Annotated in this window: 110 protein-coding genes, 3 tRNA genes and 3 pseudogenes (1 of these 116 cut by a window edge); 74 read left to right on the forward strand and 42 right to left on the reverse strand. The window is 58.5% G+C overall.

Annotated elements, in window-relative coordinates:
• The 4 genes and pseudogenes from ACR0K4_RS00005 to pedF all read right to left on the reverse strand — a co-directional run.
• Nucleotides 1-103 (reverse strand): annotated as a pseudogene (locus ACR0K4_RS00005) ((2Fe-2S)-binding protein); the annotation flags it as partial.
• Nucleotides 104-127: 24 nt separating this feature from the next.
• On the reverse strand, nt 128-667 hold the full coding sequence (locus tag ACR0K4_RS00010) for an SRPBCC family protein (protein ID WP_480515880.1): 540 nt from the start codon (nt 665-667) through the stop codon (nt 128-130).
• Nucleotides 668-738: 71 nt separating this feature from the next.
• The gene (locus ACR0K4_RS00015; protein ID WP_480852354.1) at nt 739-1,635 is read right to left on the reverse strand and encodes a substrate-binding periplasmic protein; all 897 of its coding nucleotides are present in this window, start codon (nt 1,633-1,635) and stop codon (nt 739-741) included.
• A gap of 18 nt (nt 1,636-1,653) precedes the next feature.
• Nucleotides 1,654-2,334, reverse strand: a complete 681-nt coding sequence (gene pedF, locus ACR0K4_RS00020; RefSeq protein ID WP_480515878.1) for a cytochrome c-550 PedF — start codon at nt 2,332-2,334, stop codon at nt 1,654-1,656.
• A gap of 158 nt (nt 2,335-2,492) precedes the next feature.
• Between pedF and ACR0K4_RS00025 the strand changes: the two genes are divergently transcribed.
• The 9 genes from ACR0K4_RS00025 (at nt 2,493) to ACR0K4_RS00065 (ending at nt 12,858) form a co-directional block, all read left to right on the forward strand.
• A complete protein-coding gene (locus ACR0K4_RS00025) occupies nt 2,493-3,668 on the forward strand; it encodes an ABC transporter substrate-binding protein (RefSeq protein ID WP_480852355.1) in 1,176 nt (391 codons plus the stop codon).
• Complete coding sequence (locus tag ACR0K4_RS00030; RefSeq protein WP_480515877.1) at nt 3,665-4,627, forward strand: YVTN family beta-propeller repeat protein; 963 nt, start codon at nt 3,665-3,667, stop codon at nt 4,625-4,627. Before ACR0K4_RS00025 ends, ACR0K4_RS00030 begins: the two co-directional genes overlap by 4 nt.
• A 16-nt stretch (nt 4,628-4,643) precedes the next feature.
• Nucleotides 4,644-5,087 (forward strand): cupredoxin domain-containing protein, encoded by a 444-nt coding sequence (locus tag ACR0K4_RS00035; protein ID WP_480852356.1) that lies wholly within the window; start codon nt 4,644-4,646, stop codon nt 5,085-5,087.
• Nucleotides 5,088-5,566: 479 nt separating this feature from the next.
• Nucleotides 5,567-6,106 carry an SEL1-like repeat protein gene (locus tag ACR0K4_RS00040; protein WP_480852357.1) on the forward strand — a complete coding sequence of 180 codons (540 nt, stop codon included), beginning with the start codon at nt 5,567-5,569 and terminating at the stop codon, nt 6,104-6,106.
• A gap of 123 nt (nt 6,107-6,229) precedes the next feature.
• Nucleotides 6,230-6,628 carry a c-type cytochrome gene (locus ACR0K4_RS00045; RefSeq protein ID WP_480515874.1) on the forward strand — a complete coding sequence of 133 codons (399 nt, stop codon included), beginning with the start codon at nt 6,230-6,232 and terminating at the stop codon, nt 6,626-6,628.
• Nucleotides 6,629-6,834: 206 nt separating this feature from the next.
• Nucleotides 6,835-8,601: a PQQ-dependent methanol/ethanol family dehydrogenase gene (locus tag ACR0K4_RS00050; RefSeq protein ID WP_480852358.1), complete on the forward strand. Its 1,767-nt coding sequence runs from the start codon at nt 6,835-6,837 to the stop codon at nt 8,599-8,601.
• A gap of 137 nt (nt 8,602-8,738) precedes the next feature.
• A complete protein-coding gene (locus ACR0K4_RS00055) occupies nt 8,739-9,422 on the forward strand; it encodes a response regulator (protein ID WP_480515872.1) in 684 nt (227 codons plus the stop codon).
• A 45-nt stretch (nt 9,423-9,467) separates the two neighbouring features.
• Entirely contained in the window at nt 9,468-10,646 is a 1,179-nt protein-coding gene (locus ACR0K4_RS00060; protein WP_480852359.1) for an FIST N-terminal domain-containing protein, read from the forward strand.
• On the forward strand, nt 10,639-12,858 hold the full coding sequence (locus ACR0K4_RS00065) for a PAS-domain containing protein (RefSeq protein WP_480852360.1): 2,220 nt from the start codon (nt 10,639-10,641) through the stop codon (nt 12,856-12,858). Before ACR0K4_RS00060 ends, ACR0K4_RS00065 begins: the two co-directional genes overlap by 8 nt.
• Before the next feature lie 48 nt (nt 12,859-12,906).
• On the opposite strand, the gene ACR0K4_RS00070 is transcribed toward ACR0K4_RS00065, so the two are convergent.
• On the reverse strand, nt 12,907-13,650 hold the full coding sequence (locus ACR0K4_RS00070; protein WP_480852362.1) for an FHA domain-containing protein: 744 nt from the start codon (nt 13,648-13,650) through the stop codon (nt 12,907-12,909).
• Nucleotides 13,647-14,198, reverse strand: coding sequence for a hypothetical protein (locus ACR0K4_RS00075; protein WP_480852363.1), 552 nt, complete (start codon nt 14,196-14,198; stop codon nt 13,647-13,649). The genes ACR0K4_RS00070 and ACR0K4_RS00075 overlap by 4 nt, the downstream gene beginning before the upstream one ends.
• Nucleotides 14,199-14,283: 85 nt before the next feature.
• Between ACR0K4_RS00075 and ACR0K4_RS00080 the strand changes: the two genes are divergently transcribed.
• The 13 genes from ACR0K4_RS00080 (at nt 14,284) to ACR0K4_RS00140 (ending at nt 28,460) form a co-directional block, all read left to right on the forward strand.
• Nucleotides 14,284-15,057, forward strand: a complete 774-nt coding sequence (locus ACR0K4_RS00080; RefSeq protein ID WP_480852365.1) for a hypothetical protein — start codon at nt 14,284-14,286, stop codon at nt 15,055-15,057.
• A 67-nt stretch (nt 15,058-15,124) separates the two neighbouring features.
• On the forward strand, nt 15,125-15,586 hold the full coding sequence (locus ACR0K4_RS00085) for a hypothetical protein (RefSeq protein ID WP_480852366.1): 462 nt from the start codon (nt 15,125-15,127) through the stop codon (nt 15,584-15,586).
• A 107-nt stretch (nt 15,587-15,693) separates the two neighbouring features.
• Entirely contained in the window at nt 15,694-17,166 is a 1,473-nt protein-coding gene (locus ACR0K4_RS00090; protein WP_480852367.1) for an FHA domain-containing protein, read from the forward strand.
• 33 nt (nt 17,167-17,199) lie between these two features.
• Nucleotides 17,200-17,817 carry an FHA domain-containing protein gene (locus ACR0K4_RS00095; protein ID WP_480852368.1) on the forward strand — a complete coding sequence of 206 codons (618 nt, stop codon included), beginning with the start codon at nt 17,200-17,202 and terminating at the stop codon, nt 17,815-17,817.
• A 5-nt stretch (nt 17,818-17,822) separates the two neighbouring features.
• Nucleotides 17,823-19,022, forward strand: a complete 1,200-nt coding sequence (locus ACR0K4_RS00100) for a PP2C family protein-serine/threonine phosphatase (protein ID WP_480852369.1) — start codon at nt 17,823-17,825, stop codon at nt 19,020-19,022.
• An 8-nt stretch (nt 19,023-19,030) separates the two neighbouring features.
• Nucleotides 19,031-20,125: a serine/threonine protein kinase gene (locus tag ACR0K4_RS00105; RefSeq protein WP_480852370.1), complete on the forward strand. Its 1,095-nt coding sequence runs from the start codon at nt 19,031-19,033 to the stop codon at nt 20,123-20,125.
• Between the two features lie 65 nt (nt 20,126-20,190).
• A complete protein-coding gene (locus ACR0K4_RS00110) occupies nt 20,191-21,354 on the forward strand; it encodes a trypsin-like peptidase domain-containing protein (protein ID WP_480852371.1) in 1,164 nt (387 codons plus the stop codon).
• Complete coding sequence (locus ACR0K4_RS00115; protein WP_480852372.1) at nt 21,335-22,075, forward strand: ATP-binding cassette domain-containing protein; 741 nt, start codon at nt 21,335-21,337, stop codon at nt 22,073-22,075. Before ACR0K4_RS00110 ends, ACR0K4_RS00115 begins: the two co-directional genes overlap by 20 nt.
• Complete coding sequence (locus ACR0K4_RS00120; protein WP_480515859.1) at nt 22,075-23,262, forward strand: ABC transporter permease family protein; 1,188 nt, start codon at nt 22,075-22,077, stop codon at nt 23,260-23,262. The genes ACR0K4_RS00115 and ACR0K4_RS00120 overlap by 1 nt, the downstream gene beginning before the upstream one ends.
• Complete coding sequence (locus ACR0K4_RS00125) at nt 23,255-24,883, forward strand: formylglycine-generating enzyme family protein (protein ID WP_480852373.1); 1,629 nt, start codon at nt 23,255-23,257, stop codon at nt 24,881-24,883. The genes ACR0K4_RS00120 and ACR0K4_RS00125 overlap by 8 nt, the downstream gene beginning before the upstream one ends.
• Before the next feature lie 18 nt (nt 24,884-24,901).
• On the forward strand, nt 24,902-25,162 hold the full coding sequence (locus ACR0K4_RS00130; RefSeq protein ID WP_480515857.1) for a hypothetical protein: 261 nt from the start codon (nt 24,902-24,904) through the stop codon (nt 25,160-25,162).
• 6 nt (nt 25,163-25,168) lie between these two features.
• On the forward strand, nt 25,169-26,506 hold the full coding sequence (locus ACR0K4_RS00135; protein WP_480515856.1) for a serine/threonine-protein kinase: 1,338 nt from the start codon (nt 25,169-25,171) through the stop codon (nt 26,504-26,506).
• A 13-nt stretch (nt 26,507-26,519) separates the two neighbouring features.
• Nucleotides 26,520-28,460 carry a vWA domain-containing protein gene (locus ACR0K4_RS00140; RefSeq protein ID WP_480852374.1) on the forward strand — a complete coding sequence of 647 codons (1,941 nt, stop codon included), beginning with the start codon at nt 26,520-26,522 and terminating at the stop codon, nt 28,458-28,460.
• Nucleotides 28,461-28,542: 82 nt separating this feature from the next.
• Here the strand turns inward: ACR0K4_RS00140 and ACR0K4_RS00145 are convergent, their stop codons facing one another.
• The 5 genes from ACR0K4_RS00145 to ACR0K4_RS00165 all read right to left on the reverse strand — a co-directional run bounded on the left by ACR0K4_RS00145 (nt 28,543) and on the right by ACR0K4_RS00165 (nt 33,954).
• The gene (locus ACR0K4_RS00145) at nt 28,543-29,283 is read right to left on the reverse strand and encodes an SDR family NAD(P)-dependent oxidoreductase (protein ID WP_480852375.1); all 741 of its coding nucleotides are present in this window, start codon (nt 29,281-29,283) and stop codon (nt 28,543-28,545) included.
• A gap of 66 nt (nt 29,284-29,349) precedes the next feature.
• Nucleotides 29,350-30,144 carry an SDR family NAD(P)-dependent oxidoreductase gene (locus ACR0K4_RS00150; RefSeq protein WP_480852376.1) on the reverse strand — a complete coding sequence of 265 codons (795 nt, stop codon included), beginning with the start codon at nt 30,142-30,144 and terminating at the stop codon, nt 29,350-29,352.
• Entirely contained in the window at nt 30,141-31,676 is a 1,536-nt protein-coding gene (gene betC / locus ACR0K4_RS00155) for a choline-sulfatase (RefSeq protein ID WP_480852377.1), read from the reverse strand. Before betC ends, ACR0K4_RS00150 begins: the two co-directional genes overlap by 4 nt.
• Complete coding sequence (locus tag ACR0K4_RS00160; RefSeq protein WP_480852378.1) at nt 31,673-32,812, reverse strand: aromatic ring-hydroxylating oxygenase subunit alpha; 1,140 nt, start codon at nt 32,810-32,812, stop codon at nt 31,673-31,675. Before ACR0K4_RS00160 ends, betC begins: the two co-directional genes overlap by 4 nt.
• A gap of 122 nt (nt 32,813-32,934) precedes the next feature.
• On the reverse strand, nt 32,935-33,954 hold the full coding sequence (locus ACR0K4_RS00165; protein ID WP_480852379.1) for a GlxA family transcriptional regulator: 1,020 nt from the start codon (nt 33,952-33,954) through the stop codon (nt 32,935-32,937).
• Between the two features lie 201 nt (nt 33,955-34,155).
• Here ACR0K4_RS00165 and ACR0K4_RS00170 point away from each other — a divergent pair, with 201 nt between their 5' ends.
• The 13 genes from ACR0K4_RS00170 (at nt 34,156) to ACR0K4_RS00230 (ending at nt 46,591) form a co-directional block, all read left to right on the forward strand.
• On the forward strand, nt 34,156-36,450 hold the full coding sequence (locus ACR0K4_RS00170; protein WP_480852702.1) for a bifunctional salicylyl-CoA 5-hydroxylase/oxidoreductase: 2,295 nt from the start codon (nt 34,156-34,158) through the stop codon (nt 36,448-36,450).
• Nucleotides 36,447-37,178: an SDR family NAD(P)-dependent oxidoreductase gene (locus ACR0K4_RS00175; RefSeq protein WP_480852380.1), complete on the forward strand. Its 732-nt coding sequence runs from the start codon at nt 36,447-36,449 to the stop codon at nt 37,176-37,178. The genes ACR0K4_RS00170 and ACR0K4_RS00175 overlap by 4 nt, the downstream gene beginning before the upstream one ends.
• On the forward strand, nt 37,175-37,642 hold the full coding sequence (locus tag ACR0K4_RS00180) for a MarR family winged helix-turn-helix transcriptional regulator (RefSeq protein WP_480515847.1): 468 nt from the start codon (nt 37,175-37,177) through the stop codon (nt 37,640-37,642). The genes ACR0K4_RS00175 and ACR0K4_RS00180 overlap by 4 nt, the downstream gene beginning before the upstream one ends.
• Entirely contained in the window at nt 37,632-38,432 is an 801-nt protein-coding gene (locus ACR0K4_RS00185; RefSeq protein WP_480852381.1) for an enoyl-CoA hydratase family protein, read from the forward strand. Before ACR0K4_RS00180 ends, ACR0K4_RS00185 begins: the two co-directional genes overlap by 11 nt.
• Entirely contained in the window at nt 38,432-39,583 is a 1,152-nt protein-coding gene (locus ACR0K4_RS00190; protein WP_480852382.1) for an acyl-CoA dehydrogenase family protein, read from the forward strand. Before ACR0K4_RS00185 ends, ACR0K4_RS00190 begins: the two co-directional genes overlap by 1 nt.
• On the forward strand, nt 39,583-41,202 hold the full coding sequence (locus ACR0K4_RS00195) for an AMP-binding protein (RefSeq protein WP_480852383.1): 1,620 nt from the start codon (nt 39,583-39,585) through the stop codon (nt 41,200-41,202). Before ACR0K4_RS00190 ends, ACR0K4_RS00195 begins: the two co-directional genes overlap by 1 nt.
• A 79-nt stretch (nt 41,203-41,281) precedes the next feature.
• Nucleotides 41,282-42,412: an ABC transporter substrate-binding protein gene (locus ACR0K4_RS00200; protein WP_480852384.1), complete on the forward strand. Its 1,131-nt coding sequence runs from the start codon at nt 41,282-41,284 to the stop codon at nt 42,410-42,412.
• Nucleotides 42,413-42,463: 51 nt separating this feature from the next.
• On the forward strand, nt 42,464-43,384 hold the full coding sequence (locus ACR0K4_RS00205) for a branched-chain amino acid ABC transporter permease (RefSeq protein WP_480852385.1): 921 nt from the start codon (nt 42,464-42,466) through the stop codon (nt 43,382-43,384).
• Nucleotides 43,381-44,367, forward strand: a complete 987-nt coding sequence (locus tag ACR0K4_RS00210) for a branched-chain amino acid ABC transporter permease (protein ID WP_480852386.1) — start codon at nt 43,381-43,383, stop codon at nt 44,365-44,367. Before ACR0K4_RS00205 ends, ACR0K4_RS00210 begins: the two co-directional genes overlap by 4 nt.
• Nucleotides 44,360-45,109, forward strand: coding sequence for an ABC transporter ATP-binding protein (locus tag ACR0K4_RS00215; RefSeq protein ID WP_480852387.1), 750 nt, complete (start codon nt 44,360-44,362; stop codon nt 45,107-45,109). The genes ACR0K4_RS00210 and ACR0K4_RS00215 overlap by 8 nt, the downstream gene beginning before the upstream one ends.
• Nucleotides 45,106-45,792 (forward strand): ABC transporter ATP-binding protein, encoded by a 687-nt coding sequence (locus ACR0K4_RS00220; RefSeq protein ID WP_480852388.1) that lies wholly within the window; start codon nt 45,106-45,108, stop codon nt 45,790-45,792. The genes ACR0K4_RS00215 and ACR0K4_RS00220 overlap by 4 nt, the downstream gene beginning before the upstream one ends.
• Nucleotides 45,792-46,199: an acyl-CoA thioesterase gene (locus ACR0K4_RS00225; RefSeq protein WP_480852389.1), complete on the forward strand. Its 408-nt coding sequence runs from the start codon at nt 45,792-45,794 to the stop codon at nt 46,197-46,199. Before ACR0K4_RS00220 ends, ACR0K4_RS00225 begins: the two co-directional genes overlap by 1 nt.
• A complete protein-coding gene (locus ACR0K4_RS00230) occupies nt 46,196-46,591 on the forward strand; it encodes a RidA family protein (RefSeq protein ID WP_480852390.1) in 396 nt (131 codons plus the stop codon). The genes ACR0K4_RS00225 and ACR0K4_RS00230 overlap by 4 nt, the downstream gene beginning before the upstream one ends.
• 157 nt (nt 46,592-46,748) lie before the next feature.
• Here the strand turns inward: ACR0K4_RS00230 and ACR0K4_RS00235 are convergent.
• The 6 genes from ACR0K4_RS00235 to ACR0K4_RS00260 all read right to left on the reverse strand — a co-directional run bounded on the left by ACR0K4_RS00235 (nt 46,749) and on the right by ACR0K4_RS00260 (nt 51,594).
• A tRNA-Glu gene (locus ACR0K4_RS00235) sits at nt 46,749-46,823 on the reverse strand.
• A 22-nt stretch (nt 46,824-46,845) separates the two neighbouring features.
• Nucleotides 46,846-46,920 (reverse strand) — tRNA-Glu (locus ACR0K4_RS00240).
• 109 nt (nt 46,921-47,029) lie between these two features.
• A complete protein-coding gene (gene recJ / locus ACR0K4_RS00245) occupies nt 47,030-48,772 on the reverse strand; it encodes a single-stranded-DNA-specific exonuclease RecJ (protein ID WP_480852391.1) in 1,743 nt (580 codons plus the stop codon).
• Nucleotides 48,773-48,863: 91 nt separating this feature from the next.
• Nucleotides 48,864-49,847, reverse strand: coding sequence for a class II fructose-bisphosphatase (glpX, locus tag ACR0K4_RS00250; RefSeq protein ID WP_480852392.1), 984 nt, complete (start codon nt 49,845-49,847; stop codon nt 48,864-48,866).
• Between the two features lie 71 nt (nt 49,848-49,918).
• Nucleotides 49,919-51,205: a homoserine dehydrogenase gene (locus ACR0K4_RS00255; protein ID WP_480852393.1), complete on the reverse strand. Its 1,287-nt coding sequence runs from the start codon at nt 51,203-51,205 to the stop codon at nt 49,919-49,921.
• A gap of 140 nt (nt 51,206-51,345) precedes the next feature.
• On the reverse strand, nt 51,346-51,594 hold the full coding sequence (locus tag ACR0K4_RS00260) for a hypothetical protein (protein WP_480515833.1): 249 nt from the start codon (nt 51,592-51,594) through the stop codon (nt 51,346-51,348).
• A gap of 101 nt (nt 51,595-51,695) precedes the next feature.
• Between ACR0K4_RS00260 and ACR0K4_RS00265 the strand changes: the two genes are divergently transcribed.
• A complete protein-coding gene (locus ACR0K4_RS00265; protein WP_480515832.1) occupies nt 51,696-52,283 on the forward strand; it encodes a TetR/AcrR family transcriptional regulator in 588 nt (195 codons plus the stop codon).
• A 15-nt stretch (nt 52,284-52,298) separates the two neighbouring features.
• Here ACR0K4_RS00265 and ACR0K4_RS00270 read toward each other — a convergent pair whose 3' ends face one another.
• On the reverse strand, nt 52,299-53,210 hold the full coding sequence (locus ACR0K4_RS00270) for a pirin family protein (RefSeq protein WP_480852394.1): 912 nt from the start codon (nt 53,208-53,210) through the stop codon (nt 52,299-52,301).
• A gap of 150 nt (nt 53,211-53,360) precedes the next feature.
• Between ACR0K4_RS00270 and ACR0K4_RS00275 the strand changes: the two genes are divergently transcribed.
• Nucleotides 53,361-53,831 (forward strand): hypothetical protein, encoded by a 471-nt coding sequence (locus ACR0K4_RS00275; RefSeq protein ID WP_480852395.1) that lies wholly within the window; start codon nt 53,361-53,363, stop codon nt 53,829-53,831.
• A gap of 2 nt (nt 53,832-53,833) precedes the next feature.
• Here the strand turns inward: ACR0K4_RS00275 and ACR0K4_RS00280 are convergent, their stop codons facing one another.
• The 3 genes from ACR0K4_RS00280 to ACR0K4_RS00290 are packed head-to-tail and all read right to left on the reverse strand — an operon-like array spanning nt 53,834 to nt 56,635.
• A complete protein-coding gene (locus tag ACR0K4_RS00280; RefSeq protein WP_480852396.1) occupies nt 53,834-54,391 on the reverse strand; it encodes a TadE/TadG family type IV pilus assembly protein in 558 nt (185 codons plus the stop codon).
• A 4-nt stretch (nt 54,392-54,395) separates the two neighbouring features.
• A complete protein-coding gene (locus ACR0K4_RS00285) occupies nt 54,396-54,929 on the reverse strand; it encodes a TadE/TadG family type IV pilus assembly protein (RefSeq protein ID WP_480515828.1) in 534 nt (177 codons plus the stop codon).
• Entirely contained in the window at nt 54,926-56,635 is a 1,710-nt protein-coding gene (locus ACR0K4_RS00290) for a TadE/TadG family type IV pilus assembly protein (RefSeq protein WP_480852397.1), read from the reverse strand. Before ACR0K4_RS00290 ends, ACR0K4_RS00285 begins: the two co-directional genes overlap by 4 nt.
• A gap of 331 nt (nt 56,636-56,966) precedes the next feature.
• On the opposite strand from ACR0K4_RS00290, the gene ACR0K4_RS00295 reads away from it, so the two are divergent.
• From ACR0K4_RS00295 to rpoD, 8 genes are all read left to right on the forward strand, one after another.
• Entirely contained in the window at nt 56,967-58,397 is a 1,431-nt protein-coding gene (locus tag ACR0K4_RS00295) for a Glu/Leu/Phe/Val family dehydrogenase (protein ID WP_480515826.1), read from the forward strand.
• A gap of 173 nt (nt 58,398-58,570) precedes the next feature.
• Complete coding sequence (locus ACR0K4_RS00300; protein WP_480852398.1) at nt 58,571-59,824, forward strand: sarcosine oxidase subunit beta family protein; 1,254 nt, start codon at nt 58,571-58,573, stop codon at nt 59,822-59,824.
• 55 nt (nt 59,825-59,879) lie between these two features.
• On the forward strand, nt 59,880-60,143 hold the full coding sequence (locus tag ACR0K4_RS00305; protein WP_480852399.1) for a sarcosine oxidase subunit delta: 264 nt from the start codon (nt 59,880-59,882) through the stop codon (nt 60,141-60,143).
• Complete coding sequence (locus ACR0K4_RS00310) at nt 60,140-63,073, forward strand: sarcosine oxidase subunit alpha family protein (protein WP_480852400.1); 2,934 nt, start codon at nt 60,140-60,142, stop codon at nt 63,071-63,073. Before ACR0K4_RS00305 ends, ACR0K4_RS00310 begins: the two co-directional genes overlap by 4 nt.
• A complete protein-coding gene (locus tag ACR0K4_RS00315; protein WP_480852401.1) occupies nt 63,066-63,611 on the forward strand; it encodes a sarcosine oxidase subunit gamma in 546 nt (181 codons plus the stop codon). The genes ACR0K4_RS00310 and ACR0K4_RS00315 overlap by 8 nt, the downstream gene beginning before the upstream one ends.
• A gap of 35 nt (nt 63,612-63,646) precedes the next feature.
• A complete protein-coding gene (locus tag ACR0K4_RS00320; RefSeq protein ID WP_480515821.1) occupies nt 63,647-63,982 on the forward strand; it encodes a hypothetical protein in 336 nt (111 codons plus the stop codon).
• A gap of 1 nt (nt 63,983) precedes the next feature.
• A complete protein-coding gene (gene dnaG, locus ACR0K4_RS00325; protein WP_480852402.1) occupies nt 63,984-65,933 on the forward strand; it encodes a DNA primase in 1,950 nt (649 codons plus the stop codon).
• Nucleotides 65,934-66,047: 114 nt separating this feature from the next.
• Nucleotides 66,048-68,036 carry an RNA polymerase sigma factor RpoD gene (gene rpoD / locus ACR0K4_RS00330; protein WP_480515819.1) on the forward strand — a complete coding sequence of 663 codons (1,989 nt, stop codon included), beginning with the start codon at nt 66,048-66,050 and terminating at the stop codon, nt 68,034-68,036.
• A gap of 207 nt (nt 68,037-68,243) precedes the next feature.
• Here the strand turns inward: rpoD and ACR0K4_RS00335 are convergent, their stop codons facing one another.
• Complete coding sequence (locus tag ACR0K4_RS00335) at nt 68,244-69,266, reverse strand: AraC family transcriptional regulator (RefSeq protein WP_480852403.1); 1,023 nt, start codon at nt 69,264-69,266, stop codon at nt 68,244-68,246.
• A gap of 482 nt (nt 69,267-69,748) precedes the next feature.
• Here ACR0K4_RS00335 and ACR0K4_RS00340 point away from each other — a divergent pair, with 482 nt between their 5' ends.
• The 4 genes from ACR0K4_RS00340 (at nt 69,749) to ribD (ending at nt 72,265) form a co-directional block, all read left to right on the forward strand.
• A complete protein-coding gene (locus ACR0K4_RS00340; RefSeq protein WP_480515817.1) occupies nt 69,749-70,150 on the forward strand; it encodes a hypothetical protein in 402 nt (133 codons plus the stop codon).
• Nucleotides 70,151-70,164: 14 nt separating this feature from the next.
• Complete coding sequence (locus ACR0K4_RS00345) at nt 70,165-70,578, forward strand: secondary thiamine-phosphate synthase enzyme YjbQ (protein WP_480852404.1); 414 nt, start codon at nt 70,165-70,167, stop codon at nt 70,576-70,578.
• Between the two features lie 119 nt (nt 70,579-70,697).
• Nucleotides 70,698-71,168: a transcriptional regulator NrdR gene (gene nrdR / locus ACR0K4_RS00350; protein WP_170792101.1), complete on the forward strand. Its 471-nt coding sequence runs from the start codon at nt 70,698-70,700 to the stop codon at nt 71,166-71,168.
• Nucleotides 71,165-72,265: a bifunctional diaminohydroxyphosphoribosylaminopyrimidine deaminase/5-amino-6-(5-phosphoribosylamino)uracil reductase RibD gene (gene ribD, locus ACR0K4_RS00355; RefSeq protein WP_480515815.1), complete on the forward strand. Its 1,101-nt coding sequence runs from the start codon at nt 71,165-71,167 to the stop codon at nt 72,263-72,265. Before nrdR ends, ribD begins: the two co-directional genes overlap by 4 nt.
• 2 nt (nt 72,266-72,267) lie before the next feature.
• On the opposite strand, the gene ACR0K4_RS00360 is transcribed toward ribD, so the two are convergent.
• From ACR0K4_RS00360 to ACR0K4_RS00370, 3 genes are all read right to left on the reverse strand, one after another.
• Nucleotides 72,268-74,271, reverse strand: a complete 2,004-nt coding sequence (locus ACR0K4_RS00360) for a capsular polysaccharide biosynthesis protein (protein WP_480852405.1) — start codon at nt 74,269-74,271, stop codon at nt 72,268-72,270.
• The gene (locus tag ACR0K4_RS00365) at nt 74,271-75,404 is read right to left on the reverse strand and encodes a polysaccharide biosynthesis/export family protein (RefSeq protein WP_480515813.1); all 1,134 of its coding nucleotides are present in this window, start codon (nt 75,402-75,404) and stop codon (nt 74,271-74,273) included. The genes ACR0K4_RS00360 and ACR0K4_RS00365 overlap by 1 nt, the downstream gene beginning before the upstream one ends.
• Before the next feature lie 80 nt (nt 75,405-75,484).
• On the reverse strand, nt 75,485-76,783 hold the full coding sequence (locus tag ACR0K4_RS00370) for a capsule biosynthesis protein (RefSeq protein WP_480852407.1): 1,299 nt from the start codon (nt 76,781-76,783) through the stop codon (nt 75,485-75,487).
• Nucleotides 76,784-76,922: 139 nt separating this feature from the next.
• Here ACR0K4_RS00370 and ACR0K4_RS00375 point away from each other — a divergent pair, with 139 nt between their 5' ends.
• A complete protein-coding gene (locus tag ACR0K4_RS00375; RefSeq protein ID WP_480852408.1) occupies nt 76,923-77,510 on the forward strand; it encodes a riboflavin synthase in 588 nt (195 codons plus the stop codon).
• Between the two features lie 3 nt (nt 77,511-77,513).
• Here the strand turns inward: ACR0K4_RS00375 and ACR0K4_RS00380 are convergent, their stop codons facing one another.
• A complete protein-coding gene (locus tag ACR0K4_RS00380; RefSeq protein WP_480852409.1) occupies nt 77,514-78,302 on the reverse strand; it encodes a phosphatase PAP2 family protein in 789 nt (262 codons plus the stop codon).
• A 580-nt stretch (nt 78,303-78,882) separates the two neighbouring features.
• Between ACR0K4_RS00380 and ribB the strand changes: the two genes are divergently transcribed.
• The 4 genes from ribB to ACR0K4_RS00400 are packed head-to-tail and all read left to right on the forward strand — an operon-like array spanning nt 78,883 to nt 81,402.
• A complete protein-coding gene (gene ribB / locus ACR0K4_RS00385) occupies nt 78,883-80,004 on the forward strand; it encodes a 3,4-dihydroxy-2-butanone-4-phosphate synthase (protein WP_480852410.1) in 1,122 nt (373 codons plus the stop codon).
• 2 nt (nt 80,005-80,006) lie between these two features.
• Nucleotides 80,007-80,558: a 6,7-dimethyl-8-ribityllumazine synthase gene (locus ACR0K4_RS00390; RefSeq protein ID WP_480852411.1), complete on the forward strand. Its 552-nt coding sequence runs from the start codon at nt 80,007-80,009 to the stop codon at nt 80,556-80,558.
• Nucleotides 80,555-81,037, forward strand: coding sequence for a transcription antitermination factor NusB (gene nusB / locus ACR0K4_RS00395; protein ID WP_480515807.1), 483 nt, complete (start codon nt 80,555-80,557; stop codon nt 81,035-81,037). The genes ACR0K4_RS00390 and nusB overlap by 4 nt, the downstream gene beginning before the upstream one ends.
• 59 nt (nt 81,038-81,096) lie before the next feature.
• Nucleotides 81,097-81,402 carry a hypothetical protein gene (locus ACR0K4_RS00400; RefSeq protein WP_480852412.1) on the forward strand — a complete coding sequence of 102 codons (306 nt, stop codon included), beginning with the start codon at nt 81,097-81,099 and terminating at the stop codon, nt 81,400-81,402.
• A 226-nt stretch (nt 81,403-81,628) separates the two neighbouring features.
• Here ACR0K4_RS00400 and ACR0K4_RS00405 read toward each other — a convergent pair whose 3' ends face one another.
• A complete protein-coding gene (locus ACR0K4_RS00405; protein WP_480515805.1) occupies nt 81,629-82,054 on the reverse strand; it encodes an SRPBCC family protein in 426 nt (141 codons plus the stop codon).
• Nucleotides 82,051-82,371: an ArsR/SmtB family transcription factor gene (locus tag ACR0K4_RS00410; protein WP_480852413.1), complete on the reverse strand. Its 321-nt coding sequence runs from the start codon at nt 82,369-82,371 to the stop codon at nt 82,051-82,053. Before ACR0K4_RS00410 ends, ACR0K4_RS00405 begins: the two co-directional genes overlap by 4 nt.
• Nucleotides 82,372-82,483: 112 nt before the next feature.
• On the opposite strand from ACR0K4_RS00410, the gene ACR0K4_RS00415 reads away from it, so the two are divergent.
• On the forward strand, nt 82,484-82,915 hold the full coding sequence (locus ACR0K4_RS00415) for an MmcB family DNA repair protein (RefSeq protein WP_480515803.1): 432 nt from the start codon (nt 82,484-82,486) through the stop codon (nt 82,913-82,915).
• On the opposite strand, the gene ACR0K4_RS00420 is transcribed toward ACR0K4_RS00415, so the two are convergent.
• Nucleotides 82,912-83,100, reverse strand: a complete 189-nt coding sequence (locus ACR0K4_RS00420; protein WP_480515802.1) for a DUF6324 family protein — start codon at nt 83,098-83,100, stop codon at nt 82,912-82,914. The two genes, ACR0K4_RS00415 and ACR0K4_RS00420, sit on opposite strands and share 4 nt — an antisense overlap.
• Nucleotides 83,101-83,178: 78 nt before the next feature.
• Here ACR0K4_RS00420 and ACR0K4_RS00425 point away from each other — a divergent pair, with 78 nt between their 5' ends.
• From ACR0K4_RS00425 to ACR0K4_RS00455, 7 genes are all read left to right on the forward strand, one after another.
• Complete coding sequence (locus ACR0K4_RS00425) at nt 83,179-83,661, forward strand: N-acetyltransferase family protein (protein WP_480515801.1); 483 nt, start codon at nt 83,179-83,181, stop codon at nt 83,659-83,661.
• A 47-nt stretch (nt 83,662-83,708) separates the two neighbouring features.
• Nucleotides 83,709-83,785: transfer RNA gene (locus ACR0K4_RS00430), tRNA-His, on the forward strand.
• Nucleotides 83,786-83,874: 89 nt separating this feature from the next.
• Nucleotides 83,875-84,894 (forward strand): tRNA dihydrouridine(20/20a) synthase DusA, encoded by a 1,020-nt coding sequence (dusA, locus tag ACR0K4_RS00435; protein ID WP_480852414.1) that lies wholly within the window; start codon nt 83,875-83,877, stop codon nt 84,892-84,894.
• A 28-nt stretch (nt 84,895-84,922) separates the two neighbouring features.
• Nucleotides 84,923-85,747, forward strand: a complete 825-nt coding sequence (locus ACR0K4_RS00440) for a sulfite exporter TauE/SafE family protein (RefSeq protein ID WP_480852416.1) — start codon at nt 84,923-84,925, stop codon at nt 85,745-85,747.
• The gene (locus ACR0K4_RS00445) at nt 85,741-86,526 is read left to right on the forward strand and encodes a hypothetical protein (protein WP_480852417.1); all 786 of its coding nucleotides are present in this window, start codon (nt 85,741-85,743) and stop codon (nt 86,524-86,526) included. Before ACR0K4_RS00440 ends, ACR0K4_RS00445 begins: the two co-directional genes overlap by 7 nt.
• Before the next feature lie 36 nt (nt 86,527-86,562).
• Nucleotides 86,563-87,291 (forward strand): SpoIIAA family protein, encoded by a 729-nt coding sequence (locus tag ACR0K4_RS00450; protein WP_480852418.1) that lies wholly within the window; start codon nt 86,563-86,565, stop codon nt 87,289-87,291.
• Between the two features lie 295 nt (nt 87,292-87,586).
• A complete protein-coding gene (locus tag ACR0K4_RS00455) occupies nt 87,587-87,799 on the forward strand; it encodes a hypothetical protein (RefSeq protein WP_480852419.1) in 213 nt (70 codons plus the stop codon).
• On the opposite strand, the gene ACR0K4_RS00460 is transcribed toward ACR0K4_RS00455, so the two are convergent.
• From ACR0K4_RS00460 to ccmI, 3 genes are read right to left on the reverse strand one after another with little or no spacing between them, the layout of a single operon-like run.
• Nucleotides 87,800-88,033 (reverse strand): DUF1289 domain-containing protein, encoded by a 234-nt coding sequence (locus ACR0K4_RS00460; protein ID WP_480515795.1) that lies wholly within the window; start codon nt 88,031-88,033, stop codon nt 87,800-87,802. It lies immediately after the preceding gene.
• 17 nt (nt 88,034-88,050) lie between these two features.
• A complete protein-coding gene (gene ruvX, locus ACR0K4_RS00465) occupies nt 88,051-88,515 on the reverse strand; it encodes a Holliday junction resolvase RuvX (protein ID WP_480515794.1) in 465 nt (154 codons plus the stop codon).
• Nucleotides 88,512-89,735, reverse strand: coding sequence for a c-type cytochrome biogenesis protein CcmI (gene ccmI / locus ACR0K4_RS00470; protein WP_480852420.1), 1,224 nt, complete (start codon nt 89,733-89,735; stop codon nt 88,512-88,514). Before ccmI ends, ruvX begins: the two co-directional genes overlap by 4 nt.
• 178 nt (nt 89,736-89,913) lie before the next feature.
• Here ccmI and ACR0K4_RS00475 point away from each other — a divergent pair, with 178 nt between their 5' ends.
• The 4 genes from ACR0K4_RS00475 to ACR0K4_RS00490 all read left to right on the forward strand — a co-directional run bounded on the left by ACR0K4_RS00475 (nt 89,914) and on the right by ACR0K4_RS00490 (nt 95,231).
• Nucleotides 89,914-91,158, forward strand: coding sequence for a sarcosine oxidase subunit beta family protein (locus tag ACR0K4_RS00475; RefSeq protein WP_480852421.1), 1,245 nt, complete (start codon nt 89,914-89,916; stop codon nt 91,156-91,158).
• Between the two features lie 87 nt (nt 91,159-91,245).
• Nucleotides 91,246-91,575: a sarcosine oxidase subunit delta gene (locus tag ACR0K4_RS00480; RefSeq protein ID WP_480852422.1), complete on the forward strand. Its 330-nt coding sequence runs from the start codon at nt 91,246-91,248 to the stop codon at nt 91,573-91,575.
• Between the two features lie 67 nt (nt 91,576-91,642).
• Nucleotides 91,643-94,672 (forward strand): sarcosine oxidase subunit alpha family protein, encoded by a 3,030-nt coding sequence (locus ACR0K4_RS00485; protein ID WP_480852423.1) that lies wholly within the window; start codon nt 91,643-91,645, stop codon nt 94,670-94,672.
• The gene (locus ACR0K4_RS00490) at nt 94,665-95,231 is read left to right on the forward strand and encodes a sarcosine oxidase subunit gamma (RefSeq protein ID WP_480852424.1); all 567 of its coding nucleotides are present in this window, start codon (nt 94,665-94,667) and stop codon (nt 95,229-95,231) included. The genes ACR0K4_RS00485 and ACR0K4_RS00490 overlap by 8 nt, the downstream gene beginning before the upstream one ends.
• A gap of 107 nt (nt 95,232-95,338) precedes the next feature.
• On the opposite strand, the gene ACR0K4_RS00495 is transcribed toward ACR0K4_RS00490, so the two are convergent.
• Entirely contained in the window at nt 95,339-96,106 is a 768-nt protein-coding gene (locus tag ACR0K4_RS00495) for an FkbM family methyltransferase (RefSeq protein ID WP_480515788.1), read from the reverse strand.
• 101 nt (nt 96,107-96,207) lie between these two features.
• Between ACR0K4_RS00495 and ACR0K4_RS00500 the strand changes: the two genes are divergently transcribed.
• Nucleotides 96,208-96,807, forward strand: coding sequence for a superoxide dismutase (locus ACR0K4_RS00500; RefSeq protein ID WP_480515787.1), 600 nt, complete (start codon nt 96,208-96,210; stop codon nt 96,805-96,807).
• 345 nt (nt 96,808-97,152) lie between these two features.
• On the opposite strand, the gene ACR0K4_RS00505 is transcribed toward ACR0K4_RS00500, so the two are convergent.
• The 3 genes from ACR0K4_RS00505 to ACR0K4_RS00515 form a co-directional block, all read right to left on the reverse strand.
• A complete protein-coding gene (locus tag ACR0K4_RS00505; protein ID WP_480516837.1) occupies nt 97,153-97,968 on the reverse strand; it encodes an outer membrane protein in 816 nt (271 codons plus the stop codon).
• Nucleotides 97,969-97,993: 25 nt separating this feature from the next.
• On the reverse strand, nt 97,994-98,740 hold the full coding sequence (locus tag ACR0K4_RS00510) for a hypothetical protein (protein ID WP_480852425.1): 747 nt from the start codon (nt 98,738-98,740) through the stop codon (nt 97,994-97,996).
• Between the two features lie 66 nt (nt 98,741-98,806).
• Entirely contained in the window at nt 98,807-100,447 is a 1,641-nt protein-coding gene (locus ACR0K4_RS00515; RefSeq protein ID WP_480516833.1) for a sulfatase-like hydrolase/transferase, read from the reverse strand.
• Nucleotides 100,448-100,831: 384 nt separating this feature from the next.
• Between ACR0K4_RS00515 and ACR0K4_RS00520 the strand changes: the two genes are divergently transcribed.
• Nucleotides 100,832-102,175, forward strand: a complete 1,344-nt coding sequence (locus ACR0K4_RS00520; protein ID WP_480852426.1) for a tetratricopeptide repeat protein — start codon at nt 100,832-100,834, stop codon at nt 102,173-102,175.
• Here ACR0K4_RS00520 and ACR0K4_RS00525 read toward each other — a convergent pair.
• The 5 genes and pseudogenes from ACR0K4_RS00525 to ACR0K4_RS00545 all read right to left on the reverse strand — a co-directional run.
• Nucleotides 102,172-102,441 (reverse strand): annotated as a pseudogene (locus ACR0K4_RS00525) (integrase core domain-containing protein); the annotation flags it as partial. The gene ACR0K4_RS00520 and the pseudogene ACR0K4_RS00525 overlap by 4 nt on opposite strands.
• Before the next feature lie 152 nt (nt 102,442-102,593).
• Nucleotides 102,594-102,761: a hypothetical protein gene (locus ACR0K4_RS00530; RefSeq protein WP_480852427.1), complete on the reverse strand. Its 168-nt coding sequence runs from the start codon at nt 102,759-102,761 to the stop codon at nt 102,594-102,596.
• Between the two features lie 24 nt (nt 102,762-102,785).
• Nucleotides 102,786-102,908, reverse strand: a pseudogene (locus tag ACR0K4_RS00535) (hypothetical protein); the annotation flags it as partial.
• Between the two features lie 12 nt (nt 102,909-102,920).
• Nucleotides 102,921-103,547: a sulfatase-like hydrolase/transferase gene (locus tag ACR0K4_RS00540; RefSeq protein ID WP_480516825.1), complete on the reverse strand. Its 627-nt coding sequence runs from the start codon at nt 103,545-103,547 to the stop codon at nt 102,921-102,923.
• A gap of 79 nt (nt 103,548-103,626) precedes the next feature.
• Nucleotides 103,627-103,917: a hypothetical protein gene (locus tag ACR0K4_RS00545; protein WP_480852428.1), complete on the reverse strand. Its 291-nt coding sequence runs from the start codon at nt 103,915-103,917 to the stop codon at nt 103,627-103,629.
• Between the two features lie 325 nt (nt 103,918-104,242).
• Between ACR0K4_RS00545 and ACR0K4_RS00550 the strand changes: the two genes are divergently transcribed.
• From ACR0K4_RS00550 to ACR0K4_RS00565, 4 genes are all read left to right on the forward strand, one after another.
• Nucleotides 104,243-105,226 carry a C4-dicarboxylate TRAP transporter substrate-binding protein gene (locus ACR0K4_RS00550; RefSeq protein WP_480852429.1) on the forward strand — a complete coding sequence of 328 codons (984 nt, stop codon included), beginning with the start codon at nt 104,243-104,245 and terminating at the stop codon, nt 105,224-105,226.
• A 71-nt stretch (nt 105,227-105,297) separates the two neighbouring features.
• Complete coding sequence (locus ACR0K4_RS00555; RefSeq protein WP_480852430.1) at nt 105,298-105,762, forward strand: TRAP transporter small permease; 465 nt, start codon at nt 105,298-105,300, stop codon at nt 105,760-105,762.
• Between the two features lie 15 nt (nt 105,763-105,777).
• Nucleotides 105,778-107,061 carry a TRAP transporter large permease gene (locus tag ACR0K4_RS00560; protein ID WP_480852431.1) on the forward strand — a complete coding sequence of 428 codons (1,284 nt, stop codon included), beginning with the start codon at nt 105,778-105,780 and terminating at the stop codon, nt 107,059-107,061.
• 395 nt (nt 107,062-107,456) lie between these two features.
• Nucleotides 107,457-107,906: a baeRF12 domain-containing protein gene (locus ACR0K4_RS00565; RefSeq protein WP_480515783.1), complete on the forward strand. Its 450-nt coding sequence runs from the start codon at nt 107,457-107,459 to the stop codon at nt 107,904-107,906.
• A gap of 31 nt (nt 107,907-107,937) precedes the next feature.
• Here the strand turns inward: ACR0K4_RS00565 and ACR0K4_RS00570 are convergent, their stop codons facing one another.
• Nucleotides 107,938-108,489 (reverse strand): LOG family protein, encoded by a 552-nt coding sequence (locus tag ACR0K4_RS00570; RefSeq protein WP_480852432.1) that lies wholly within the window; start codon nt 108,487-108,489, stop codon nt 107,938-107,940.
• A 126-nt stretch (nt 108,490-108,615) separates the two neighbouring features.
• Here ACR0K4_RS00570 and ACR0K4_RS00575 point away from each other — a divergent pair, with 126 nt between their 5' ends.
• Both ACR0K4_RS00575 and ACR0K4_RS00580 read left to right on the forward strand, forming a co-directional pair.
• Nucleotides 108,616-110,124 (forward strand): LysM peptidoglycan-binding domain-containing protein, encoded by a 1,509-nt coding sequence (locus ACR0K4_RS00575; protein WP_480852433.1) that lies wholly within the window; start codon nt 108,616-108,618, stop codon nt 110,122-110,124.
• Between the two features lie 60 nt (nt 110,125-110,184).
• Nucleotides 110,185-111,808, forward strand: the 5' portion of a protein-coding gene (locus ACR0K4_RS00580) for an ABCB family ABC transporter ATP-binding protein/permease (protein WP_480852434.1). Its footprint extends 188 nt past the window's final position; 1,624 of the gene's 1,812 nt are visible here — the first part of the coding sequence; its start codon is at nt 110,185-110,187; its stop codon lies beyond the right edge, outside the window.

Genomic DNA, 111,808 nt, shown 5'->3' on the forward strand with positions numbered 1-111,808 from the left:
CCGTCAAACCCAATTGATCACGCAAAAATCCAGACAATAACGTCCGACCCTCAACATCACCGCTCACAGATAATCCGTTCACAGTCATAGAAATCTTCATCAGATTTTCCTCCCTGAAATCTATGGCTCAACCGCCAAACACGCGCTTGAGCCATCCCTTTTTCTCGTCTGTTTCTTCAGCTTGTCCTGCCGGTTCGTCCGCAGGTGCGGCAGGGGCTGATTGTGGCGCGACCTCGACCGCACTTTGGAAGTTCTCAAAGAACTGATCCGCCATTTTCTTGGCCACGCCGTCGATGACACGACCACCAAGCTGCGCCAACTTTCCCCCGACGCGTGCGTCGACATTGTAAGCCAGCAGCGTGCCTTCGGGGACATCCGACAGGGTGACGTCCGCCGCGCCTTTGGCGAAACCGGCGGCTCCGCCCTTGCCTTCGCCCGAGAGCTTTACACTTTCCTGATCAACCATATCAGATAGGGTAACGGCACCTTTGAAGGTGGCTTTCACCGGGCCAACTTTCTGAACCACCGTGGCCGCAAAGCCGTCTTCGGCGGTTCCGGTCATCTCCTGACATCCGGGCACGCAGTCTTTCAGAACCTCTGCAGATAACAATGAGTCCCAGACCTTGGAACGTGGGGCCGCGATGACGCGGCTGTCATGTAGTTCCATGTCACTCCCTCCAGTATTTTTTGGTAAGCTACGCGGTGATCTGCCCGATGCCTATAAGACCTTGGGCGTAGTCACCGCAGTTTCGGTGGCGCATGGGTCAGCCCGTGCGCCGAGAATATCTGTTCGATGCGCCCGTCCTGCAAAGCAGCATAAATGGCGTCATCTACAGCATAACTGAGGCCGCGATAGGCGAAATGAACGGCCACGCCGCTGGTCCATGTGCTTACGGCAAATCCGGGCAGGGGTGGGGTGTGAATACCCAGATCGGGTGTCAGCCCGGCCTCTAACTGAGCGCGCGGGCCCATTGCCGCCATTGTCTCGCCTGCGGCGAGTGCCTCCATCGCCTGGACCGCCGAAGGGTAACGCCGCACGTTGCGCGACAGTTGCCCGCCGGGAAAAGCCGACAGGTAAAAATCGGCTATCGAGTCATTTTCCACGGCAACCGTATCAAAGCGGAAATAGGCGGGGACGGGCGGGTCTTCGGGGTATTCGTCCTTGCGATAAGCAATGGCGATTTCCTCATCATGGTATTGGCCGGTGAACACGACCTGTTCGACCCGGCAGGCAAATTCACTGTCATAGGGGATGTGCAGCATGACATTGGCCACGCGCCCGTTGATCAGCGGGCCCTTCCAGATCCAGTTGCGCAGATCGGCCTCAAGATTTTCCCCAGCGGTGACCAAATTGAACCGCGCCTCGACGCCCAGGTCTTCCGCGATCAGTTTGCCGATCTCGATATCGACGCCTTGAATCCTGCCATCTTTCTCAAACGACCAGGGTGCAAAATCTTCATAGGCTGCGAATTCGATATACCCGCGCTCGATGATGGTATCGAGGTCCGCCCCCACGATATCGCGGCTTGCATTCTGGGGTTTGGGTTGGGGCACATGATCTTCGCATCTGGCCAGCGCCGAGCCCGCGGTGAGGGTGGCGGCCAACAGGGAGAGAATAAGGTAACGTCCGATCATATGCCCCACTCTGCCGTTCTATTGCGCGGCAGACAATCCGATGGTCAGCTGTTCGGCTGCCTCGGCGAAATTCGGGCTGTCCCCCGAAATCAGAACCGCCGCCCGCAGCGCCACGCTGTCCGCAACCGGTGCGCCCGAAGCGGTTTCGATTGTGGTTGCGATTTCACTCAGCTCTGACTGCAAGGCACCGGCGTCGCCTTCTGCGCCATCGGCCATCGCGGACAACAGGTCGCGGATTTCTTTCAGGCGATCGGAATGATCATCCAACGCGCCATCGTCGGGCCGCGTCTCGATATAAGTCCGTATCGCCCAGGCTGCTTTCTGGCCCAGAAGCTCTCCGAAGGCGGGCATCTTGGTGATGCCGTTCTGGGTGTAACCTTCGCGGAACCGCTCGATATACCACTCATCGCCATACTCTTCCGCTTCCAGATACCGCAGATCGGGGGCAAGACCGCCCGAAACCACACCCAGCCCGTGGCACCGCGCGCAGTTCTGGTTATAGCCGGAATCGCCGATTTCGATTGCGGTCTGCCAGACCTCTTCGCCCTGATCGCGATAGGGGTTTTCGATCAGCCAATCCTCGCTTACGTCAGGCAGGGCGTCGGTGTCCACAGGTTGCGGCGCCACGTCGCCATGAGCCAGCGCCATGCTTGCCGTCATCGAAGCAACCAGCGCTGCACTATAAAAACCGAGACGCATCTTCTCCTCCTTCTGATGCTTTCCCCGGTCATAGCGCAGGCAGAATCGCCGCGAAATTCGACCTTGGTTGCAGATGCGACGTTGGCTGCGACTAAGGTCGAATGGTCGGGTCGGCAAAGTCGGGCTTTTACTTTGAAAGCCGGGGAGGAGGCGCAGAGATGATCAGAATGTCAGGCATTGTCGCGGCCCTGCTGCTGTTGCCGGGTCTTGCATGGGCCGAGGTCTCGATTTCAGTGACGTATCTGCAGCAGCAGATCGACCGCCCACCGGTCCTGTCCAATCTTGATCCCGTGCCCGAGACTCTGGGCATCGCTGGCGCGGAACTGGGTCTGGCCGATAACCTGACCACGGCCAAGTTTCTGGGTCACAGCTATGAACTGACGGTTACAACGGTTCCTGAAGGAGGGGAATGGCTGGCTGCCGCGCAGGCGGCTTTGGCTACATCCCCGTTTGTGATTCTCGATGCTCCAATGCAGGCGCAGCTGGATGTTGCTGACTTGCCCGAGGCTGCCGATGCCGTGCTGTTCAATGCGTCCGCCCCCGATCTCGCCCTGCGGGACGCGGCCTGTCGCGCAAACCTGCTGCATACTTTGCCGTCTGACGTGATGCGCACCGATGCGCTGGTGCAATTCTTTGTCAAACGCCGTTGGGACGAACTGGTTCTGATTTCCGGCGACCATCCCGGCGATCACGCTTTTGCAGACGCGTTGAAACGATCATTGCAGAAATTCGGCTTGGACCTGAAAGCGGAAAAGACATGGGTGTTCGATGCCGATCTGCGGCGCAATGCAGCGCAGGAAGTGCCTCTGTTCACACAGGAATTTGGTGACTATGACATCCTGCTTGTGGCGGATGAGCTGGACGATTTCGGCCGCTATATTCCCTTCAACACATGGGAAGCCCGCCCGGTTGCGGGCTCGGAAGGTCTGCAGCCCGTCACATGGTCGCGCGTGGTCGAACAATGGGGGGCGGTTCAGATGCAGAACCGGTTTTTCGATCAGACGGGGCGATCCATGCGTCCTCGCGATTATGCTGCATGGGCGGCGTACCGGACGTTGGGTGAGGCGGTCACGCGCACGCAATCCGGTGATGCGTCGGTTTTGCGGGACTACATTCTGTCGGATGATTTCGAATTGGCAGGTTTCAAAGGTCGGGCGATGAATTTCCGGTCGTGGAACGGCCAGCTGCGTCAGCCGATCCCTCTGGTCACCGACCGCGCGGTTGTCGCGATGGCGCCGCTAGAGGGGTTCCTGCATCAGCGCAGCGAATTGGACACGTTGGGCATCGATGAAGCTGAAAGCCAGTGTCAGGCGTTCAAGGAGGATCAGGGATGAGAATACCCGCAATTCTGGCAGCCACGGCGTTTTGCGTTCCGGCCACAGCCGATGAGATTTGGATCAGCAACGAAAAAGACGACACGCTCAGCGTGATCGACATCGAAACGCTGGAGGTGATCCGCACGATTGAGACCGGCGAGCGCCCCCGCGGGATCACCTTTTCCAAGGATTATTCGGTGCTGTATATCTGTGCGTCGGACAGCGACGCTGTGCAGGTCATGGATCCCGAGACGGGCGAGATTCTACATGACCTGCCCTCGGGCGAGGATCCCGAGCAATTTGTGCTGCATCCCAATGACCGGCATCTTTATATCGCCAACGAGGATGACGCGATCACCACCGTGGTCGATACCGAAAGCCGTCAGGTCATTGCCCAGATTGATGTGGGCATCGAACCCGAGGGAATGGCGGTTTCGCCTGATGGCAAGATCGCCATTACCACTTCGGAAACCACCAATATGGCCCATTGGATCGACACCGAAACGCGTGAATTATTCGCCAATACGCTGGTCGATTCGCGGCCACGCCACGCGGAATTCCTGAAAGACGGGACCGAGCTGTGGGTCAGTTCGGAAATTGGCGGCACGATCACCGTGTTTGACGTGGCAACCCAGACCGAAAAGGCCAAGATCGAGTTTGAGGTCAGCGGTGTCCATCCCGACCGGGTGCAGCCCGTGGGCTTTGAGCTGTCAACCGGGGACGAGACCGCCTTTGTCGCGCTTGGGCCGTCAAACCACATTGCCGCTGTCAATGCCGAAACCTATGAGGTCGAAGATTACATCCTTGTCGGCCGTCGTGTCTGGCATATGGATTTCAACGCGGACAAATCGCTTTTGTTCACCACAAACGGCGTGTCGGGCGATGTCACTGTAGTGGACGTGGCCAAGCGTGAACCGATCAAGACGATCAAGGTGGGCCGCTTCCCTTGGGGTGCTGCCTTCCGTCCGACGAGCTGAACAGGGAGATTTAAACATGGTTCGATTGACCGCATTTGCGACCGTTGCCCTACTGGCCTTGCCCGCTTCTGTGCTGGCCGATGTTGATGACGGATTCGGCCTGGCCGGAATCCTGTCAGCCAAGAACAAGGAAGACCTGCCGCCAATCACCCTGTCTGCGGGCGTGCCATTGGCCGAAGCGCCGTGGGAGCTGAAATCTGGCACCTACTACGAATTCGAAATTCAGGGCGATGGCAGTCAGGAACTGGCCTTGGTCGGCCCGGAGTTTTTCCGTGCGATCTGGGTGGATGAGATCGTGGTCGAAGGGTTGGAAATTCGCCCGTTGGGACTGGATTCCGTTGAATTTGACGAGGCTGGCGAAATGGAAATTGGTTTTGTTGCGATCAAGCCGGGCAGCTACTATCTGAAAGTGCCGGGCAGCACCGGTGAAACGCAGCGGCTGGAGATTACCATTAAGTGACGCGACGTTCTGTCCGGAATGTCAGCTAAACCCAAAGTGAAAAAGCGCGCCCTTGATGATGCGAGCTTTCACGTCCAGCAAGCCGCGCTTTGCACGTTACTGAGGTTCAACGGCGTTGGAACACCTCTGCATGGCCGAACGGACATGCGACCTGAATGGCGGGCACCGCAGGCGATTGGAAATCGCGCGCTGCCCGATCCGCGCTCTGTTATTTTAGCTGCTGGATGAGCGCACCGTGGGATTGGACGCTGGCGCGCGACATGCCATCACCAAACACGCGTATGATCTGTCGGCAACAGACGGGCTAACTGTCCTGTGGACACGTATCTGACCGATGATATCGCGGCCTTGCCGCGGGGTACTTGCGCATCCACCCCGTTCACTCATGCGGCCCAGAGGGTGATCCGCATCTACGACCATGGCAGAGATGAAAACCGGTCCCAATTGCGCTATGGTGCTGGCAACCGGAGGGTTCTGACATGATCCGCATCGCCACATTTTTTCTGTTTCTTACCTCGTCGGCGATGGCCCAGACGGTCGAGGACGAATACGGCACGCTCAATCCGCAGGATACCGGCTGGGGCAAGGTTCTGAGCAATATCGAGAATGGCATCACCGATATGACCACCTGCGCGTCCGGCTACTACATGACCAAATCAGGCCGCCATGATCTGGCGCGAACCTTGTTCAACACCTGTGCCGAGGCGGGATATACCGGCGCGATGACGTGGATGGGTCAGTTGGACAATAACGGGCTGGCCGGTCCCTACGACCCGGATGCAGCCGCGGCCTGGGACAAACGGGCCGCTGATCTGGGCGACCCGGTGGGCAAGTTTAACTACGGCCTGAACCTGTTGCGCGGGCATGGCGTTGCAAAGGATGAACAGCTTGGCCGCGCCTATGTGGACGAAGCCGCGCAGGACGGGTTGAAGATCGCGAAACGCCTGCAGGATTCAGGCTATGACCCGAACGAAGTGACGCCCGATGCTGACGAATGGAAATACGCGCCGCTGTTCTGAAACGGCTTGTTTCCCCGCTTTTCTACGACCAAAGGATGAGGCCGCGCGCTGTTTTGCTTGATGTGCGTCAAGCCGATGCCAGCAGTCGCAAAGGTATACTCCGGCAAACGTTCGGAGGATCAAATGAAACACATCGTTCTGTCCCTTGGCCTTGCCGCCTGCGCTGTCGCGGGCTCACCCGTTCTGGCCCAGTCCACATTCGACCGCGTTAAGGTCGAAGCAGGGGAGACCCTGTTTTTCTCGGAATGCCGCCGCTGCCATGCTCCGGATGCGACGGACCCCAGCTATGGCCCGCAACTGGACGGAATTGTCGGGCGTCAGGCCGGAACGGTTGAAGGATACGAATATTCCGAGGCGCTGGCTGGATCGGGCATCGTCTGGACCCCGGCAGCCCTGCGCGCCTGGATGGAGGACAATGACGGTTTCATGCCCGGCACCAAGATGCGCCATGTCGGGATCGAGGACCGAACAGTTCAGGATTTCATTCTGGCCTATCTGAACAGCCTTGAGGGGCAGAACTGACTGAATCAAAAAGTAAAGAACGCAAAGCTCACCGGAATGCGCTGTTTCGGTGACTTTCGCGATTCGTGTTGAAATTCGAGAATTGCACCCTACGACCATTGTGCAATTTCACCGATGGTCCTGCCTGCGAATAATACTCTCGCCAACAATCCCGACGCGTCGGAGATTCGGCGTGGAGGAAAGACACCAGTCTAGGGAGGACACAGATGAGCCGGTTTATAATGGCGGTGGTTGCAAGCGTTTTGGCAACGGGCGCAGCACACGCAGAAGTTACCGAAGACGATCTGGCCAATGACCAAACGATCACCAATCAGGTCGTGACAAACGGCATGGGTCGGCATTTACAGCGTTACAGCCCACTGGACATGCTCAACAAGGATAACGTCAGCAACCTGCTTCCCGCTTGGGCTTTCAGCCTGGGCGGTGAAAAACAGCGCGGCCAGGAAACGCAGCCGCTGATCTATGATGGCATGATGTATATCACCGGGTCCTATTCGCGCCTGTATGCGATCGACCTGAAGACCGGCAAAGAGGTCTGGCAATACGATGCGCGCCTGCCTGAAGGCATTCTGCCCTGCTGTGACGTGGTCAACCGGGGTGCAGCGATTTACGGCGACAAGATCTTTTTCGGCACGCTGGATGCGCGGATCGTGGCGCTTGATCTGAAAACCGGAGACGTCGTCTGGCGTGACAAGATCGCAGATTACAAGGCAGGCTACTCCTATACCGCCGCGCCGCTGATCGTGGATGGCCTGATCGTGACCGGCAATTCGGGCGGTGAGTTCGGGATTGTGGGTGAAGTGCAGGCTCGTGACGCCAATACCGGCGATATCGTCTGGACCCGTCCAGTGATCGAAGGCCACATGGGGACGCTGAACGGCGAAGAAAGCACCATGACCGGCGAACTGAACGCGACGTGGCCGGGCGATATGTGGAAAACCGGTGGCGGCGCGACATGGCTGGGCGGGTCATATGATGCCGATACTGACACGCTGATCTTTGGCGCAGGCAACCCGGCCCCCTGGAATTCGTGGCTGCGCGATGCGGGCACGCCGACCGAGGGCAACAAAGGTGACAATCTCTATGCCGCCAGCCGCATCGGGATCGACCCCAAAACGGGCGACATCAAGTGGCACTTCCAGACCACGCCGCGCGAAGGCTGGGACTATGACGGCGTGAACGAAGTGGTCGCCTATACCGACCGCGAGGGCAATCAGCGTTACGCAACCGCTGATCGCAACGGGTACTTCTACGTGCTGAACCGCGAAGATGGTGGGTTCGTCTCGGCCACGCCGTTCGTCAAGGATATCACATGGTCCTCCGGCGTGGATGATAACGGCCGTCCGATCTTTGTCGAAGACAACCGTCCCGGCGACCCGGCTTCGGCGGCAGATGGCAAGAAAGGCGAAGTGATCTTTGCCTCGCCCTCGTTCCTGGGCGGCAAGAACTGGATGCCGATGGCGTTTTCGCAGAAAACCGGCAACTTCTATGTGCCTTCCAACGAATGGGGCATGGATATCTGGAATGAACCGATCACCTACAAGAAAGGTGCGGCCTATCTGGGCGCGGGCTTTACCATCAAGCCGAACTACGAGGACCATATCGGCTCGCTCAAGGCCATTGACCCGGACACCGGCGAATGGAAGTGGGAATACAAGAACGATGCCCCGCTTTGGTCCGGTGTGATGACGACAGCTGGGGGATTGGTGTTCTTTGGCACCCCCGAAGGCGAATTCATCGCGTTGGATGATGAAACCGGTGAAAAGCTGTGGTCGTTCCAGACTGGCTCGGGCATCGTTGGCCAACCTGTGACCTGGGAACAGGATGGCGAGCAGTATGTCTCGGTCATCTCGGGCTGGGGCGGCGCGGTTCCGCTTTGGGGTGGTGAAGTGGCCAAGAAAGTCAACTACCTGAACCAGGGCGGCCTGTTGTGGACATTCCGCTTGCCGAAAGAGCTGGCCTCGGCCAACTGATCCGGCCTTTCCGCTGATGTAACGCGCGCCGTGACCCGGCGCGCGTTTATTATACGACTTTCCGCCAGTAGGCGTGGTTCCATTCCCTTGTTAGGCTTTGTTAGGTTGGGGCAATTCCATTGCGAAGGCTGAAAGTCATGCTTGCAAAATCCGCCAGACAAAAAGACTTTGAAAACGTGCTGATCGTGGATGATCACCCGCTGTTTTGCGATGCCCTGTCGATGACGTTGCAAAGCGTGGCGAAGATCGGGGAAATTCACACCGCGGACCGGCTTGAAGCGGCGCTGGATCGCATCGCAGGGGGATTAAAGCCCGATGCGGTCATGCTGGATTTGAACCTGCCGGATGTGGATGGGCTGGATGGTCTTGTTCGTCTCAAGGCGGCGGCAGACGCTCCGGTGATCGTGGTTTCGTCCATGACGGACAATCGGGTGGTCAGTCAGGTCATCCACGCCGGTGCCTCGGGCTATGTTCCCAAACACAGCCAACGCGACGTTTTCCGCACCGCGTTCGAGGCGGTGCTGGCAGGCGACGTGTTTCTGCCCGAGGGCTGTGTGCTGATACAGCCGGATGATGAGGACGAACAAAGCGATGCCGTTGGCCGGTTGGCGACGCTGACCAACCAGCAATCGCGGATTCTGCAACTGATCTGCGAGGGGAAACTGAACAAGCAGATCGCCTATGACCTGTCGATTGCGGAAACCACGGTCAAGGCGCATGTCACTGCGATCATGCGCAAACTGGGGGTGCAAAGCCGAACGCAAGCGGTGCTGATCGCCAACAAAGCGTCCTTTGCCAGCGTCTTGCAAGAGCAAGGCTAAGCGGCATACTCTCAGAAATCCACGCGCTTTAAGGGAGGAGGCTGGATGGACCAAGCTATCGGGTGGGCCGGTGCCCAATCCCGTTCGCCAGGTATCGTTAAAACGGCATTTGCACGATATGGCACCGAAGATGCTGTCACTGATCTGACCCATGCCTTGGGTGCGGATGATCTGGCGTTGGTTATCCTGTTTGTGACGGCCAATGCCGACGCGTCGGCAGTGATCGGTCAGGCGCGGGCGGCGTTTGCGCCGACGCCGGTGGTGGGTTGTACCACCGCTGGAGAACTGGCCGGTCAGGGCTATGCAGAAGATCAGATTGTCGCGCTGGGGTTACCCGCGGCTTATTTTGAGGTCCGGACTCTGCTGGTGCCGGACCTGGACAGTTTCTCGGCGCAGGAAATCATCGATCAGATGATCCGCAACCGCAACGAAATGATGGAGGTACAGCCCAACTGGGAGCATGAGTTCACATTTCTGATGATCGACGGCCTGTCGACGAAAGAGGATACGTTGACATCTGAACTGGCAGTGGGTCTTGGTCCGGTTCCGCTGTTCGGGGGGTCGGCCGGGGACGGAATCAGCTTTGAACACACCTATGTGCTGCATGATGGTGAGGCGCTGGAGAACGCGGCAATTCTGACGCAAGTCCGGACTCGCTGTCCGATCAAGGTATTCAAGTCGGACCATCTTGTGCCCACCGCGCACCGTATGGTGGTGACCGAAGCAGATCCCGCGAAACGGATCGTGCGCGAGATCAACGCCGAACCGGCGGCGCGTGAATATGCCCGAATTCTCGGAAAAGACCCCGAACAACTGACAACCTTCACCTTCGCCGCGCACCCGGTTGTGGTGCAGATCGGTGGCCAGCACCACGTTCGCGCGATCCAGCAGGTTGCAGGCAATGGCGATCTGGTTTTCTTTTCCGCCATTGATGAAGGGCTGGTTCTGACCCTGGCCGAGCCGATGGATATGGTAACGCATCTGGAAGGTGAGATCGCGGCACTGACTCAGCATGAACGGCCGGACACTATCCTTGGATGTGATTGCATTCTGCGCCGATTGGAAGCGCAGGAAAAGCAAATGACCGGTGCCATTTCTAACATCCTGTCGGAGAACCGGGTTGTCGGCTTTTCCACCTATGGTGAGCAATTTAACTCGATTCATGTAAACCAGACGCTGACCGGGGTTGCGATCTATCCCCCGGACAAGGTGCCGCATGATTGACTCTCTGCTGGACCCGTCCGATTCCCTGGATCGGCAGAATAAGAAACTGCTGAAAATCGCCGAAGCCCTGATGCGCCGGGTCGAGGAGTCGACCGATGCAAGCGGCGCGGCCTACGCGCAGTTTCAGCGCGCCGCGATGCTAGAGCAGGAGGTGCGCGCCCGAACCGATGACCTGGAACGTGCGCTTGAGCTGTTGAATGAATCCAACGCCCGGCTGGCTCATGCGAACCAGGAAACCGAAGCCGCGCGTGCTGATCTGGCCAATGCGATTGAGACTGTGCAGGAAGGGTTCGCCCTGTTCAATGTCAATGAAGAACTGGTCCTGTGTAACAGCCGTTTCGGTATGCACATGCCTGATATCCAAGGCCATCTGACGCCGGGGCTGCGATTCAAGCAATATGTCGAACTGGTCAGTCAGTCCAAACATCTGTCGCTGCCCGAATCCGTCTCGCCGCAGGACTGGCAGCGCCGTCGATTGACCCGTCACACCGACGATCATGTCGTCTTTAACGTGCGTTTGAACGGCAATCGCTGGACGCAGGTTTCGGAACACCGCACGCCGGACGGAGGCACCGTCATCCTGCAAACGGATGTGACCGACATTATGCGGGTTGAACGGCAGGAAAGAGACCGGATTCTGGATGACAAGGCGCGTCTGATCCGGGCGACCCTGGAACATATCGATCAGGGGGTCTGTATCTTTGACAGCAAGCTGCGCCTGATCGGTTGGAACAATCGCGCCAGCGAGTTGCTGGACATTCCAAATGCGCAATTCCAGATGGGTGCGCAGTTCAAAACTCTGTTCAACCGACTAAGCACCAACATCAGTTTCGAAGAAGGACTGTCAGAGTCAGATTTGCTGGCCTGGGTAAACAAGCTGACAGAGCGCCCGCCTCTGAGTTTTCAGATGCACAGCGGTCGGTTCAAGATCCTTTCGGTGTTTGCGCAGGAAATGCCGGATCGGGGATTCGTGATCTCATTCACCGACGTCACGGCCGAGCGTCAATCTGCGCAAGCGCTTGTCGAGGCCAAGGAACTGCTGGAACAACGGGTGGCTTCGCGCACGGTGGAACTGGCGGATGCGCTGAACGATGCGGAACGCGCCAACGCCTCGAAATCCCGGTTTGTGGCGGCAGCCAGTCATGATCTGTTGCAGCCCTTATCTGCTGCCAAGCTTTATGTTGCCACGTTGGGCAGCGGGTTGAATGCGATGGATGCGCAAAGCGTTGCGACCAAGGCCGAAAGTGCGCTGAACAGCGTCGAACACATCCTTGAGGCCCTGCTGGATATATCCAAGCTGGATTCAGGTAGCGTCTCGGTTCACATGTCGACCGTCAGCATGGGCGACTTGTTCACCCAGTTGGAAGATTCCTTCCGACCCGTTGCGCAGGCCAAAGGGTTGGATCTTCGGTTTGTCGCGACTGATGTGCTGGTCCGAAGCGATGCCAGCTATCTGCGTCGCATATTGCAAAACCTTTTGTCCAACGCGATCCGCTACACGGACTCCGGCAAAGTTCTGGTCGGCGTGCGGCGGCGTGGGAAATCCGTTCTGATCGAGGTTCTGGATACCGGAATCGGTATTGCGGATGACCAGAAACAAGTCATCTTTCAGGAGTTCAAGCGTTTGCACGCGGATGCCAGCGCCGCGGAAGGGATGGGCCTTGGTCTGGCAATCGTGGAACGGGCCTGCGAGTTGCTGGATCACAAGATTGTTCTGCGGTCCGAGTTGGAAAAGGGCACGGTGTTCTCGGTCGAGGTTCCGGTTGCCCAATCCGCTCTGCCTGAGCACGCGGTGCCCGATCTTGTGAGACCACCGGAAACAAAGGCACTGGGCAGTACAGTTGCCCTTTTGATCGAGAATGATGAGAATCTGCGTGGCGCGTTGGCAATGACGATGGAGGCTTGGGGCGTTCAGGTTCTCGAATGCGTCAGTCAGGAAGATGCCGAGAACCTTTTGAATGAGATTGGCATTTTACCGGATATCATCGTCGCTGATTATCAATTGAATGACGGCAAATTGGGGACTGATGCCGTGCGTGATTTGGCGGCCACATTCGGACCTTTGCCAGCCTGCATCATTTCAGCCAATCGTTCGACGGAACTTACAGATGCCTGCGCTTCTGCAGGACTGCCTCTTCTTCACAAGCCCATTGATGCGCAAAAACTGAAACAGGTGATCGAAACGGCTTTGTCCGATATCCCTGCGCACTGAAATGTCCATCGTGCAATGGTGGCGGATTAGATTAATATTTGCAATGTATTACCGGACGATCTTAACTATGATATTTGCAACGCGAAAGACGTCTTGAGTGCCAATGGGGTTCCACGTTTCGGCCTCAAGCCGTCGTCCATTCAGCCATGTTCCGTTCGACGATCCCAGATCGCGCAGATACAACTCACCCGACTTTTCGATCCGAATGACACAATGACGCCCCGAGGTCTTTCCGCTTCGGGGCAGTGCTAGATCGGCCCAGCTGCCGTCGCGCCCGATCTTGATCGAGTGGGAAGACTTGATCCCGGGGACCTTGCGAAACTCGACCGACTTTCCCCGATCCGGTCCACCCGCGACAACCAATTGCCAGAAACCCATCGACCTGGCGGCCATTGGGCTGTGCCAGACCACACCGGCGACCCTGTCATAGCGAGCGGACGCATTCGGGTTCACCCCCGTCAGGCCAAATGTCAGCACTTTCTTGATGGCCCGCGTCGACCTGCGTATGGACGATACAGGTTTCCCGTTTTTGTCCCGCATGGTCAGACGAAGCGCGAACCGGCCGAGCGTGTGGCCGCCAAGAAAACCTTCGCATACCAGCCAATAGATTAAGACCAGCACCACATAGAAGATCATCACATAGCCGGGGTTCGACAGCCACAATCCCATATGTTGGCGCAACACTGGTGCAATCGTGGCCAGCACGAAGCCCAGAAACATGTAATCCAGAAGGGCAGCAGCGGTCAGCAGACGGGCCGCGCTTTTTCCATCCAGTGCACCACCGACTTTCATGCCTGAGCTCCCAACAAGGTCAGCGCCAGAAACAGGGCACATCCAACCGAGAACACCATTAGCGCATCACATCTCATACGCATGGCAAACTTCGCACCTCCACCAGTGCTGCGAAAATGAAAGGTCGATACCCAGAACGCGACGCCGGTCCCGATGGTGGTAAACAACAGCGTTTCGGGCAGAACCTGTCGCACCGGATGTGTGGCCAGCCACTCTGCAGCCCCAACCAGCAACCCGCCCCACAAAAGCGCGATAACATAAATCGCAAACCCCAACACTTCGTTCAACGATTTGCTGAACCTTGCAACCAGCGCGCCTAATCCCCAGCCCAGCGCGGCTGAAATCAGAAGCAAGAGCGTCATTCGTACCGGAAGAGACAATGTAGATACATCAACATTCGGCGCTAAACTCATAGAACTGTTCGCGAAATTCGAGGTAATTCCCAGAAAGGCCAACAGGGCTCCGATGCCTGCTCCGATATTGCCGGCAAATGTGAACAGCTCATTGGTCAATGAGATTTTGTCTCTGAATCCTTTGGGGAATTTCATGTCACCTATACCTGCAAGTCATTAATCAAAACACGCGCTGCCTGATCGCGAAGAGTGAAATGGCAGCCGTAAATATGCCGAATCGTTGATCCAAAATAAAAAGTATGTGATTTTTTCGGTAATTAAGAAGAAAAAATCTTTGCGGAGAAAGTATATGCGTTCTGTAGCGATTTCGGTTTTTGCCTCCCTTTCGCTGTTTTTGTCTGCCTGTGTGGAAGAGACAATTCAAAGTGCGTCGTCTTCGACGGTCGCCGGAAAAACCCAGCAAGAAAAACAACTTGAGAAGCAGGTCAAAAGCCTGGATCAGGTATCTAAAGACATCATTGTCAACAACACGGTACAAGGCGCACTGGCTGGTGCGGTGGCCTTGTGTGGGGTTGCATTACTGTTGGGTGGTGATGGTGGTGATTGTGCGACCGCAGCCGCCGCTGGCGCGGTGGTTGGCGGTATTGGAGGCAACCAGGTTGGCCGACAAGCTGCCGCCAAGAACGTGGAAATCGTGAACAGTAAAGCCGTTTTGGCCAATTTGTCGAACGTCAGCAAACAGCTGAATTCGGTTGAGGCAAACTTGCGCTCGGTTCTGCGTGCGCAGGATGCAGAGCTAAAATCTCTGCGCCGTCAGGTGGATGGCGGTCAGCTTTCGGACACGGCTTACAACAAGCGCGTCAAAGCAATCAAATCGAACCGTCAGGTCGTCTCGAACGAATTGAAACGCAGCGAGCAGAACATGGATGGCACGATTACCGAATTGCGGGCAGCGTCCAAGCAGGGGCAGCCCGGCCTGAGCGGCGCGACAAATGCGGCGGTCAGCAACAAAAACCGTCTGGCCCGGACGCGCGCATCGATTAACCTGCTTTGATTTATTTGGTCCGCGCCTGCGTGTCAGGGGCGGACTGTCCAGTTGAAAGTTAAAAATGATGGTTTCTATGTCCAAACGTGTCTTTCTACCGGTTCTGTTTGTCGCAAGTGGTGCGCTGATGGCCTGCACGGGCTCGACCGACCCGACAACAGCAACATTGTTCGACAACATCCAAAACCTGAATTCCGGGGAATATGACCGTCAGATCGCCAGCAACCGGGCGCAGGCCGACGCGATTCTGGCGCAGAACAAGGCGGCGGAACAGCGTAACGCGCAACTGGCAGCGCAGCGCAATGCCAATCAGGCCGAGATCAACGCGCTGCGCCAGCAGATTGCCGATGTGAAGGCGCAAGGTGCCAAGGCGCGGACCGCTTCGACGTCAAGCCCAGAGCGGTTGCAGCAGGTCAATGCGCTGGACAGTCAGCTACGGGCCGTCGAGCGCGAGGTTTCAAGCGGAACGGCCAACGCCTCGGCGGCACGGTCGGAATTGAATAACATCAAAGCCGCCTACCGCGCGCTGTCGATCTAACAAAAGACGAAGAATTAGACTGGCGCTTGCTTAGGCCGGTGCCGGTCAGGACATTTTACCTGAGGGGGGGTCTTGGGATTGTGACCTACGGGATTTCAAGAATTGTGATGGCCGCCGTCGCGGCTTTGGTCGTAACGGGAACTGCACAGGCGCAAGAGGGTCGGACCCGCGCGCCAGCCACCGGGTTAGCCATTCTGGATTGCGCGCCAGCCGCGCCCGCGCCTGAAGATAGCTGTCTGCTGCGGGTTCCATCGGGCAACGAACGCGGCAGAATGAGCTTTAGCTCGCTGGGCGGAGAGGATGCCGAGTTCAAGCTGCTGAAGTCTCTGGATGAGGTGCCGGGCAATCTGACCCTGTCCGCGACCATGGTCCTGATTGATTTGTCCATTGGCAATCAGGGTGGTCGACGGGGCACCTGGAACCGCGAGCGTGACCTGATCGCTCAGGTGGTTTCCAACCTTCCGTCCGGCGAGAAAGTGGCAATCTACGGGTTTGGAAACGAGATTGTCGAACTGTCGCCTTTTTCAACCAACCGTTCCGGCGCGGAAGATGTCATCGACAGCCTGAACATCACTGAACAAAACACACGTCTTGTCGCCAACGCGACCCGCGCCATTGAACTGCTGAATGATCAGGACGATGTTCTGCTGAAGAACCTCATCCTGATCACTGATGGCGACGAAGAGGGGTTGGCCACCGTCGAAGAAATCTCGGAAGAGGCCGAAAAGGCCGGGGTGTCGCTTTCTGCTTTGGGGATGTTCTGGCGGGCGCAAGGCAATGAGCGCACAACGCGCGGTATCGACGTGCTGAAGCGCCTGACGGATCCTCAGAAAGGGCTGATGGAAGAGGTCTTCTTGCAGAACCCGGCATCAGTGAATGCGGTTGTTTCGGATTTCATCGGTTCTTACGGGAATGCGGTGCGCGGGTCGGGACTGATTGTACCGGTTGGGAACCCGGTCTCGGCGCGGATCAATATCGAGATGATCGAGCCGGTGGTTGGCCAGCCCGGGCAGACTCAGACTCAAACTTATTCGGCCGAGTTCAGGCCGCTGGCTCCTCCGCCTGTTGAACCGGCTCCTGAGCCCGAGCCTGAGACCAACAAGATTTTCGGGATCGACGCCCTCTATGTCTATATCGGGGCCGGGGTACTGGTCCTGTTGCTTCTGCTGTTGGCCGTCATGATGTTGCGTCGTGGGTCGGGCGATGATGACGACGAACTGGTGTTTGAAGATGAGCCCAGCGAACTGGATGATCCCGGCCCGGTCCGAAGCCCGGCTGCAGCACCAGTCCCGCCGATTGCATTTCTGGTGCGCGAGGACAATGGTCACCGGTTCCCGGTGGCAACCGGGCGCGCCACCTTGGGCCGCAGCGGCTCAAACGCGGTCGTGATCCCGGATGGCGGGGTCTCTCGTGTCCACGCCGAGTTGAATGGCTCGCCGGATGGCCGCTTTACGCTGAATGATCTGGGCAGTCTGAACGGCACGCTGGTCAATGATCGCAAGATCAAGGGAACGCAGCGCATTAACGTGGGTGACATTGTGGGCCTTGGGTCCGTACGCCTGAAACTGGTGCGGGCATAAGCCCGCGACCAATTGCACAGGAAAGGTATAGTCATGGGAAACGACAACAAGACAAGCTGGTTGTTTGACAAAGACGAAGAAGACGCAAGCGACGATCTGGATTTCGGCGCGGACGATGCGTTTACCGAAAGCCTTGGACCGTCGGACAACGATGCGACTCACGCCATCGGTGGCGGGTCTTTTAGCGAAGCACCGACCGAATATGTCGAGTCCGACAAAACCGAGATCTACCACGGTGGTCTGGCCAAGAATTTTGCCGGAAAGGCCGAGTTTGATCCGATGGTCGATCCCATCACCGGGTGGTTGGTCGTTGTCAAAGGGCCGGGTCTGGGCCAGTCGGTCAATCTGGGCTCGGGCATGAACACGCTGGGCAGGGATGCGGATGAACGCGTTGCGCTGAACTTTGGTGACAAGATGATTTCGGGCAAGGATCATTTGCGCATCATTTTCGATGACGCCAATCGTGTGTTCTTTGCTGCGCCCGGTACCGGGCGAAACATCAGCCGGATCAACAATCAGATCGTGGCCACAACGATGCCCTTGGAGAACTATGCCCTGATTGAACTGTCAAAGCAGACGCATGCAAGGTTTGTCGCCTTCTGCAATGAAGATTTTGACTGGTCGGAACTGGCCGAAAGCACTGACGACTGATCCAGATGTCGGTCATTAGCGGCAAACAGCTCCTGGGGCGTCGGGAAAACCAGGAAGACGCCTTCGACGTCGTTTTTCAAAACGAACGCGATCCGAAATCGGATATTCTGATGCTGGTTGCGGATGGCATGGGGGGGCACGCTGGCGGTGAAGTCGCTGCAAATCTGGCTCTTTCGGCCTTTAAGAAGCACTTCGTCGAAGGCTCGGGCGCGCCACGCCCGCGCGACAGGTTGCAAGAGTCGTTGCACGCCGCCAATGACGCCCTTCGCAAACGGATCACAAGCCAGCCCGACCTGAAGGGCATGGGATGTACGCTGATCGCGGCATTGAAACTGGGTGATCGCCTGGTTTGGGTCTCGGTCGGTGACAGCAGCTTGTTTTTGCTGCGCGATGGACGTCTGAAGAAGCTGAACGCCGATCATTCCTTGTATGGCGAATTACTTCAGATGGTGGCGACGGGCTCGATCACGCAGGAGGATGCGGACAATCACCCCAGACGGAATGCCCTGCGTTCGGCCCTGATGGGTGAGCAGATTTCGCTGATTGATGTCAACGCAATCAACCTCAAGCCCGGGGATGTGGTGCTTGCGTGTTCGGATGGGTTGGACACGCTGTCTCAACCAGAAATCACGTCGGTGTTGAAAAAGGGTGCGGGGCACGATGTCAGAGGCGTTGCGTCGGACCTGCTGAACGCGGTCGAGGCAAAGGGAAAGCCCAAACAGGACAACACGACGGTGGTTGTTTATGTGCATGTCGAAGAAGGCATGAGCAGCTTGTTGCGCGGCAGCCAATGGGCGTTTGGTGAGGGCAAGAAAGACAACAAAAAGGTGTTGAAATACGCGTCCATTGCACTGGGCGCGTTGGCCATTGGAGCCACGGTTGGGGCCTTGTCGTGGTCCGGCGGTGACGAGCCGCCAGCGACAGAAGATGCGCCGCCTTCTTCCACAGAGCCCGCGCCTGAGCGTGACATCGAAGACCCGACTGTCAACGAACAACCCGCGACACCGCTGCCCGGTGATGGCGATGCGGAAGTGACCGAGCCCGGGACAGAGGATACCGAGGCCGATACCGGAGCCGCCCCGGATGCGCCCGCCGAAGATCCGCCCGCCACGACCGAGCCCGACGACGCGGCGCCGCCAGACCCCGAAACGGTTCCCGACGCTGATCAGGAACCGCCCAGTGAATCGCTTGAAGACGAAAGGTAAGCCCGCGCGTGTCTATTCACCTGCCAAAGGGAGAAACCTTTGCCGGCTACGTTTTGGGCAGCGTGCTGGGGCAGGGTGGGTTTGGCATCACATATCAGTCTCGCAATCGCAAAACAGGCGAGAAATTTGCGATCAAAGAGTATTTTCCGGCCGATTATGCGGAACGTGGACCGGGCAACAAAGTCTCGCCGACGCGGGAAGGCGCGCAGATTTTTCACATGGGGCTGGACGCTTTCCTGCAAGAGGCCGAGCTGCTGCGTGATCTACCGTCGCAGCAGGGCCTGATGCGCGTGCGTGCGGCGTTTCAGAAGCACGACACCGCCTATTGCGTCATGGAGTATATTCAGGGCGATCCGTTGGACCGGATGATGGCGCGCATGGTCGATGCGCGGGGATATGTGCCGCAGGACCTGGTCGTCACCTTTTTGCAATCCATGTTGGGTGCGCTGGATGCCGTTCACAAGGTAGGTGTCGTCCATCGCGACATGAAACCGGCCAACGTGATGATCCGCAAAGATGGTCAACCGATCCTGATCGACTTTGGTGCGGCGCGTCAGATGGGCAAAGCGGGTGCAGCCGGTTCGATGTTCACGCGCAAATATGCAGCGATCGAACAGTTCCCACCGGACAAAACCGGGCTGGGCGGCAATGTGCAGGAGGGACCCTGGAGCGATTTGTTCGCCTTGTCGGTCATCCTGTACGAGATGGTTTCGCAGAGCCTGCCTCCGAACGCTGAAGAGCGGTGGCGCGAGGTCAGAAAATCCGGCCGTGATCCCTATGTTCCGGTGCGCAGGAATCTGGCGCGAAATCGGGTCACGGCCAAGTATGACAGCCACTTGCTGGATGTCATTGATGCAGGCTGCAGTTTGCTGCCTCGCGACCGCATCCAATCCGCCCGGGATTTCGCGCATGCGGCGGGAATTACTCTGACAGATAGAAACAACCCGTCGCAACAACCAGAGCGTCGGAAAGTCAAACCAGCCGAGGGAAAACGCAAAGTCAGCGCATCCGGATCGCGGCCCCGTCTCAGACCGTCGGTTTTGGTCTTGTTGTTTATCATAGCGCTGGCCGGCGCCGTTATTGCATATGGGATTTCAATGTGAAGTTTATGATTTCAATACGTGTTTTCTTGGTTGCCGCGTTGTTGGTCCTGCCATTTGGGCCCAAAATGGCCTTGGCACAGGTTAACAAGGAAGTTGTCGCGTTGGCAGACGCTGCGGTGGGCCGGGTTATGGTGACCCTAGACGAAGGCTGCTGCGCTTTTGGTTCCGGGTTTGTGCTGGCACCGCTGCCGAATGGGGATGGCTTTTACTTCCTTACAAATCAACACGTCATCGAAGGCGGACGAAGTGCTTATGTCGGTTTCAAACGCGGCGACACGATTTTCAAGTATGACGTCAAGGTCGCCGTCTCGTCTTTCGAAAAAGACATGGCCGTGCTGGAAATCCGGCCCCGACAGAACTTTGACCATAAACCCCGGGTGATGGCGATCCGCGAAGGAGAAATCACCAAGGGAGAACCCGTGGCCGCGGTTGGCTTTCCCGGAAATTCCGATCTGTCCAACAAGGGTCGGAATGAGCTGGCCTTGTTTGAAACAACGTTCACGCAAGGCAATGTCAGCAAGGTTTCCCAAGGTTCGACGATGCCAAAACGCGGTATTCAGGAAATCGTCCAGCACACGGCCACAATCAACAAAGGAAATTCCGGCGGCCCAATGATCGACTTTTGCGGCTCGGCGCTCGGGCTCAATACGTCGGTGGCCCAAAACACGTTCTTTGCATCGTCGGCCAATTCAATTGGCAGATATCTGCGGGATAACAGCATCCCCTTCACCACGCATTCGCAAGCCTGCGACCCGGACAATCCCAAAATTGTTCAAGCTGGTCAGTCAGATGACAACCTTTGGGTCATTCTGGCCGTGGTGTGCGGGGCAGGAGCCGCAGTTGTGGGTGGCATGTACTTTGTCGCTTCAAAGGGCAGTGCAGAACCCGTTTTGAAATCCCGAAACGCAGGTGCCGCTGCGTCCTCGGGCGGAGCTGTTCTGGCCCTGTCCATGGCGGGGACCAACTTGAACCTGACCGCGGCGCAGCTCCGCTCTGGGGTGACAATCGGGCGGGCCAGCGAGAATACGCTGACCGTCACGGATCGCAATCTCAGCCGCCGACACGCCAACCTGTCGTTGCAGGGGCGGAAAATCATGCTGACCGATCTGGGGTCCTCGAACGGCACCAAGGTTGATGGCGCGCGCCTGAAGCCCAACAAACCTGTTCAGATCAACACCAAATCGAATGTCACGCTAGGGGGGATCAGACTTGACCTCAGCCGAACCTGACACCGCACGCACGGTTCTGTCGATCCGCAACCTGGGCATCGAACGCGCCCCGGGCTTTTTCGTCGTGATCGAAGAACTGGATTTGCGCGCCGGTGAGTCCGTGGTTCTGGATGCGGTAAGCGGCGCGGGAAAAAGCACCGCTTTGGGGTTGATCGCAGGTGCTTTGCCATTGGCCGCGTTGCCGGACATTCGGCATTCTATTGACGGCGTAGATGTGAAACCGGATATGCCCCGGTCCGAATTCGCCGGGCCTGACAAACTGGGATTTGTCCTGCAAACCAACACCTTGGTTCCCTATCTTACTCTTACCGAGAATGTGGTGCTGCCGATGCAGGTCGCGGGGTGTGTCCCGGATGAGGAATGGATGGATCATCTGATCCGCGCGCTGGGCCTGCGTGATCTGACACATCGCAAACCGGGGCAATTGTCGGTCGGTCAACGCCAGCGCGTGTCGGTTGCGCGGGCCTTGCTGGGCAAACCCGCATTGCTGCTGTTGGATGAGCCTGTGTCTGCGCTGGATCCGGCCAATGTGACCGAGGTCGAAGCCCTGATCGTCCATCTTGCGGCCGAGGCCGGATCTGCGGTGGTACTGGCCAGCCATCAGGCACAGACCGGCGAATTCGCGGACACTCCGCGCGCGGATCATCGTGTCATGGATCACGAGGGACAGTCGTATTCGATCTTTTCAACCGCAGGCCGCGCGGCGGCAAAGGTGGCATGATGATGCAGATACCGGTCAAATTGGCGTTGCGGGAATTGCGGCACGACTGGCAGTCGGCGCTGTGTTTCGTCGCGGCCCTGGCCGGGGTACTTGGGCCGTTGCTGATCGTACTGGCACTGAAGAACGGCATTATCGGAACGATGGTTGGACGCCTGATCGAAGATCCTTCGAACCGCGAGATTCTGGCCATAGGTGCTGGTCAGCATGATGCGGCGTTTTTCGCAGCCCTTGGTGCCCGCGAGGATGTGGCGTTTATTGTCCCGGCAACCCGGTCGATCAACACCTCGGCCAATGCCGTTCGCCACGAGGCCGCCCGCAAATTGGAACGCGCGGTGCCTCTGATCCCCTCTGCCGAAGGCGACCCGTTGATTACCGGCGAAGCCGTGGTGCCCGGACGGGTCTGGGTCTCAGCCATTCTGGCGGAAGATTTGGCCGTTTCGCCCGGTGACACGCTGGACATGATCATCGGGCGCGAGGTTGACGGAAACCGAGAAAACGCGCGCCGCGATCTGCAGGTGATCGGTGTGTTGCCACCAGACATCTGGCCCCGCGCGGCAATTTTCCTGTCGGTTCCGGATTTGCTGGCAGTTGAGAGGTTCCGGGACGACCTGTCGCTGACACCCGAAAACTGGACAGGTCAAACCGATATGCCCGAGACCTTTGCCAGCTATCGCCTTTACGCGCGATCACTGGACGACATCGGAACCCTGTCGTCATATTTGTCTTCGCAAGGGGTGCAATCCCGCCCCCGGGCCGAGAATGCGGCGCTGTTGCTGTCGTTCCGTCGCAACCTGAATATCTTGTTTACTGCCATCGCCGCGCTGGCCGTGTTCGGTTTCTGGGCGGCAATGTCCGCCAATCTGCGTGGCATGGTCGAACGGCAGCGGGTGATTTTCAGCCTGTTTTCCATGCTGACCATGCCCGAACGTCAACGCGGCCTGATCCCCGTTATCCAAAGCCTCGCATTGGTTCTGGGAGGGGTGGTCGTGACGCTGATCGTGATCCTGCCATTTCTGCTGGCGATCAACGCGACGTTCGACACCACTGGCGAGGCCGTCGCGCGCCTCTATGGGCTGGACATTCTGGCGACGTTGGCGCTGGGCGCGATTACGGCTGTAACGGCGGCCCTTTGGGCAGTGATGGCCGTGCGAAACGTTGAACCGCAGGAGGTGTTGACCCATGCCTAGACTGACTCATTTCGCCTTTGCAATCGGCCTGTTGACACTGGCCGGGACCGTCCAGGCGCAGGACATTACCTGGCGCGAGAAATACTATAACCCGCAACCCGCTGACGGGGATCTGACCCTGCCCATGCCGTGCGGTGGGGCCATGACATTCCGCAAGGTCGCGACCCCCAATACTGATGGCGTGATCGGAGATGTATCCGTTGTTCTGGGACAAGAGGGCGGCGATCAGCCCTATCTGAACGGCCTCCGACGCGCTTTTGTGTCCGGCGCGTTCGAGGATGAGGACGGCGCGGCCAAAGGGTATTTCTATATGGCCAAATACGAGCTGGCACAGGCACAATGGGATGTTGTTATGGCTCAGACCTGCCCGGACAAAGAGCCGCGCCGCCGTGCATTTGTGCCGGTGGTCGAAAAGACCCGGTTGGATTTTCAACGTTTTGCCGAAGTTTACACGCTTTGGCTGATGCAAAACGCACCGGATGCCTTGCCACGCGTAGGCGACACACGCGGATATCTGCGACTGCCGACCGAGGAAGAATGGGAATATTCGGTGCGCGGCGGTCTGGCGGTCGATCAATCCCTGTTCCGCTCGCCCTTGCCACCTGTTCCCGAAGGCACGCCTCAGGATGAATACATCGCGCATGGCGGGACGTCCTCGGCGGGGGGTAAGGTGCAGGTCATCGGATCGCTGAAGCCCAACCCGTTGGGTCTGCACGATATGCTTGGCAATGCGGCGGAAATCGTGGGCGACCCGTTTGCACTGGTACGTCATGGTCGATTGCATGGTCAGGCAGGCGGTTTCGTCAAGCGGGGTGGCGATGCCCGTACACCGCTGGCCGATATCACCTCGGCCACCCGGTTCGAAGTGCCGCCGTTCGATATTCTGTCCAACACCGCGTCGGCAGACCGTTTCACCGGAACCCGGCTTGTGTTGCAGGGGCTGGCGATTACCTCGGCAGATCAGGATCAGGCTTTGATCGATGGTCTTGATCAACTGGCCCGCCCGGATGAAGGACTGGCCGTTGCCGCAAGCGAGCAGGAGGCGATGGACCTGCTGGATGAGATTTCGGCCGAAACCCTGTCTGACCGAACCAAAACCCAGCTTGCGGTTATCAAGGATACGCTGAACCGCGGCAGGGTCGAGCGCAATGCGCAGCGCGACCAGTCCATTCGCCTGATCCTGACCTCGGGCGTGCTGGTGTGCGGGCAGGCCATTCGTCGCTATTTGAACGCCCTGATCTCCTCGCTGACAATCCAGCCAGAGCTGGATGCATTGGAAGCCGAAGCGCGGGAAAGTGGCGATCAGGCCTTTCTGGATGAGGTGCTGGCCGCCAAAGAGGAAGCACAGGCCAAACTGGCCGAGCTGGAGGCCAAGGCCAAAGCCGATATTGTTGAATATGCCAACCTGATCGAGGGTCTGGTCGACCAGTATTCGCCGGTTCTGCTGCGTAAGCAGATTGACTTTATCTACCCCAACGAAGCCAAGCGCGGAGAAGAGCGCGCAACCTGTCTGGCCATGGTCCAGGACCATATCGGCGCGCGCAGTGTGGCGGGGTATTCGGATTTGGATGAAATAGCAGACGACTTCCAGCAGGTTGCGTTGTCGTTTGTTCAGGAGTGATTGTGAAAGGGGTTTGAGATGCGAGATGTATTAAGCAAATCGCTGGAGGTTCTGGTCTGGATTGCAGCCGGGTTCTTTATTTTGTTCTTCTGTATTGCGGCTATCGCAGTGCTGCAGCTGAACCCGTTTGGCCCCGACTTCAAGACCATTGTGGGGGCGTTTCTGACGGTTGTCTTTGGGATTACGTGGTCTTTGGTCTTCGCGGGTATCTGCTTTCAGATCATGGATATCCGCACTTTCAGCAAACACGCAGCAATCAGCCTGAAAAACCGGAGGTGATGGGGAATGGAACATTCGGTACTTGGGCTTCGGCCCGGAAGCGTTCTGCAAGACACTTATGAAATCAAGTCGCTGCTGGGCGAGGGCGGAATGGGGGCCACGTTCCGTGGGCTGAACCGGGCCAGCGGGCACGAGGTGGCGATCAAGGTGATGACGCCCGAGTTTGCCAAGAACAAAAAGGCGGTGGATCTGTTCCGACGCGAAGCCAACCTGTTGCGCACCGTCCGCAGTGAGGCCGTCGTGCGGTTCGAAACTTCGATGTTGGACAAGGATGGCCGGCTGTTTCTGGTGATGGAGTTCGTGCCCGGTCACCCTCTGTCGCATTATTTGAAGAAAGGCGCGCGTCTGTCTTCTGATGATGTCCTGAAACTTGGGCTGCGTCTGTCCGAGGGGCTGGAAGCCATTCACAAACTGGGCATCGTTCACCGGGACGTTGCACCTGATAACGTGATGATTTCGCATGAGGATATCAATCAGGCCAAGTTTATCGACTTTGGTCTGGCGTCAGACAGCGTCGGCACTGACAAGTCCATCATCGGTGACAGCTTTGCTGGCAAGTTGCGGTATTGCGCGCCGGAACAGTTGGGGCTGTTCGGGGGGGATGTCTCTACGGCGACGGATGCCTATGCGCTGGGCTTGGTCCTCATGCGCACGGCAGGTCTGACCTTGCCCGGTGATGGCAAGGGTTTTGCCGCTGTCGAGGACAGAAAATCGGACGTCATGATTGATGGGTCCAAGGTTGAACCGGGCTTGAAATGGGCACTGGAACAGTTGTTGAGGGCCAATCCCAAGGATCGCCCCGCCGACCTTCCGGCCCTGTTCCGCAAAGCGCTTGGCGGAAGCGGTGGCACATCTGCGCGTCCGAAAGAGGTGCCTGAAGTCAAGGCCCAGCCAAAAGTTGAACCAGAGTCAAAAAGCAAGACGCCAATGATCGCGGCGGCTGTGATCGCATTGGCGGCTGTTGCAGGCGGGGCCTGGTACATGCTGTCCGGGGAAGGGGGGCCATCGGCCGAGGTGACCGAATCCGTTGTTGTCGCGCGCGAAGCGGTGGCGGCGGATGATCCTCTGACGGCGGCGCGCAACCTGTTGAACGAAGGCGGATCGCAAAACCTTGAGGCCGCGCTGGGCGCGTTGATGGCGATCAGCAACGATCAGCAACTTGCCGAACAGGATCGGGCGGACGCCAATGTCATGATCGCTGAAATGTACGATCCGGAAACGCACACCACCACAACCTCGCCATTCCCGCGCCCCGATCCTGCGGCGGCGCTGCGGTATTACCGGCGCGCCGCTGATCTTGGGTCGGAACCGGCTCAGGACGCGGTTAACCGGTTGGGCGAGTAAGGAGGGTCAGACCATGTCGAAACGTATTTTCCTGCTGAGCGCATTGTTGATGGGGCTGGCCCTGCCAGTTGCCGCCCAGAACAAGTCTCCGCTGCCGATCGAGGGCAAGACCAATTTGTTCCAGCGTGTTCTTATACGCGAGCAGATCGAGGCGCGCTCTGATCCCGAAAGTGAGGAAGGCGGGCAAGCGCTTTCTCCGCTGCAGGTCTTTTTTGTATATGACCGAAATGGCGACTGGATGCAGATCGGCCCCAATGATCAGGGCGATGATTTGGTCTGGATTCCCGAGACGGCCTCGGTCGCTTGGAACCAGAATATCGTGGCGACGCTGGAAGGCAGTGACAATGTGGGTCGTGTTCTGTTCTTCAATGATATGGATCCGATATATGACATCATCGAAAGCGAAAATCCCGGCGGGATGGCGCAGGACGCGCGCGATGATGCCCTGAAGGCGGAAACGGGTGGTGCGCCGTCAGAGTCCGTCATTGCCCTTGGCCCGCGCGAGGTCATTGATCAGCGGCAGAACCTGTATGTGATGCCGATCCTTTCCGTAGAAGAGGCGGTGTTCGATATCGGCCCCTTCGTCAACCTGCTGCAGGTGGCCGTGGCCAGCGCCAATGCGCCCAAGCCTGCCAACCTGCCAGTGGCACAGGATGCGGGCGATCTGAAAACTGCCGTTGTGTTTGTCGTGGATACGACAATTTCCATGGAACCCTATATCCGCGCCACGCGCGAGGCCTTGCAGGAAGTCTATAAAGAGGCAGCAGGCTCGGATGCTGCGGACGCGGTCAGTTTCGGATTGGTCGGCTATCGGGACAATCTGTCGGCTGCCCCCGATCTGGGCTATGACGTCCGCACCTTCGTCAACCTGCAGGACGGTCTGGCGGTTCAGAACTTTCTGGATGGCATTGACCGGATGCAGGAAGCCGATACCAGCAGCAAGAATTTCCGGGAAGACAGCTATCGGGGTATCGAGCATGCTTTGGAAGACATGGACTGGAGCGAGTTCGGTGCCCGGTTCATCGTGCTGGTCACCGACGCGGGCCCGAGAGAGTTTGACGACAAATACTCGGCCACGGGTCTGAGCGCCGAAAGCCTGAACCGGATTATCCGTGAACGGATTGGTGGGGCGATGTCGGTCATGCATCTGCGCACACCGCGGGGAACCAATGATCACCCAACTGCCGAGGCCGCGTATAAACAATTGACCGCCTATCCGAATTCGGCACCGCTGTATTTTCCGATTGAGAATGGCGACCCCGGCATCTATCAGCAGACGGCGCGCAAACTGGGGCAGATCGTTGCCCAGCAAACATCATCATATCGGCGCAGCGGCGGTGATGACGTTTTGAACGAAGACGCCATCATCAACGAGGATGGCGGGCAGTTCAGCGGGTTGAACACTGCCGGGCGCACCATGCAGCTGGCCTATCTGGGAAAGACCGAAAACGCCCGCGCGCCGGACTTGTTCGAGGCGTTTGTGGCCGACCGGGATTTCGACCGAACCGGGCTGAAGCCCTTATCCATCCGGTTGCTGATTTCCAAAGCCGATCTGAGTAACCTTGAAGAAGCCTTGCGGATCATTGTGGACCAGGCCGAGCGCAACGTGGTCAATCCGGACCAGTTCTTTACACAGGTGCTGGGTGTCGCCGCTGACATGAGCCGCAGACCCGACAAGGTCTCCAGACAGTCCGATCCAAGCCTCGCCGAGGCGGTTGCGCTGGACGAATACTTGTCGGACCTGCCCTACAAGTCGCAGATCATGTCGATCACCGAGGATGACTGGGTCCGTCTTCCGATCTCGGAACAGCAGACCATCGTCAACGGGCTTTATGACAAGATAGAACGCTACCGCCGCTATAACGAGGCCACCGATCAGTGGGTTGACTATCTGGGGGCAGGGCCGTCGGCGGGCAATCTGCTATACCCGATGCTGTTGGATGATTTGCCCTAGGCGTGTCAGGCCAGAGCTTCACCAATGGTTTGGCGGGCGTGCAGAAGGCGCCCGACCATCCGAACCGTGTATTGAACTCTAGTCAGAACAGGCTCGGGTTCAGAGGTGAAGCCGCCGTCAGGCCGCCATCGATCGTAAACAGTTGACCGGTTGCAAACCCGGCTTCATCCGAGGCGAGCCAGACCGCCATGCTGGCAATATCTGCAGGCCTGCCGAACCGGCGCATCGCATGGCGCGCCAGAGCGTCGCCGCGCGCCGTCTGTGGATCGGCCGCCAGATCGAACGCCGCATCGAGCATTCCGGTCTCGATCCAGCCGGGACAGATCGCGTTGCACCGAATATGGGGGCCATGATCCACCGCGATAGAGCGCGTCAGACCATGAACAAAGGCCTTGGACGCATTGTACAATGCCATGGATGGGTCCGCGACGCTGCCGGAAATGGAGCCGATGTTGATGATCGACCCACCCTCGGACATACGCGGGATAAACGCACGGCAGAGGTTGAACACGCCCCGACAATTGGTGCCGATCACGGCTTCCCAGTCCGCATCCGAGCTATCCGGCACAGTTTTTTCGACCTGAACGCCAGCGTTGTTTACCAGAACATCCATCTCACCGATTTCATGCGCCAGTTCATTGACCGCCGCGACGTCCGTGACGTCCAGTGTATGCCATGCGATACCCTGCGCCAAAGCTTCGGGCCTGTCGCCGCGCCCGCAGGTCGCTACATCGGCCCCTTCGTCTTTGAAGGCTTCGACGATGCCGTGCCCGATGCCTTGCCGACCTCCGGTCACCAGCGCCCGCTTTCCTGCCAATCGCATCAACAACCCTCCATCAAATGATATGCGGGGAGATAAGTGCCCAACGCCAAATCCCTCATTGTCGCTTCATAGCCGCATTTGCTGCACTTGCGCAGACAGGCCCCCATCCAGAACCCAAAGCTGACCACTGGCATAGCGCGCCTCGTCCGAGGCCAGCCAGTTGACCAGATTGGCGATATCCTCGGGCGTGCCGTAGCTGCGCATCGGATGCACATCCCGCACGGCCTGCTGCAACTGATCAATGCTCTTGCCGCCCGCGCCCGAACCTTCGCCGCTGAAAAAGCTCTGCAACATCGGCGTATCTACATACCCCGGACAGATTGCGTTGACCCTGATGCCCTCGGGACCATGATCGCAGGCCATCGCCTTGGTCAGCGCATGCACCGCGCCTTTGGTGGCGCAATAGGCCGCAAGAGCGGGGTCAGCGATGAAACCGTCATAGCTGCCGAAATTGATGATCGACGCCGTGGACCCCGATGCGGTCGCCGCGCGCATCAGCGGCAAGGCATGTTTCGAGGTCAGGAACGTTCCCGTCACATTGACCGCGAATGACAGGTTCCATTCCTCAAGCGAGGTGTCCTCGATGGTCTTTTCGATCTCGATCCCTGCCGCGTTGACCAGAATGTGCAACTGACCCGCTTCGCGGTCGACCTGCGCCATCGCGGCGATGGCATCCGCTTCCTGCGTGACATCCAGCTTGATAAAATGGCTGCCATCATCGTCATGCGACGACAATGATCCCCCGGGCGTCAGGTCGGCCGCATAGACCCTGGCCCCCTCGCGCAGGAAACGCGCAACAATGGCGCGCCCGATCCCGCCGCGCCCGCCGGTGATCAGCGCGGTTTTGCCGTCCAGCATCATTCCTTAGTCTCCTTCCAGGGGGGATAACGATAGCGGGTTGCCGCAACGGTCCAATCCATGTGATTGCGCACATATTCCTGCGCGGCATCGCGCGGCGGATTGTAATCCCATGCCTCACCCGCCCCGGCCTCCATCGCCGCATGCAGCGCACGGCGGGATTTCTGAGTCGCGATTACGTCCGCACGCAGCTTCTCGCTGTTCCAACGGCGCGCGACTTCGTCAGCAAAGGCCGCTGACGCATCCGCATGGGCCGGATCACCCGCAAGGTTCACCTTCTCCAACGGGTCGTGCAACAAATCATACAACTGCGGCGGGTCCGGGTCGCAATGGATGTATTTCAGCGACCCGCGCCGGATCATGAAGACCGGATAAGGCGTCATCTCGGCACAGTATTCACCGATTGCCTCATCCACCGGATCATCCTCGCCCCGTGCCAGAGGCATCAACGAGCGACCATCGATGGGTTCACCCAGCATGTCATTCGATCCCCCGGCGATATCAACGAAAGTCGGCAGTAGATCGATCAAAGAACATGCGTTGGCGGCAAAGCCCTGCGCAACACCGGGTCCAGCCATCACAAGGGGAACGCGGGCGGAGTGCTCGAAGAAGTTCATCTTGTACCACAATCCCCGTTCACCCAGCATATCGCCATGATCGGCGGTGACGATGAGGATCGTGTTGTCCAACTCTCCGATATCCTTCAACGCCTTCGCAATTGCACCCAATTTGCTGTCGAAATAACTGACATTCGCCAGATAGGCCCGACGTGCGCGCCGCACCTCCGCCTCGCTAAGCGGCACCGTGCTGGCCTCGATCCCGTCCATGACGCGGCGGGAGAACGGGTCTTGCTGATCAGGCGTCAGCGTGACGTCCGGCATTGGAACATCGGCGTCGGAATAGAGGTTCCACCATTCCGGCTTGGCTACATAAGGGTCATGTGGGTGGATAAAACTGGCGACCAGACAAAAGGGTGCCTCGTCCCCCGCCGCCCGATCCCGCCCCCGGTCGATCAGCCAGCGGCGGGCGGCAAACTCGACCTCGTCGTCGTAATCGGTCTGGAAGGTGGCGATTGCCTCGCCGCTTTCCTTGACCGTTTGCATGTTGTGATACCACTTGTCGATGCGCTCATCCGGGGCCTCCCAATCCGGGGTCCAGGCGAAGTCGGCGGGGTAGATATCGGTGGTCACCCGGTCCTGAAACCCGTGTTTCTGATCGGGCCCCACGAAATGCATCTTGCCCGAAAGGCAGGTGCGATAGCCCAGCGCCGTCAGGTAGTGTGCGAAAGTGGGAACCGAGGCGCGGAATTCGCTGGCATTGTCATAGGCGGCGATCCGGCTGATCAACTGGCCCGACATGAAGGCAAAACGCGACGGCGCGCAGAGCGGTGAGTTGCAATAGGCCGCATCGAAGCGCATGCCCCTTGCGGCCAAAGCATCGATATGCGGTGTCTTCACAGTTGGATGCCCATAGGTGCCACAAAACTGCGGTGCCAGTTGGTCAGCCATGACCACAACGATATTGGGCCGCCTCACGGAGCCGCCTTTGCGTATGCATCCAGAACCAGCCCATGGAAGTGATGCACCGCATGTTCCGATTTGCCCGAACCACTGGGGTCGTGAACGATCCGGCCTTGGGTGAAGGCCGGCGTGCTCATCCCGCGCTGCACGCTTTCGACGATGTCGATATCTTCCTTCTGCAAGACCTCATCCAGATACCGGATCGCTTCCAGCTCTGCCGCATCCGGTTCTGGTGTTTCGAGGAAGAAATCATATGTCTCCAGCGTCCGGTCCGGGCCCATGGGGATGATGTTCAGCACGATCATCGAGGACCGCCCCGGATAGCGCATCAGGCAGGTCGTGGGCCACAACCACCAGACCGCATGGGTCCGCACCGTGGCGTTCGACACATCATAAGCGGTGTTCGCGCCCGTACCGGCCTCGGCCATATGGCTGGAATAGATGCCGTAGGTGGTCACCTTGTAGGTGTCCATATCGACCAGATCGCAGAAGTCCTTATGCGCCGTTGGACAGTGGTAACATTCAAGGAAATTATCGACGACATTCTTCCAGTTCGATTTGATGTCATAGGTCAAGCGGTGACCGAATGTGAGGCTTTCGATATCCGGGGCCCAATGGCGGATTTCGGTCTCAAGATCGCCCGAGACCGCACGCAGCGGACGCGCCTCAGGGTCAAGATTGACGTAGATGAAGCCTGCGAACTCTTCGACCTGCACCTGATCCAGACAGATATCCTGAGTACTGAAATTGCTGAGGTTCTCCGTCTCAGGTGCGCGAACCAACTGACCGTCCAGCTTGTAGACCCACGCGTGATAGGGGCACATGATCCGCGTGGTCTGACCCTCGCCCGACAACAGGTGATGAGCGCGGTGTTTGCAGACATTGTAGAAAGCGCGCAGAACACCTTCCCTGTCGCGGATCACGGCGATAGGGCGACCTGCGATCTCGACAGTCACATACGATCCGGGCGCGCGCAACTTTTCGACATGGCAAACCCATTGCCAGGTCTTGGCGAGGATTTCATTCTGATCAACCTGATGCCAGGCCGGATCGACATAGGCTTCGGCCTTCAGCGAGTGGGTGTTGAATGGGTCGGGACTGAACCCGTCGGAAATCCGCTCAAATTGCGCTTTGGTCGGCAGTTGGCTCATTTATGGCTCCGCTATGGCGGCGGGCAGGGCCCGTGCAGGTGGGACATTGCCATATGATCATAGCAATGGGCATGATCAGCTAAACAATTTTCGCCATCAGATGTACTTTTCTCGCCGCAGCTTCATTCGCAACTGGCCTTCCGGTGCATGGGCCAGGCCCGGTATTCGAATGGCACGCGCCCTTCGATCCTGTCTTTGCTAGGGGGCAGGCCGAACCTTTGTTTATAGGATCGGCTGAAATGCACCTGACTGGCAAAGCCCGAGGCAATTGCGATTTCCGCGATTGGCATCTCGGTTTGTGTAACCAGCCCTCGCGCGCGGTCCAGCCGGATATCGCGATAGTAAAGCGCTGGTGTCTTCCTGATATGGGTGGTGAACAAGCGGTCAAGCTGACGGTGGGAAACCCCGGCTTGCTTGCAGATTTCAGGGATCGGCAGAGGGTGCTCCAGATGCGCCTCCATGATGTGTATTGCAATTCTGAGTGTTGCGGGAACGACCGCCCCCAATGGCTCGGTCCCGTCCGGTTGTTGCAGGGCGGCTGGGCCCCGCAGCCGGTCGTGAAAAACATATCGCGCGGCCGCATTTGCCAGAGCGCTGCCAAGGATGCCTTGCAATATCTGTAGCGCGAAATCCACCGATGCGCCGCCGCCGCAGCACGTGACGCGGTTTCTATCCAGAACATACAGGTTTTCGACAACGTCCACGTCCGGATACAGCTCTTGAAACGCGTCGATATGTTCGTAATGGACCGTAGCCTGGTGACCCGTCAGCAAACCGGCCTGAGCCAGAATGAAAGCGCCCGTATCCAGCGCCCCCAACGTGGCCCCGCCGCGCGCCCAGCCGCGCAGCGCGTTTGAAATGCCGGGCGTCAGATGCTTTTCAGGCGCCCAACTGGCAGAGACGATGACAATATCTGCAGGCGCGCGAGAGATATCAGCAAGCGCTTTGGTTTCGATGCCCGCCCCATTGCTGGCCGGGCAATAACCGCCTGCTTCGGACGCGAATTCCCATCTGAAATACGATGTCCCATCCAGATAATTGGCGGCTCGGAAAGGATCGATAAAACCCATGGTCGCGGACAGGTTGAAACTGGGCGCGACGAGGATAAGCAGGTTCGTGCTCTTGCTTTCGCGCCTGACCATCGTCCGTCCCCGTTGTCCTGCAACTGCCTTCAGAAGACAGCCTTCGCGACTTTTGTGCAAGACCGGCCTGGTGGGAGAAAAACTTAGGATGGTTGGCCCATGCTGTGATGTGGATGTTTTAAGTTTAAAATTTTCTAACTTGAAACGTTAGTTGAACCATCCTAACCTTCTTGCATTGACGCAGACAGGAGAATGCCAGTGATGCGCATTGCATGTTTGGGTGGTGGCCCCGCTGGCCTGTATTTCGGGATATCGATGAAGCTTCGCGATCCCGGCGCCGAAGTTGTGGTGTTCGAACGCAATCGCCCGGACGACACCTTTGGCTGGGGCGTCGTGCTTTCGGATGAAACACTGGACAATCTGGCGCAGAACGATCCGGTCAGCGCGGACATTATCCGGGATCACTTCGCCTATTGGGACGACGTGGCGCTTATTCACAAGGGTCAGCGGACGGTATCGCAGGGTCATGGCTTTTGCGGCATCGGGCGCAAGCAGCTGCTTTTGATCCTACAGGACCGGGCGCGCCAGCTGGGGGTCGATCTGCGCTTTGAGACCGAGGTGGGGCAGGCGTCATCTTATATGGACGACTATGATGTGGTTGTCGGGGCTGACGGGCTGAACTCGAAAACGCGGATGGAATTTGCCGAGGTGTTCAGGCCCGACATAGACCAGCGTCTGTGCAAGTTCGTGTGGCTAGGCACCCATCAGAAATTCGATGATGCGTTTACGTTTATCTTCGAGCAAACCGACAAGGGATGGGTCTGGGCGCACGCCTATCAGTTTGACGCCGACACGGCGACGTTCATCGTCGAATGCACGCAGGACACATTTGACGCTTACGGTTTCGGAGAGATGAGTCAGCAGGACTCCATCTCGGTCTGCGAAGAGATTTTCAAAGATCATCTGGGCGGTCACAGTCTGATGACAAATGCCAATCATATCCGCGGCTCGGCCTGGCTGCGCTTTCCGCGTGTGCTGTGCGAAAAGTGGAGCTACAAAAATGTGGTTTTGCTGGGCGATGCTGCTGCGACGGCGCATTTTTCCATCGGGTCGGGCAGCAAGCTGGCAATGGAAAGCGCAATTGCGCTGGCCGATTACATTGTCGGCGAGGACAGTCTGGAAGCCGCATTTTCCCGGTACGAAGATGAGCGCCGGTTGGAAGTCCTGCGCTTGCAGTCCGCGGCCCGGAATTCTCTGGAATGGTTCGAGGATGTGGAGCGGTATCTGGACCTCGACCCGGTTCAGCTGAACTATTCGATGCTGACGCGATCCCAGCGGATCAGTCATGAAAACCTGCGTGAACGCGATGGCGTGTGGCTGGGGCAGGCCGAGGCGTGGTTCATGGAGCAGGCCGGCAACGGTGCCAACGCGCCTGCGCGGGCACCGATGTTTGCGCCGTTTCAGCTGCGCGAGATGCATCTGAAAAACCGCATCGTTGTGTCTCCGATGGCGCAATACAAGGCGGTGGATGGGTGCCCCACTGACTGGCACCTGATCCATTACGGTGAACGGGCCAAGGGGGGTGCCGGGCTGGTTTATACCGAGATGACATGTGTTTCGCCCGACGGACGGATCACTCCCGGTTGCCCGGGGCTGTACGCGCCGGAACATGAAGACGCCTGGCGGCGGTTGACGCAGTTTGTGCATGCCGAGACCGAGGCCAAGATTTGCTGCCAGATCGGCCATTCGGGCCGCAAAGGATCGACCCGAGTGGGATGGGAGGGGATGGACCAGCCGCTTGAGGTCGGAAACTGGCCGCTGCTGTCTGCTTCGGCGATTCCATGGTCAGACGGGAATGCCACCCCCAAGGCGATGGACCGCAGCGATATGGATACTGTCACGGCCAGCTTTGTGACCGCGACCGAAATGGCGGATCGGGCAGGCTTTGACATGATCGAGTTACACGCGGCACATGGCTATTTGATCTCGTCCTTTATCTCTCCGCTTTCGAACCAGCGGCAGGATGAATATGGGGGAAGTCTTGACAACCGGATGCGTTACCCGCTTGAAGTTTTTGCGGCAATGCGCGCAGCCTGGCCCGCGCACAGGCCGATGGCGGTGCGCATTTCGGCCAATGACTGGGTTGGCGACGATGGCGTTACACCTGAAGAAGCCGTCAGAATTGCCGCCATGTTCGAAGCGGCGGGCGCGGACATTATCGACGTATCGGCCGGACAAACCTCAACCCGGGCCAAGCCGGTTTATGGCCGGATGTTTCAGACCCCGTTTTCCGACCGCATTCGCAACGAAGGTGGCATCAGGACGATGGCGGTTGGGAACATTTATGAACCCGATCATGTAAACTCGATCCTCATGGCGGGGCGGGCCGATCTGGTGTGTCTGGCACGACCCCACCTGAACGATCCGTACTGGACGTTGCACGCCGCCACGGCGTTGGGGGATCGGCAGGAGGTTTGGCCAAAACCCTATGAGGCAGGCCGGGATCAGGCCTGGCGTCTGGCGGATCGCGACGCCGAGATGGTGGGCAAGGTATGAGCCATGTCGTGATCTCGGGCGGGGGAACCGGCGTCGGCGCAGAGATCGCGCAGAGCTTTGCTCGCACAGGCGCAAAGGTCACCATATTGGGCCGCAGCGAGGCGACCTTGCAGGCGCAGGATATACCGTATGAGCTGTGCGATGTGACCGATGCAGCGCAAGTGCAAAATGCCTTCACTGCAGCGCGCACGGAGCGAGGCCCGATCACCGCGGTGATCGCCAACGCGGGTGCAGCAATCTCTGTGCCGTTCGAAAAGATGGGGCCTGACGATCTGCGCGCGATGACCGAGGTCAATCTGGTTGGTGTCTTCAACCTCTGGCAGGCGGGCTTGCCGGACATGAAAGCTGCTGGGGCGGGGAGACTGATCGTCATTGCATCGACCGCGGGGCTCAAGGGCTATCCTTATGTCTCTGGCTATTGCGCGGCCAAGCACGCAGCAGTGGGCCTGACCCGGTCCTTGGCGATCGAACTGGCCAAAACGGGGGTGACGGTAAACGCCGTTTGTCCGGGGTTTGTCGAAACCCCGATGCTTGATCGGTCTATCGCAAATATTGTCAGCAAAACCGGGATGAGCGAGCAAGACGCCGCAGCATCGATGAACAAGGGAAACCCGCAACGGCGCTTCATCCAGACCGAAGAGGTTGCCAGTGCGGTGCTATGGCTCTGCTCGGACGCGGCAAAGTCGGTAAATGGACATACGTTGAGCCTGTCGGGGGGCGAGATATGAGCCAGAGCCTCGCCCAGTTGCCACTGGAAGATGCCTCGAAAGAAAGGCTGCGGCTGTGGCTGCGTCTGCTGAAAACAACGCGCGTGATCGAGGCGACATTGCGCGAGAATTTCCGCGATCAGTTCCAAACCACTTTGCCCCGGTTCGATGTCATGGCGGCCCTGTCGCGCTATGAGGACGGGTTGAAGATGAGCGAAATCTCGGGCGCGCTACGGGTGTCCAATGGCAATGTCACCGGTATCGTCGACCGCCTGGCCGAAGACGGCTTTCTTGTGCGTCAGGCCGTGCCGGGTGACAGGCGGGCCCACCGCGTTCGTATGACGCAAAAGGGTCGCGAAGAATTCGCCCGTCAGGCCGCCGCGCACGAGGTATGGATCAACGATATGCTGGGGCAGTTCTCGGCAGCAGAAGCCCGCGCGATCACCACAGAATTCAGCTTGCCGGAGGGGCCAGATGCGCAGTGATGTCACTCATTTCCAATGCGAGATCAAGGACCGGGTCGCAACAGTGCGTCTGGACCGGCCGGATCGCAAGAATCCACTGACATTCGACAGCTACGCCGAGCTGCGCGACTGGTTTCGCGATCTGGCCTATGCCGATGACGTGGATGCGGTGATCTTTGCGTCGAACGGGGGTAACTTCAGCTCGGGCGGGGATGTGCATGATATCATTGGGCCTCTGACCCGGATGAACATGAAGGAATTGCTGACTTTCACCCGGATGACTGGTGATCTGGTCAAGGCAATGGTGAATTGCGGCAAGCCGGTGATCGCTGCGGTGGACGGCATCTGCGTGGGTGCCGGGGCGATTATCGCGATGGCTTCGGATTTGCGTATCGCGACACCGCAGGCCAAATGCGCCTTTCTGTTCACGCGGGTCGGGCTGGCGGGATGCGACATGGGCGCTTGTGCCATTCTGCCCCGGATCATCGGACAGGGGCGGGCGGCTGAGTTGCTTTACACCGGTCGCAGCATGAGCGCTGATGAAGGCGCGGCATGGGGCTTTTACAACCGACTGGTTGCGGCGGATCAGTTGCAAGCCGAAGCGCAAGGGCTGGCCGCACGCATCGCGGCGGGTCCGAATTTCGCACATATGATGACCAAGACCATGCTGGCGCAGGAATGGTCGATGTCCATCGAACAGGCCATCGAAGCCGAGGCTCAGGCGCAGGCCATCTGTATGCAAACCGGAGATTTTGAGCGTGCTTACAATGCGTTCGTTGCCAAAGATAAACCAGTGTTCGAGGGCGACTGATGTCAGATCACACCTTCCTGTCCTGGCCGTTCTTCGACCCACATCACCGCGACTGGGCGGCGCGTGTCGAGGACGTGGCACAGGGGTTGGAGATCGACCACGCGGATACGGATGCGGCGTGCCGCGCCTTGGTTCGTGCGCTGGGGGATGCCGGGGTATTGCAGCCCACAGCCGATGAGACGGGCGTGTTGGATGTGAGAAAGCTATGTATCGCGCGCGAGATTCTGGCCCGCCACGACGGGTTGGCGGATTTCTCGTTTGCGATGCAGGGATTGGGCACCGGTGCGCTCTCGCTGTTCGGAACAGACGCGCAAAAGGCGGCGTGGTTGCCCCAGACCCGCAGCGGGAAGGCGATATCCGCCTTTGCCCTGACCGAGCCGCAATCGGGTTCGGATGTCGCCAGTTCCACCATGACGGCGGTGCGGGATGGCGACCACTATGTGCTGAATGGCGACAAGACCTGGATATCGAACGGGGGAATTGCCGATGTTTATACGCTGTTTGCCCGTACCGGAGAGGCCGCGGGGGCAAAGGGGCTGTCGGCTTTTGTGGTGACGCCCGATCTGCCCGGATTTCAGGTCATCGAACGGCTGGACACGATCGCGCCGCATCCGCTGGCGACACTGCGGTTTGACGATGTGCGTGTTCCGGCGTCGGCCATGATCGGCGCGCCGGGGCAGGGGTTTGGCATTGCCATGGCCGTGCTGGATGTCTTTCGGTCCACGGTCGCGGCGGCGGCGCTTGGGTTCGCGCGCCGCGCACTGGACGCGGCACTGACCCGGGTGACAAGCCGGCAGGTTCAGGGCGCGCCGCTGTTCGATCTGCAAATGGTGCAGGGACATATCGCTGACATGGCGCTGGATATCGATGCCAGCGCGCTGCTGATCTATCGCGCGGCCTGGGCCAAGGACAGCGGCGCTGCCCGCGTGACCCGCGAAGCGGCCATGGCCAAGCTGTTCTCGACCGAACAGGCGCAGCAGGTCATCGACAAGGCGGTGCAGCTGTTCGGTGGCGACGGGGTGCGGTCCGGCAGCACTGTCGAGACGCTATATCGTGAGATCCGTGCGCTGCGCATCTACGAGGGCGCGTCCGATGTGCAAAAGGTCATCATCGCGCGGCAAGCCATGATGGCGCATCAGGGAGGTTTGTGATGCTTGGCCAATCCGCTCATATCGACACATTTGCCCGGGATAACCTGCCTCCTGCCGATCAATGGCCTGATTTTCTGCTGGATGGGTTCGACTATCCGGAAGTTTTGAATGCGGCTTTCGAGCTGACCGATGCCATGGTCGAAAAGGGCTTTGGCGACAACACTGCCTTGATCGGCAACGGGCGTCAGCGCACCTACAAAGAGTTGACGGACTGGACAAACAGGCTGGCCCATGTGCTGGCCGAGGATCTGGGGGTCAAACCCGGCAATCGCGTTCTGATCCGGTCAGCCAACAACCCGGCCATGGTTGCCTGCTGGCTTGCGGCAACCAAGGTGGGTGCGGTTGTCGTGAACACCATGCCGATGCTGCGCGCCGGTGAGTTGACCAAGTACATCGACAAGGCGGAAATCCAGTTCGCGCTGTGTGATACGCGTCTGATGGAGGAAATGGAGCTGTGCGCGCAGAGCAGCAGGTTCCTGACCCGGGTGGTCGGGTTTGACGGCACGTCGAACCACGATGCCGATCTGGACCGGATGGCTTTGGAAAAGCCGGTAAAGTTTGACTGCGTACAAACCGGGCGGGACGACGTGGCGCTGTTGGGCTTTACCTCCGGTTCAACCGGAGAACCCAAGGCCACGATGCATTTTCATCGCGATCTGCTGATCATCGCCGATGGTTACGCGCGCGAGGTTCTGGGCGTGACACCGAAGGATGTGTTTGTCGGCTCGCCGCCGCTGGCATTTACCTTCGGGCTGGGCGGTCTGGCCGTGTTCCCGTTGCGGTTCGGGGCGACCGCCACGTTGCTGGAACAGGCCTCACCGCCGGGTATGATCGAAATTATCGAAAAATACCGCGCGACTGTGTGTTTTACGGCACCCACGGCCTATCGCGTGATGCTGCAGGCGATGGAGGACGGGGCGGACCTGTCCAGCTTGCGGGCTGCAGTGTCGGCGGGTGAGACCCTGCCCAAACCGATCTATGACGACTGGATGGCCCGGACCGGAAAGCCGATGTTGGACGGCATAGGCGCGACAGAATTGCTGCATATCTTCATTTCCAACCGCTTTGACGACCATCATCCGGCCTGTACCGGCAAACCTGTCAGCGGCTATGAAGCCAAAGTGCTGAAGGATGACGGCAGCGAGGCTGATATCGGCGAAATCGGGCGGCTGGTCGTGCGCGGGCCAACGGGCTGCCGGTATCTCAATGATGCGCGGCAGGCCGATTACGTGTCGGGTGGGTGGAATGTCACCGGCGACAGTTTCTTTTGCGATGCCGAAGGTCGGTTTCATTTTGCAGCGCGCAATGACGATATGATCCTGTCATCGGGCTATAACATCGCCGGTCCCGAGGTCGAGGCCGCACTGTTGTCTCATGACGCGATTGCCGAATGCGCCGTCATTGGCGCGCCGGATGCCGAGCGGGGCAATATCGTCGAAGCCCATGTGGTTCTGACCAACCCGGCGGAGGCATCAGAGGACATGGTGCTGCGGCTTCAGGAACACGTTAAGTCCGTCATCGCCCCATACAAATACCCGCGGGCCGTGCGCTTTTGTACTGAACTGCCCAAGACGCAGACGGGCAAGGTTCAGCGTTTCAGGCTTCGCGAGGGGAAATGAACGAAAAAGCCGGTCGCAAACGGGTGGTCAGGGCGGCTGATATTTGTTTGAAATAACAAGACCAACTAGGGAGAAACACATGAAAAAGCTTCTTTTGGCCGCTGCGGCCTCGGCGCTGTGCGCGTCAGGTGCGTTTGCCGAGGTGAAGGTCGGGATGATTACGACATTGTCGGGCGGCGGCGCGGGTCTGGGTATTGATGTCCGGGACGGGTTCATGCTGGCCATCGCGCAATCAGGCCGTGACGATATCGAGGTTGTCATCGAAGACGATCAGCGCAAGCCGGATATCGCGGTGCAACTGTCGGACAAGATGATCCAGTCCGAGCGGGTCGACGTGATGACCGGCATCATCTGGTCGAACCTCGCTATGGCGGTGGTGCCGGCGGCGGTGAATCAGAACGTGTTCTATCTGTCCCCCAACGCGGGGCCGTCTCCTCTGGCAGGCAAGGGGTGTCATCAGAACTACTTCAACGTGGCCTGGCAGAACGACAATCTGCACGAGGCGGCGGGCGCATATGCAAATGGCGTCGGATACGAAAAGTCGTTCATCATGGCCCCGAACTACCCGGCTGGCACGGATGCCCTGACCGGTTACAAGCGGTTCTTCGAGGGTGATCTGGCCGGTGAGGTCTATACCAAGCTGGGACAGACGGATTACGCGGCCGAGATCGCACAGATCCGGGCCAGTGACGCGGACAGCGTCTTTTTCTTCCTGCCCGGCGGGATGGGGATTTCCTTCCTCAAGCAATATGCCGACAGCGGTATCGACCTGCCGGTCGTGGGTCCCGCGTTCAGCTTCGATCAGGGTATCCTGCAGGCGGTCGGCGATGCGGCGATGGGTGTGGTGAACACTTCGCAGTGGAACAAGGATATCGACAACCCGACCAATGCGGCGTTTGTGGAGAGTTTCCAGGCGGAATATGGGCGCCTGCCGTCGCTCTATGCCAGCCAGGGGTTTGATACCGCGAACCTGTTGCTGTCCGCGTTGGACAAGGCTGATCCGGCGGATGCCAACGCGTTTCGCGAGGCGCTGCGGGCTGCGGAATTCGACAGCACACGCGGGGATTTCTCGTTCGGCCCGAACCATCACCCGGTTCAGACCATCTATGCGCGTGAGGTGATCAAGGAAGGTGACGTCTTCACCAACAAGATCATCGGCACCGCGCTGGAAGGTCACTCGGACGCGTACGCGGCTGATTGCAAGATGTAAGCGATTTCTGCCTGCCCTCATCTGCGGGGCAGGCAGATACCCGGAGTTCTCATGTCCTCGATCCTGATAATCGAGCAGATCCTGAACGGTCTGCAATTCGGCGTCATGCTCTTTTTGATGGCCGCCGGTCTGACGCTGATCTTCGGCGTAATGGGCCTGATCAATCTTGCCCATGGCTCACTGTATATGGTGGGCGCGTTTGCCGCTGCTGCTGTTGCGGGGGTGACCGGATCGTTTTTCATGGGTCTGATCGCGGCGCTGGCAGCGGCTGCGCTGGCGGGGGCCATCATCGAAATGGTGGTGATCCGGCGGCTGTATGACGCCGCGCATCTGGATCAGGTGCTGGCGACCTTTGCCCTGATCCTGATCTTCTCGGAAGGCACGCGGTGGGTCTTTGGCTCATTTCCGCTGTTTCTGAACATCCCCGAGATGCTGTCGGGGCCGGTGACACTGCCCGGAGGGATCGAATACCCCCTATACCGCCTGACTCTGATCGGGGTCGGACTGGCGGTTGCTGTCGGGTTGTGGCTGCTGATCGAACGGACACGGCTGGGCATACAAATCCGTGCGGGTGAGAATGACCGCGAGATGATTGCCGCTTTGGGCGTCGACATCTCAAAGCTCTACACACTGGTTTTTGCGCTGGGCGCAGCGCTAGCCGGTCTGGCCGGGGCACTGGTTGGCGCGATCCAGTCGGTGCAGGTGGGCATGGGAGAGCCTGTGCTGATCCTCGCTTTTGTCGTGATCGTCATCGGCGGCATCGGCTCGATCCGGGGGGCGTTCATCGGCGCGCTGTTGGTTGGCCTGACGGATACGCTGGGCGGTGTGTTCTTGCCCGAGTTGTTCAAGCTGTTCATGGACACCGGTGCGGCCCAGAAAAGCGGCTCGGCCATTGCTTCGATGGGAATTTACATTCTGATGGGGCTGGTTTTGATCTGGCGTCCCACCGGCCTGTTCGGAGCGCGGGCATGAGGATAAACGAAAGACTGATCAACGCCCTTGTCATAGGTGGTCTGCTGCTGTTGCCGCTATGGGCCATGGCGATGGACCAGCCGTTCACCATCACTTTGGTGACGCGCGCGGTCATCCTTGCATTGGCGGCTGTTGGGCTCAACCTGATCCTGGGGATCGGAGGGATGGTCAGCTTTGGCCATGCGGCCTTCTTTGGAATCGGCGGCTATTCCATGGGCATTCTGGCCTACCATGCGCAGACCTATACCGCGCTGGACCTTGGGATATTCGCGACCGATGGCACCAATTCGATGCCGATCATCTGGCTGGTGGCGATGATTGCGTCAGGAATTGTGGCCTTTTTCATCGGCCTTCTGTCGCTGCGCACCTCGGGTGTTTACTTCATCATGATCACGCTCGCCTTTGGTCAGATGTTCTTTTACTTCGCGATTTCATGGGCGCAATATGGTGGCGAGGATGGGTTGTCGATCTATGTTCGCAACGGTTTTCCGGGGCTGAATACGCTGGTTCCGATCCAGTTCTTTGGCATTTGTTTTGCTCTGTTGTGTGCCACGTTGTTCCTGTTTGCGCGCCTGCAGGCGTCGCCATTCGGGCTGGCGCTGAACGCCGCGCGCCAGACCGATGCGCGTGTCGAAACCGTGGGCCTCAACCCGATGCGCCTCAAGCTGCTGGCCTTTGTGCTTTCGGGGGCGATAACGGGGTTGGCCGGGGCACTGTTTGCGGATCTGAACCGGTTTGTATCCCCGACCATGTTCAGCTGGCAATTGTCCGGTGAATTGATCGTGCTGATCATCATCGGTGGCGTGGGACGCCTGATGGGACCGGTGATCGGAGCTTGTGTTTTTGTGGCGCTTGAACATTTCCTCGGAGAACTGACCGAGTTCTGGCACGTTTATCTTGGCATCATTCTGCTGTGTATTGTCCTGTTCGGGCGCGGCGGTCTGATCGGGCTTTTGACTGGCAGAGAGGGCGCGCATGTCTGAGCCTGTTCTTGCAACCCACGGCCTGAACAAACGGTTCGGCGCACTGATCGCGACAAACGACGTTTCGATTGACCTGAGGCCCGGCGAAATCCACGCCATCATCGGACCGAACGGCGCAGGCAAGTCCACTCTGATCAAGCAAATCTGCGGAGGGCTGAGGCCGGATGCCGGGCAGGTCATCTTGTGCGGGCAGGACGTCTCGGACCTTGGCACGCAAGCGCGCGCGCGGGCAGGGCTGGGGCGGACTTTCCAGATTTCGGACCTGTGCATGGAAGATACCGTTCTGGAAAACGCGGTACTGGGTGCCATGGGTGCCGAAGGGGCAGCCTGGCGCTTCTGGCGCAGCGCGTTAAAGACAAAGTCCCTGTGCGAGAAGGCCGAAGCAGCGCTTGCGCGTGTCGGTCTGAGCGCCGAGCGCGACATGCGGTGCGCCGACCTCAGCCACGGGCAGCGCCGCCAGTTGGAGGTCGCAGTTGCGCTGACCCTGTCACCGCGCGCGTTTATCATGGACGAACCCATGGCGGGGCTGGGGGCCGAAGGCTCGAAACGGTTGACCGGGTTTCTAGACGGATTGCGGGACGAAGCCCCGATCCTATTGGTTGAACATGACATGGATGCGGTCTTTGCGCTGGCCAACCGGATCAGCGTTCTGGTCTATGGCAAGGTGATCGCCACCGGCACCGCGGATGAGATCCGAACCAGCCGCGAGGTGCGCGAAGCCTACCTGGGGGATGAGGTATGAGCTTTCTCACGATCCGGAACCTCACCGCAAGCTACGGCGTCAGTCAGGCGCTGTTCGGCGTTGATCTGACCATGGCCGAGGGGGAGGTGACCGCGCTGATGGGGCGCAACGGGATGGGTAAGACAACGACGGTCAAGGCAATTTGTCAGATGATCCGGTCCGAGGGCACTCTGACGCTGGACGGCCAGAACCTGCAGGCGCTGCCCAGCCACAAAGTGGCCCGGAGAGGCGTCGGGCTGGTGCCGGAGGGGCGGCGATGCTTTGCCGACCTGACGGTGCGCGAGAATCTGGTCGCCGCAGCGCGTACGGGGCCATGGACCCTGAAAACCGTATCTGATCTGTTTCCACGATTGTTTGAAAGGCAGGACCAGCGTGCGGTGTCTCTGTCTGGTGGTGAGCAGCAAATGTTGGCTATCGGGCGTGCATTGATGACCAATCCGCGCCTGTTGATCCTGGACGAAGCTACCGAAGGTCTGGCCCCGATCATCCGGCAGGAAATCTGGGCGGCGCTGCGCCGGTTGAAACAGGATACCAAAGTTTCGATCCTGCTGATCGACAAGTCGCTGAAAGAACTGGCGGCAGTCTCGGACAGGGCTGTGATCCTGGAACGGGGCAAGACCGTCTGGTCTGGCGCCATGACCGACCTGACCCGGGACATTTCAGAAAGATATGTGGGGGTCTGATGGCGTTCGAGTTTCATCAGAAAGTGCTGTTCAAACACTGCGACCCTGCAGGGATCGTGTTCTACCCCCGATATTTCGAAATGATGAACGATTGTGTCGAGGCATTCTTTGATCAGGCCCTGAAAACGCCACTTGAGGAATTGCACAAAACTGCTGCAATCCCGACGGCCCAGATCGAAACCCAGTTTTCAGCGCCCAGCCGACATGGGGATGATCTGTCATTTGCCCTCGTGATCAGAAAAGTCGGCCGCAGCTCGGCCGCGTATGTCATGACGGCCCATTGCCAGAAGACGCTTCGGTTCACCACAACGGCCACGCTTGTCTACGTCAACGGACAAGGCCGCCCAACCCCATGGCCGGACGCGCTTCGCGAAAACCTCACTGTATTCAAGGACCCTCAGACATGAGCCATCGCACTATCCACCCGACCGGCTGGTTGCCCGCCAAAGGATACGCTAACGGGATGCTGACCAAAGACGGCACGTTGCATATCGGCGGTCAAATCGGTTGGGATGCCAACAAGAAATTTGTCGAAGGCGGCTTCATCAGCCAGATGAAACAGGCTCTGCGCAACATCGCGGCGATTGTAGAAGAGGCGGGCGGGCAGGTCAGTGATGTGACCCGCCTGACATGGTTTGTAACCGACAAAAGCGAGTATCTGGCCCGGCAGGCCGAGGTCGGCGCCGCATATCGCGAGGTGTTCGGCAAGCACTTTCCGGCCATGTCTATGATCATTGTGGCCGGACTGGTCGAAGATGAAGCCCTTGTCGAAATCGAGGCAACTGCGCATCTGAGCTGATTGCCGAACACCCGAAACCGCCGTCGCATTTCCCGAACGCGCCATGCCGCGGTAGCGGCCCGTGCAATCCTCTGCCTTACGGATCGCGCACTGCTGTCGCACAAGCTGTACGAGCGGTGACAACTGCGCCGTGGATTGCGAGGTTTTTCGAGAAAAATGGTAGCCCGTAGGGGAATCGAACCCCTCTTTCCAGGTTGAAAACCTGGCGTCCTAACCGATAGACGAACGGGCCATCTTGACCTTGCAAGCGTAAATGGTAGCCCGTAGGGGAATCGAACCCCTCTTTCCAGGTTGAAAACCTGGCGTCCTAACCGATAGACGAACGGGCCACGCTGGCTTGTGGAGGGCCTTTTACGGCCTACCTTCCCCCCCCGCAAGCCGAAAAACGTAACGCAGGGCAACTTTTTTGAAACCCTTCCGGCCCGTTGGAAAACCGGGTCAATTCGCCTCGGCAGCGTCTTCCAGACGCAGTTGAACGCTCTGACGCCCACCCCAGGAATTCACCTCAAGCCGTCCGGCAAAATGAAAGCGCGCACCACCATGATTGGACAGCCGCTCGCCCAGAGGTCCCTCGAAAGCGCCAAAGGCGATTGCATCCAATCCGCCGGATATGCCGTCAGACAAGGACAGTTTCAGATGTGTTTCGCCCACCCGTTTGGCAAAGCGAACCTGAAGATCGGGAAGGGCATAACGTGGCGCGGGCGCACCGGCCCCAAAAGGTCCGGCCTTTTCTATCTGCTCGATCAGGTCTACCGACGTCGCAGAGGGCATCAATGCGCCATCCAGCTTCAGGTCAGCCGGGCCAACCTGTCCTGCGCCCTGCTTGGCCAAAAGCTCGGACAGGCGCGCCATCGCAGGTTCCAGTTGATCGCGCATAACAGTCAGGCCGGCCGCCATCTTATGCCCGCCGCCCTTGACCAACAGCCCCTCTGAGGCCAGGCGATGAATCGACGCGCCAAGATCAACACCCGACACCGACCGGCCAGACCCCTTGCCCTCGTTACCATCAAACCCGATCACAATGGCGGGCCGGTTCGCCGCTTCCTTGAGGCGCGACGCAACGATCCCGACGACACCGGGATGCCAGCCCTCGTCGGCTGCCCAGACCAAAGGCGCATCGAGCCCCCGTTCTTCTGCCTGCGCCATGGCTGAGGCGCGCACGGCATTCTCGATCTCGCGCCGTTCCGTGTTCAACGCGTCCAATCGCTCAGAAAGCGCTTCAGCCTCGCTGACCGATCCCGTGCTCAACAGTCGCGCGCCCAGATCGGCCTGACCAATCCGCCCGCCTGCATTGACACGTGGACCCAGTAAAAACCCCAGATGATAACTGTTCGGTGCCGTATCCATGCGGGCCACATCTGACAGCGCGACAAGACCGGGTCGTTGTCTCTGCGCCATCACCTTCAGACCCTGCCGGACAAGCGCGCGATTGGCCTCGATCAATGGGGCCACATCCGCAACCGTGGCCAAAGCCACCAGATCCAGCAGAGGGATCAGGTCCGGCCCCTTGGCCCCGGCCTCGCGCAGTTGCCGCCCGGCCTCGACCAGCATCAGAAACACCACCGCAGCGGCACAGAGATAGCCCAGATCGCCGCTTTCATCCTGCCGGTTCGGGTTCACCACGGCCACGCAATCCGGCAGGGTTTCCCCGCCCAGATGGTGATCCAGCACGATCACATCCGAACCCTTGGCCGCAGCAATGGGTTTGTGACTCAGCGTTCCGCAATCCACGCAGATGATCAGATCATGGCTTTCCGCCAGTTCCTGCATGGCGGGCACATTGGGCCCATAGCCCTCATCTATCCGATCGGGCACGTAGAGCGTTGCGGGCGATCCCATCTGGCGCAGCCACACCAACAACAGCGCCGCCGAAGATCCGCCATCCACGTCATAATCCGCAAACACCGCGATTTTCTGCCGTTTGCGCACAGCTTCCAGAAACCGGGCCGCAGCAACTTCCATATCCCGCAATGCGCGCGGGTCAGGCAGCAGTTCTTTCAGCTTGGGCTCCAGAAACCCCGCGGCCTCCATCGCCGGGACACCGCGCCGCGCAAGAACCTGACAGACCGCACGGGGTAAATCGGTCTGCTGCGCCATCATCTCCGTTGCCCGCTCGACCTCGACCCCCGGTCCAACCCAGCGCCGCCCGCTCAACGATTGCTCAATACCCAGAAACGCCACATCTCACCTCATGCATCAAGGCCGGACCCATCCGGACCCGGCCTCTTCATCTTTTTACAAATACTCTCGCCGAAGGCAGCGGCGCAAGCCGCTATGCGTCGGTATGCGACCACATCGGCGTGCGGTAGGACATGCGCCGGACCGAGCCTGTCTTGGACCGCATCAACAACGTCGTCGTCTCGACCCAGCCCGGTTCCCGCTTGATGCGCGGCAGCAGCGAGCCTCCGGTCACGCCAGTGGCGGCAAAGATCACATCGGCTGTCACCATCTCGTCGCGCGCGTAAACGCGGTCCAGATCGGTGATGCCTGCCTTGGTGGCGCGGCCGCGCTCGTCATCATTGCGGAACAACAGCCGGCCAAAGATCTGGCCACCCATGCATTTCAGAGCCGCAGCCGCCAGCACGCCCTCAGGTGCACCGCCCTGACCCATATACATGTCGATGCCGGTCACTTCGCTTTCGGCACAGTGCATGACACCGGCCACGTCGCCATCGGTGATCAGACGGATCGAGGCACCGGTCTCGCGCACCTCGGCGATCATCGCCTCGTGGCGCGGACGTTCCAGAATGCAGACGGTGATATCGGCAGGATCGCAGCCTTTGGCCTTGGCCAGCGCCTCGACGCGTTCGCGCGGGGTCATGTCCAGATTGACGACGTTTTCCGGGTAACCCGGCCCAACGGCCAGCTTGTCCATATATACGTCCGGCGCATGCAGCATGGATCCTCGCGGGCCCATGGCGATCACGGTCAGCGCGTTGGGCATATCCTTGGCGGTCAGCGTGGTGCCTTCCAGCGGGTCCAACGCGATATCCACGCCGGGGCCCTCACCGGTGCCGACCTCTTCGCCGATGAACAACATCGGGGCTTCGTCGCGCTCACCTTCCCCGATGACGACCACGCCTGCGATATCCAGCAGGTTCAGTTGTTCGCGCATCGCGTTGACTGCGGCCTGATCTGCGGCTTTCTCGTCTCCGCGCCCCACCAGCGAGGCCGAGGCCAGTGCAGCCTGTTCAGCCACCCGGGCCAGGCCCAAAGACAGCAGGCGGTCGTTAAAATCGGTCTTGGCGGCGTTCATGTCCCGTAATCCTTTGGTCAGTTCTGACGTTTTATCCGGCATAGCCTGCGCGGCGCGCTGCCCGCAAGGGGTCAAACCTGCTCGATGCGAAGCGCGACGGGCGCTCCGGCCACCACATCCGTGGCGCGCAAGCCCTCAAGTGCATGGTCCAGTGTTGTGCGGGTGGTTTTGTGGGTCACGATCAGCACAGGGGCGGTGCTCTCGGAATGGCCGTATTGTCGCATCCGGTCGATCGATACGCCAGAATCTCCCAAAATCGCGGCCACCTTGGCCAACGCTCCGGGTTTGTCCAGCAGACCAAGACGCAGATAATAGGGCGCGGGCAGGCCGGTGACGGCAGGCTTCGCCTCTTCCAGCGATGCCGCGGGGCGGCCAAATGTCGGGATTTGCAGCCCACGTGCCAGATCGCAGACATCGCCCATCACGGCGCTGGCTGTTGGTCCTTCGCCCGCACCGGGCCCGCGCAGCACGATCTGTTCGACCGCATCGCCATCCAGCACAACCATGTTGGTGCCGCCTTCCAGTTGACCCAGCGGCGAGTCACTGGGCACCAGGCAAGGCTGCATCCGTTGTTCAAGGCCACGAGCCGTGCGCTGTGCCACGCCCAGCAGCTTGATGCGATAGCCCATGTCGGCAGCCTGATGGATATCGTCCAGGCTGATCTGCTGAATGCCCTCGATCTCGATCCCGTCGAAATTGGGTTTGGTGCCAAACGCGATGGAAGACAGCAGCGCCAGCTTGTGCGCCGCATCGATACCGCCGACATCGAGGTTCGGGTCAGCCTCAAGATAGCCCAACTGCGCACATTCCTTGAACAGGGCGTTATATCCAAGTTCCTGCGACTGCATCCGTGTCAGAATGTAGTTGCAGGTGCCGTTCATGACGCCCATGACGCGCGTGATTTCATTGCCTGCCAGCCCTTCGGTCAGGGATTTGATGACCGGGATGCCCCCGGCCACAGCGGCCTCGAACCGGATCACGCGATCGGAAGCTTCGGCTTTTTCGGCCAGTTCCTGACCGTGAATGGCCAGCAGCGCCTTGTTGGCGGTGACAACATCCTTGCCACTGGCCAACGCCGCCTCGACCGAGGCCTTGGCCGGGCCGTTTTCGCCGCCCATAAGTTCGACAAAAACATCGATGTCATCGCGGCTGGCCAGGGCAACCGGATCGGTTTCCCAAGCGTAATCGGTCAGCGAAACACCCCGATCCTTGCTTGCGTCCCGTGCAGAAACAGCGGTGATTTCGATAGGGCGACCGGTACGAGCCTGCAGCAAGTCTGCGTGACGGCGGACGATCTTGACGACACCCACGCCAACGGTGCCCAAACCTGCAATTCCAAGCCGCAGCGCCTGTGTCATCCCGTGGGGTCCTTTCCGCTCGAATGTGCTACACGCAGCACCATCATGTCCTTTGTCGGCTGCCTTAGCGGGTTCGGCGCAGGGGCGCAATCCGAGTCGCGCCGCAGATCACATGAACGGCAGAGATTAGTGGCGAAACCCTAGTTGGTTTGTGCGTTCTGCAATGCTTCGGCTCGTTTTGTCAGGGCCTCGGCGCGTGCCGTCAGCTCTTCCTCGACTTCCGCAGCCTCATTGATGGGATCAACGGGCGCGCCAAGCGTTTCATCCAGCGGGATCAGACGCGGGTAGGGGGCCTTGCGCAGCGATGCCGCCTCGCGTCCCTCAAGCTCGGGGATGTCGGCGCAGCCGGCACAGGCAATCATCAGAACGATCAAAGGCAACGGTTTCATCGGGCATCTTTCGGTTGCGCTATGGTGACTGTGATGCACCTTTTGCTGGCCCGGATCAAGCGGGGCTTCTATATGAACGATTGTTCATATATCGTGACGCCATGGCGCGTACTCAAGGTTCCCATTCTGATATCACCGGCCCCCGTATCCGCAAAGCGGCGCTTAGCCTGTTTGCGCGGCATGGGTACGCTGCGGTGTCGATGCGCCAGATTGCCAAGGACGTGGGCGTGCAGGCCGGGGCGCTTTACAACTACACGCCGGACAAGCAAAGCCTGCTGTATCACCTGATGCGCGAACATATGCAGGACCTGATGACAGCCTATGACGCGCTGGACACGCCCGACCACCCCGAGGCCGCGCTCCGCCAGTTCGTCAGCTTTCACATCCGCTTTCACCTGCAGCGCCCGGATGAGGTTTTCATCGCCTATATGGAACTGCGCAACCTGACGCCCGAGAATTTCGCGGATATCGAGGCCCTGCGCCGCCGCTATGAAAACGCGCTGGAGGCGATCCTGCAAACCGGACAGGCACGCGGAGAATTCTCGGTTTCCGACACCAAGATCACCACGCTGGCGGTCATTGCGATGCTGAACGGCGTGATGACGTGGTACCGTGCGGGCGGACGGTTGTCGCTGGACGAGGTCGAGCAGGTCTATTGGGACATGGTGCGCAAGGCCGTTTCGGGCTGAGCCTCGCCGATCAGGTCAGTGGGCGGGCCGAATGAATGTTCCGTTGCGAAGTTCTTTGAATGCTTGCTGCAGCTCGGCCTGCGTGTTCATGACGATCGGGCCATGCCATGCCACAGGTTCATTGATCGGTGCGCCTGATATCAGCAGGAACCGGACGCCTTCGGGGCCTGCCTGAACCGTGATCTCATCGCCCGTGCCGAACCGGACGAGGGTTCTGTCGCCGGACATGTCGCGGATGTTCACCTCTTGCCCCGCCACCTCTTTTTCCAACAGGACCCCTGTGGGTTGCGACGCATCCGCAAAGGCCGCCTGACCTTCGAAAACATAAGCAAACGCGCGGCGATACGTGTCGATGCGAAAGGTTTTTCTGACGCCCGCCGGGATATGGATGTCGAGATACTGTGGATCAGCGGCAATTCCATCAACGGGCCCTGTCTTGCCCCAGAACTCACCCACAATGACCCGAACGATTGTGCCGTCATCATCCGTGATCTCGGGGATTTCCGTGCTTTGAACATCCTGATAGCGCGGCGCGGTCATCTTGTGGGCAGAGGGCAAATTCCCCCACAGCTGAAAGCCATGCATCTGGCCGGTCGCCGCACCTTTGGGCATTTCCTGATGCAGGATACCAGATCCGGCGGTCATCCACTGCACGTCCCCGGCACCCAAAGTCCCGTGATTGCCCAGCGAGTCGCTGTGATCCACAGTGCCGGACAGCACATAGGTGATGGTCTCGATGCCGCGATGCGGATGCCAGGGAAACCCCGCCTGATAATCTTCCGGCCGTTCATTTCGAAAATCGTCAAACAGCAGGAACGGATCCAACTCGGACGGGTCCTGAAACCCGAAGGCCCGGTGCAGTTTTACTCCGGCACCTTCCATCGTGGGCACGGCCTTGCGCGTTTCCAATGTGGATCTGAGGGACATGGGAGCCTCCTGATTTGCTGACTGGAACTTAGCCTTCGCCCCCATGGGTTCAATTCGCGCAGAAACACCGGGTCTGTGCATCGGTGCTCAGAGGTGCTTGTTCCTTGCCCGATGTTGCGGATAGACAGGGCGCACAGGCAGGAGGAAGACATGCAACAAGACGTTCTGGCCACGGTAGGCGCCTCGACCCCACGGCGCTGGCTTGGAGTTGGCATGCTGATTTGCGTTGGCGCATTGGTGGTTTACGTCGCGCTGGCGTCCCCGCCTGAGCCGGAATGGCAGATTTTCCTGCTGATCGTCGGGGCAGGGGCCCTCTGGTTGTCGCACCGCATGTGGACCGCGACCGAAGATGTAATCGAACTGACCCAATCCGAGTTGCGCACGCGTTCGGGTCAGGTGATCTGTTCGGTGGAGGATATCGAGTCGGTGGACCGCGGCGTGTTCGCCTTCAAACCATCCAATGGTTTCCTGGTCCGCACGAAAGGGCCCTATGCGCGGTATTGGGCTCCGGGCCTGTGGTGGAGGTTCGGCCATCGCGTCGGAATCGGCGGCATGACAGCGGCCGCCGAAACCAAGTTCATGTCAGAGGTGCTGACAGCGATGCTTAGCGAACGAAGCTAGGCTCAGACGGCTCCGTCGATCTCGTTTGTGAAGCGAGGACGCGTGAAAACAAAGTTCTCAAAAGTGACTGAGTAGGGAATGCCCGCCGCAAAAATCGGATCATATCGGTTCGATGTCTCGACGATAATCAACGTGTCCTGATTGGGCATTGGCGGCAGTTTGGATCGCAACTGATCGATATTGCCATTATCCCACTCGTTCGCGAAGCCGCGCGCAGTGGACCAACGCACGTAGTGGCGGTCGTCTTGGGCGTCAAAGGCGATCAATGTCAGCCGCAGGCTGATCGGTGTGCCATTATTTACCATGGTTTGCATCAGCAATTGCAGGGAATCGACATAGGTATCAGTAATTGTTTGCGTTTCTCGCGAGACCAGATCGCTGACCGTATAGGCCGCCTTGAGGTTCGAGGAGCTCTGACGGAACCCTTCGAAAAAGGTAAAGGTTGCCATCATGGTCCAAAGCAGCATGGGCAGGATCAGAATGGCTTCGACAGTCAGGACGCCACTTTCGTCCTCTTTGAACGCTTTCAGGCGTTTGAAGGGGTTTGCATTCAGTTTCATGATCTTAGATAGGCTCCTGAACAAATGCGGTGGTCGCCGTCAGAGCGTATTGCCCGGTGTCATCCACAAGGGCCTGACCGATTGTCGAGGTTGGGAAGACAGGATCGATACGGGCGCAGGCCCGCAGGATCATCAGTTCGTTTTCCTGACCGTTGGTGAAATTGAGAACCGGTTTCACCTCTTCCGACTTGTCCGTGCAATCCGGGGTCGTGCTTAGCACAATACCGGTAAATGCATCCTGACGGATCATCTCAAGACGCAGGTTATCATTGCATTCCTTGATGAAGTTCGCCCGCAGGCAAATGGCGTCTTTCAAGTCGTCATGCTGCGGGTTGGTACCTGTTCCCAGGCGGATGTCGCGCACGGTCAAATCGACCGCGCGCTCCAACATGGCTTGTTGCATCGTCACCAATGACAGCTCAATCCCGCCAAGCACCAGGAACATGAAGCCCGGGAAAAGGAGACAGAACTCGACCGTTACGCTTCCTTTTTCCGATTTTCTGAAGCGCCGTAGTTTTGACAGGGCTTTGAGTATCATTGTGTCAGCCTCAGTTTGCGGATTGACGAAGCGATCGATGCAAAGGCGTCTTCAAGGTCCAGGCCATTCACGTCATATACGTGGCTGGCAGAGCTCGCACAGTTTTTGATGGTTCGATAGCCGGCTCTGGGTGCCTCGAATGCGATACCGTACACGATGATGCCCTGGTCTTTTGCGGCATCACAGACATGCTTGGTGTGCTGGTTCTTGGCAGCAGTTTCAACCTTCGCATAGGCCTTGTCAGTCCATTCCGCCTGCGCGCTGGGTTGCCAATGGTAGTTATACTCGGCAATCCATTCGAGTGACGCGCGGTTCAGAAGCTCGGGATATGTCAGGCGAATTGCAGTCCCGGGCTCTTGGTTCGAGGCGGTTTCCGGATTGGGGCTGCCATAGGGATGGTCATTCCAAACCTGATTCACGCCCCGGCCTTGCTGCGGCCAGATGAACTTATGCGGGTTGCCTTCCGAGTGGAACACAGAATAGTCACCAGAAACAATGTGATAGCGCCCGGTATAGTAGTCGTACCAATACCGGTTGGCACCCGAGTCCGCATTGTACCAGACGTCGGAATACCCTTCCCGCAGTGACGGGTTCAGCATGAACTGATCCGTATTCTGGCCGTCGGTCATCACGATTGCGATTTTCAGAACGTCTCCGCCATAGTTGGACGGACGATCGGCAAATTTCGCCGGAACGATCTTCTTAGGCGAGTAGGGCAGGTCTTCTTCCGCCGACAGGTCTTTGACAATCCCGCGCATGCTGGGGTCCAGTAGGGCGACACCCCATTTCATCCCAACATCGATCGACGTATTGCCCTTCGGAGTCATTTTTCCGATTTCCGCCAACAGCTTGTCCATGTTGTCGGTCAAAGGCGTAATCGCACTTCCGGGGCGAACAGGGCATACCGGAGTATCGATGGTACCCTCGGAATAGGTAAAGGGGTCGAAATGCGCGGTGCGCTCCAACCGGTCATTACGCTCCAGATCCGAATCGCTGTATTGTTCCGGGATGAAGTTCACGCAATGCGAGTAGTTATGCTCGCTGGTGACATCATTGAACTTGTTCAACAGGGTTTCACCCGCATTGACCTGCGTTGCATAAGGGATAACCGAGATCGAAATCTGCGACTCACCTTCTTTGTCCAGCATGAGTCTGACAAAGTCGGATGCCGATTTCTTCAGAACTTCGATCTTGGATTTTGTGCGATCCGCCGAAGCCCATCTCATCGAACCGGAAATGTCCAGAACCAGCGAGATTTCAACAGCACCGATCGATTCTTCGGCGGCGCTGGTCGCCGTGGCCGTCATATCGAGGATGCCATAATAGCTCATGAAGTTGGTCGGGATAACAGATTCAGCCGTTGCCAGAACCTTTCTTGACCCAAAGCTGTCTTCGACCTTCACATCCTTGAGCTTTTCAAGAAGCCCAGCCTTGTCCAGGTAAGACTCAACAACTGTTTTAGGCGATTCCGTCTGGTCCAGGTCCGCGGCGGCCAAAACCGCCCGGTCAAGAGTGGACTGAAGGGTTGCACGATCACGTTCGAACTTCATCAGATCAACGCCAATGCCTGTGACAGCAAGCATTGCAAGAAACCCGATCAGAACAAAGATCGTGAAAGTCCCATCTTCTTTTTCAGCAAATCGCCGTAGACTAATAGACTTGTATGTAGGCGAGCAGCCGCCTTTATTATGCAGGTGTGTTTTCATTTCGAAGACTCCGCTGAGCAGGCCGAGTAAAGCCGCCATGGAAAAAACTACATAATAAGGTTAATTTTTAAACGTGGCGGGAATTGGGCGAAATTGGCTTGGTTTTGGCCGGTTTAGGTGAATCTGCGCTATAATTCGGGCGTCTGCAGGCGATCTGTCGTCGCATTGGGAACAATAGTCGCGAATTCGACCAATGAGGACGACTCAGCTCGGCCCCCTACATCCGTCGTTCATAAAATGATGAAAAAAAGTGCAGTTGGTGATTGCAGCCCGCGTTCAGTGGTGCGACAAAACGCCATGGAGTTCGTCATTAAGTGGCACGGAGGATTGTATGACCGGCATTAAAGAACCCAGCTTTCGCGAAAGTGTTGATCTGATGTTCAACAGGGCGGCGTCCCTGATGGATTTGCCGCCCGGGCTGGAGGAAAAGATCCGGGTTTGTAATGCCACTTATACCGTGCGCTTTGGTGTTCGGTTGCGCGGAAAGATCCAAACGTTCACCGGATACCGTTCAGTCCATTCAGAACACATGGAGCCGGTGAAAGGCGGAATCCGCTATGCGCTGGCAGTGAACCAGGACGAGGTTGAGGCGCTGGCGGCGCTGATGACCTATAAATGTGCGCTGGTCGAGGCACCTTTTGGCGGCTCGAAAGGGGGGCTGTGCATTGATCCCCGCCAATACGAAGAACATGAGATGGAACAGATCACCCGCCGGTTCGCCTATGAACTGGCCAAGCGCGACCTGATCAACCCGTCTCAGAACGTGCCCGCCCCGGATATGGGGACGGGAGAGCGCGAGATGGCCTGGATGGCCGACCAGTACGCGCGGATGAACACCCGGGATATCAACGCGCGCGCCTGTGTGACGGGCAAGCCGCTGAATGCCGGTGGCATCTCGGGCCGTGTCGAGGCGACAGGGCGCGGCGTGCAATATGCACTGCGCGAGTTTTTCCGCCATCCAGAGGACGTCAAGAAGGCCGGGATGTCCGGTTCTCTGGACGGAAAGCGGGTCATCGTGCAGGGGCTGGGGAATGTGGGGTACCACGCCGCCAAGTTCCTGAGCGAGGAAGACGGCGCGCGCGTTGTGGGCGTCATCGAATGGGACGGGGCGCTGTACAACCCTGACGGCATCGATGTTGAGGCTGTGCGCCAGTGGATCGTCAAGCATGGGGGCGTCAAGGACTACCCGGATGCAACGCATACGGCAGAAGGTGCTGCAGTTCTGGAAGAAGAATGCGATATTCTGATCCCGGCGGCCCTGGAAGGTGTGATCAACCTGTCGAATGCCGAGCGCATCAAGGCCCCGCTGATCATCGAGGCTGCGAACGGTCCGGTGACGGCAGGTGCGGATGAGATCCTGCGCAAGAAGGGCACCGTGATCATCCCGGATATGTATGCCAACGCCGGCGGTGTGACGGTCTCGTATTTCGAGTGGGTCAAGAACCTCAGCCATATCCGCTTTGGCCGGATGCAGCGCCGTCAGGAAGAGGCGCGCCATGAGTTGATCGTCAGCGAACTGGAGCGTCTGGATCGTTATCTGGGCGACGCTTGGTCAATGTCACCGGACTTCAAGGCCAAGTATCTCAAGGGTGCGGATGAGCTTGAGCTGGTGCGTTCGGGCCTCGATGATACGATGCGGATCGCCTATCAGTCGATGAGCGAGGTCTGGCATGACCGTGCGGATGTGGATGATCTGCGCACCGCGGCCTATATCGTGGCGATTGATCGCGTCTCAAAAAGCTATCGCGCCAAGGGGCTGTAAACGCCGCGCCAGAATGGCAGGAGAAGCAATGGAAGGCGTGGCGATGTCGTCACGCCTTCTTTATGTGTCGCTGTGTGGCAAGTTCTTGTCGAAATCAGAGGCGGCATCGGGTTTGCGTCCGGGTACCTCTGATTTGACTGGAGCAGGTTCCAGCGCAGCGCAAGGAGGGGCGAATGCGGTTTTCCGGGTTTCGGGTTCTCAGAGAAGGACTGACCGGCAACAAGGGATGGACCCCTCATTGGCGCGATCCTGCGCCGAAGCCCGAGTATGACATCGTCATCATCGGCGGCGGCGGTCATGGGTTGAGCACGGCGTATTATCTGGCCAAGGAACATGGTCTGACCAATGTTGCGGTGTTGGAGAAAGGCTATATTGGCGGAGGCAATGTCGGGCGCAACACGACGATTGTGCGGGCCAATTATTTCCTGCAGGGCAATTCCGAGTTCTATTCGCATTCGCTGAAACTGTGGGAGGGTCTTGAGGAGGACCTGAACTACAACGTGATGCACTCGCAGCGCGGGATCATCAACCTGTTCCACTCGGACGGGCAACGCGATGCAGCCGCGCGGCGGGGCAATATGATGATCAGCCAGGGCGATGACGCGATCCTGTTGAGCCGCGATCAGTTGCGTGAGATGCTGCCCTATCTGAACTATGACGATCTGCGCTTTCCGCTGTATGGCGGGCTTTATCATCCGCGCGGCGGGACAGCGCGGCACGATGCGGTGGCGTGGGGCTATGCGCGCGGCGCGGATCAACGTGGCGTGGATCTGATCCAGAATTGCGAAGTCACTGGCATCGATATCGAGAATGGTACCGTGCGGGGTGTGCAGACCTCACGCGGGCCGATCCGGGCGAAGAAAGTGGCCATGGTTACCGCAGGCCGATCCGGGCAGGTGGCGGCAATGGCCGGAATGCGGCTGCCGATTGAAAGTCATGTGTTGCAGGCCTTTGTAACCGAAGGCTTGAAGCGCTGCATCGACCATGTGGTGACCTTTGGCATGGGGCATTTCTATATCAGCCAATCGGATAAGGGCGGGTTGGTGTTTGGCGGCGATCTGGATTTCTACGCCTCTTACGCGGCGCGGGGAAACCTGCCCACGGTGGAAAGCGTGATGGAGGCCGGGGTCGCCCTTATGCCAATGATCGGCAAGGCGCGGGTGCTGCGATCCTGGGGCGGGATCATGGATATGTCGCCGGATGGCTCTCCGATCATTGATCGCACGGATATCGACGGGCTCTATCTGAATTGCGGCTGGAACTATGGTGGGTTCAAGGCGGTACCGGGTTCGGGCAACGTGTTTGCGCATCTGATCGCGACGGATCGGTACTATGAGAACGCGACCGGGTTCCGTCTGGATCGCTTCCGCACCGGGCGCGGGATTATTGATGAAGAGGGCAAGGGCTCTCAACACAATCTGCATTGAGGGTGGCGATGTTGGATTTGAGTATTTTTGAAAAGATGAAGCAGGGGATGCGGGTATGAGGATTACCTGTCCTTATTGTGGTGAACGCGACCGGCGCGAGTTTTATTGTCGTGGTGCGGCCGTCGATCTGGACCGTCCCGCCCCGGATGCCGGGGCTGAGTCTTGGGACGATTTTGTCTATCTGCGAGACAATCCGGCGGGCGCGACGCGGGAGCTTTGGTATCACGAAGGTGGCTGCGGCGCTTGGATCGTCGTGACGCGCGATACGGTTACGCATGAGATGTTGGGCTCGCAACTGGCGTCTGAGGTGCAGGCATGAGAGTCGCGGGCAAGGGGCTTATTGATCGGACGCAAACAGTGCCGTTTGTGTTTGATGGCGTCGGTTATGAAGGGTTTCAGGGCGACACAGTGGCCTCGGCTCTGTTGGCCAATGGCGTTCGGCTTTTCGGGCGGTCGTTCAAATATCACCGCCCGCGCGGGGTGCTGACGGCGGGCAGTGAGGAACCCAACGCATTGGTGACGGTCGGCCACGGGGCGGCGCAAGAGCCCAATGTGCGTGCCACCATGCAGGAGATTTACCCTGGGCTTGAGGCGCGCAGCCAGAACCGCTGGCCCAGCCTTGGGTTTGACCTGATGGCGGTCAATGATCTGGCCGCGCCGTTTCTGGGCGCGGGGTTTTATTATAAGACCTTCATGTGGCCCAAAAGCTTTTGGGAAAAGCTTTATGAACCTGTGATCCGCCGCGCCGCCGGGCTGGGCGCGTTGTCCGGCGAAGATAATGCCGACAAGTACGAAAGCGCCTATACCTTCTGTGATCTGTTGGTCATTGGTGCCGGGCCTGCGGGGTTGATGGCCGCACTGACCGCCGCGCGCGCCGGGGCGGGTGTCATACTGGCGGATGAAAACGCGCGGATGGGCGGACGGTTGTTGGCGGAGACCTTTGAGGTTGATGGCAAGCCGGGTCCTGTCTGGGCGGATGAGGTTCTGGCGGAACTCAGCGGCATGGACAATGTGCGTCTGATGACCCGCACCACGGTCGCGGGTGTCTATGATCAGAGCACCTATGCGGTGCTGGAGCGGGTGTTGCATCATTCAGATCGCCGCCCGAATGGGGCGCCGCTGGAAACGTATTGGCGGATTGTGGCGAAGCGATCCGTTCTGGCCGCAGGCGCGCTGGAACGCCCGGTCGCCTTCCGCGACAATGACCGTCCGGGGATCATGACGGCCGGGGCCGTGCGGGCCTATCTGAACCGTTGGGGCGTCAGCCCGGGGCGGAATGTGACGATCTTTGGCAACACCAATGACATTCACCGGACCGCGCGGGATTTGCTGGACGCCGGTGTGCATGTCGCCGCAGTGATTGACAGCCGCCATGATGCGCCTTTGTCTGATGAGTACGAAGTGCTGCGCGGTGCTCAGGTCTGTGGCAGTTCCGGTCGCAAGGGGCTGGAATCGATCACGGTGCGGCGTCCAAGCGGCGAAGAACGTATTCAATCGGATTGTCTGGCGATGACCGGCGGGTGGAATCCCTCGGTCCACCTGACCTGTCACATGAATGGCCGCCCGACTTGGAAGCGTGAGATCGAAGGCTTTGTGCCAACTCCCGGCGCTGTTCCGGGCATGGTGACGGCAGGGGCTTGCAACGGCGCATTCTCGACCGCGTCCTGCCTGCGGGAAGGGGTTGAGGCGGCTGAAAGCGTACTGGCTGATCTGGGTTTGAAAGCGCCTAAGACCGTTCTTCCGCAGGCCGAGGATACGCCCTATGAGATTACTCAGCTTTGGGCTGTTCCCGGCAAGGGGCGCGCCTGGCTGGATTTCCAGAACGATGTGACGGTTAAAGACGTCAAGCAGGCGGCGACGGAGAACTTCCGGTCCGTCGAGCACATGAAGCGTTACACCACGCAAGGTATGGCGACCGATCAGGGCAAGAACTCGAACGTGGCGGCGCTGGCCATTTTGGCCGATGCCACCGGACGGGGGATACCCGAGACCGGGACCACCACGTTCCGCCCGCCATATTCCCCGATTGCCATTGCGGCGCTGGGCGCTGGTGCGGAAGGAAAGGGGTTCAAACCTCAGCGGTTTACCACATCGCATAAGGCAACCGTGGCGCGGAAGGCTCCGTTGATTGAGGCGGGTTTGTGGTACCGGCCCAGCTATTTCCCACAGGACGGGGAAACCAACTGGCGGCAATCCTGTGATCGTGAGGTCAACATGGTGCGTCAGGCCGTCGGGGTCTGCGATGTGTCGACGCTTGGCAAGATCGACATTCAGGGGCCGGATGCGGGCGCGTTTCTGGATTTCGTCTACACGAACATGTTCTCGACCCTCAAAGTTGGTCTCGCGCGGTATGGCCTGATGCTGCGCGAGGATGGGTTCGTCATGGATGACGGCACCACCGCACGGCTGGGCGAGACGCATTACCTGATGACCACGACCACCGCTGCGGCGGGCGAGGTGATGAAACATCTGGAGTTCGTGCATCAGGGCCTGCGCCCCGATCTGGATGTCTCGTTCACCTCGGTGACCGAGCAATGGGCGCAATTCGCTGTGGCTGGGCCGAAATCGCGCGAGGTGTTGAACGGCTTGTTGGATACCCCGCTGGATGATGACAACTGGCCGTTCATGGCCTGTGGGCCGGTCTCGGTGCTGGGCGTTCCGGGGCGTTTGTTCAGGATTTCATTTTCGGGCGAGCATGCCTATGAGATCGCCGTGCCCGCGCGCTATGGCGCGAGCGTGTTCGATATTCTGACCGAACGGGCCGAGGCGCTGGGCGGAGGTCTTTACGGGATGGAGGCACTGAACGTTCTGCGCATCGAGAAGGGCTTTATCACGCATTCCGAAATCCATGGTCGGACAACCGCGTATGATATCGGCATGGGGCGGATGGTGTCGCAGAAGAAAGACTGTATCGGCAAGACCATGTCTGAACGTCCCGGGCTGGAAGAGGACGGGCGCGAACGCTTGGTCGGGCTGAAACCCATCGGGGAAAGCAAGGAGTTACTGGCCGGTGCGCATCTATATGACGAGGAAGCCGAGCCGGTGCGCACCAATGATCAGGGCTATCTGACCTCGGTCTGCTATTCGCCGACGTTGCAGTCGATGCTGGGGCTGGGTTTCCTTGCGGACGGGCCGGACAGGTACGGGGAAATCGTGAAGATGGTCGATCACCTGCGCGGCGTGACGACCCTGTGCGAAGTGGTGAATCCGGCCTTTTTTGACCCCGAAGGAGGGCGTGTGCGTGGATAAGCTGATTGCGATAACCCCCTGCAACGGATTGCTGCCGCTGACAGTCGGTTCGGTGGCGCTCAGCGAAGAAGACGTGGGCGCGATCCATTCGATCTCGCCTTTCAAAGGCAAGCAAAAGGCGGTGTCCGATGCAATGAAGGTCGCGCATGGGATCACCTATCCGGCGGCCAACAGGGCAACAGGTAAGGCGGGCGCGCGGGCGGTCTGGTTCGGTTATGCGCAGGCGCTGCTGATGGGGCCGGAACCGGATGCGGCGCTGCGAGACCATGCGGCGATTGTGGATCAGTCCGACGCGTGGACCATCGTGCGGCTGCAGGGGGCCGGGGCCGAGGACGTTCTGGCGCGGCTTGTCCCTCTTGATATGCGGCCCGCGCAGTTCAAACGTGGCCACACGGCGAGGACTTTGCTGTTTCACATGACCGCCTCGGTCACACGTGTCGGAGAAGGTGCATTCCAGATCATGGTGTTCCGGTCGATGGCTGAAACATTGGTGCATGATCTGAAAAGGGCGATGGAAGGTGTTGCGTCGCGCGGGTAGGATCAACGGAACTCAACTGATTCCGGAGCCGCGCCATGTTTCGCCCATTGCTTGCCTTGATCCTTCTGTCGACACCCGCCTTTGCGCAGGAAACCAAAGAGGAAAGCTGCAGCTATCAGGCTGACGTCGTTCGTGCGATTCAGAAGGCGCGACTGGATCGGGTCAAAGAGGCGGATGTTGCGGCGACAATCGCCTCTGGCAATCCCGCATGGCCGTCCAATTACAGTGCGGCGATCCCGCAATTGACGTCTTGGGTGTATGAGCAAAAACGGCGGGACCTGCGCAAGACGGATTTTGGCGGCGTGCTGTATCAGCAGTGCGTCGATAACTGGGATCAGATTCAGGCCCTAAAAAACAACCTCAACAACTGATATGTCGCTGCCCCCCGGATTTCTGGATGAACTGCGCACGCGCCTCAGCCTGTCTCAGGTTGTCGGGCGCAAGGTCATGTGGGACCAGCGTAAATCCAATCAGGGCAAGGGCGATATGTGGGCACCGTGCCCGTTTCACCACGAAAAGACGGCCTCGTTCCATGTCGATGACCAAAAGGGATTTTACTACTGTTTCGGCTGCCATGCCAAAGGCGACGCGATCAGTTTCGTGAAAGAGACCGAGAATGTCTCGTTCATCGAAGCGGTCGAGATTCTGGCGCGCGAGGCCGGGATGCCGATGCCCGCGCGCGACCCCAAGGCGCAGGAAAAACAAGACCGCCGTGCGCAACTGGCCGAGGTGATGGAGCAGGCGGTGCAGTTTTTCCGTCTGCAATTGAAGACCGGGGCAGGGGCAGCGGCGCGCGATTACCTGACCCGGCGTGGTTTGGATGCTGAGGCGCTGGATCGGTGGGAGATCGGCTTTGCCCCCGACGGCTGGCAGGCGTTGTGGGATCATCTGACTGGCAAGAACGTGGCCGAGGATCTGATCCTCGGGGCCGGACTGGCCAAGCCGTCGAACAAGGGCAAGAAGCCCTATGATACCTTCCGCAACCGGATCATGTACCCGATCCGCGACCCGCGCGGGCGGTGCATCGCGTTTGGTGGTCGGGCGATGGACCCCAATGACAACGCCAAATACCTGAACTCACCCGAGACCGAGCTGTTCGACAAAGGCCGCAGCCTCTATAACCACGGCCCCGCGCGGCAGGCGGCCGGGAAGGGGCAACCGTTGATCGTGGCCGAAGGGTATATGGATGTGATCGCGCTGGCCGAGGCCGGGTTTGGTGCGTCGGTCGCACCCTTGGGAACGGCGATCACCGAACATCAGTTGCAACTGCTCTGGCGTATTTCTGATGAGCCGATCATCGCGCTGGATGGCGACACGGCGGGCCTGCGTGCCGCGATGCGGGCCGTTGATCTGGCGCTGCCGCTGCTGGAGGCGGGCAAGTCTCTGCGGTTCGCCCTGATGCCCGAAGGCAAGGATCCTGACGACCTGTTACGCGCCGAAGGGCCGGGGGCGGTACAAGCGGTGCTGGAAGGCGCGATACCGATGGTCAAGCTGCTGTGGCAGCGTGAGACCGACGGCAAGGTCTTTGACAGCCCCGAGCGCAAGGCGGCTTTGGACAAGTCGCTGCGTGAGAAGATCAAGCTGATCCGCGATCCCTCAATCCGGTCCCATTACGGGCAGGAAATTAAGGACTTGCGCTGGCAATTGTTTCGCCCGCAGCGACAATCGTCAAATCGCCAATGGCAGCCGCGTGGCAAGTGGCAACCGCAGGCGCAGCCTGCGACACCGGGCGCGCGGGCGTCGTTTCTGGCCTCGGCCGAGAACGCGGATATCCAACTGCGTGAGGCGGCCATTCTGGCAATTGCCATTTTAAATCCGCAGGTTGTGGTGCAATTCGAAACCCAATTGGAAGAAATGGAGTGCCACGATCCCGACCACGCGGCGCTGCGCGGCGCGATCCTGCGGCACGCGATCGACGATCCTGAAAACCTGCAAGACCACATCATGCAGGTTTTGGGGCCTGAACCCCTTGAAAACCTGCTGGCCCTTCGCCATGTCGCTGTGATCCCCTGTGTGTATAAACCGGGCGACGTTGAAAAGGCCGAGATGACGCTGGCCGAGGAACTCGCAAAGATCAAAGCGCTCCGGGGGTTGGATGCTGAGATTGCCGAAGCGGCGGAGGAGTTGTCTGATCTGGCCGATGAGGCGCTGACATACCGGCTGGCACAAGCCGCCGAAGAGCGCAACCGTACAAGCCGCAGCCAGAATGAGGACAGGGCCGTTTTCGACATCGCCGACAATGGTGCGCGAATCAACCGCGACGAGAAAGACGCGTTTGAAGCCATCATGTCTGGTATCAATTTCGAGCGGAAACGCCGGTAAACTGGTGTTTTCGTAAGGCACTGGAAAAGAAAAACGGGTAAACGGGTGGCCGAATCACTTCTACGCGCTAATGATTCGGACCTAACGAATCACCCATCCCTGCAGGAGCATTGAATGGCCGCCAAGGATACGAACGAAGACCGCAAATCCGACGAGCAGGAACAGGAAATCTCGCTGGACATGAGCCAGGCCCAGGTCAAGAAGATGATCGCCGAGGCCCGCGAGAAAGGCTACATCACATACGACCAGCTCAATCAGGTGCTGCCGCCTGATCAGGTGAGCTCGGAACAGATCGAAGACGTGATGTCGATGCTGTCCGAGATGGGCATCAACATCATCGAAGATGAAGAAGCCGAAGAAGAAGAGAACAAAGGCTCGACCGAACTGGTCACCACGGACACCAACCGTGAGGTTGCGCTGTCGAGCGGGCAGACCGAAAAGCTGGATCGCACCGACGATCCCGTGCGCATGTATCTGCGCGAGATGGGATCGGTCGAACTGCTGAGCCGCGAGGGCGAGATTGCCATCGCCAAGCGGATCGAAGCGGGTCGCAACACGATGATCGCGGGCCTCTGCGAAAGCCCTCTGACCTTCCAGGCGATCACCATCTGGCACGACGAATTGCTGTCCGAAGACATTCTGCTGCGCGATGTCATCGATTTGGAAACCACCTTTGGCAACCAGATGGACGAAGATGGCGACGTGCAGGAGCCGGTCGTTGACACCTCGGCCGTTCAGGCGGCGAAGCCGGAAAAAGACACTGGCCCGGAACTGGACGCCGACGGCAATCCGATTGCCAACGACGACGACGATGACGAAGACGATCAGGCCAATATGTCGCTGGCCGCGATGGAAGCTGCCCTGAAAGATCAGGTTCTAACCACGCTGGAACGAATCTCGACCGATTTTGCAATGCTGTCGGAAATGCAGGACAGCCGGATTTCGGCCACCCTGAACGAAGACGGCACGTTCAGCGAAAAAGACGAAGAGACCTATCAGAAACTGCGCGCCGAGATTGTGGAACTGGTGAACGGGCTTCACCTGCACAACAACCGGATCGAAGCTCTGATTGACCAGCTCTATGGCATCAACCGCCGCGTCATGTCGCTGGACAGTGCGATGGTGAAACTGGCCGACCAGGCCCGTATCAACCGTCGCGAGTTTATCGACGCATACCGTGGCCGCGAACTGGACCCGAACTGGCTGTCCGAGATGGCGGAAAAGCCGGGCCGGGGCTGGCAGATGTTCATCGAACGCTCAACCGACAAGGTTGAGGAACTGCGCAACGATATGGCTCAGGTCGGGCAATATGTGGGTCTGGATATTCCTGAATTCCGCCGCATCGTGCAGCAAGTTCAGAAGGGCGAGAAAGAGGCCCGGCAGGCCAAGAAGGAAATGGTCGAAGCCAACCTGCGTCTTGTGATCTCAATCGCCAAAAAATACACGAACCGCGGCCTGCAATTCCTTGATCTTATTCAGGAAGGTAACATCGGCCTGATGAAGGCGGTGGACAAGTTCGAATACCGCCGTGGCTATAAGTTCTCGACCTATGCGACATGGTGGATCCGTCAGGCGATCACGCGGTCTATCGCGGATCAGGCGCGCACCATCCGTATTCCGGTTCATATGATCGAAACGATCAACAAGCTGGTGCGGACCGGTCGCCAGATGCTGCACGAAATCGGACGCGAGCCGACGCCGGAGGAACTGGCTGAAAAGCTGCAGATGCCGCTTGAGAAGGTGCGCAAGGTGATGAAAATCGCCAAAGAGCCGATCAGCCTTGAGACGCCGATTGGCGATGAGGAAGACAGCCAACTGGGTGATTTTATCGAGGACAAGAATGCTGTGCTGCCGCTGGACAGCGCCATTCAGGAGAACCTCAAGGAAACGACGACCCGCGTTCTGGCCTCGCTTACGCCGCGTGAGGAGCGGGTTCTGCGGATGCGTTTTGGTATCGGCATGAACACCGACCATACGCTGGAAGAGGTCGGCCAGCAGTTCAGCGTGACCCGCGAACGTATCCGTCAGATCGAGGCGAAAGCGCTGCGCAAGCTGAAACATCCCAGCCGGTCGCGAAAACTGCGATCCTTCCTGGATCAGTAGGCTCGGTACATGTTGAAAAAGGCGCCTCTGGTCGGGGCGCCTTTTTCTATGGTGTAGACAAGCCAACACGCATGTTCACGTTGGCGGAACCTCGGATCAAATTGGCGAGAAGTCACAAGGTGCAAAGAGTGGGGCCTTCTATATGCAAGATGTCCACTCACGGGACAGGCCGGGGCGAGGTGACTTGCTGATGACCCCCGGCCACCATCACTCTGAAGACAGCGGGTGATCCACGCGTTTGCGGAAATTGCTGGGGGCCTGTCCGGTCCAACGCTTGAAAGCTGTCGAAAACGCAGCCTGATCGGCATAGCCCAGAGCATAGGAAATCTCGGACAGGTTCATGCCGTTCTTGATGAACGTCTGCGCCAGATCGCAGCGCAGGTCATCCACGATGCTGCGGTAGCTGGTGCCTTCATCAGCCAGACGACGTGCCAGGGTGCGTGGGCTCAGCCCCAGTTCTGCTGCTACTTCTTCGGCCTGAATGATGCCACCGGGCAGGGATCGCGTGATCAGGCCCTCGACCTTACCGCATGTCCTTAGCTTTGGTGAACTGCGATCAGCCAGCAACCGTTCGCCATATTCCAGAAGATGGGCCCGCAGACTTGGGTCAAAGGTGGGCACGGCCAAGTCGAGAGAGGGCAGAGGCAGAATGATCTCGGGGCACTCCGCACCGAAGGTTACCGGAAACCCGCCGATCTTTTCATATTTTACGGCATGTTGCCCGACCTCGTGCTGGAACCGTACTTCGATCGGATGCAAGTTGACCTGCGTCAGCGCGCGCATCCGGGCGACGCCTGCGAACAGAAGGAACTCGGTCCGGCGGTGATAGCGTGAAAAGCCGGGATCTTTCCAACGCCCCTCAAGCGTCGCCGCGTTTCCCGAGATGTTCAGGCTGAAGGCAAGCGCTGGATCAATGATGCCGTGAAAGCGGGCTGTGTTTTCCAGGACCTGTTTCAGGTCGCGCGAGTATTTACTGATATAGGCCGTCACGCTGGACGAATATGTGAATTCAAGCCCTGCCCGAGCGCCAAACGTTACGTCCCCGACCATATCGCAGGCATAGCGCACAAACTGCGCTTCGTTATGAATGCTACAATGGGTCGTCGGAGGTGCCAGGTCAGAGCGGGACAGCCCAGCGCTGTCCAGCGCGCGATCCACGGCCGGGGGATCACCTGTTTGCTGCTCCAACGCCTTGGCCAAAACTTGCACTCGTGAAATATCGACGTCCATTGGTTAGGCCACCTGGCGATCTGATCAGTCTAAAATCTCTTTGATTACATGCCACTTTATACGACGAACCGCCTGCTGCGCAAAACAGTTGCGGGACATTTGTCTGAAGTTCGCAAAAAACTGGCTGAAACGCACAATACCCTGACCGGACGTTTGGCTATGTTACAGCAGGTGTCGGGTCAACGCCGGATGGGGATGCGGTCAGAGCCGGAGCGGGACGGTCCACCAAGCCGCGCCGAAAGGTTCCCCGACACGCAATCTCTGACTGTATCCAGTTTACTCTTCCCGGCTCGCAATATGTGGTTTGAAATCGGCTGGAAAGCCGTGCAAACTACGTCAAGGGCGGGTGTTCACGAGGTTTTCCTGATATCTGACGCCCGCTCACGTCTTGACATGACCAACCTGAATTGAGCGTGAGTATTGGTGTTTCCTACGGTGAGAAGTCCTATCTTCAGATCAGGTAATACAGGATGATGTTAACGATGAAACAAAAGATTTTCGGAGCGTTAATCGCCGCATTGGCGCTGAGCACTCCCGCCGCCGCCAACACTTTTGGATTTGGCTTTCAGAAAGTTGGCCTGACGGCGACCGAGTTCGAGGTTATTCCGCGTTCGCGACGCGATGTGGACGGGTATTGGTGCGCGGCAGCGGACTACGCGCGTCGAGCATTGGGTGCAGGCTGGAAACAACGCATCTATGTGGTACGCGGATACGGGCCAAGCAAGGCGACTGGTCGGCGGACTTCGGTCGAGTTCTCAATCGTGCCTCCGAAAGACGTGCCGCAATCCACCAGTTTTGTTGAGATCGGCTTTAAACCGGGGCAAAGCATGACGGTCCAAAAAGCCACAAGCTTTTGCGACCGCCGGCTTATCTTGAGTGACTAAAGGCGATACACGCATTGCAGACCGAACTATCTGTTTCGACAAATGGGGCCGGACTTTATGAGTTCACTTCGGACGTTCGGCGTTTGCTTGCGCCGGTCGATGGCAACGGTCTGCTGACCCTTTTTGTCCGCCATACATCTTGTTCGCTTTTGATACAGGAAAACGCGGACCCCGAAGTGCAGACAGACTTGCGGGCTTTCTTTGACCGGTTGGTGCCCCCCTCGACACACCCGGCCATGGCGTATCTGCGCCACACCTATGAAGGCTCCGATGACATGCCTGCACATATCAAGGCCGCCATGATGCCGGTATCCTTATCGATCCCGGTATCTGGCGGCCAGATGGCTTTGGGCACATGGCAGGGCATTTACCTTTTCGAACACCGCACTGCCCCACATGTCCGCAAGATTGCAGCGCATTTTGGCTGACCCTTTATTTTGCGGTGGGAAATTCCGACTACCCAAACCCTAGCGGCTGCCCTATAGTTGTGGATAAGTAGGCCACAGCGCTTACAAAAAGAGGTGAGCTAGGGACGAGGAGACGGCGGATGCGCTGCCCGTTTTGCGGAAATATCGACACTCAGGTCAAGGATTCACGCCCGGCGGAGGATCACGTGGCAATCCGTAGGCGTAGGTTCTGCCCCGCGTGTGGCGGCCGGTTTACCACCTATGAACGGGTGCAACTGCGCGATCTGGTGGTGATCAAGACCAATGGCAAACGCGAAGATTTTGACCGCGACAAGCTGGAACGCTCGATCCGCATCTCGATGCAGAAACGGCCCATCGAACCGGATCGGATCGACCAGATGATCTCGGGCATTGTGCGGCGTCTGGAAAGCATGGGTGAGACGGATATCCCGTCCAACAAAATCGGCGAAATCGTCATGGAGGCGCTGGCCCGGATTGACACGGTTGCATATGTTCGCTTTGCAAGTGTCTACAAGAATTTCCAGGCGGCCGATGATTTCGAGGAGTTTGTCCACGAGTTGCGCCCGCCGCAGCCCTCGACGGATGAGTGAGCGAAACAGATAAGCGATATATGGCGCTGGCCCTGTCTTTGGGGCGGCGTGGACAGGGGCAAAGCTGGCCCAACCCGTCTGTCGGGTGTGTCGTGGTGCGCGGCGGTCGCATTGTCGGTCGTGGGTGGACCCAGCCGGGTGGTCGCCCGCACGCGGAAACCGAGGCGCTCGCGCAGGCTGGTGAGGCCGCACAGGGAGCAACCGCCTATGTGTCGTTGGAGCCTTGTGCACATCATGGCAGAACGCCGCCCTGCGCGCAGGCTTTGATTGACGCTGGGATCACCCGTGTGGTGTCACCGATGGAAGACAGTGATCCACGTGTGGCAGGGCAGGGCTTTCAGATGTTGCGCATGGCGGGGGTCGAGGTCTCGACAGGAGTTTTGACGGATCAAGCCGCACGCGATCATGCCGGTTTCTTCCTGAAAATCGAGCAGGGACGCCCCTTTGTGACCTTGAAACTGGCCAGCAGCTTTGATGGCCGGATTGCAACGGAAACCGGGCATAGCCAGTGGATCACGGGGCCTCAGGCGCGGCGTGCCGTTCATGCCATGCGGGCCCGACATGATGCGGTTGTTGTAGGGGCCGGAACGGCACGGGCAGATGATCCATCACTTACTGTGCGCGATCTTGGCATCGACCGGCAACCGGTGCGTGTCGTGGTGTCCCGTCATCTGGACATTCCGCTGTTGGGGCAATTGGCGCGGACCGCGTCTGATGTTCCCGTCTGGTTGTGCCATGGCCCGCACCCGGATGCCGAGCGTGCCCGAACCTGGCAGGGCTTGGGCGCACGGCTGATCCCATGTGCATTGCGCGATCATCAGATTGACGCGGCAGATTTGCTTCAGCAATTGGGGCATGCGGGCCTGACCCGCGTGTTTTGCGAGGGCGGCTCGGCTCTGGCGGCATCCTTGTTGGCGGATGATCTGGTTGACGAGCTTGTGGGCTTCACCGCAGGTCTGACCATTGGGGCTGAAGGCCTGTCGGCGATTGGGGCCCTTGGACTGGAAACCCTGACCGACGCGCCACGGTTCGATCTGATTGAAACGCAGGTCGTCGGTAAGGATGTTCTGCACAGGTGGCGGCGTTCGACCAGATAACCTCAGCGCCAGATACCGGCATGTGAGGCCAGCGCGCCCTGCACCTTTGACAGAGCCCGGTTAAACCGACCTGAAGGCGGCACATCTCCCGTGGCCAGCCGGTCAATGACGACCTCGACAGGGCAGGGCAATTGCGTGACGGGGTCGTAATAGCGCGGGTAGTCGATCAAGGTGGCGTGAACCAGGCCCGACAGCGACGGATGCGCCCCGCGCCGCGCGGGAACTGCCCCCAGATCCCGCGTCAGACCCCAACCGGCGTAAAACGGAGCACCCAGCGTTGTCACCGGAATACCCCGAAGCAAGGCCTCGAAGCCCAGAAGCGAGGTCATGGTCCACACTTCGTCGACCTGCGCCAAAATCCGGGCAGGGTCTGTGGCCGAGGCGATGACGTCTGCCAGCCCGTCCGCCTCCACGTGTCCCTCGCGCAGACCCGCCTCGACATCCGGGTGCGGTTTGTAGATCAGAATGGCGTGTGGGTTGGTTTCACGGGCGGTTTTCAACAGGTCGAGATTGGTGCGCACCGTGCTGGTGCCCAACCGGATCGAGGCATCGTCTTCGACCTGTCCCGGCACAAGAATGCGATAGCCTTTGGGCAGGTCCGGGGCATCGCCGCCTGCGTTGTATTTGCTGATACCATTATTGATAAGCCGCTGTCTCAACTGGTCCGCGCGCAACTCCTGATCCGGGCGCAGGGTCTCGCGCGTTGCGATCCATTCCTCTAACCGGCTGGGTTTGGTCGGGTCATAATATATACCCAGATCATCAGTCACCAGCGACAGCGGCGGCACGAGATTTGCGCCCAAACCCCGCGACCTTACAAAGCCGTCCTCAACCCGAATGACTTCCGATGCCGCACCTGCGCGACTGGCCCAGACCATATGGGGCGTTGGACGGTTTGGCTGAGGGTTTTCCGTAAATGTCATCTTGCCATAGCGCCCGAACATCTTCTGCAGATGCCGTCGTTTCCACACCCGCATACCCGAAGCCGTCCAGCCCAGCCGATCTTGCCGCCACGCGCGGGTTTGCGCCTCAAGCGTGTTCAAAACGCTTTCGAATTCGCAAAGCTGGTCGTGATAGGGATCATACCACGTCGGATAAAGGATCATCGCGGCGGCAAACAACTGCGCGCGGGTCAGGTTTCTCTGCCGCCGTGTCAAAGGGACATCATCCTGCGTCAAGCCCCACCCGGAATAAAAGGGCTGACCAAAGACACGGGGTTTGTGCCCGGCCAGAATGGCCTCGAATCCAAGCTGGGATGACAGGGTGTACACCGCGATCGCGCCATCCAGCAAAACCCACGGGCTGATCGGATCGCGCAGGATGGTGATGCGGTCGGTTTCGTCCTGTTCCGAGTAGTGCCCGCGCCGATGCCCGGCGACCGTCTCGGGATGCGCCTTGATGATGATCCGCGCGCCTGGGTTTTCCTCTTGCGCGATCACCAACATCTCTCGGAACCTTGCCAGATCACCATCGCTGGCCGCGACCGCTGCGTCGCCCTGTGTTTGATCGATCACCAGAACATAGCCGGGATCGGGAGCGGCTAGATCAGTGTCGACAGCGGCGTATTTGCTTAGATGCAGGTCGCGCAGCCGGGCGATGCCGCCGCGCGCACGGTTCAACAGCGCGGTGTCGTCCAGCGGGTGCGTGCCAAGCAGATGTTCCAGATCGGATGAGGAGGAGGAATCGAAATGCAGCCCGGTTCGATCGAGCACCAGACCCAGGGGCGCTTCGCCCTGTCGACCGGGGTAAAGTGACCTGAGAAACGCATCCTCGACCCGCAATACGGGCAGGTCGTGTTTTGCGGCCATGCGCAAGCCACGATGCGCGGTCGGGCTGTTGCCCCATACTCCGATCATGTCACCGGCTTTTGGCATGCCGAGGCGAATGTCGTAGCCCTTCAGCGACAGAATGCGGCGCAGCCTGCGGTTTGTCAGAAACCCGCCGTTGTAAACAAAAAGCCGGGAGCGCGCACCCCCGGCCAATTGTTCCGTTTCAGCGTGCTGCATCAATTGCCCGTCAACGTGGCCACATTGGCAAACGGGGTCAGGCCGCCTGCGATCAATGAAATCGATTTGCTCCACTGAGCATATGGCGCTTCTGTGACGTAGATCGTGTCATCGTCGCGGATGACAAAATCGCGCGCGACAAACAGGCCGTTGGGGGCCGTCAGGTTCAGAAGGTAGATCATGCGCTGGTCACCTTGCAGGTCGGGCCGTCCCATGATCGTGCGGGCGATGTCCTGCCGTTCGCGACGCAGGATGAATATCCCGGTCGGGTCCGATGACAGGGATAACAGCCCGCCGACCTGTGCCAAAGCCTCAAGCGCTGAGAGGTCCTGACTGTCAAACGCCACGCGGGATTGCCCGCCGGTCGCCCCAAGTGCGACGTAGGATCGGCTGTCTTCCTCGACCAGAATGCGATCCCCGCCGCGCAGGGCGATGTCAGTCTCAGGCTTGCGGAACAGATCTTCGTACCAGACGGTTCCGCGATTGCTGCCGCGGATAACCGTGACCATGGCGATATCCGATGAAACGGAAACTCCGCCTGCCTTGGCCAGCATGGTCGACAGTGTACTGGTCGGACGCTCGATCGGGTAAATGCCCGGCGCGCCGATTGTACCGGTCAGCGAGACAGATGAGCCATCGCCCGCCACGCGCGTTACCTGCACTTGCGGATCGGGCGTCTGTTCTTCCAGCTTGGCTGAGATCAACGCCCGGAGCTGTTCGGGTGTATTCCCCGCCGCCCGCAAGCGACCCGCGTAAGGGACAAAGATATACCCTTCGCTGTCTACCTGCACCTCGTCCAGATTGGTCGCGCCACCTGTTGCCGTCGTCAAAAGCCCGTCTTCCACGTTTTCCCAGACAGTCAGACCCAGCACATCACCGGGGCGGACGGTGTCCGAGGCCACGCTCTGTGCGCCTAGGAATGTCTGCGAGAATCCAAATTGCGGGACCGAGGACGTCGCGCGGGTCACGCGGTCATCCACTTCGACCACAAAAGCGTTTCCGCCGTTTTCTACCGATCCGGAGAGGATCTGGTTCTTGTTTGGGCCGGATTTCGGAAGCTGGCAGGCTGCCAATACGCACAGGGACGCAACAAGGGTAACCCCCCGGATCCATCGGGTTGGAAAACACTGCACTGCCGATTTACCTCAGTCGTCTTTATTTTTCGCATGTTAGCCCGATCACCGGATAACTTCCAGCGACAGGTGGGGCACGCTCATCGGACCACCCGTAACTGTGGCGCTGGAGCCTCTGTCCCGGTCAGGACGGTTTGGTAGGGGTCCTGTTCCAGCAGCATCATATCGACGGCCCGCCGCAGCAACTGGCGCCGTCCGCGCCACGAATAATAACCACCGGGCACCTGGCTCGTTTCCAGCAGAAACTGACGATAGGTGCGGTATGCGGATTTGTCTGGCGCTATTGGTTGAGCAAAGAACGCATCGATAAGTTGCCGCGACACAAATTCGGGCTTGCCGAAGACCGACCGTCCCAATGCCCGCAACGGGATACCCCGCCACAGCACCTGTTGCCCCGCTGTGGAGTTGATCGTCACGGCTGAACTTGCATCATCCAGCAGTTTCGCCAGTTTGCCGCCCGGGACATAGTGAACCCGGTCCGCGATGCCCAGCTGTCGCGCAGCCTTGCGAACCTTTTTGCCCAATGCTTCGCGATGGTTTTCCAGAGGATGTTCCTTGATCACCAGATGATGATGCGCGGGGGCACCCCGGGCAAACCCTTTCACGACCTCATCGACGAAATCCCCCATGCAGCTATAGTCGGAATGCGCCTGAACCGAACTGTCATGCCCCAGTTGCAACAGCGCCAAATGGTACGGGAACCCGCCACGCCGGACCCGTGCGGTGGCCACGCCGCGCTGAATTCTGTGTAGCGGCATCAAGCATAAGCGTTTGAAGTATAGCTGGAATTCCCGGCCGACTGACAGCTCGCGGTGAGTGCGGAAATTACGGTATCGTCGGTTCAGAAACAGAACGAACCAATGGTATGCCGCGCCATAGAAGATATGCTGGCGCATATCCCCCCAATGGGACGGGGGCGGTGCCGACGGGGTTTCCGACTGTTCCAGCGCGGCCCGCATCTGGGACACATCCAAATCCATCAGTCTCGAATTGCCGTTTGAGCCATTCCTCTCATACGTCACCCACCAGGGGCGCAGATATCCTTCCTCAAAAACATGCACGGTGATACCACGCGCCCGCGCAATTCTGATTGCCTGTGCATGGACCGGGCGCGTGTCGCCATACAAAACGATGTCCGTGATCTGGTGCGTGTCGAGTAACCCACTAAACGTGTCCGGCCAGGCGTCAGGCCTGCCCAGATAGGGAATGTAGCTGCCGCGGTCCCGCCAAAAGGCTTGGTCCCCGGCATTGAAGCCGACGCGCCAGACCTTGCAGCCCGCAAAACGCAACATTCGGCCAAGCCGATGAAAGAACGGCCCGTGTGGTCCCTGAAGAAACAGAAACGCCCGAGGGACGGGCTGTGTTGAGGGTATTGCCATTCTGGCTGCTCGTTTTCTTGTCGCTGCGTTTCGTTTCAAAAATATGCCCTTTTGGTGCATTCCGGGCAAGCCAGGGCTTGTCGCCTGAGGCACGGACCTTTACCTCGGCTTACGAAGATAAGCGCAGAGGGTTAATCAGATGTTTACAGGGATCGTCACGGATATCGGCGCAGTAACCGAGCTTGACCAACAGGGCGACCTGAGGGCGCGGATCAAGACAAGCTATGACACCAGCGGCATTGATATCGGGGCCTCGATCGCCAGCGACGGCGTGTGCCTGACCGTGATCGCATTGGGGCACGATTGGTATGACGTGCAAATCAGTGCTGAAACGGTGTCGAAAACCAATCTCGACACATGGCGCATTGGCAAACGCCTTAACCTTGAACGCGCGCTGAAGGTGGGCGACGAACTGGGCGGACATATTGTATCGGGTCATGTGGACGGGGTGGCAGAGGTCATCGCAGTGCAGGACGAGGGCGACAGCACACGCGTGACCTTGCGTGCGCCTCGTGATCTGGCGCGGTTCATTGCCCCCAAAGGCTCGGTTGCGCTGAATGGCACTTCGTTGACCGTGAATGATGTGGATGGGTGCGAGTTCGGCATCAACTTTATTCCGCACACCAAAGAGGTCACGACCTGGGGTGATGTCGCTGTCGGTGATCGCATCAACCTTGAGATTGACACCCTTGCGCGATACGTGGCGCGTCTGGCGGAAATGTCCTGACGCTCAGGTCGTTGGCCCGAAACGCGCGGTCAGCATTTTGGCCAGCCACCAGAGAAGGACAGCAAGCGCGGTTGCGGCGTAGCCGTCGACGGCATAATGCCATGCCAGATGTACCGATCCCAACACAATGACAACTGCAAAAGCGGTCAGCGCCCAGCCCAGCCAGCGTGAATATGTAAACCCATACAGGGCAAGCACAACGCTGGTTGCGACATGCATACTCGGCATTGCCGAAATCCCTTTGATCGGCCCATCGTTAAAGTGACCGTCCAGTAGTTTTTGATGCCACTCCAGGGCCCAGACCGGGCTGATTGCATGAGACTGTTCCAACAACTCCAATTGTTGGACATAGAGGTCTCCGAACCCGAAGGCCTGATAGTAGACTGGTCCGACGGATGAGAAAATGATTGCCAGAAGGTTCCCGCCAACTGACCAGCACATCGCAAAAGCCACAAGAAAAACCATGCTGCGGTTAGGGTCTCTCCGGTCAATGCAAGCCAGACAAACGGCCATGTAGATCAGGATGAACCAGCCATGGTATGCCATGTTTATCAGGGTTGTGATGTACGGCGAGCCCAGTACGGGATGCAAAATCTGCCAAACGTCATATCCGCCGTGCAGGCTGCGGTCTAACTGGGCGAAGAACGGATCCCACGAGTAAAAATTAACTTCCGGGATGACGTCCTTTATGTATGAAAATGTGCATATCAGCACGGCTATGCTCAGGTACCCGGCTGCGAAATCCAGGTTTCTGTCGCGATGCGACAGGATGGAACGGGCATCATTGATCATCCATTGGATCGGCTTTTGTGGCCGAACCTTGAAAACCGCCACAGCGAACCGCCAAAGAAAGAAATTGGCGATCATGAACAGGGTGAGAACACGGAAGGAATTGAAGACTTTTGGCGCCGTTGACGTCCAAAACGATTGACCAAGATAAAGGCTGACCGCGATGCCTCCGATCACGTGTAAGCCCATTACTGAAAACAACAATCTGTTTCGTCTGATTGTTCCGGATAGCTTGAAATTGCTGACCTGTAATTCGGAAGAATACGTCACTGTTGGTAAATCTCTCGTTAAATGGTGCGCAGCATATTCTGGCTGGATTCAGTCTGAGGCCACCCAAAGGCCAGAATTGGGCAATTTGCGGACAATGCCCGCCGGTTTGACGTGAAATTTCCTTTTGAGTGAACAATTGAGTCGTTACGGCAAAACCGACCTGACAAAGGAAGCCGACCGACCCATCGCCTCGGGGCGCCTTGCGCGGCAGTGAAAGCCCCGAATACGGTTGAAACCTTGTGGTTGCACTCTGGTAATCGCGACCGCGCTGGTCTATCCCGCCTTACAATAACGCTCTGTGAAAGGCTGCCCCATGAGCTTTGAAACCCCCGGACCCGTCGAGGCGAAGCTGCGCGACGCGATCAGCCCGATCGAAGAGATCATCGAAGCGGCGCGTCACGGTCAGATGTATATTCTGGTTGACCATGAGGATCGCGAGAACGAAGGGGATCTGGTGATCGCCGCCGAATATGCCGACGCCGAAGCAATCAATTTCATGGCCACGCATGGGCGCGGGTTGATTTGCTTGCCGATGACGGCCGAGCGGATTGAGGCTCTGGGTCTGCCGATGATGGCCGTGAACAACTCGTCCCGGCATGAGACCGCGTTCACCGTGTCCATCGAAGCCCGGGAAGGTGTCTCAACCGGTATCTCGGCTGCGGACCGGGCGCTGACGGTGGCGACTGCGATCAACGAGCAGAACACCATGGCTCATATCGCCACGCCGGGGCATGTCTTTCCTCTGCGGGCAAAACGGGGCGGGGTGCTGGTGCGGGCCGGGCATACTGAAGCGGCGGTGGATATCTCGCGCCTGGCCGGCCTGAAGCCCGCCGGGGTGATCTGCGAGATCATGAACCCCGACGGCACCATGGCACGGCTGCCGGATCTGGTGGAATTCGCCAAAACGCACAATCTGAAAATCGGCACCATCAGTGACCTGATTGCGTATCGTTCGCGCAACGACAACCTGGTGGTCGAAACCTCGCGCGAGGCGGTGACTTCGGAATATGGCGGCGAATGGGAGATGCGGATTTTCACCGACCAGACCCATGGCATCGAGCATGTGGTCATGATCAAAGGTGATATCACCACGCCCGAGCCGGTACTGACCCGGACCCATGCCTTGCATGAAGCGCCCGATATTTTGGGTCTTGGCCCGAAATCCTCGCGCGAGTTGCCCCGTGCAATGGAAAAGATCGCCGCAGAGGGCCGTGGCGTTGTCTGCCTGTTCCGCCAACCGCGAAATTCATTGTATGCGGCCGATGAAGAGGGACCTCGCACCATCAAGCAAACCGGTCTGGGCGCGCAGATTCTGTCCAAGATGGGCATTCAGGAACTGGTGCTGCTGACCGACTCGCCGGAAACCGTATATCTGGGGCTCGACGCCTTTGGCCTGTCCATCGTCGGCACCCGCTCCATTCTCAAGGATGACTGATCGTGGCTGAACAAGACAAACACGGCGTCCTGCCGACTCCGACATTCGACAAGCCGGTGAAACTGCTGCTGGTGGTGGCCCCGTTTTATCGCGCCATTGCTGACAACATGGTCGCCGGAGCCAAGGCCGAGATCGAGGCCGCAGGTGGCACTTGCGATGTGGTCGAAGTACCCGGCGCTCTGGAAATTCCGACCGCTATCGCCATGGCTGACCGGCAGTGCAACTACGACGGCTATGTGGCGCTGGGCTGCGTTATTCGCGGCGAGACCACGCATTATGAAACGGTGTGTAACGATTCCAGTCGCGCGATCCAACTGATGGGCCTGCAGGGCCTGCTGATCGGCAACGGCATCCTGACCGTCGAAAATGACGAACAGGCGGAAGTGCGCGCAAATCCCGAAAAGATGAATAAAGGCGGCGGGGCGGCCGCTGCGGCCTTGCATCTGATCGCGCTCAGCCGTAAGTGGGGCGCTTCGAAAAAGGGCGTCGGTTTCAAGCCGCCGTCCGAGTCCATCCTTGTGGCGGGCGACAGCAACGGACCCTCGACAGCATGACAAAGACCGACGCGCCGAAACCGGCCAACCAGAAACGCCTGATGAAATCTGCCGCGCGCCTCTATGCCGTGCAGGCGCTGTTTCAGATGGAGCAATCCGGCCAAACGACCGAAGCGGTTGTGCATGAGTTTCTGGATCACCGGTTTGGCGCGGTCTATGAGGGCGCGGAGATGCTGGATGGCGATATCAGCGTGTTTCGCAAGCTGGTGGATGATGCGGTGAATTATCAGGCCCCCATCGACCAGATGACCGACCGCGCGCTGGTGGCGAAGTGGCCCATCGCGAGGATCGATCCGACTCTGCGCGCTGTGTTCCGCGCGGCTGGGGCCGAACTGACCCAAAGCGACACGCCGCCCAAGGTCGTCATCACCGAATTCGTCGACGTCGCCCGCGCTTTCTTTCCCGAAGGCAAAGAGCCGAAATTCGTCAACGCCGTTCTCGACCACATGGCACGCGAAGCCCAGCCCGAGGCGTTCTGACGCCTTTACGCCGCCCGGACCTGCGCTAGACTTCTTGTATCAGCGCAACGAGGTCCGCCATGCCCAAACTGATCCGCCTTTACATTACTCAGGTCGCCTGGGGGTTTGTCATCTCTGCGGTCTTTGTCGGGGTTTTGCTTGCCTTTAACGTGGCCAACCTGCGCCATCTGATTTCAAGCTCGGAAATCGGGCTGATCGCACTGTTCATGATCTGGTTCATGAACGGCATTGTCTTTGCGGGTGTGCAGTTTGCCTACGCGATCATGAGCATGGCCGAAAAGCCAAACAAGCCGCGCGGTGGAACGCCGGTTGCGCATGGGCTTAAGCCCGCGGTGATCAAGCAGGAAGCTCGCGCAGGGCGCTGATATTTCAGGGAAATGTGTGGCGGGACCACCAGTCAACCGTGCGGTGTGATTCCCGAGGACCTGTATGTACAGGTGGGCGCCAGGTAATCAGGCCAGGACCTGAACAGAGCCAGCCCCCTCGGAATTGCTTAAGGCCACCAGAATGCTACCAATCACAAGAAGGGCAGAACCCGCCACGGGCCTAAGTAGGACCTAAAGCGGGTTCGCACAAGGGGTTCATTGGGTGTCAGGCGTCAACAGTTTCGTGCAGCGCTTTGCGCATCTTGCCGAAATGCTCGTCCCAGCCATTGTCCAACGCAAGGATCAGACCGAAGGCGTCCGCACCCTGTGGCAGACCTTCATGCACCAAGCTGAGGCGAGTGCCCCCGGCGACGGGTTCCAGTGTCCATTTGACGACGCTTACAGCGTCCCCCATCGGTTTCACGGTAAAGGTGTACTCAAGATACTCCGGACGTCGCGCCTCACGTACTTCGCCCCAGATCAGAAGATCACCGCTGGTAGTCCCGAACATCTCAAGCTTTTGGCCCGCAGCCAGGGGCCGTTCGGGCTTGTGGAACCACTCGGCCAGCCTGTCTGGCTCGGTCAGATAGTCCCAAACGACATCCGCCGTCGCACGAAGAAAGATGGTTTTCTGCAAAACTGCGTCAGTCATTTCTTATTCCCTTCAATAGCTTCTTTCAGATTGGCAAGACGATCATCCCAGAACCGGTCGAAGTAGCTGAGCCAGTCCAGAACCGGGGTCATCCCCTGAGGTTCAAGCCGGTTGATGCGTTCGCGTCCCCGGGCCTCGACAGTGATCAAGCCACCGTCTGACAGGACGGTCAGGTGCTTTTTGACCGCTGCCCGGGTCATGTCGAAACGATCGGTCAGTTGCGCAATCGTCATGTCTTGCGCGGCGAGCATCTGAACAATGTCTCGCCGGGTCGGATCGGCAAGCGCCCGGAACGCATTTTGAGTTTGCGAGTTCATGATAAACTCCATTCAATACCATTTGGTTTCATATTATTGCAATACCAAATGGTATCATGTCAATAAAAAGCAGAAGCTTGATTTTTGTTCACGAATTGTTCACATTTCGGAAATGACACTGGAACTGCAACCCGGACAAAAACTGGCCCGAGGCGTATCAAGGCATCTCGTGACCCATGGCTATGTTTCAATTGAGGAATTCGTGCCCGCCCGAGGGCTGCGGGTCGACGTTATGGGATTAGGCCCAAGGGGCGAGCTATGGGTGGTCGAATGCAAGTCCAGCCGCGCTGATTATCAGTCGGATGCCAAGTGGCAGGGCTATCTGGAGTGGTGCGATCGATTCTTCTGGGCAGTCGATACCGACTTTCCGACCGAGTTGCTGCCACCGGAAACCGGTTTGATCATCGCAGATGCCTATGATGCCGAAATCATTCGTATGAGCCCGGAAAGCAAGCTGGCCCCGGCGCGACGCAAAAAGATGATCCAGAAGTTTGCCGTGGATGCCGCCCGCAGATTGCAGGCCTTGCGCGATCCCCGACTTTAGCCTTTGACGGCGCGCGCGGCTTCGGCGGCGGCGCGGATCTCCTCGGCGATTTCTTCGGCTTCTTCCGGGTCGAAATCCATCGGAATCTCGATCCCGGCGCCTTCGATGAACAGGCGCACCATGCCCTGATCGGTCGGACCGATTTGCAGGTTCGCTTCGATATCGCGTTCGGTGTTGATGCCCATGTACGCCTCCGGGAAATGCGCCTTGGTGCTACCGTGCAAAGGGTTGAGAATCAAGCGAGCAATACGCTTCAATACGGCATGGACGCGATCACACTCAGACCCTTCCGCGCCGATGATGCGCCCTGGCTGGTGGAACAGCACGCGGATCACTATTCCAACGTGGAAGGCTTCGATGACAGCTTTGGTGTGCTGGTCGCGGACATCCTTGCCGCGTTTATTGCGGAAAACGACCCCGTGAAAGAGCGCGGCTGGATCGCTGAACGAAGCGGGCGCCCTCTGGGCAGTATCTTTTGCGTCTCCCAGGATCGGCAAACCGCCAAGTTGCGCCTGTTCTACTTGTGTCCCGAGGCGCGCGGGCAAGGGGTCGGCAAGCGCCTTCTGAGCACCTGCATGGGCTTTGCACGCGATGCGGGCTATCAGGACATGGTGCTGTGGACCCATGAAAGCCATACCGCGGCCTGCGCACTTTACCGCGCCTTCGGGTGGCAGTTGACAGGCAGCAAACCGGTGCATTCTTTTGGCGTCGATCTGGTGGAACAAAGCTGGCGAATTCGGCTTTAATCCTCTTGCAATCCCTGCACGTGTTCGCTACATCGCCCCTCACGAGTGCCGCCTTAGCTCAGTTGGTTAGAGCGCTGGATTGTGGATCCAGAGGTCCCCTGTTCAAGCCAGGGAGGCGGTACCATCTTCCCGAATTTGGACGGTTGACGGACTACAGGGCTTTAAGCTGATCTTGCGTGTATCACGAACCGCATCTTGAAGGTGTATTAGGAAATGTCGGACCAGAACACCTTGGACATTCGCAAAAGCGCGCGCCTATCTGTCGCCCCGATGATGGATTGGACTGACAAAAACTGCCGCTATCTGCATCGGTTGCTGAGCGCGCAGACCTTGCTTTATACCGAGATGGTGACTGCGCCCGCCCTGGTGCGGGGTGGCGCGCTTCATCTGCTGGACTACAATCCCCACGAACATCCCGTTGCGTTGCAACTTGGGGGCTCGGATCCGCAGGAGCTGGCACAGGCTGCAGCCATGGGGGCGGATGCGGGATATGATGAGATCAACCTGAATTGCGGCTGCCCCTCGGACCGGGTGCAGTCCGGTACTTTTGGCGCGGTGCTCATGCGGTCTCCTGAGACCGTCGCTGATTGTGTTGCGGCGATGCGTGAGGCGGTGGGTGTCGAGGTCACCGTGAAATGCCGCATCGGGGTGGACGAGCAGGAGCCTGCCGAGATTCTGCCCGCATTCCTCGACCAGATCCGCGCGGCAGGGTGCGCGCGTGTCACAATCCATGCGCGCAAGGCGTGGTTGCAAGGGTTAAGTCCGAAAGAGAACAGGGATATTCCACCGCTCGACTATGATCTGGTGCATCGTATGAAGGCGGATTTCCCGGATATGCATATCTCGATCAACGGCGGCATCACTTCACTCGCACAGGCGCAAGAACACCTGAAGGCCGGATTGGACGGTGTGATGATCGGGCGCGCAGCTTATCATCAGCCAGCGGAAATCCTAGCCGCCGCTGATCCGCAAATCTTCGAAACCGGGCAGGTCGCCGATCCATTTGATGTGGTCGAAAAAATGCTTCCCTATGTCGAGGCACACCTTGCCGAGGGCGGGCGGTTGCACCAGATCACCCGGCATATGCTGGGCCTGTTTGCCGGGCGTCCGGGCGCGCGCGGTTGGCGTAGGATACTGTCCGAAGGTGCCGTGCGCGACCACGCAGGCCCCGAGGTGATCTTACAGGCGCTGGACTCTGTCCGGGCCTTGTCGCAGGTAAAGCAGGCGGTTTGACTCGGCCCCGGGCCGGTATGGGGGGATGATGCCCGAGACGATGTTGCTGGCCCAGATGCTGGGCCTTTTGCTTGTGATCGGCGCGTTTGCCGGGGTTTTGGCCGGATTGTTGGGGGTGGGCGGTGGCATCGTTCTGGTGCCTGCATTTTTCTATGCTTTCCAGGCGCTTGGTTATGGTGGGCCTCAGTTGATGCAGCTGTGCCTGGCCACCTCGTTGGCGACGATCATTGTTACATCGATCCGATCTGTGCTGAGCCATAACAAGAAAGGTGCAGTGGACTGGGACATCCTGCGCAGTTGGGGACCGGGGATCGCTGCGGGCGCGGTGGTCGGTGTTCTGGTGGCGTCGGCGCTCAGAACCGAGTTTCTGCAGGCTTTGTTCGGAGTGCTGGGCATGGTGATCGGGATTTATCTTGGCCTTGGCAAGTCGCATTGGCGCTTGGGAGACGCGATGCCGAAGGGCTTGCGCCGCGCGGCCCTGTCGCCCTCGGTTGGGTTCTTGTCGGTCCTGATGGGGATCGGTGGCGGCAGCTTCGGTGTGCCGCTTATGAGCCTTTACAATACCCCCATTCACCGCGCGGTTGCCACGGCCGCAGGGTTTGGCGTGATTATTGCGGTGCCTTCTGTTTTGGGCTTTTTGGTTCTGGACATCATGCCCGAGCATCGCCCGCCACTGACAATCGGTGCGGTCAATCTGGTGGCCTTTGCCATTGTCGTGGCAATGACCATGATTACTGCGCCATGGGGTGTTAAGCTGGCTCATGCGATGGACCCGAAACCTTTGAAACGGGTCTTTGCAGTTTTTCTGATACTGGTCGCGCTGAACATGCTGAGAAAGGCCTTGGGATGGTAAGCTCGTATCACGCGCGCGGCTGGGTGAAGTTTCCCCATGATCCGGCTTTGGCGGATTGGGTGGCGCATGCTCTGCCTGCGGCGCGGGCGTCAGTCGACGATCCTGCGCACGCGCAATGGCACGATTGCGGCGGCACGTGGTTTATCGGAGTTGATGCGCTGGACAATGACGCGCAGGGCAGGGTAGCCGGTTCACCCGCGCTGAGCGGGGCGGCGATCGCGCTTGCCCATGCTCTGTTCGGTCCGATTGATTTGCACAAGGGGCAGGTCTCGGTGATTTATCCCGGATATCCAAGGCCCCGACGTGGCGAGAACGAAGCGGCCGCCCGGTATCGCGCCAATCGGGACGCGGCGCATGTGGATGGGTTGAAGCCAATGGGGCCGGACCGGCGGCGCCGGGTGGATGAGCCTCATGCGTGGATTCTGGGCATCCCGCTGACCCAAGCCAGCGCGGATGCCGCGCCGATGGTGGTCTGGGATGGCAGTCACAGGATTTTGGGCGACGCATTCCGCAAGGCTTTTCAGGGCGTACTGCCGCAAGATATGCCCAGCGTCGATGTCACCGATATCTATCAATCCGCCCGGCGTGAGGTGTTCGAGACCTGCCCGCGCATCGAACTGCCTGCCCGCCCCGGCGAGTCCTATCTGTTGCACCGCCACTGCCTGCATGGTGTTGCCCCTTGGGCCGATGGTGCGCAGGCCGGGCCGGATGGACGGATGATCGCGTATTTCCGCCCCGACTTACCGGGCGGAGTAGCGCAATGGCTTAAAACTCCATAACCTCTTGCCATTATTTGGCTTCGGAGGTTTGGTTCAATGATTACGGTTCACACAAATTCTGACGGCATTCTGATCGAGGTGGAATTATCCGGTCAGGTCACGAGCGCCGACTATGCCACCACTTTGGTGCCTGCAATTGAATCCGCGCTGGAAGATCATGACACAGTTCGCCTGCTGGCCATCGTTGACGGCGAGTTTAAGGGATATGATCTGGGGGCGGCATGGTCGGATACCAAGCTGGGACTCAGCCACTGGCGCGGCTTTGATCGGATCGGAGTGGTGGCTGATCAGGGCTGGGTCCAGACCAGCGTTCGGCTGGCTGCGCCGATCCTGCCCTGTCCTGTGCATGTCTTCCACATGGAAGAGCTTGAATCCGCGCGCCGCTGGATGCGTGAGTCGCTGGGCGCGATCCATGTGACCGATCTGGGTGGACCCTGCGTTCAGATCAGCCTGATGGGAAAGCTTGATTCCGAAGAATACAAACAGGCACAGCTCGATCTGGATGCCACGTTGCAAAACCGCGAAGGATTCCGGCTGTTGATTGATCTGCGCGAATTCGACGGATGGCAGGGGCTGACGGCCATGGGCGCGCATTTCCGGCTGGCGGCAGGCCATATCGGATTGCTCGACCGCGCGGCGATTGTCGGAGACAAAACCTGGCAGAAGATGGCGCAACGGATGGCCAGCCACGTGCTGGGCACACGAACGCATTACTTCCCGGTTGAGGAATACGAGAACGCCAAGTCCTGGCTTGCCGCCGGTTGAGGCAGGGCACGGACGAGCCTTGCAAAAGGGCACGGTGTTCGTGACGTCGCGTTACAAAAACGGTCCATCCCGGGCCCGCGTATCCGGCAAGGTGCCGGAGACTCGGAAGAAAATCTGTCAGGGGTGGATTTCTGCAAAATCGGCGCAGTTTTTCCCCCCTTTTTCTTTTTACAACCTTCTATACATGCACCGCATTGCTGCACACAACCTAAGATGGCAGGTCTTTTGCATCGCTTTCCCTTTGGTTCGGGGATGGCGCATGGACGTGTTTTAAAAATGCGGATTGGAGGAGAAGATGGTTCTAAGACGATTTCTTTCCAGTGTTCTTGACGGCACGACCTGGCGCATCCCCGGCCCGGGAAAACTGCCAGAGGCTACAGACGATGATGCGGCGCATTCCAGCCGGGTCAAAAAGGCTGAATTCATGGCGCTGTTTCATCAGGACCTGTCGCGCGCCCCAAGATTGCACCAAAAGCGGTCGAAGACCCCGGATCAGGTGCGCCGTTGATTAGCCCCGATCCAGCCGCGCGCTGCGCCCGCCGCGTCGCTTGGTCAGCCGGGGCTTGCGGTCGGGCAGGTCCTGCATGATTTCAGCGCGTTCGGAACTGTCCATTTTGGACCAGCGCGAAATCTCATCAATGGTGCGATAACAGCCTGTGCAGATGCGTTCGGTGGGGTGGACGACGCAAATCTGGATGCAAGGGCTTTCAACCTCGTTCCGTTTCCAAACCATGTTTGTCATAGGCTTTGCCCGCTCCGTCACAGAAAGCGCAACCTGTCCAGCGCTCCCTGCAAGATATAACCGGCTGCCACGTGATCAATAACCTGTCCACGACGTTTTCGTGTCGTATCCGCCTCAAGCAGTGCTTTTTCTGCCGCAACCGTGCTTAGCCGTTCGTCCCAGAAACCGATTGGCAGATCGGTCAGGCGCGTCATGTTGCGCGCAAACGCACGGGTGGACTGGCATCGGGGTCCTTCGCTGCCATCCATGTTCCGGGGCAGGCCGAGGACGATGCCGCCAATCTCGCGTTCGGTCACGATTTCGATCAACCGGGCGGAATCCAGTGTGAATTTCTTGCGCCGTACCGTTTCAAGCGGGGTAGCGACGCCACGCATCCGGTCCGAAACGGCCACACCGATAGTTTTTTCACCCAGATCCAGCCCCATCAGGGCAGACATCGGTGACAAGGCTGCCGCGAAATCTTCAAAGGCGTCGTGGATCATTGTGCGATCCCGGCTTGCAGGGCCGCCGCATCAATCATCTCAAGCGCCGAAGCATTGCCTGCAAATACCGTCATCGCCTCATCCCGAATGGCGATGGCGCGCTGCCCCTCTCCCAACACGCCCAATGCCGCGATGAGGCGTGCCCATTCCTCGGGCGCGCCACCTTCAGTCGCCAGTCGTTCTGAGAGGCGGTCGACCATGCCGCGGATCATTTCCTGCCGTTCTTCAGGCGACAGTTCGGCTGCGGCGTTCACCTCGTCCTGACTTGGTCCGGAAGGTGCGGACGCGATATCGGGCGCGTTGAAGACACCGGCGCGAAAGGCCAGTTCGTCCAACTGGGCACGAATGGCAGGAACCCATGGCGCGTCAGCTGGCGAGTCGCGCAGCACCTCGATCCAGACGCGATAGGCCTGATCGGGGCGGCCGATTTGTGCCAGCATCTGACCCCAGTAATAACGTGCAGGCCCAAACCCCGGATCACGCTCCAGCGCTTGCCGCAATGCTTCTTCCGCCTCGGGCGAGACATAGCCACCAGCTGCAAGGATCATCATCTCGGCCAGATCCGAATAGGCGTCGGCGGGGACTTGATTCCCCATCAGGTCGATGACGCGTTTCTGCGCCGCGTACCCGGCTTTGAAGTTTCCCGCATTGGTCTCGTGCTGGGCAAGCAGAATGTGGCCTTGCAGGTCATCGGGCCGCTGGGCCACCGTGTCGCGCAGCTGCGTCAGCAAAGCGGCGTAGTTGCTTTCCAACTGCGGGGTCGGTGTCGGGGCCTGTTGCGCCTCTGCCTGTTCCTGTGTCGGACGGTTCTGACGGACGTCTTCCGCCATTTCTATCCGGGCTGTCAGAGGCATATCCGGAAAGCCGGCCGCACCCATTTGCCGATACATCAGGAAACCACCGCCCACTAGAAACAGGGCAATTAACAGTAAAGCGATGGCTGAAACCGTCCGTGAAGGTCCCTGGTTCTCGCCTTCGCCCCGCATCTGGGCATCTGCCGCCAGGATCCTGCGCGAAATCTCGGTGCGAATACGCTCGGCATCGGCTTCGGCAATCACGCCGCGCGCCAGGTCCTTATCGACGCCGGCCAGTTGTTCGCGATAGACATGCAGGTCATATGCCGCCGCCGGCGTGTGGCCCTGACGCCGGCGCAACATGGAAAAACCAAGAAAAACCGCGATCAGCAGCGCGATGAAGATGATGAGAACCCAGAACGTCATGGTCCCTCCGAATGTGTTGCCCTGACTTAGACCTGTCAGAGCACGGAAAAAAGGGACAAATGGCCGCGAATGGGCGTCATGTCGCAATAGTGCGATATTGCGGCGTTGCATGGCAGGGTTAGAATGCCACGACACGGCATATCTGCGCCCAATCATCGAAGACCGGACGGATTCGCACATGAAACACTATTCAGCCTTTGCTGTGGCGCGTGAGGCGCTGCGTTATCACACCGGGTGGGAACGCGCCTGGCGTTCGCCCGAACCCAAGAAGCGGTACGATGTCATCATCGTCGGTGCGGGCGGCCACGGTCTGGCGACAGCCTACTATCTCGGCAAGAACTACGGCATTCAGAATGTCGCGGTGATTGAAAAAGGCTGGCTGGGTGGTGGGAACACCGGTCGGAACACGACCATCATCCGCTCGAACTATCTGCAGGACCCTTCGGCGGCGATGTACGAAAAGGCGCGCAGCCTGTATGAAAACCTCAGCCAGGACCTGAACTACAACATCATGTTCAGCCCGCGCGGCGTCATCATGCTGGCGCAGACCCAGCACGAGATCCGCGGCTACCAGCGCACGGCGCATGCCAACGCGTTGCAGGGCGTCAAGACCGAGTGGATCGGCCCCGAGCGCGTCAAAGAGTTGGTTCCAATCATCAATCTCGAGGGACCGCGCTACCCCGTTCTGGGCGGCCTCTGGCAGGAGCGCGGCGGTACGGCGCGCCACGATGCGGTTGCTTGGGGCTATGCACGCGCCTGTTCGGCGATGGGCATGGACATCATCCAGCAATGCGAAGTCACCGGCGTGCGGCAGGAAAACGGTCGCGTTGTTGGCGTCGACACCACCAAGGGTGCCATCGACTGTGACAAGCTGGGTATTGTGGTTGCCGGACATTCCGGCCAACTGGCCGAGATGGCGGGTTTCCGTCTGCCGCTTGAGGCTGTTGCGCTGCAGGCGCTGGTCTCCGAGCCGATTAAGCCATGCATGGACGTGGTTGTGATGGCCAACACTGTACACGGCTACATGTCTCAGTCTGACAAAGGCGAGATGGTCATCGGCGGCGGCACCGATGGGTTCAATAACTTCACCCAGCGCGGATCGTTCCACCACATTGAGGAAACCGTGCGCGCGCTGGTCGAGACCTTCCCGATGATCTCGCGCCTGAAGATGCTGCGCCAGTGGGGCGGGATCGTGGATATGACCGGCGACCGGTCTCCGATTCTGTCGAAAACCCCGCTGCAGGGCTGCTTTATCAATGGCGGCTGGGGCACCGGTGGCTTCAAGGCCATTCCGGGGTCTGGCTGGGGCATGGCGCAGCTGATGGCCACGGGCCATTCGCCGCTGACCGAGGCCTTCTCGATGGACCGTTTCAAAGAGGGTCGCTTCATCGACGAAAGCGTCGCCGCCGGGGTGGCGCACTGATGAAGATTTTTCGTCGAAAAATCTCGCGCCCCGTCACAAAGATCTCGCAGGCCGCCTCGGCACGCCTGCTGCAGAAAGGATGACCATATGCTGATCCTGCATTGCCCCTGTTGCGGCGTTGATGCCGAAGAAACCGAACTGGCCGCTGGCGGCGAGGCGCATCTGAAGCGTTTCGGCCCAGGCTCATCGGATGATGAGTTCCACGACTATCTGTTCATGCGCGAAAACCCCAAAGGCGTTCATTTCGAACGCTGGCGTCACGCCAATGGCTGCGGCAAGTGGTTCCACGCCGCGCGCTGCACGCAAACGCTTGAGGTCTTTGGCACTTATTCCGCCCAGACCACCGAACCACCGCAAGAGATCAAGGACGCTATCACCGCCAAGCGCCCGGGATGGACATGGAGAGAGTTCTCCTGATGCTTCATCTTTTTAAAAATACTCCCGCCGGAGGCTCCGACGCCTCCACATGCGAAAGGTCCGCACCATGAGCACCCGCCTCGCAAAACAAGGCCGACTGATTGATCGGTCGAAAAAGGTTACCTTTACCTTCAACGGCACGTCGATGCAGGGGTTTGAAGGCGATACGCTGGCCTCGGCTCTGCTGGCCAACGACCAGATGATGATGGGCCGGTCGTTCAAATACCACCGTCCGCGCGGCGTTGTCGCCAGCGGCGCGGAAGAGCCGAACGCTCTGGTCGGTCTGGGCGAGGGCAACCGGTTCGAGCCGAACCAGCGCGCGACGACGACAGAGCTGTTCAATGGTCTGACGTCTGTATCGCAGAACCACTGGCCGAACCTGGAGTTTGACGTGGGTGCAATCAACACCCATCTGTCGCGGTTCCTGCCCGCTGGTTTCTACTACAAGATGTTCATCCATCCGAAACCGTTCTGGAAACATGTGTATGAACCCTTCATCCGACAGTCCGCCGGTCTGGGCAAAGCGCCGGATAAGGACAGTCGCGATGCGGACACTTATGAACATTTCTACGCCTTCACCGATGTTCTGATCATCGGCGGCGGCGTCGCCGGTTTGCAAGCTGCCAAAGCGGCCGCGCAATCGGGTGCCAAGGTTCTGCTGATCGAGCAAACCGCGCATTGGGGCGGTCGCGCGCCGATTGATGGCGGCACTGTTGACGGCGAGCCTGTGGATAAGTTCGTGGAACAATTAGTTTCCGAACTGGAAACAATGGACAACGTCATCATGCGCAATCGCTGCATGGGCGCGGGGGTCTATGACCACGGCTACGTACTGGGATATGAGCGTGTAACCGATCATCAGCCCGGCCTTCAGGGCCCGCGTCATCGCCTGTGGCGAATCCGGGCCAAACAGGTTGTCACCGCTACTGGTGCAATTGAACGCCCACTTTCCTTTGCGGGTAACGATGTACCGGGCGTGATGCTGGCTGCGGCCATGCGTGACTATGTCGTGAATTGGGGCGTCACTCCGGGTGATCGGGTTATCGTCGCAACCAACAACGACGACGCGTACCGCACCGCGATTGCAATGAAACAGGTCGGTGTGGATGTTTTGCGTGTGGTGGATGCGCGCGACGCTGCTGGACCGCTGGCCGAGGAAGCGCGGCAACTGGGCATCCGTGTCGATCCCGGCAAGGCGATTGCCAAAGTCAAAGGCGGCAAGCGCGTCAAAAAGGTCGAGCTGTGCAATCAGGACGGCATCGGCGGCGCGCGGGAAGAGGTCGAATGCGATGCGGTCGCCATGTCGGGCGGCTGGTCTCCGGTCGTGCACATGTGGTCGCATTGCGGCGGCAAGTTGATCTGGGATGAGGCGAACGCCCATTTCCGTCCCGACCCGTCGCGTCCTCCGCTGGGTGCGGGTGGCGAGGGCTTTGTTCTGGCTGCTGGCAGCGCGAACGGACCTCTGTCACTGGGCGCGGTGCTGGCCGATGCGCACGCGGCAGGCCAGGCAGCGGCCAAGGCTGCGGGCTATAAGTCGAAGGCCACCAAGGCTCCGGCAGGTGAGAACACCGACGAAGCGCCGATGGCCGCCGTCTGGCTGATGCCTGCGAATGCGGACATTCAACTGCGCATGAAGTCGTGGCTGGACTTCCAGAACGACGTCAAGGTCTCGGACGTTCAACTGGCGGCGCGCGAAGGCTATGAAAGCGTCGAGCATACCAAGCGCTACACCACGCTGGGGATGGCGACTGATCAGGGTAAGCTGAGCAATATCAATGGTCTGGCAATCCTCGCTGATGCGCTGGACTCGGAGATTCCGAAGGTCGGTACCACGACATTCCGTCCGCCCTATACGCCTATCTCGATGGCGTCGATTGGCGGCGAGGCGCGCGGTGAGGTGTTCCAGCCGATCCGTCAAACACCGATGCATGACTGGCACGACAAGAACGGCGCCGATTGGGAGCCGGTCGGCCACTGGCGCCGGACCTATGCCTATGTTCGTCCCGGTGAATCCGTCCATGACGCGGTTAATCGCGAGGTGAAGAACACCCGCGAGAACCTCGGCCTGCTGGATGCCTCGACACTGGGTAAGCTGATCGTCAAGGGCCCGGATGCGGGCAAGTTCCTGGACATGCTGTACACCAACATGATGTCCACGCTGAAGGTCGGCAAATGCCGCTATGGCCTGATGTGTTCAGAAAATGGCTTCCTGATCGACGACGGCGTTGTCGCTCGTATCGATGAGGACACGTGGCTGTGCCACACCACCACTGGCGGGGCCGAGCGTATCCATGGTCACATGGAAGAATGGCTGCAGACCGAATGGTGGGACTGGAAAGTCTTCGTCGCGAACGTCACCGAGCAATACGCTCAGGTTGCTGTTGTTGGCCCCAACGCCCGCAAGGTGTTGGACAAGCTGAACGCGCAAGCGGGCGGCGGCATGGACCTGTCGAAAGAGGCGCTGCCCTTCATGGAATGGCGTGACGGCAAGATCGGTGAGTTTGACGCACGGGCCTATCGCATCTCATTCTCGGGCGAGTTGTCTTACGAGATCGCGGTTCCGGCCTCGCAGGGTCAGGCGTTCTGGGACGCTTTGATGGATGCAGGTCAGGAGTTCGGCGTGATGCCCTATGGCACTGAATGTCTGCATATCCTGCGGGCCGAGAAGGGCTTTATCATGATCGGCGACGAGACCGACGGCACCGTGATTCCACAGGATCTGGGGCTGCACTGGGCGCTGTCGAAAAAGAAAGAGGACTACCTCGGCAAACGCGCCCATACACGGACACACATGGCCGATCCTGAGCGTTGGAAACTGGTCGGTCTTGAGACTGTGGATGGATCGGTTCTGCCGGACGGTGCCTATGCGGTCGGCGAGGGCGTCAATGCCAACGGTCAGCGCAATATGATCGGGCGCGTGACCTCGACCTATTACTCGGCCAATCTGGGGAAAGGCATCGCCATGGGTCTGATCAAGCACGGCCCGGATCGCATGGGTGAGATCGTCGAATTCCCGGGGACCGATGATAAAATCTACAAAGCCAAGATCGTAGACCCGATCTTTTACGACAAGGACGGGGAGAAGCAGAATGTCTGAACCCATCAGCGCACTGAACCACGCGAGCTATGAGGGCATCGCCAAGGTGGAGGAATGCGGCCTGCAGGGCATGATCACCCTGCGCGGCGATCTGTCGGACAAGGTGCTGGCCAAGGCGGTCAAGGACGCGACCGGACAAAAAGTGCCCGGCCAGCGCGAGGCTTTGGTCAAGGGCGACACCGGTGTCTGCTGGATGTCCTCGGATGAGTTGCTGGTGCTGGTGCCTTATGCCGAGGTCGAGGCCAAGCTGGCCGATCTGGCAGGCGCGCTCAGCGGCATCCACGCTTTGGTGGTGAATGTCTCGGACGCCCGCGCGGTGTTTCGCGTCTCGGGTGGTAGCGCCCGGGAGGTGCTGGGCAAGGTTGCCCCGGTCGAGTTGTCGGCGGAGGCCTTCCAGCCGGGCCAAATCCGCCGCTCGCGTCTGGCGCAGGTGGCGGGCGCGTTCTGGATGGATGATGGCGATACCTTTCGTGTGGTCTGCTTCCGCTCGGCCGCCGACTATGTCTTCAAGCTTTTGAAGGTTGCAGCACAGCCGGGTAGCGAAGTCGGCTACTACTAGGCGCGTGCTAGAGGCAAACTGGGAAAGGGGGCTTTGCCCCCTCGGCCTGCGGCCTCACCCCCAGGATATTTTTGGCCAGATGAAGTTTGGATGGGGTGCGGCGGGCGTTAGCCGTCCGCGCTGAACAGGTAGGTGGGGAATTGGGTCAGGCCGCGCTGGCTGATCAGCGCCGCTGTTCCGGTTTCACCTGTGAGCGGGTCCCGGCATCGGGGGTAGAAGGCGAGTTCGTTTGCGAGTTTCGCCATCGCGGTTTCGCGGTTTTCCGCCGCGAGATATGGCGCGTGCGTCGAGAGAAAGAAGGCAGGACGCGCCTTTTGCAGCCAGGGCACCAGTGAAGGCAGAACCGCGTATTCGGCACCTTCGATGTCCATCTTCACCAGAGACACATCGGATAGATCAACCGAAGCTGCGAATTGATCCCAGCCAATGGTCAGGGCGTCGGTGCCATGTCTGCCGTCGTTAAGAAGCGACGAGGTGGAATCGCCTGCCTCGCCGTGAGCCGAGGCCATTCGGGTCACGCCAAAACCGTCTGACAAGGCGATGCTGAATGCGGATACGTTACGGATGTTGTTGAGTTCGAGGTTCCACACCAGATGGCGATAGGCCACCGGATCAGGCTCAAAGCACCAGACGTGGCGGGCGCGGCGGGCGGCATAGAGGACGGTTGGGCCAATCCATGCGCCGATGTCCAGATAATCGCGGTCGGGCGACAGGTATTTGTCCAATACGGCGAAGGTCTCAGGTTCCCACGCACCCTCTGAGGCCTTACGCCAGAATTTGGAGTGATACGGGTCCAGCCGGAAAGGTTCGCCGTTCAGCTTTCCAGCATAATATCCGCGGGCGCGGTAGAACATCTTGCGCGCCTGTGTCAGCATCGCGGACCTCCGGGTTTTCTTGTCTCTGCCCTTGACCTATGGCCGTTGCCAAAGCATTTAACCTTTGGAACCGCAACAATCATTTTCAACAGGGGGCCGACATGGCTTTTGAACTTCCTGATCTTCCTTATGCACATGACGCGCTGGCAGCCAAGGGTATGTCCGCGGAAACGCTGGAATATCACCACGACCTGCACCACAAGGCCTATGTCGATAACGGCAACAAGCTGATCGCCGGCACCGAATGGGACGGCAAGTCGCTGGAAGAGATCATCACCGGCACCTATGACGCGGGTGCCGTGGCGCAGAACGGTATTTTCAACAACATCAGCCAGCTGTGGAACCACAACCAGTTTTGGGAGATGATGGGCCCCGGGGACAACGCCATGCCCGGTGAGTTGGAGAAGGCTCTGACCGATAGCTTCGGCTCGGTTGACGAATTCAAGTCGCAGTTCAGTGCGGCGGGTGCAGGGCAGTTCGGCTCGGGTTGGGCCTGGCTGGTCAAGAACGCGGACGGGTCGCTGGCCGTGACAAAGACCGAGAACGGCGTGAACCCGCTGTGCTTCGGTCAGACTGCTCTGCTGGGATGTGACGTGTGGGAGCACTCTTACTACATCGACTTCCGCAACAAGCGTCCGGCCTATCTGTCGAACTTCCTGGACAATCTGGTGAACTGGGAGAACGTCGCGTCGCGGATGTGATCGGTTTGCCGGTTACTGAGTTTTCAAGGCCTGCTCGCTTACGCGCGTGGGCCTTTTCTTGATTGACCGGTACTTCGCTCAAGGCGAACCAGGCTTCAAATTTACTTTTTCCTTCTAATGGCTGATTGGAGCCCAGAATGACCGATGTTGCACTCTGTGCGAATGGCGGGTTTCCCGTCTTAGTTGTTGGCGAAGTTGTTTGTGAGTCAGGGTGCCTCCCAACTTGCTGATTGCCTTACCGACGGGCACGATCGCACCAGAGTTGGGTCTGTCTCGGTTTAGTTGTCCAAGCATCACATTCAAATCGAAATGCCTTTTTGGGCAGTTCGATTTCGTGTCTTCCAACTAGAAGAAGTACTTTAGGCCAAAGTACGGGCCATGCTGATCGACGTCGTAAGCAAAGTCGCTGGAATTCAATGTGTCGCTGTAGTCGACGCTGAAATAGCGATAACCAAATGTAAGTGCCGTTTTCTCCCAAGGTTGGTAGTCAAATCCTACATTCGCACCGATCTGCAAGTCGTTTCCGCCAGCTCCAAACCCGCCAAGTTCCAGAGAAGCAATCCCAGTCCATTTGGGGCTCAGCCGCCACATTCCGCGCACGCCAAGGACAGGTTCTATCCAATCCTGATCACCGCCTAATACAGGTGGATTTCCCAGACCTGGAGTGGTTATGTCGATTTCCTGACGGATGGAATTGTATCTGAGGCCGCCTTGGATATCGACTGCGTAACGCAAGTTTTTCGCACCATATACAGCATCTGCGACCCGATAAGCCGCCAGAAGACCAAACCATTCTTGACGAACATCGACGTTAATCCCGGCACCCAGAGGGCCGGGCAAAGTTGTATCTTGTTCTATACCGACGTAATTGGCATCGAGAATTATGCCAAAATCCCCTCGCCATGCTTCATATCGACCTGCCGCCGCGAAATCGAGCACATCCAGTACGTCACCAAGGTCCAGATCCAGGTCGGCGGATTGTCCGGCCACGGTGGATGTGCCTGTGGTTCGCAAGGGTGTGAACAGATAGAACGCAACACCATGACGCCAGCCGGTTTCGTCCTGATCCGGCGTGGGCAGCGATTGAGCAGATGCAATCAAAGGCAGCGTTAGAAGGCTTGTCGCAAGCGCCATGGCGCTGAGAGATGAGGGGTGGGGCATGGCGGTTTCCTCTAGTTAAAAAGACCTAGTAGTTGAATCTGAGGCCGATCCCGGCTCCTTGGTCATAGGGTCGATCAGCACCAATCCCGATCAGCACATCTGCGTAGAGGGCGATACCGGGGCTGAGATTTTTGCCGATCTGAAGCTCGGCAGTCGCGGGCCAGGCATCGTTTTCCCAATCATAGGGCGCTTTGATATCCGCTTTGGCCCAATACCCATCGCCAAACGGTTGAAGCGCAATCAGGCGCATAGCGGTTTGGCTGACATCGGTCGGGCCATTGTAGGACGCGAAATGTTGAACCAGAGGGATCAACGTCAGCCCGGTGTTAGTGTTTGCAAAGGCGAAACCGCCGAAAGGGGCGATCTGATCGGACCCGGTACCGACGCCTTCATCGGGGTCGCCAAAGTCCAGGATCCATTCCAGCCCGAGCGCGGATTTGACGGTCCAAGTGTTATTCAAAGGCTTCTGCGACGGAAAATAGATCAGTTTGAAGCTGGTTTTTTCAAACCCGTTGAACCGCTGGCCAGTCGCGTTTGTCGAATTGTAGTGGAGTTCGTACTTTAGCTTCAGATCAGGGCGCAACATATATGCGCCATCGATGAACGCATCCTGACGGTCTACCCCGCCTTCTAGATCAAAGTACTGGTAGCGAATGTCCGTATTGTTGACCGCAGCCAAGGGGTTTGACGCGTTTTCCTCTGCTCCGGCAGCGAACCCCGCCATCAGCAACACGGACGTCAGGATTGATTGGATAGTGAAGTGGCGGGCCATCGTGTACCTGAAAAGACTTCGTGCGATTGATGAGACGGTGGCTTTGCCACCACCGTCCCAGATTTGTTATTGCCAGCTGGAAAAGACTTCTCTGGTCAGTTCGCTTTCCGGGCGAAGGTTTTCGATCCCTTCATACGGAACACCCTTTCCAAGTGGCAGATGCGGGTGTTTGGCAATGGTTTTCTGGTGGCGCTTGACCATGTCCTGGAAGGACGCTCCGGACCACAGCGAATACCCGACAAGGGGATGTTCTTCACGTGGATCGCGGTAGACATTGAACACTGGAGCCGCCGCGCCGGGCTGGCCGGGCGCAGGCAGGTGCATTTTGAACTCCTGCTTGACTACAGAGCGCAAGACCGGCCCTTCGTACACATAAACGTAGTCACGGCGCGAATTGCCTTCGCCTTCGAGCAGCAGTGCTGTCTGGTCAATCCCGTCGATCACCCGGTCGCGCGGAATACGGTCAGTCGCGCCTGCGATCCGTGCAAAGGTGGTGAACAGATCTGAGACATGCACGATATCGCCTGCCGCGCTTCCTGGCTCGATTACTCCGGGCCACCGGACAAAGGCATCCGTACGCACGCCGCCTTCCAGGTGCTGGGTCTTGCCGCCGCGATAAATCAGCTGGTTCAGGCCAGATGTCCCCTCGTAGTGATACATCAAGCCATTGTCAGCCATGATCATGACGACGGTGCTGTCTGCCTTGCCGGTCTCATCAAGCTTGGCCAGAACCTCACCAATCCAGCCGTCCAGAACCTGCAATTTGTCGGCATGGAACCCCCCGTTTCGGGAAACGGCCTCATCGGGGTAGGCAAAGTTCAGCGGATAAAGCGGCCAGTATTGCATGAAGAACGGGGCATCCTGCGAGGCCAGCTGCTCCAGCTGTTCCAATGCCTGACGCTGATAGCGTAGGTTCATTTCTTCGTATTTCGCCTGTGTCCATTCCTCGCCCGGCGCTATGTCGACTTCGCGCGCAAGGCCGCCCGCTTCCCCTTCAACACCCGTTACCAGGCCATAGGGTTTGAACCGCTCATCCAACTGAAATTGGTTGGATTGGCCCGACGCATGGTATCCAAGCATGTTGTTGGCAACCATCGCATCCCGTGTCATGAGACTGAGCTGAACCTGCTGATGCAAGGGAAAGGCGGCCCAATCAAACCCCTGATTATGAGGGTAGGATTGTTCAATATCGCCCTGATGCCATTTGCCGACATGTGCAGTGTTGTACCCTTCTTCCTTCAGGATTTCGGCAATCGTGACCTCCTCAGACGCAAGACCTTCGCCAACCAGCGCAACCTTGACCTCTTCGACACCCGCGCGCACGGGATGACGACCGGTGAGCATCGCTGTTCGTGTCGGTGTGCAGGACGGCTCAGTGTACATTCTCATCAAAGACAAGCCTTCCGTGGCAAAGTCGTTGATGTTGGGCGTATCGAAACCTGTGACGTAGTTCATCGTGCGGTTGCCCATCTGACCGAAGCTCACGTCGTCGATCAGGATATAGAGGATATTGGGTGGCTTGCCGCCATTGGCATCACGGATCTCTGTAAGCTTCGCTTCGATTTCCGTATCCTGAGCGTCCCATTGCTCGCCAAACTGCGCGCGGAGAAACTCGAATTCTCCATCATGAATGATAGGCGCGTCCTGAGCATAGCTCGCGCCTGCCATCAGCACCATGGCCGAGGCGGTTTTCAAAATTGATCTCATTGGTATCCCTTCCCCATCTTTGAACTACATCTCTCCTGCGCGTCGCAACGAATGGGCGATTTCATCCCGAAGACCATCAAGGGTTTCGCGAACGTCGCAGGCAAACTGGTATGATTGGCTTCCCGGAGCAGAGTTCATGGTGAGATACTCGTCGCTGAGAAGCTGATAGTCCCGGCAGATCTCATCGAATACCATGTCCGCCCGTCGTAGGTCCGCAATCGCGGCTTGATGCTCAGGAAACAGGGTATCAAGACTGTAGCCTTCCAAATTCGATAGCTCGTTCGATGGATTAACAGTTTCCCGAATTGTTCATCGAATTCACTTCTCACAAAAGGTTTACCGGGGCATAATACGGTATAATCATCGACGTAACTTGCGGAAAATATGGAATTATCCAAAAGCAAATCACCCCATTTGAATGAGGGCAGCGATCCCGCCGCCAACGATGTGCGGGCTGCCCTTCAGCGGCTTGTCAAGTCTTCGACTTTCGCGGGGTCACAGCGATTGCAGGACTTTCTTGTCTATGTGGTTGAGGAAACGCTCAACGGCAGGGCCGATGACATCCGCGCCAAAACCATCGCCATGGATGTCTACGGCGGAACTTTGTCCGAGATGGAACGTCGTGAAAACGTGGTGCGGGTGGACGCTGGTCGTCTACGTCGCAAGCTGGGTGAATACTATGCCAAAGATGGGCGCGACGAAGGCACTGTTTTCGATCTGCCAAAGGGAGGTTATGCGCCGGAGATATCATTCAGGTCGCCTGAGCTGCCTGAACCAAAAACCAAGCCGGGCGTCTGGCCTCGCCCGGTCATTGGGATTGCAGGAGTTTTCGTTCTCCTCTGCGGCGCTGCGGCCATCACACTGATATCGATAAAGCGTGAAACTCCGGTCAGCTTGTCAGTTGATGGCCTAAGCCTAGATGAGCGCAACGCCATATTTGATGCATCCCCCATGCGACTTCAGGCCGTGAACCTGGCCCACTCGGGCCGCGACTTGATCTTTCCAGCCCTGGAGCCCTCGCGCCTGGACGCAGCTTTGACCATATTCAAGGGTGCAATCGAAAACGACGACAGCTATTTCGGAGGTCATGCAGGGGCCGCGCAGGTTGCAGCGATGATAGCTCTGGTGACACCGGACGCTGACCCGTCCGGGGACATGCTGCGCTACGCGGACGCAGAGGCCAGCAGGGCGATTGAATTGGCACCCGAAACGGGGTGGAGCCAATCTGCAAAAGCCTGGGTTGAATTTGTGAAAGGAAATTGGCCACAAGCTATCGAGCTTGCGAACAGGGCACAGCGTTTGGCACCAAACGACGTCCATGTGTTGGAGTTCGTGTCGCTAATCCTGCTCTATTCGTGTTCGTTTGAACAAGTTGTGGCGATCAGCGAAGAGGCACTATCAAAAATAGATCTGGATCGAGGTTATGTGTTTCAGAACGCGATGGGCGCTGCGAAATTCCATCTGAAGGATTTCGAAGGCGCTATATCCGCCTTTGAGAAGGTGACCGAAAAAGGCGGCCCCGTCGGCCCTGTGTCCCTTGCTTATCTGATGGCAGCTCATCAAATGCTGGGCAACGAAATTGCGGCACAGGCCCTCGTGGGTAAGCTCTCGCGCGATTGGCCCGAGAGTCGCGTAGATCTGCTATTTCAAAGATTGTTCGTAGAACCGGAATATGGGGAAGACCTCGGAGAAGCTATGGAACAAGCCGGTTGGCAACCAAAGGGTTAGGTGTTCAGTCCCGGCATCTGGTGGATGGGACTTAGGATGAATCGATCTGGTTCTGATGTCCAGATTTTGCAGATGTATTCGTAGGGCGTGAGACCAGAGAGCGTCTTGAGGCGACGAGCGAAGTTGTACGCATCACGGAAGTCGACCAGATGTGTGCGAAGCTGATCGTGGCTTTCATAGTGGTATCGTTTGACGGTTGCGTCCTTGATCGTGCGGTTCATGCGCTCAACCTGGCCATTGGTCCACGGATGGTTTGGCTTGGTTAACGGCGAATAAGACTGAAGAGCCCACTTTGCCCGATGCTGCGGTGGGCCCAAATAACAATATGGTGCATAAGCGGATCTTCGTCAGCAGGTGATTCCCGCAAGCACTTGTAAGGATCGGTAGGCAAGGATTGGTGCCTCCCGTGAGTTGATTTCTATTGTGCCACCCCGCCTTCGGTCGAGATCTGTTCTTCAACATAGCTTTGGTTGGTTACGTCCGAACCCCGTGGAGGATAGTTTTTGAACTTAGACAGGTGGTTTTGGACGATCTTGGCAGCAGGACCAAATGCCCACATCTTGTTGCCCATCCACCGTGTATACATACCCGACTCTTCGGCCGCTTTTTCGTAGGGATCGCGACGTAGATTGAACAGGAGGGGGACGTTCAGTTCCTCCTTGGGGCCAGCCCACCCTTCGGTTTGGATCGTGAAATGTGCTTTCCAGTCCCCATGGCGGATAGCTTGCAGGTCGGGGCCTTCGTATTAGATGATCTCATCCCGGTTGCTCTCGCCCTCGCCAGTCAGGAAAGGCAGTTGGTTGTACCCATCCAGATGCACCTGATAGCCCTCGTAACCCTCCAGCAATGATCCGGTCAGATCCTCGGGTCCTCCGGCGGCAACAAGGGTGGGCATCCAGTCAAGACCGGCAAAAATACCGTTACTCACGGTTCCGGCCGGGACTTTTCCGGGCCAGCGAATGATGGCGGGGACGCGGAAGCCACCTTCCCAGGTTGTGCCTTTCTCGCCATGGAACGGGGTTGTTCCACCATCGGGCCAGGTCATGGTTTCGGGGCCGTTGTCAGATGTAAAGACGACAATCGTGTTGTCCGAGACGCCCAGTTCGTCAAGCCGGGCCATGACTTTGCCCACGTTGTCGTCCAGTTCTTTCATCACGACATCCTGCAAACCGCGCCCTTCGCCCAGCATGGCTTCGTATTCCGGGCTCAGATGGGTCCAGACATGCGCCCGCGCCGGTGCCATCCAGACAAAGAAAGGCAGATCGCCATCGACTGCGCGGTCGATGAAGTCCAGCGTGTGGGCTGTTACCTCGTCGTCCAGCGTCTTTTGCCGCTCAGGCGGGGCTGGGCCATCGTCGATGACGGGGGGCAAAGGGAGACCTGTAACTGAAACATTTCTGGCTCAAACGTAGGTCGTTTTCTTAGGCTCGGTAGAATTGCCGAAGTTCCGCTTAGGTGCCGAGAGCAGCTTTTTGAATGCTATTGACCAACGGCAGCAAAGTCCCGCAGAGAAGACATTTAACCACCTGCGGAACGCGCATCTCGTCGAGCCGTCTTGCAGTACACGGGATTGGGGCTTGGCCATCAATCCAAACACCCGGCGTATCGAAGACGAACGGGTCGATTTCGCCTGCTCTCTTCGGTAGAGAGTCCACATGCAACGGCCCGTCGTAAAACTGCGCCATTATCAGTCGTTTCCGAACAGTTTGATATCGCTTGAAAATGCCGATGGCGTCGTGCATTTGCCCGGCCTGTTCCTCGGTTGCTGGCGTGCTGATGAAAGGCGAGTGCCTGCCACACTTCCGCAACGTCAATACCAGCTTGCACTTTGACACAATAATGGTTGAAGATTGCATCGGGAGGAGGACGACGCAAAAATGTTGTGCGGGCGTCTTAGGCTGTGTGACTGCTCGAATGGGTTATTGCGACAAGCACGGATCAGCCTTGGCAAGTATCCTCGACCAAAAAAACACGAGCACCTGACGCTAGTCACTTAGCTATCGCAACTCGTAAGAAACAAAGAAAGGCTGGCTCGAAGGCAAGCCGACAAACGGAGAGGAAACTGAGATGTTCAAGAAACTCACTGCAGTCGCATTTGGAGCGCTGCTAAGCGCACAAGCCGCTGCTGCCGACGAAATCCAGATCAACATGAGCCTGATCTTCCAGGACTCTGAGCTGCTGACCCAGGAACTTATCAAGGTCACCGATAAAATCCGGGAACGGACAGACGGCGATGTGGACATCCAGGTGTTTCCCGGCGGTCAGTTGCCAACCTACAAGGATAACCTTGAGCAGGTCGTAAACGGCGCCGACTGGATCGCCGTAGAAGACCTGACTTATGTCGGCGACTACGTCCCGAACTTTGGCGCGCTTGCCGGCCCGATGCTCTACGACAGTTATGACGAATATCTGGCGATGATGGATACCGACCTCGTCGCTGATCTGACAGCACAGGCCGAAGAAGCGGGCATCAAGATCATCAACGCCGACTACATGTTCGGTTTCCGTCACATGATCACAAACAAGCCCATCGAGACCCCGGCAGATCTTGATGGTTTGAAGATCCGTGTGCCCGGCAGCCAGATATTTATCAGCACGCTGGCCTCGATGGGCGCCTCCCCGCAGGCCATTCCGTTCACTGAAACGTACTCGGGCGTGCAGCAGGGCGTTGTGGAAGGACTCGAGGGCTCGATCCTGACGATGTACTCGACCAAGATCTACGAAGTGGCGAACGTCATGTCGATGACCAAGCACTTCCTTGGTACGGTAGGGATCTACATCTCTCCCAGCGTGTGGGACAAGCTGACCCCTGAGCAGCAGGCCATCGTTGATGAAGAGTTCGCAGCTGGCGCAGAATCCAACACTGCAAACCTGATCAAGCTTGATGAAGAGTACCGCGGCCTGCTCGAGGCAGAAGGTGTGACCTTCGTAGAAGCAGACACGGCAGCCTTCAGCGAGTTGACGGCAAGCGTTTATACCGAGTTCCCGGCATGGGATGACGATATCCGCGCTGTGATCGGCGCAGAACTCGACAAAATCCGCGGCAACTAAAGCCCGGACTAGCGCAGCCCGGACGATCATTCACGCCGGGCTGCGTGACCCAAAAGGCAGGTGGTATAGACTTGATCAACGTCTTTAAGAATCTGGAAGAGATCCTCGCATCGATTGCAATCAGTATCACCGTGGTCTTGGTGATCATCAATGTCATCCTGCGCTATGGGGCGGGATTCACTATGCCATGGGGGCAGGAACTCTCGGTCATCTGCTTCATCTGGGCGGTCTATTTGGGCATCAGTTCGTGTTATAAGAACAACTTGCATATGGGCGTCGATGCGATCTTGTCGGTCCTACCTAAAAGCGCGCACACCCCATTCAACCTATTGATTTCGTTTTTTCTTTTGGGCCTGAATATCGTTCTGACTTACCTGAGCTATCAATACACCATGCTGTCGAACAAGACGACGCCCGTGATGGGGATGTCGTATTTCGCCGTGAACATCGTTCTGGTTCTGTGTTTCGGTTTGATGGCCATTCACACGGTCCGATTTATCGTCACCGACCTGAAAAAACTCAGAACAGAAGCCTAAAGAGGAGCACGGGGTATGGAAGACTACATTCCGATGATCTTGCTGTTCGTCTTTTTCCTTTTGAACATTCCAATCGCTTTTTCGCTGATTGCCTCTGCGATGGTTTATTTTCTTTTCATCAATACGTCTTTGCCGATCGCGCTGGTCATGCAGCGTTTCATAACATCTGCTGAATCTTTCCCTTTGCTGGCCATTCCCTTCTTCATCATGGTCGGCTCGGTGATGAATTTCTCGGGAATAAGCCGCAGTCTTCTGGGGTTCGCGGATTCGCTTATTGGTCACAAGACGGGCGGTCTTGCACAGGTCAACGTCATTCTGAGTACGATGATGGGGGGCATTTCCGGCTCTGCTAACGCAGACGCGGCTATGCAGTCGAAAATCCTTGCGCCCGAGATGACGAAACGAGGCTATGACCTGCCGTTCACCGCAGCCGTAACTGCAGCTTCGTCGTGCATCAGCCCTGTGATCCCCCCTGGCATCAACCTGATTATCTTCGCATTGCTGGCGAACGTATCCGTCCACAGCATGTTCATTGCCGGTTATGTTCCCGCGCTCTTGATGGCGCTGGCGATGATGGGGACGATCGCCGTGATCGCCAAGCGCCGGGACTACAAACCGTCGCGGGCAGAACCAGCGCCTGCAAGTGAACGCCTTCACTATTTTGCCAAGGCCATCCCGGCGCTCCTTATTCCGTTCGGGGTTATCCTTGGGATGCGGTTCGGTCTTTTTACGCCGACCGAAGCGGGTGCTGTCGCCGTGCTTCTATGCACTTTGATCGGCTTCTTCATCTACAAGGAGCTGAAAATAAAGGACTTCGGCCCAATCCTGCGCGAGACCGTCCAAGGCACAAGCACCGTGATGTTCATCATCATTGGCGCGCTCTTGTTCGGTTATTACATGACGTTGGAGCGTATCCCACAAAGCATTGCGTCCGCCCTTATTGATCTGACGGATAGCAAGCTCGTGCTTTTACTCTTGATCAATGGGCTGCTGTTGGCAGTAGGCATGTTCATCGAGGGCGGCGCGGCGATGATCATTCTGACGCCGCTCTTGCTCCCGGCCGTTCTCAATCTTGGCGTCAACCCGATCCATTTCGGAGTGATCGTGATTGTAAACATCATGATTGGAGGCGTCACGCCGCCCTTTGGATCGATGATGTTTACGGTGTGCTCGATATTGAAAGTGAAAATTCTGGATTTCGTCCGGGAAGTCATCCCGCTTTTGGTTGCGCTTTTGGCGGTCCTGCTTCTGCTGACCTACTCGGAAGGGCTCGTCTTGTTCTTGCCGAACCTGTTGTAGGGATTGCCGCCTTCCGTGATCCCATTGTGCGTCTTCAATTGGCCTCAGCGCCGGGGCTGACACTGCACGGAACATTGTGGCCGGGCTTGAGAGCATAGGGGCAGCAACGCGTAGAACTGGAACGATTAGCTGGTCGGCTCGCGCATAGGCTTTTCGAACTGCTTGACCCTGTCATTGCGCGATTGATCGCAGGTGAGTTTCCGCCGATAAACCCGAATTAATCTGATTGAGTATTGTACCGGCCCCCTCAACCCCTAGCTATAGTATGCGGAGGGAGAGAACCGCCAACCGATTGAAAACAGACCATTCAGCGCGTCGAAATACTGCCGCCGCGCGACAAAGAAGCTGTGCCCGAGGGACGGGGAAAACCACGTCAATCATTGCAGGAGATCACTATGGCCGTACTTGAACAGGGAACATGGGTTATCATCGCAGATGGGGAAAAAGCGCTGGTGATGGAGAATGTCACTGACGCGCAGGATCCCAACCTCGTTGTTGTTTCGGTTGAAGAAAACGATGCCCCTCAGTCAGGGCCCACAGATCGGGCAGGGCGCAGATTTGATGGGGGACCAAACCAGAAATCGGCCGTTGAAGAAAACAGTTGGAAATCCCATGCGAAATCTCTGTTTGTCCAGGATGTGGCCAATCTGCTGAACAAAAAGGGCCTCAAAGGCACGTTTAACCGGCTTGTTCTGGTTGCAAGCCCACCTGTGCTGGGCCTGTTGCGCAGGCGTTTGCACAGCGAGGTATTGGCCAAAGTTGTGGCCGAGGTCGACAAGACGCTGACAAACCATCCGCTGCATAAGGTCGAGAAAGTGTTGAAGTCTCGCCTGACAACAGCTTGACACCAAGCGGGCGCGTTTGTCGCCCGTTACTTCATGACAAAAGCTGGCGCAGTTTGGCCATTGCCTCATCAGGGGTCTGGACCCATGTGATGAACCTAGCCAGCGAAGCATCAGCAAAGCCCTGACGGATGACCTGATCCAGCAAGTCGTGCAGGGCGTCCCAATACCCATCGACGTTCATCACCAGAATAGGTTTGTCATGCAGGCCCAGCTGTCGCCATGTCAGCGCCTCGAACAGTTCGTCCAATGAACCGGGGCCGCCGGGCAGCACCATCACGGCATCGGCATTCATGATCATGACGTTTTTGCGCTCGTGCATCGTTTCGGTGACTACAAAGCGGGTCAGGTCTGTTTTGCCCACCTCGCGCTGCAGCAGGTGCACGGGTATTACCCCAAACGTATCACCGCCTGCGGTTTGCGCCGCGCGCGCGACTTCGCCCATCAGGCCCACGTCGCCGGCTCCGTAGACCAATCGCCAGCCTTCATTTGCCAGCATAGTTCCGAACAGCCGGGCGGCGTCGGAATAGGCACTATTTACACCATTGCGTGACCCGCAATACACACAGACGGATTTCTGGGGCATAACAGTGTCTCTCCGGGCTTGTATCTGAGGTTTTGACCCCTGATAGCGGGATTGATAGGTTGGCTCAACCGTCCGCAGGAATGTCAAAGGGTCAAAGCATTTACGGGGCGGAGTGAAAGGAAAAGAATGAACGCGACATCGGGAAGCGGAAGCTCGGGCACGTTTGTCTGGGGTCTGATCGCCGGGCTGCTGGCACTGATTGCGGCCGGGGGGCTGTATATGTCGGGGATTTTCGGTGGCGTCCAAGATGACGTGGCCGGTCAAGATGCCGAACCTACGGTCGAGGAAGCCGTAGTTACACCATCAGAAGAGGCACCCGAGGTGGCCGAGCCACCTGTGCCGTCTGCCGACAAAGACCCGGCGGCTGAGGCGCAGACCGCTGAGGCGGATACAGCCGAGGCAACGCCGGATCCCGAACCTCCTGCCGAGGAAGTCGCCGAGACCCCGGTGGCCTTGGCGCCGGTTCTGGATCAGATATTTGTGGAACCCGACGGCAACGCGTTATTGTCGGGAACAGCTGATCCCGGAGCGGAAATTCTGGTTTTGTTGAATGGTCAGCAAGTGCATCGCTTTTTCGTGGATAACAGCGGTCAGTTTGCCGAGTTCCTGTCGATCCCATTTGCCGATGACGCGCGCGGTCTGGTTTTGGAGTCACGCGATGGCGAACAGGCGGTGCGCTCGGATGATTACCTGATTGCGGCCTTGCCTGTGCCGGAACAGCAGGGCACCACGGTTGACGTGGCCGAGGTTGCGGAAGAAGATCCGACGTCGCTGCCTCAGGCCGAGGGTGAAACCGGCGCGGATGTGCCTGTGGACGACCCGGCAGATGATCCGCAAGTCGCTGAAACTTCGGAGCCTGAGGTTGCGCCCTCGGATGCTGAAACCGAACAGGTCGCGTCTGCCGACCTTTCAACCGCCGAAGCGGAGGCGGAGAGGGGTGCGGATGCCCAGCCAGCTGATGCTGAGTCGGACCAGATTGCAGAGGCCCAGCCCAGCGCAGTAGCGCAAGACGAAGTATCCGATCCCCAAACTGCCGAAGCCGACCCGACGCCCAAGCCCCAGGCAGAGTCCGAGGAACAGACCAGTCAGCAAGTTGCAATTCTGCGATCTGGGGAAGAAGGCGTGGAACTGGTGCAGCCGCCATCCTCGCAACAGCAAGCGCCGGATCAGGTGGCGCTGGATACCATCGGGTATTCTGACACTGGCGAGGTCGAGTTGACCGGCCGCGTCCCGGACGGGTCCGGCGTGCGGTTGTATCTGGACAATCAATTGGTCGCCGATGCACCTCCGGCGGTTGACGGCACCTGGCGCGGTGAGATTGAGGGCGTGGACCCGGGTGTCTACACGCTGCGTGTGGACGAGGTTGACCCGAATGGTCGGGTCGTCAGCAGGCTGGAAACGCCGTTCAAACGCGAACCGATCGAAGCCTTGCGGGCCGCGGACATCACCGATCCCGAGGCCCTGGCCCCTCCGATCCGCTCGGTCACCGTGCAACGCGGCGATACGCTGTGGGCCATTTCTCGTGACCGGTTTGGCGACGGCGTGCTGTATGTCAAACTGTTCGAGGCCAACCGGGATTCGATCCGTGATCCCGATCTGATCTATCCGGGGCAAATCTTTACCATCCCTGAATAACGCGCATTCTCTGGACCCAGCCGGGCCCGGGGCTTTCTCTGACCGCAGTTAAGGTACGTGATGAGACGACCAAACCCGATTCAGGTTGACGCGGACGAGCATCGCTCGGGCTGGCGCACCATTCGCAAAGTCACGCCCTATCTGTGGCCGGACGATGAACCGTGGGTCAAGCGGCGGGTCGTGTTGGCTCTGGTCATGCTGGTTCTGGCCAAGCTGATCGCGGTCTATACCCCGATCCTGTATAAAGGTGCGGTGGATGGGTTGGCCGGTGAAGGCGTGCCACCTCTGGCGTTGGGGGCCGTCGGGTTGACTGTGGCCTACGGCGTCGCGCGTATGATGACCGTCGGCTTCCAGCAATTGCGCGATGCCTTGTTTGCGCCCGTCGGTCAGCGCGCCTTGCGGGCGCTGGCGCTGGAGACATTTCAACATATTCACCAGCTTTCGATGCGCTATCACGTGACCCGACGCACGGGCGGTCTGAGCCGCATCATCGAGCGCGGCGTGAAGGGTGTTGAGTTTCTGTTGCGGTTTCTGCTGTTCTCGATCGGGCCGCTGATCCTTGAGCTGCTGCTGGTGGCCATCATCCTGATGGTGCTGTTTGACGTGTGGTATCTGGTCGTCGTGGCGGCCACTATCGCGCTTTATATCTGGTTTACGTTCGCGGTGACCGAATGGCGCGTGAAACTGCGGCGCGAGATGAATGATCAGGATACTGAAGCCAACCAGCGCGCGATAGACAGCCTGCTGAATTTTGAAACCGTCAAGTATTTCAACGCCGAAGCCCGCGAAGCTGACCGGTATGATGTGTCGATGAAAGCCTATGCCGGGGCAGCGCTGAAAACAGCCTATTCGCTGGCATTTCTGAATTTCGGACAGTCCTTTCTAATCACCTGTGGCCTGATTGGGGTGATGGTTCTTGCCGCTGTTGGCGTGCAGAATGGCGCGCTGACGGTGGGCGATTTCGTCATGGTCAACGCCTACATGATTCAGATCACCGTTCCGCTCAACTTTTTGGGCACGGTTTATCGCGAGATCCGCCAGTCTCTGGTGGATATGGGGCAGATGTTCGATCTGCTGGAACAACCGGCCGAGGTCACCGACAAACCCTGCGCGCCAAACCTGAAAGTCTCGGGCGGGGAAGTGACGCTGGACAATGTGCGGTTCGGATATGAAGCGGATCGCGAGATTCTCAAGGGTGTGTCTCTGACCGTCCCGGCGGGTCAGACAGTGGCCATCGTCGGGGCCACCGGATCGGGGAAATCTACCATTGGACGGTTGCTGTTCCGGTTCTACGATGTCACTGGTGGCACGTTGAAGATTGACGGGCAGGATGTGCGCGACGTCAGCCAGACCAGCCTGCATGCCTCGATCGGGGTGGTGCCGCAGGATACCGTGTTGTTCAACGATACGATCCGGTACAACATCGCCTATGGTCGGGAAGAGGCCACGCAGGATGACGTGGAAGCCGCCGCAAAGGCTGCGCAGATTCATGACTTCATCAACAGCCTGCCGGAAGGGTATGAAACCAAGGTGGGCGAACGCGGTCTCAAGCTGTCGGGGGGCGAGAAACAGCGTGTCGGCATTGCGCGCACGTTGCTCAAGAACCCGCCGATCCTGCTGTTGGACGAGGCGACCTCGGCGCTGGATACGGATACGGAACAGGACATCAAGGATGCGCTGGCCC

Source organism: Ruegeria sp. K11 (assembly GCF_056531905.1).

What these genes read in the sequence shown, in the direction of transcription:
- ACR0K4_RS00010 (WP_480515880.1), bottom strand. Translation starts at nt 667, where the DNA reads ATGGAACTACATGACAGCCGCGTCATCGCGGCCCCACGTTCCAAGGTC.
- ACR0K4_RS00015 (WP_480852354.1), bottom strand. Translation starts at nt 1,635, where the DNA reads ATGATCGGACGTTACCTTATTCTCTCCCTGTTGGCCGCCACCCTCACC.
- pedF (WP_480515878.1), bottom strand. Translation starts at nt 2,334, where the DNA reads ATGCGTCTCGGTTTTTATAGTGCAGCGCTGGTTGCTTCGATGACGGCA.
- ACR0K4_RS00025 (WP_480852355.1), top strand. Translation starts at nt 2,493, where the DNA reads ATGATCAGAATGTCAGGCATTGTCGCGGCCCTGCTGCTGTTGCCGGGT.
- ACR0K4_RS00030 (WP_480515877.1), top strand. Translation starts at nt 3,665, where the DNA reads ATGAGAATACCCGCAATTCTGGCAGCCACGGCGTTTTGCGTTCCGGCC.
- ACR0K4_RS00035 (WP_480852356.1), top strand. Translation starts at nt 4,644, where the DNA reads ATGGTTCGATTGACCGCATTTGCGACCGTTGCCCTACTGGCCTTGCCC.
- ACR0K4_RS00040 (WP_480852357.1), top strand. Translation starts at nt 5,567, where the DNA reads ATGATCCGCATCGCCACATTTTTTCTGTTTCTTACCTCGTCGGCGATG.
- ACR0K4_RS00045 (WP_480515874.1), top strand. Translation starts at nt 6,230, where the DNA reads ATGAAACACATCGTTCTGTCCCTTGGCCTTGCCGCCTGCGCTGTCGCG.
- ACR0K4_RS00050 (WP_480852358.1), top strand. Translation starts at nt 6,835, where the DNA reads ATGAGCCGGTTTATAATGGCGGTGGTTGCAAGCGTTTTGGCAACGGGC.
- ACR0K4_RS00055 (WP_480515872.1), top strand. Translation starts at nt 8,739, where the DNA reads ATGCTTGCAAAATCCGCCAGACAAAAAGACTTTGAAAACGTGCTGATC.
- ACR0K4_RS00060 (WP_480852359.1), top strand. Translation starts at nt 9,468, where the DNA reads ATGGACCAAGCTATCGGGTGGGCCGGTGCCCAATCCCGTTCGCCAGGT.
- ACR0K4_RS00065 (WP_480852360.1), top strand. Translation starts at nt 10,639, where the DNA reads ATGATTGACTCTCTGCTGGACCCGTCCGATTCCCTGGATCGGCAGAAT.
- ACR0K4_RS00070 (WP_480852362.1), bottom strand. Translation starts at nt 13,650, where the DNA reads ATGAAAGTCGGTGGTGCACTGGATGGAAAAAGCGCGGCCCGTCTGCTG.
- ACR0K4_RS00075 (WP_480852363.1), bottom strand. Translation starts at nt 14,198, where the DNA reads ATGAAATTCCCCAAAGGATTCAGAGACAAAATCTCATTGACCAATGAG.
- ACR0K4_RS00085 (WP_480852366.1), top strand. Translation starts at nt 15,125, where the DNA reads ATGTCCAAACGTGTCTTTCTACCGGTTCTGTTTGTCGCAAGTGGTGCG.
- ACR0K4_RS00090 (WP_480852367.1), top strand. Translation starts at nt 15,694, where the DNA reads ATGGCCGCCGTCGCGGCTTTGGTCGTAACGGGAACTGCACAGGCGCAA.
- ACR0K4_RS00095 (WP_480852368.1), top strand. Translation starts at nt 17,200, where the DNA reads ATGGGAAACGACAACAAGACAAGCTGGTTGTTTGACAAAGACGAAGAA.
- ACR0K4_RS00100 (WP_480852369.1), top strand. Translation starts at nt 17,823, where the DNA reads ATGTCGGTCATTAGCGGCAAACAGCTCCTGGGGCGTCGGGAAAACCAG.
- ACR0K4_RS00110 (WP_480852371.1), top strand. Translation starts at nt 20,191, where the DNA reads ATGGCCTTGGCACAGGTTAACAAGGAAGTTGTCGCGTTGGCAGACGCT.
- ACR0K4_RS00120 (WP_480515859.1), top strand. Translation starts at nt 22,075, where the DNA reads ATGATGCAGATACCGGTCAAATTGGCGTTGCGGGAATTGCGGCACGAC.
- ACR0K4_RS00125 (WP_480852373.1), top strand. Translation starts at nt 23,255, where the DNA reads ATGCCTAGACTGACTCATTTCGCCTTTGCAATCGGCCTGTTGACACTG.
- ACR0K4_RS00130 (WP_480515857.1), top strand. Translation starts at nt 24,902, where the DNA reads ATGCGAGATGTATTAAGCAAATCGCTGGAGGTTCTGGTCTGGATTGCA.
- ACR0K4_RS00135 (WP_480515856.1), top strand. Translation starts at nt 25,169, where the DNA reads ATGGAACATTCGGTACTTGGGCTTCGGCCCGGAAGCGTTCTGCAAGAC.
- ACR0K4_RS00140 (WP_480852374.1), top strand. Translation starts at nt 26,520, where the DNA reads ATGTCGAAACGTATTTTCCTGCTGAGCGCATTGTTGATGGGGCTGGCC.
- ACR0K4_RS00145 (WP_480852375.1), bottom strand. Translation starts at nt 29,283, where the DNA reads ATGCGATTGGCAGGAAAGCGGGCGCTGGTGACCGGAGGTCGGCAAGGC.
- ACR0K4_RS00150 (WP_480852376.1), bottom strand. Translation starts at nt 30,144, where the DNA reads ATGATGCTGGACGGCAAAACCGCGCTGATCACCGGCGGGCGCGGCGGG.
- ACR0K4_RS00160 (WP_480852378.1), bottom strand. Translation starts at nt 32,812, where the DNA reads ATGAGCCAACTGCCGACCAAAGCGCAATTTGAGCGGATTTCCGACGGG.
- ACR0K4_RS00165 (WP_480852379.1), bottom strand. Translation starts at nt 33,954, where the DNA reads ATGGTCAGGCGCGAAAGCAAGAGCACGAACCTGCTTATCCTCGTCGCG.
- ACR0K4_RS00170 (WP_480852702.1), top strand. Translation starts at nt 34,156, where the DNA reads ATGCGCATTGCATGTTTGGGTGGTGGCCCCGCTGGCCTGTATTTCGGG.
- ACR0K4_RS00175 (WP_480852380.1), top strand. Translation starts at nt 36,447, where the DNA reads ATGAGCCATGTCGTGATCTCGGGCGGGGGAACCGGCGTCGGCGCAGAG.
- ACR0K4_RS00180 (WP_480515847.1), top strand. Translation starts at nt 37,175, where the DNA reads ATGAGCCAGAGCCTCGCCCAGTTGCCACTGGAAGATGCCTCGAAAGAA.
- ACR0K4_RS00185 (WP_480852381.1), top strand. Translation starts at nt 37,632, where the DNA reads ATGCGCAGTGATGTCACTCATTTCCAATGCGAGATCAAGGACCGGGTC.
- ACR0K4_RS00190 (WP_480852382.1), top strand. Translation starts at nt 38,432, where the DNA reads ATGTCAGATCACACCTTCCTGTCCTGGCCGTTCTTCGACCCACATCAC.
- ACR0K4_RS00195 (WP_480852383.1), top strand. Translation starts at nt 39,583, where the DNA reads ATGCTTGGCCAATCCGCTCATATCGACACATTTGCCCGGGATAACCTG.
- ACR0K4_RS00200 (WP_480852384.1), top strand. Translation starts at nt 41,282, where the DNA reads ATGAAAAAGCTTCTTTTGGCCGCTGCGGCCTCGGCGCTGTGCGCGTCA.
- ACR0K4_RS00205 (WP_480852385.1), top strand. Translation starts at nt 42,464, where the DNA reads ATGTCCTCGATCCTGATAATCGAGCAGATCCTGAACGGTCTGCAATTC.
- ACR0K4_RS00210 (WP_480852386.1), top strand. Translation starts at nt 43,381, where the DNA reads ATGAGGATAAACGAAAGACTGATCAACGCCCTTGTCATAGGTGGTCTG.
- ACR0K4_RS00215 (WP_480852387.1), top strand. Translation starts at nt 44,360, where the DNA reads ATGTCTGAGCCTGTTCTTGCAACCCACGGCCTGAACAAACGGTTCGGC.
- ACR0K4_RS00220 (WP_480852388.1), top strand. Translation starts at nt 45,106, where the DNA reads ATGAGCTTTCTCACGATCCGGAACCTCACCGCAAGCTACGGCGTCAGT.
- ACR0K4_RS00225 (WP_480852389.1), top strand. Translation starts at nt 45,792, where the DNA reads ATGGCGTTCGAGTTTCATCAGAAAGTGCTGTTCAAACACTGCGACCCT.
- ACR0K4_RS00230 (WP_480852390.1), top strand. Translation starts at nt 46,196, where the DNA reads ATGAGCCATCGCACTATCCACCCGACCGGCTGGTTGCCCGCCAAAGGA.
- glpX (WP_480852392.1), bottom strand. Translation starts at nt 49,847, where the DNA reads ATGAACGCCGCCAAGACCGATTTTAACGACCGCCTGCTGTCTTTGGGC.
- ACR0K4_RS00255 (WP_480852393.1), bottom strand. Translation starts at nt 51,205, where the DNA reads ATGACACAGGCGCTGCGGCTTGGAATTGCAGGTTTGGGCACCGTTGGC.
- ACR0K4_RS00260 (WP_480515833.1), bottom strand. Translation starts at nt 51,594, where the DNA reads ATGAAACCGTTGCCTTTGATCGTTCTGATGATTGCCTGTGCCGGCTGC.
- ACR0K4_RS00265 (WP_480515832.1), top strand. Translation starts at nt 51,696, where the DNA reads ATGGCGCGTACTCAAGGTTCCCATTCTGATATCACCGGCCCCCGTATC.
- ACR0K4_RS00270 (WP_480852394.1), bottom strand. Translation starts at nt 53,210, where the DNA reads ATGTCCCTCAGATCCACATTGGAAACGCGCAAGGCCGTGCCCACGATG.
- ACR0K4_RS00275 (WP_480852395.1), top strand. Translation starts at nt 53,361, where the DNA reads ATGCAACAAGACGTTCTGGCCACGGTAGGCGCCTCGACCCCACGGCGC.
- ACR0K4_RS00280 (WP_480852396.1), bottom strand. Translation starts at nt 54,391, where the DNA reads ATGAAACTGAATGCAAACCCCTTCAAACGCCTGAAAGCGTTCAAAGAG.
- ACR0K4_RS00285 (WP_480515828.1), bottom strand. Translation starts at nt 54,929, where the DNA reads ATGATACTCAAAGCCCTGTCAAAACTACGGCGCTTCAGAAAATCGGAA.
- ACR0K4_RS00290 (WP_480852397.1), bottom strand. Translation starts at nt 56,635, where the DNA reads ATGAAAACACACCTGCATAATAAAGGCGGCTGCTCGCCTACATACAAG.
- ACR0K4_RS00295 (WP_480515826.1), top strand. Translation starts at nt 56,967, where the DNA reads ATGACCGGCATTAAAGAACCCAGCTTTCGCGAAAGTGTTGATCTGATG.
- ACR0K4_RS00300 (WP_480852398.1), top strand. Translation starts at nt 58,571, where the DNA reads ATGCGGTTTTCCGGGTTTCGGGTTCTCAGAGAAGGACTGACCGGCAAC.
- ACR0K4_RS00305 (WP_480852399.1), top strand. Translation starts at nt 59,880, where the DNA reads ATGAGGATTACCTGTCCTTATTGTGGTGAACGCGACCGGCGCGAGTTT.
- ACR0K4_RS00310 (WP_480852400.1), top strand. Translation starts at nt 60,140, where the DNA reads ATGAGAGTCGCGGGCAAGGGGCTTATTGATCGGACGCAAACAGTGCCG.
- ACR0K4_RS00320 (WP_480515821.1), top strand. Translation starts at nt 63,647, where the DNA reads ATGTTTCGCCCATTGCTTGCCTTGATCCTTCTGTCGACACCCGCCTTT.
- dnaG (WP_480852402.1), top strand. Translation starts at nt 63,984, where the DNA reads ATGTCGCTGCCCCCCGGATTTCTGGATGAACTGCGCACGCGCCTCAGC.
- rpoD (WP_480515819.1), top strand. Translation starts at nt 66,048, where the DNA reads ATGGCCGCCAAGGATACGAACGAAGACCGCAAATCCGACGAGCAGGAA.
- ACR0K4_RS00335 (WP_480852403.1), bottom strand. Translation starts at nt 69,266, where the DNA reads ATGGACGTCGATATTTCACGAGTGCAAGTTTTGGCCAAGGCGTTGGAG.
- ACR0K4_RS00340 (WP_480515817.1), top strand. Translation starts at nt 69,749, where the DNA reads ATGAAACAAAAGATTTTCGGAGCGTTAATCGCCGCATTGGCGCTGAGC.
- nrdR (WP_170792101.1), top strand. Translation starts at nt 70,698, where the DNA reads ATGCGCTGCCCGTTTTGCGGAAATATCGACACTCAGGTCAAGGATTCA.
- ACR0K4_RS00360 (WP_480852405.1), bottom strand. Translation starts at nt 74,271, where the DNA reads ATGCAGCACGCTGAAACGGAACAATTGGCCGGGGGTGCGCGCTCCCGG.
- ACR0K4_RS00370 (WP_480852407.1), bottom strand. Translation starts at nt 76,783, where the DNA reads ATGGCAATACCCTCAACACAGCCCGTCCCTCGGGCGTTTCTGTTTCTT.
- ACR0K4_RS00375 (WP_480852408.1), top strand. Translation starts at nt 76,923, where the DNA reads ATGTTTACAGGGATCGTCACGGATATCGGCGCAGTAACCGAGCTTGAC.
- ACR0K4_RS00380 (WP_480852409.1), bottom strand. Translation starts at nt 78,302, where the DNA reads ATGATCAATGATGCCCGTTCCATCCTGTCGCATCGCGACAGAAACCTG.
- ribB (WP_480852410.1), top strand. Translation starts at nt 78,883, where the DNA reads ATGAGCTTTGAAACCCCCGGACCCGTCGAGGCGAAGCTGCGCGACGCG.
- nusB (WP_480515807.1), top strand. Translation starts at nt 80,555, where the DNA reads ATGACAAAGACCGACGCGCCGAAACCGGCCAACCAGAAACGCCTGATG.
- ACR0K4_RS00400 (WP_480852412.1), top strand. Translation starts at nt 81,097, where the DNA reads ATGCCCAAACTGATCCGCCTTTACATTACTCAGGTCGCCTGGGGGTTT.
- ACR0K4_RS00405 (WP_480515805.1), bottom strand. Translation starts at nt 82,054, where the DNA reads ATGACTGACGCAGTTTTGCAGAAAACCATCTTTCTTCGTGCGACGGCG.
- ACR0K4_RS00410 (WP_480852413.1), bottom strand. Translation starts at nt 82,371, where the DNA reads ATGAACTCGCAAACTCAAAATGCGTTCCGGGCGCTTGCCGATCCGACC.
- ACR0K4_RS00415 (WP_480515803.1), top strand. Translation starts at nt 82,484, where the DNA reads ATGACACTGGAACTGCAACCCGGACAAAAACTGGCCCGAGGCGTATCA.
- ACR0K4_RS00420 (WP_480515802.1), bottom strand. Translation starts at nt 83,100, where the DNA reads ATGGGCATCAACACCGAACGCGATATCGAAGCGAACCTGCAAATCGGT.
- ACR0K4_RS00425 (WP_480515801.1), top strand. Translation starts at nt 83,179, where the DNA reads ATGGACGCGATCACACTCAGACCCTTCCGCGCCGATGATGCGCCCTGG.
- dusA (WP_480852414.1), top strand. Translation starts at nt 83,875, where the DNA reads ATGTCGGACCAGAACACCTTGGACATTCGCAAAAGCGCGCGCCTATCT.
- ACR0K4_RS00440 (WP_480852416.1), top strand. Translation starts at nt 84,923, where the DNA reads ATGCCCGAGACGATGTTGCTGGCCCAGATGCTGGGCCTTTTGCTTGTG.
- ACR0K4_RS00445 (WP_480852417.1), top strand. Translation starts at nt 85,741, where the DNA reads ATGGTAAGCTCGTATCACGCGCGCGGCTGGGTGAAGTTTCCCCATGAT.
- ACR0K4_RS00450 (WP_480852418.1), top strand. Translation starts at nt 86,563, where the DNA reads ATGATTACGGTTCACACAAATTCTGACGGCATTCTGATCGAGGTGGAA.
- ACR0K4_RS00455 (WP_480852419.1), top strand. Translation starts at nt 87,587, where the DNA reads ATGGTTCTAAGACGATTTCTTTCCAGTGTTCTTGACGGCACGACCTGG.
- ACR0K4_RS00460 (WP_480515795.1), bottom strand. Translation starts at nt 88,033, where the DNA reads ATGACAAACATGGTTTGGAAACGGAACGAGGTTGAAAGCCCTTGCATC.
- ruvX (WP_480515794.1), bottom strand. Translation starts at nt 88,515, where the DNA reads ATGATCCACGACGCCTTTGAAGATTTCGCGGCAGCCTTGTCACCGATG.
- ccmI (WP_480852420.1), bottom strand. Translation starts at nt 89,735, where the DNA reads ATGACGTTCTGGGTTCTCATCATCTTCATCGCGCTGCTGATCGCGGTT.
- ACR0K4_RS00475 (WP_480852421.1), top strand. Translation starts at nt 89,914, where the DNA reads ATGAAACACTATTCAGCCTTTGCTGTGGCGCGTGAGGCGCTGCGTTAT.
- ACR0K4_RS00480 (WP_480852422.1), top strand. Translation starts at nt 91,246, where the DNA reads ATGCTGATCCTGCATTGCCCCTGTTGCGGCGTTGATGCCGAAGAAACC.
- ACR0K4_RS00485 (WP_480852423.1), top strand. Translation starts at nt 91,643, where the DNA reads ATGAGCACCCGCCTCGCAAAACAAGGCCGACTGATTGATCGGTCGAAA.
- ACR0K4_RS00490 (WP_480852424.1), top strand. Translation starts at nt 94,665, where the DNA reads ATGTCTGAACCCATCAGCGCACTGAACCACGCGAGCTATGAGGGCATC.
- ACR0K4_RS00495 (WP_480515788.1), bottom strand. Translation starts at nt 96,106, where the DNA reads ATGCTGACACAGGCGCGCAAGATGTTCTACCGCGCCCGCGGATATTAT.
- ACR0K4_RS00500 (WP_480515787.1), top strand. Translation starts at nt 96,208, where the DNA reads ATGGCTTTTGAACTTCCTGATCTTCCTTATGCACATGACGCGCTGGCA.
- ACR0K4_RS00505 (WP_480516837.1), bottom strand. Translation starts at nt 97,968, where the DNA reads ATGCCCCACCCCTCATCTCTCAGCGCCATGGCGCTTGCGACAAGCCTT.
- ACR0K4_RS00510 (WP_480852425.1), bottom strand. Translation starts at nt 98,740, where the DNA reads ATGGCCCGCCACTTCACTATCCAATCAATCCTGACGTCCGTGTTGCTG.
- ACR0K4_RS00515 (WP_480516833.1), bottom strand. Translation starts at nt 100,447, where the DNA reads ATGAGATCAATTTTGAAAACCGCCTCGGCCATGGTGCTGATGGCAGGC.
- ACR0K4_RS00520 (WP_480852426.1), top strand. Translation starts at nt 100,832, where the DNA reads ATGGAATTATCCAAAAGCAAATCACCCCATTTGAATGAGGGCAGCGAT.
- ACR0K4_RS00530 (WP_480852427.1), bottom strand. Translation starts at nt 102,761, where the DNA reads ATGTATACACGGTGGATGGGCAACAAGATGTGGGCATTTGGTCCTGCT.
- ACR0K4_RS00545 (WP_480852428.1), bottom strand. Translation starts at nt 103,917, where the DNA reads ATGCACGACGCCATCGGCATTTTCAAGCGATATCAAACTGTTCGGAAA.
- ACR0K4_RS00550 (WP_480852429.1), top strand. Translation starts at nt 104,243, where the DNA reads ATGTTCAAGAAACTCACTGCAGTCGCATTTGGAGCGCTGCTAAGCGCA.
- ACR0K4_RS00560 (WP_480852431.1), top strand. Translation starts at nt 105,778, where the DNA reads ATGGAAGACTACATTCCGATGATCTTGCTGTTCGTCTTTTTCCTTTTG.
- ACR0K4_RS00565 (WP_480515783.1), top strand. Translation starts at nt 107,457, where the DNA reads ATGGCCGTACTTGAACAGGGAACATGGGTTATCATCGCAGATGGGGAA.
- ACR0K4_RS00570 (WP_480852432.1), bottom strand. Translation starts at nt 108,489, where the DNA reads ATGCCCCAGAAATCCGTCTGTGTGTATTGCGGGTCACGCAATGGTGTA.
- ACR0K4_RS00575 (WP_480852433.1), top strand. Translation starts at nt 108,616, where the DNA reads ATGAACGCGACATCGGGAAGCGGAAGCTCGGGCACGTTTGTCTGGGGT.